We start from the raw sequence: 115,343 nt of genomic DNA on the forward strand, positions 1-115,343 counted from the left end.
CGGCGCCTCCGTCCGCTTCGCCCCCACCGACTAACAGTGGCTCACCGGGGTTACTCACAACCTGATCAAAAGTGTCTTCCAGGTTGGCATCTTCTTCACTTCCCAGTGCTTTGCACATGGTGCCTATCCGGTCGTGAATGTCTCCGGGGCCAACCAGGAGATTCCGGGAACTCGCCGGGGCTGTCGGGTGGAAGCGACGCCAGACGAGCAGCCCTGGAATGTCTGCAGTGTGGTCTGGGTGCACATGAGTTAGTAACAAATCACAAGCTGCAGGATCAGAGATCTTCTGCAATTCGGCGAGGACACCGGGACCCAAATCAATGACAAAGGTTCGACCGTTATCCAGCTCAATGAGGTAGCCAGATGCTGGCGCCGATGGGCCACCCATGCTGCCTGTACATCCCAGAACCTTCAATCGCATACTTCAAGCTTGCCATGTAATTGATCAAAAACGAGCAAAAAACCAATGGAGTGTCTGGATTTAATAAGAAAGGTCACATTTGGGAATGCATAGTGACCTGGCTAATACCCGGCCCAAGGAAGCGCTTTGCCAGGGATGCAAAAACTTGCGGATCTCCAGTGGATTCGAATGTGCGCACAGGGTTCGGATTACTCTCCGGGTCAGCGAGCATGTCGGTCTTTGTGAGGATGCGCAGAACATCCTTCGACGTCTCCTCCGCCGACGACACTAGGGCGACGTCCTCCCCCATAGCCAGCTGAATCACACCAGACAGCAGCGGATAATGGGTGCAGCCCAGAACGAGGGTGTCTACACCATCGGCCTGCAATGGCGCGAGGTAGCCCTCCGCAAGTCCCAGAATCTGGCGACCAGAGGTGATTCCTCGCTCGACAAAGTCCACGAATCGCGGGCAGTCGACCGCAGAGACATCCACGCCAGGCACTGCATCAAAGAGATCTTGGTAGGCACGAGAGCGAATTGTGGCGGCGGTACCGATTACGCCGACTTTTCCATTCCTGGTGGTCGAGACCGCACGGCGCACAGCGGGCAGAATGACCTCGACTACTGGGACTGGGTAGCGCTCGCGGGCATCACGCAAAAATGCGGCCGAAGCCGTGTTGCAGGCAATGACAATCATCTTGCAGCCGCGTGCAACCAGTTCATCGGCAATCGCTTCCGCGTGCTGACGAACCTCGGCGATGCGCAACGGGCCGTAAGGGCCGTTGGCAGTATCGCCGATGTACATAATCGACTCGTGCGGAAGCTGATCCATGATGGCACGCGCCACTGTCAGCCCACCGACGCCGGAGTCGAAGATGCCAATCGGCGCTGTTCGGTCGGGGAAGCCGCTATCCTGCGCTGTCAGCTGATTGACTACCTGAGTTTCTGCTCCTGCTCCCACCGCTATCTGGACTCCTCATATCGTTGGTCAAACACCGAAGCTCCTATTCTAGGCCGATTCCGCCAGGAGCTGATGCCACGTACCTCGGGCTCTTAACCACGTGCACTCTTAGCCACGCGCACGACCACGCTTAAACATCACCGCAGCCCAGATGCCCGCAAGCCCGCCGAAGAGGTGCATCTGCCAACTAACAGCCATCTGTGTTGGCAGCACTCCCCAGATAAGACCCGAATACATCGATGCCAGAATTACGCCCAAAATAATCTGCATCATCCGACGATTCACGAAACCGCGTACCACCAAAAACGCCAGCCATCCGTAAATCAGACCGGACGCACCGATGTGGACGGTATTTACACCGCCGACCAGCCATGTCAGACCGCCACCAACGACCGTAATCAAGAGTGTGACCTGCCAAAATAGCCGCTTCGACGACATTGCAATCAAACCGGCGAACAACGCCCCGGGCAGAGAGTTCGCCACAATGTGCCCGTAATCTGCGTGCAGCAGCGGTGCGGTCAAAATTCCCCACAGCGTCGAGGTTTCGCGTGGGCGCACACCGAAGTTGTTCAGCGCCCCACCAAAGATGAATTCGTTGACAAGAAAGACCGTCCAGATAAGTGCCAGGTACCCAATAGCCGTACTGATGGCCGCCCCGAGCCCGCCGTCGCGATCCTGTGGAACAATCTGATTATTCCGCCGCGTCTGCACGGGACCGCCCATCGGGTACTGCGCATAGTTCTGGTAATTCTGCTGTTGTCCCGAGCTCCATTGCGGATTCATTGGCGAACTTCCTTCACTACTTGTCCAGCATCTCTGACAGCGCGGCTACTCCCGCGCGTCCCGTTGCACTCATCACGGCATCGACAATAGCCATCTGCACCGCATCGGCTGCCATCGCAGCCAACAGGGCCACCACATCCGAGCCCACAGGTTCAGCGTTTCCGCTATCCGCCGCCTCGGCCGAGCTGAGGGCAAACAGCGTGTCACCGTCCATCGGCGCATGAGCCGGCCGAATCGCTCGCGCCAACCCGTCATGACCGCACATCGCCAACCGCTTCAACTGCGCAGTTGTCACCGGCGCATTGGTTATCAACGTGCCAATCGTTGTGTTTCGCGTGCTTGCCGACGATTCCCCGTCGCCAGCCGCATCGGCGAGAATCTTGGTCCTGCCGACGAAAACCTGGTCCAGCTGGGCCAATGCCTCCTTGCTGGCACCGGCAGCCGCGGGCATTCCGTAAAGGTGTCCCTCCGGGTCAATGACCGCACCAAAGGAGTTGACCACCATTGCGGCAGCCACAAAGTACTTACCATCGGCGGAGGTCACACGCGCTTGTCCAAAACCACCCTTGATTGCCCCGGCCATAGCGCCAACACCGGCACCTATTGTGCCGGAGGGAGTGCCCTCCGGGACGTCGTCAAGCGCGTGCGACAACGCCTCGCGCCCGAGTGCAGCGGTGGGCAGCGTCGGCTCCCCCAACAACAAGTCGAAGATGACAGCACCGGGAACGATGGGCACGAGGATATCCGGACGAGTTGGGGTGACCTCAAAGCCAATGCCGCGGTCGCGCAGTTCGCGCATAGCTCCGTCGGCAGCTGCGAGGCCGTACGCGGAGCCGCCAGCCAAAACGACAGCGTGGGCGCGTTCGACGGTATTCTCCGGTGCGAGCAGGTCGGTCTCGCGGGTGCCCGGACCGCCGCCGCGGACATCGACAGCGCCGATCGCACCGCCTGGAGCGGCGATGACGGTGACTCCGGTATCCCCCTCAGCAGCATGGCCGATGGAGATGCCGTCGATGGAGTCGAGACAGCCTGCGCCGATGTCGATGCTCGTGCCCAGCGCAGCACTGCTGGCTTGGTGTCGAATGTCGGTGGGGCTGATTGCGAAGATCTCAGAATTCATTGTCGACCACGGCACCTTTCACCACAGTTCATGGCAGCTAGCCTCAGTTGATTACTGCATCTTTCGGGGTTTTGCTCGGATTCGTTACTCACCCATGAGCTGGTCCAACAGTGACTCTTGGTTGTAGGACAGCCACTGGTACATCGCGTCGGTCTGCTCAATCTGTTCGATGGAGCCATTGAGGTTCTCCATGGAAACATGCAGGTAAATACGTAGGTCATTGATACCCGCCACCCAGGCATGGGCATCACTTTCCGAAATGGATACCTGCCCCGACTCGGCGGGCTCCAGGGCGTCGATAATCGCACGCAGGGAATGGAGCTTGCTCTCTACAATCTCCGATTCATGCAGCTGGCGCATGAGGGCGTTTTCCCCCTCCACGCTCTCCTCACCCGGCTTGGTGAAGTCCGGCAACAGTCGCGCAAGCTTCGGATCGGATGGGGCCTCGGAGTGTCCGACAGGCATTCCCGTCATTTCCGCGAGCTCATCCTTCGGCGCCGACCGGGCTCGCTCCATCAGCGAGTCCGCCACAGTAGCAGCCAGATTCAGCAGCAAATCCCGCTCCGTGCCTTCAAAAGCCGTGACGTACTTGACGCCACCGCCGAGAAGGGATCGCTTGCGCTTCCAAGGACGCATGTAAATTCTCTCCCGCTGTCGAATATCGGCTTAGTCAGCCTGCTCCATTGTCGCCCACAAGCCTGCCTTGTGGAGCTTCTTCACATCGGCCTCCACCTTGTCACGTTCACCGGAAGACACGATTGCCTTGCCCTCCGTGTGAACCGTCATCATCAGCGCGTGCGCCTTCTTTCGGTCCATGCCGAAGAGCATCTGAAACACGTAGGTGACATAACTCATCGAATTAACCTGGTCATCCCACACAATGCACTGCCAGGGTCGGTTCGATTCCGTCACGACATCGGCATCCATAGTGGGCATCGGTGTTGCTGCTGGCATGCTCATAGGCACCAGGATAGTACGGAGTGGCGCGCGCTCGCCGGAACCGACTGCCCCGGCCCGCTTCAGCCGACTAGACTATTGACCGTGATTGATAAGCATTCCTCCACCGCCCTTCTCACCGATAAGTACGAGCTGACGATGCTGCAGGCATCGCTTGCCGACGGATCCGGCGAGCGCCAGGTCGCCTTCGAGGTGTTTGGCCGTCGCCTGCCGAATGAGCGCCGCTATGGCGTTGTCGCTGGTACAGCGCGTGTGTTGGATGCTATCCGCAACTTCCGCTTCACCGAGGAACAGCTGGCTTCGCTGGACTTCCTCGATGACAGGACGCTGGATTACCTGCGTAACTATTCCTTCAGTGGCCAAGTCGACGGCTACCGCGAGGGAGAGCTCTACTTCCCCGCCTCGCCCATTTTGACGGTGCGAGGCACTTTCGCCGAGTGCGTCATCTTGGAGACTGTTATTCTCTCCATTCTCAATGCGGACTCCGCCATCGCCTCGGCAGCAACCCGAATGGTCACGGCTGCCGGTGGGCGCCCGATTATTGAAATGGGTTCGCGTCGCACTCATGAAGAAGCAGCTGTGACTGCTGCCCGCGCCGCCTACCTGGCAGGTTTTAGCGCCACCTCCAACTTGGAGGCAGCGGCACGGTACAACATCCCAGCCTCCGGTACCGCTGCGCACGCGTGGACTCTGTTGCACACCAACCCAGATGGCACGACGAACGAGGCTGCGGCCTTCAAGGCTCAGATTGACACACTGGGAACCGACACCACTTTGTTGGTGGATACCTACGACATCACCGAGGGCGTCAATACGGCTATTGAGGTTGCGGGTCCGGAACTCGGCGGTGTACGTATTGACTCCGGCGACCTCGGAGTTCTCGCTCGCCAGGTGCGTCAGCAGCTGGACTCGCTGGGTGCACACAACACCAACATCGTAGTGTCCTCTGACCTCGACGAGTTCGCCATTGCGGCGCTGAGGGCAGAGCCGGTCGATGTCTACGGCGTGGGCACCTCTGTAGTCACTGGCTCCGGCGCACCGACTGCGGGCCTGGTCTACAAGATGGTCGAAGTTGATGGGGTGCCCGTCGCCAAGCGTTCTCTGGATAAGCGGAGCCATGGTGGCGTGAAGGCGGCGATTCGTACCTGTCGCCGTTCCGGTACCGCCGTGGAGGAAATCGCTTTCCCGCTCGGCTCGGAAATCCCGGATGTGGGCAACCTGCACTACCGCGATCTGACCATTCCGATGATGCGCGATGGCGAGGTCGTCGATGGTCTACCGACCTTGGAGGAGTCCCGCGACCACTTGGTTAAAGCGCTGGTCAGCCTCCCGTGGGAGGGGCTCGCACTTTCCCGTGACGAGCCGGTACTGTCCGTCCGTTTTCACGGCGTTTAGGCGGCGGGGGAACTGTGTCGGACACTCCCGAGCACGCAGATTTTGCTGAGCTATCGGACGGCTTTGAGGACTTTGACGATGTTGACGATGTTGACGAGCTAGCTTCACCGAGAGCCAGCGTCCATAACGCGGATAGCATCGAAGCTCTTCTCGATGCGGCAGTGAAGGGACTCGGCGGAACGACTCGACCGAATCAGGTCAAAATGTCCCGGTCGGTGGCCTCCGCCTTTGCGCGCGAGCGGCACCTAGCGGTACAGGCAGGTACCGGTACGGGTAAGTCGCTGGCCTACCTGGTGCCTGCCATTGTGCAAGCAATGGAGTCCGACGAGTCAGTAATCGTTTCCACGGCGACCATTGCGCTGCAACGCCAGCTGGTCGAACGCGACTTGCCGCGGCTAGTCAGTTCGCTGGAGCCACACTTGTCCCGCACGCCGACCTTCGCAATCCTCAAAGGCCGCTCGAACTACCTGTGCAAGTCCAAGGTCGGAAATGTCATCAAAGATCCTGTCATGGACGGTGATGAATCCGAGCCGACAGCTATGGGCGGCCCAACTGCTCTACTCAGCGAAGCGCAGCTCAGCCGAACCGCTGCCGAGGTCATGCGGCTACGCGAGTGGGCCAATGACACCGACACCGGCGACCGCGACAGCCTGGACAAGGGCGTTTCCAACGAAGCCTGGCGGCAGGTCTCCGTCACGGCTCGCGAATGCGTCGGTGCCATTTCCTGCCCTTTCGGCGAGGAGTGTTTCGCCGAACAAGCCCGCCGCGAGGCCTCCAACGTCGACATCGTTGTCACCAATCACGCACTGTTGGCCATCGATGCGCTCTCCGACGCCATGATTTTGCCGCAGCACGACTGCGTTGTCATTGACGAGGCTCACGAGCTCGACGGTCGAATCACCTCTGTTGCCACCGACGAGCTCTCCCCTGCCGGTATCACCATGATGGCCCGGCGCGCCCGCAAATTCGGCGCCGCAGAGCAGGTGGATGATGTCACCGATGCCACGGATCTACTCGGCGAGACCGTCGCATTGCTTGCCGACGCCTACAGCGGCGCACTCGAAGAAATTCCCGGTGAGCTTGGAGCAGCGCTAGCTTCGCTCCGCGATAGCCTGTGGCAACTACAGACCACGCTAGGCACCTCTAGTTCAGGCAGCTCTGGCGGGTCGGGCTCCGGTGGTTCGGGTTCTGACTCTGACAACACCGAGCGTCAGACCGTCCGCGCTGCCGTGGAGAATATGCACGACACAGTCGTGCGAATTCTAGAGTTCAGCAGCGACGATGTCGTATGGCTTGGCGAGAACAAGACAGTTTATGTCGCTCCCCTGTCCATCGCAGCACTGCTTCGCGAACGCCTCTTCGGCGAATCCACCGTCGTTTTGACCTCAGCAACACTTGCTCTTGGCGGCAAGTTCGATGCCATGGCCGCCGCTTGGGGGCTTCCCTCCGGTGGGTGGGATGGCTTGGACGTCGGCACGCCCTTTGACCCGCAGAAATCTGGCATCCTCTACGTCGCACGCGACCTGCCACGACCTGGACGCGACGGCGCCACACCGGAGCAGTTCGCGATCATGGAGCGCCTCATCCGCGCCGCTGGTGGGCGAACGCTCGGGCTGTTTTCTTCTCGCCGAGGCGCCGAGGCAGCGGCGGAGGAAATGCGCAAGCGCCTGCCTTACGACGTGCTGTGCCAAGGCGATGACTCTATCGGTGCTCTGGTTGATCGCTTCGCAGCTAATCCGCAGACATGCTTGTTTGGCACGCTGACGCTGTGGCAAGGCGTCGATGTTCCTGGCCCATCGCTATCGTGTGTCATCATCGATCGCATCCCGTTCCCCTGCCCCGACGACCCGCTTTTGTCCGCGCGCTCCGATGCGGCTAATGCCGCTGGCCGAAACGGTTTTATGGAGGTCTCAGCGACACATGCAGCGCTGCTGATGGCGCAGGGTTCTGGTCGTCTGCTACGCCAAGTCGATGACCGCGGGGTTGTTGCGGTACTGGATTCACGGTTGGCTACAGCACGCTATGGTTCCTGGATTGCCGCGTCGATGCCTGACTTCTGGCGGACGACCAACCTGGATATTGCGGCTGGAGCGTTGCAGCGGCTGACCCAAAGCTGATTCAGAGGGGGCTGTCTGGGCTCACGAGGTGACGCTGGATTAGGCATAGTTTCTGGAAAAAATCCCACGCTTTTCTATCCAATACATTATTGTGATGTGAAACACAGCACTGCTACAGTGCCCGAGCTAATGAAGCAGGACACTTGGCAGCCGTGCACGAGATTAGAAAGGCGATTTCCTGCATGCCCCTTTCCAGCAACCTCCCCGACATCGACATCCCGGAGACCTCACTCTTTGAGTTCCTCTTCGGAGAAATTGAGCCACGTCACCAGGACAAGCTTGCAATCGTTGACTCAGGCTCCGAGGTCACCTTCGGTGATCTGAAGGCCAGCATTGAGAAGTTTGCGGGTGCGCTGGCAGCACGTGGGATTAAGAAGGGCGACGTTGTGGCTCTCCACTGCCCCAACTCGACAACCTTCGCGGTCGCTCTTCACGGTGTCCTACGCGCGGGGGCTGTCTGCACGACGGTCGCATCGCTGGCAACTGCGGAGGACATTGAAAACCAACTCCGGATGTCTGACGCGAAGATGATGCTAACGACCTCCTCAATCGGTTGGGCTGGCGCCCACGGCGCTGAGGCTGCTGGTCTGCCGGAAGAGATGATTATCGGCCTGACGGGTCTCCACGGCATGGGCGAGCTGCTTGCCGAGGGGCACGCAGCCCCGGACGTCGACGTATCACCCGATGACGTTGCCGTGATTCCGTTTTCCTCGGGAACCACCGGTGTACCGAAGGGCGTCCAGCTCACTCACCGCAACTTGGTGGCCAACGTCGCTCAGGCGGGTGGAGCTACAGTCAACGCGCTGACCGAGGACACCCCGGCTGTCACTATCCTGCCGTTTTTCCACATCTACGGCCTGACTGCGCTGCTGAATCTGTGCCTGTGGCGCCGCACGACGCAGTACACCATGGGCAAGTTCGACCTCGTCGATTTCCTGTCCATCATCGCCGAGCACAAGGTGAAGTTCGCGTTCATCGCACCACCTGTAGCTGTGGGCCTGGCCAAGCACCCAGCTGTCGATTCCTTTGACCTGTCCAGCCTGGAGACAATCTTCTCGGGTGCCGCTTCTCTCCAACTTGACCTCGCGGAACAGGTGGAAAAGCGCCTTGACTGCGTGGTCGCACAGGGCTTCGGCATGACCGAGTCCTCGCCAGCAGCCCACATCCGCATCGGCCACGATAGTCCGCTGGACTCGATCGGTCGCGCAGTCCCCAACACTCAGTACAAGATTGTCAACCTTGACTCCGACAGCTTTGAGGAAATCCCGGTTCCCGCCGAGGGGCGCTCGGAGGCAGGTGAGCTATGGATTCATGGTCCACAGGTGATGAAGGGCTACCTCAACAACCCGAAGGCGACGGCAGAGACGCTTGTCGACGGTTGGCTGCGTACCGGCGACGTTGCGGAACTCGACGAACACGGGAATGTGTACATCGTCGACCGCTTCAAGGAACTGATTAAGTACAAGGGCTACCAGGTTCCGCCGGCCGAGCTCGAGTCCGTGCTGCTCAGCCACCCGGATATTGCCGATGCCGCCTGCAGTGGTGTCGTTCGCTCCGACGGCGAGGAGATTCCTAAGGCTTACGTCGTCCTCAAGGCGGGCGAGCAGGTGACTGAAGACGAGATTATGGACTACGTCGCCGACCGCGTCGCACCGTACAAGAAGGTGCGAGCAGTCGAGTTCATGGATGAAATCCCGAAGTCGGCGACGGGCAAGATTCTGCGCAAGGATCTCAAGGCCATGGAGGCAGCACGCGCCAAGCTTTAAGTTTGCGCCCCAGGAGTCACAGCGACAGTCACTGAGCCGGGAGCAATCTCGGTAAACCCGGCATCCTGAACCTCAACCGCGCGGAGCTCTGGCGCTGGCCACTGCTCCCGCGGTACTTCTTTCACATCCAGCGCGTAGCCACTTTGCGCCCACGCCCAGGCATCCTCAACCGACAGGGTGGCCGCATAGAGCATTGAGCCGTGTCCAACTTGCGCGGCCACCTTTCCTACGGACATATTCAGGTTCTTGTCCACCCAAATCACTGGCGGAGCAAAGGTGTCAGCGCTCTCATGGTCGCCCGGGGCACCGGGAGATGTGTTCTCCGGGTCGTCGTAAGGCAAATCGGTGCCGGAAATTTGTAGTTTGGCAATCTCCGGGTAGGTTTCGTCGACAGGTGTTGGCACTAGTGCGCGAGCTTGCGCGCCGTTGACGTCCACGGTGACGCCCGGTGCAAGCTGAGCGCGTTGCCAGCCGATATTGCGAGCGCGACGCGTGAGCTTGCGGATGCGCGCACCGTACCAAGACGCCAGACCTTGTTGATAGGCAGAAGTGTCATCGCCTGCGCGTTCGTCCAGGCAACAAGCAACAACAGCCATCGCGGCGGCGCGGAGCAGCGCAGTGCGCGAGGGGCGTTCCTTCTTCGGAACCTCAAGCACAATAGCCATTGCCCACGGCACATCCTCGCCGTGGTCTTCCCTATCGGGTTGCGGCAGGAGGTTATGGGCGATACGGAACCACTCCGGTACCGATGATGCGTCCGTGACAGCTGGTTCCTTGTGATCCTCGCGTTGCACTACGGCTCCAACGGCACGCGGCGGAAGGTGCCATCTTCGCGGTCGGCATCGTCGATTTCATCGCGGGAAATGCCCAGCATGAACAGAATCGAGTCCATGAATGGAACGTTGACGGACGTGTCAGCGATTTCCTTCAGCGCCGGCTTGGCATTGAAAGCAATACCAAGGCCTGCGACCGACAACATATCGATGTCATTGGCCCCATCGCCGACCGCAACGGTCTGATGCATCTGAAGCCCCGACTCTGCGGCGAACGTCTTGAGGCTGCGGGCCTTCTCCTGCCTATCGACGACATCGCCGACCACGCGTCCAGTCAGCTTTCCGTCCTCGACCTCGAGGGTATTCGCCTTGTAAAAGTCCAGACCGAGATCCTTTGCCAGCGGCTCCAAGATCTGGATAAAGCCACCGGAGACAGCACCACACTTGTAACCGAGGCGCTTCAGCGTGCGGATCGTGGTGCGGGCGCCTGGAGTCAGCTCGATGGAGTTAGTGACTTCCTCTAGGACACTGACCGGCAGGCCAGCCAGAGCCTTAACTCGCTCATGCAGTGACTCAGCGAAGTCCAGCTCACCGCGCATAGCGCGCTCTGTAACCGCTGCAACCTCCGCCTCGCGACCAGCATGGGCGGCCAGCATCTCAATGACCTCACCGGTAATCAAGGTCGAGTCCACATCGAAACAAATCAAGCGCTTGGAGCGGCGCTGCAAACCAGCGCGTTCAATTGCGATGTCAATGTCCTGGTCCTGTGCAAGCTCGGCCAGTGCCTTACGCAGCGGAATGCCCGCACCCGGCTTCGGGTCCGGAATAGAGACCAGCAATTCCAGGCCAGTGACTGGGTAGTCAGCAATACCGCGAATGGAATCGATGTTTGCACCGTAATCAGCAAGAGTGCGGCCGATACGGGAGATATCCTCAGCGTTGACCGGATTGCCCAACACGACAAGTGCGTGGGTGGAGCCATCGCTGCGCTCAATCGGGGCATCCAGCTGGAAACTGACAGTCATGCCGTGAGGCTTCAGTGTTTCAATAAGTCCCTCACGGAGAACACCGACCTTTTCTTCTGTGACACCAACAAGCGCACCGAGGCTCAGATTAGAGCGGAACACCGACTGTTCCACATCCAAAATTTGAACTCCGTGGGCCGCGAGCACGCGGAAGAAAGCTGCGGAGACACCCGGACGGTCTCGGCCAACAGCGGTAATAAGCACCGGAGCTAGTCCCGGTGCCAACGAAACCGATAGAGCATCGGTATCTACAGACTGACTGGGAGAGGTAATTACCTGTTCATTCACCAATCCAGTATCGCATGAAGCCCCGGCAGAGTGCTCATCGCATAGTGGGATTCCGCACTTCAGTGGGTGGCCAGTGACAGGCGCTAGCCATCGCCCTGCTCTCTTGCCCTTCTGGCGCTCCCTGCGCCCCTTGCTCTCCCTGCGCTCTCTTACTGCCTCTTCCCTAGGAAAGACTCTCAAAGACAAGACTAAGGCCCCATCACGGAGAACCGTGATGGGGCCTTAGCTTCGCGTAGTTATTAACTCAGAGTTGCATCAGCCATGTAGCCACTAGCTCTTAGAGCTGACGACCAACGTGGGCCTCTGCGCGCTGACGCTCAACCATGTGCGGGTAGTGCAGCTCGAACGCCGGGCGCTCCGAGCGGATGCGCGGCATCGAGGTGAAGTTGTGGCGCGGCGGCGGGCAAGAAGTAGCCCACTCGAGAGAGTTACCGTAACCCCACGGGTCATCAACAGTGACGACCTCGCCGTAGCGCCAGGACTTGAAGACGTTCCAGACAAACGGGATAACAGACAGACCCAGGATGAACGCACCAACGGTGGAGATCATGTTCAGGGTGGTGAAACCGTCAGTCTCGAGGTAGTCGGCGTAACGACGCGGCATACCCTCGTTACCCAGCCAGTGCTGGACCAGGAAGGTCAGGTTGAAGCCGATGAAGGTCAGCCAGAAGTGAACCTTTGCCAGCTTCTCGTCGAGCATACGACCAGTCATCTTCGGGAACCAGAAGTAAACGCCCGAGTAGGAAGCGAAGACCAGGGTACCGAACAGGGTGTAGTGGAAGTGCGCCACGACGAAGTAAGTATCAGAGACGTGGAAGTCCAGCGGTGGGGAAGCCAGCATAATACCGGTCAAACCACCGAACAGGAAGGTCACGATGAAGCCGAGAGCGAAAGTCATCGGAGCCTCGAAGGTCATGTGGCCACGCCACATGGTGCCCATCCAGTTGATGAACTTAACACCGGTCGGGACCGAAATCAGGAAGGTCATGAACGAGAAGAACGGAAGCAGAACGCCACCGGTCACGAACATGTGGTGTGCCCACACAGCCATGGACAGACCTGCAATAGACAGGGTTGCGAAGACCATACCTGCGTAGCCGAACAGCGGCTTACGGGAAAAGACCGGAACGACCTCGGTGATGATGCCCACGAACGGCAACAGCAGGACGTAGACCTCTGGGTGACCGAAGAACCAGAACAGGTGCTGCCACAGCATTGCGCCACCGTTTGCCGGGTCGTAAATGTGACCGCCCAGCTTACGGTCGTACAAAACACCAAGAGCAGCTGCAGTCAGAATCGGGAAGATCAGCAGAGCCAGGATCGAGGTAACCAGGATGTTCCAGGTGAAGATTGGCATACGGAACATGGTCATGCCTGGTGCACGGAGGCACAGGACAGTGGTGGTCATGTTAATGGCGGAAGCGATGGTACCGACACCACCAACACCGACACCGACAATCCACAGGTCAGAACCGACACCCGGAGAGTGAATCGGGTCAGACAGCGGGGAGTACATGGTCCAACCGAAGTCAGCAGCACCACCCGGGGTCAGGAAGCCCGACAGCATCAGAATGCCACCAATGGTGGTCAGCCAGAAGCCGAAAGCGTTCAGACGCGGGAAAGCCACGTCCGGAGCACCAATCTGAAGTGGCAGAATGTAGTTAGCAAAACCCCAAACAATCGGGGTACCGAACAGAAGCAGCATCACCGTGCCGTGCATGGTGAACATCTGGTTGAACTGCTCGTTAGAAAGGAACTGAAGTCCTGGGGCGAAGAGCTCAGCACGGATAAGCAGAGCCATCAGACCGCCGACAAAGAAGAACGAGAAGGACATAATGATGTACATGATGCCCAGCTTCTTGTGGTCGGTCGTGGTCAGCATTTCCCACGCCCAGCTGCCCTTACGCTCATGTCCGAACGGCTGCGGCCGTTCCGGCGCTACAACGCCATGATCTGGACGAGGCGCTACTGCAGTCATTCTTCCTCCTTACTACGCGAAGATTTCCTGTAACTCACTACAGGGATTTTAAGTTTTGTCCTTGTGAGAATAGTGCAGGCGAGTACGCGACGGCGAACCCACCTACCGCTATGTGCCAGATTCTAGTCTGAACCTTGGAAAAAGTTAAGGCTAAGGGATTTTCCGGCTCACTTCCCCACTCAGCTAAGCACACTATTAGTTTCCTGAGAATTGTCTTAACCTGGGCTAACGCCTATTTAGCAGGAACCGTCGAGGCTAGGACTACTACCCCCGTGTGTGTGCTGTCACCAGAGTGAGGCTCGATGCGGAATGTTCCCTACACCTGTGCTTTTAGAAGTCCCAGTCCTCATCCTCGGTTACTTCAGCCTTACCCATGACGTAGGAAGAGCCGGAACCCGAGAAGAAGTCGTGGTTTTCGTCAGCATTCGGCGACAGGGCCGACAGGATCGACGGCGAAACGCGAGTCTCGTCGGCCGGGAACATACCCTCATAGCCCAAGTTGTTCAGAGCCTTGTTGCCGTTGTAACGCAAGAAACGCTTGACATCCTCGGTCCAACCGAGTTCGTCGTACATCTCTTCGGTGTACTGAATCTCGTTGTCGTAGAGATCAAACATGAGGTCGAAGGTGTAATCCTTCAGCTCGTCACGTTCGGCCTGGGTCAGACGCTCCAGGTTGCGCTGGTACTTGTAACCGATGTAGTAACCGTGAACTGCCTCATCACGAATGATTAGGCGAATAATGTCCGCGGTGTTGGTCAGCTTGGCGTGGCTGGACCAGTACATCGGCAGGTAGAAGCCCGAGTAGAACAGGAAGGACTCCAGCAAAGTGGAAGCGACCTTCTTCTTCTGCGGATTATCGCCCTCGTAGTAGTCGAGGATGATCTTGGCCTTCTTCTGCAGGTACTCGTTCTCCTCGCCCCAACGGAACGCATCCTGAATCTCAGGAGTCGACGCCAGCGTCTGGAAAATCGACGAGTAGCTCTTTGCGTGCACCGATTCCATGAAGGCGATATTGGTGTACACAGCTTCCTCGTGCGGAGTCAGCGCATCCGGGATGAGCGATACTGCACCAACCGTGCCCTGGATGGTGTCCAGCATGGTCAGACCAGTGAACACGCGCATCGTGGTGCGCTGCTCCAGTGCGTTGAGCGTATTCCAGCTCTTGATGTCATTCGACAGCGGCACCTTTTCCGGCAACCAAAAGTTACCGGTCAGACGATCCCAAACCTCGAGATCCTTGTCATCAGGAATCGTGTTCCAGTCAATAGCCGCAACTGGGCATGCACGCGACTCTGGATTCTTCTCACGGTGGGCCGGAGTCGAGGGTGGGCAATCATCGAAACTCACGTGGAAACCTCTCCCTTTTTCATTGATATTGCCGTTTTTCGAACACACCTTATATATAAGGAACGTCCTTCACTCTTTACGAGTTCAAACAGCGACTGCAGCGGTGGCTATTCCAGCCTTGTCCCACTACAAAACGTCAGGCTCCCGATGAAAGGAGCCACTACCCTTAGCAGCTTACCCACACCCGCATTATTAAGCACGCGGCCTAGAAGAAATCGCCCCACTTGCCGAGTCTTGTTCCCGGTGCCCCTCCCCTAACCCCACGTCACACAAAGAACAAGGTGCTTGACGACGCAATGTCCGTCGTCAAGCACCAAGCGCAAGATGTTGCGCGAACCTAGGCGTGAACCTTCTCTCGGTTTTCCGCCGTGTCGTTGATGATGCGGTCGGAGATGACGTACACCAGCAAACCTACGACAGCCATGAGCGCGAGCAACCAAGCGATGGTAGCGGAGACCCCTTCTGCTTCAGACTGCGCGATGGAGAGGGTGCTGAAGAAGGCCGGTCGAGAATCAACAAGCATGGCCGTTAACGCGATGCCAACCGGTACGGCAATGTTGATCGTCAGATTGTAGAAACCGATTGCAACACCGGACTTGGCGGCAGGAATGTTCTGCAGTGCGGTCGCGACCAACGGCGCATACATGAGCGCGAACCCTGATGGGAACAGAATCATGGAGACGATAACCGTGGCAACACCGGCCCCCGGCAGCACTGCGGGGATGAGCAACGCCACGATGATGATGCTGATAGCCGCGACAATGGCCTGCTTCGAGGGCAGGAACTTGGCAACCTTGCCAGACATTACACCGACGATGACAGCGCAGAGGTAGCCCGGCGCGAGGATATAGGCAGCACCGTCGAGGTTGATGCCATAGAGCTCGTCGACCATATACGGCAACAGAATGGCCGAATACCCCAACTGGACCATGTAAACCACGAGCACAACAATCAGCGCGCAAACGTAGCGAACATTGGTAAAGAACGACGGGCTGACCACGGCGTTGTCATGTGTCCGGATGTGCCAGACAAAGAGCGCGACGCCCAGCGCAGCGGCAACCAGCCACCACCATTGGAACTGCTGCATGAACAGCATCACCGCAGTGGCGATGACCGCGATGAGGAACAGGCCAAAGATATCCAGGTGACTCTTCTGCTGCTGCTCCTCCGGAACTGTCTTGATCAGGAACGGAATGGCAACTATCAGAATGAGCGAAATCAGGAACATAGCCGGCCAGGAAATGTAGGTAGCCACGATTCCCGAGGTCAACGTTCCAATCAGCAGCGCGGCTTGGAAGGCCGCGGTGGAAAAGCCGAGGTAGGTTTTCTGATCTTCTGGGCTTAGGTACTTGGTGACATAGATGACGTAGAGTGTCTCAGCCGCCGCCAGGCCGGCAGTTTGAATAATGCGGGCAGTAAGCACGATTGGCCATACTCCCTGGAAGAAATAACCCAGTAGAGAGCCCACGGCGACGAAGCCGATACCGACAATCATCAATTTGCGGATACTGATGCTGTCCGCCAATGCGGCGTACACCACCGCTCCAATGCCAATCAAGATACCGGCGAGTGTCGCCTGCAGACTGGCCGTGGAGACACTGAGGTCCAGAGATTCCGCAATCGGCTTGGTCATGAACTTAAAGCCATTGTCCAAGACCAAACAGAATACAAAGGAAAACAGCAAGACCGGGACTGCGGCCTTAGGGTTTGGCGCGGCAGCCTTGGATGCTGCGCTTTCACGGGTATTCAGGTTCAAGCTGGTATTGCTGGCGGGATTGCTCATCGCACTGTACCTATTTCACACTTCAAGCCAATTGATTGCGGACCAGGACATTAGAGTCGAGCCAGCGGCAATGCCAGCTCCATCATCGTCGTGAAGGCCTTCTCACGCTCTTCCGGAGTGGTCTTTCCACCGGTGACGATGTTGTCCGACACAGTGAAGATTCCCATGGCCTCCACACCGGCCTCGGCGGCAGTGGCATAAAGGCCAGCTGATTCCATCTCCACCGCCAGCACACCCATGCGTGCCCAACGGTCGTTCACATCATCCTGGAAGTTGTAGAAAATATCGCTGGACAAGATGTTGCCGACGTGCGTAGTGATGCCCTGCTCACGGGCGCGATCGCGAACATCTTCGATCAGACGGAAAGATGCGGACGGGGCGAATGTCCCCGGCAAGTTGTACTGCGATAGAAAATTGGAGTCCGTCGACGCCGTCTGGCCGATAACCACGTCATACAGGTCCAGCTCCGGCTGCAACGCGCCGCAGGAACCGACGCGAATCAGCTTCTTGCAGCCGAAAACATGGATAAGTTCCCAGGAGTACAGCGAGATAGACGGAATGCCCATACCGGATCCCATGACGGAAACTTCCTGCCCCTGGTAGGTGCCGGTAAAGCCCAACATGTTGCGAACTTCGTTGAACTGAACGACATCATCCAAATAGGTCTCCGCAATGAACTTGGCACGCAGCGGGTCACCGGGCAACAAAATGGTTTCTGCAATCGGCGCACCCTTTGGGTTGATGTGTGGAGTGCTCTTACCAGTGGTATCGGACATGGCTTCCAGCCCCTTCCCCCACTAGCCGTGGGTGAAAATTATGCGAACATTGGTGTACCACTGCCCAGGTTAATTACCTGCATTACAACCGTCAATAGTGATATTTACATTTGTTCCCAATTGGGTGGAGCGACGAAAAAGGCGCGAGAATCTCCCGGCAAAACTCGGGGAAATTCTCGCGCCTTCAATGCGCTACAACTGAAGCACTAGATGCCTAGCCCTCAAGCACGCTTGCTTAAAGCATGCAGGATACGCAACCCTCGACCTCAGTACCCTCCAGCGCAACCTGACGCAGGCGGATGTAGTACAGAGTCTTAATACCCTTGCGCCATGCGTAAATCTGCGCACGGTTGAGGTCACGAGTGCTCACCGTGTCCTTGAAGAACAAGGTCAGTGACAGTCCCTGGTCAACATACTTGGTAGCGACCGCGTAAGTGTCAATGATCTTCTCGTAGCCGATTTCGTAGGCGTCCTGGAAGTACTCACGGTTGTCATTGTCCAAGTGCGGAGCCGGGTAGTATACGCGACCGATCTTGCCCTCCTTGCGGATCTCAATCTGAGATGCAATCGGGTGAATCGACGAGGTCGAGTTGTTGATGTAGGAAATCGAACCGGTCGGCGGCACTGCCTGCAGGTTGCGGTTGAACAGGCCGTACTCCATGACGTCGGCCTTCAGTTGCGCCCAGTCCTCAGCGTCCGGAATGTGCGCGGTGGAGTTCTCGAAGATCTCCTTGACGTGCTGAGTCTTCGGCTGGAACTCTGCCGGATCGAAGTTATCGAAGTACTTGCCGCTGGCGTAGTCGGAGTTCTCAAAGTTGACGAACTTCTGACCGCGCTCGCGAGCAATCTTGTTGGATGCGCGCAGGACTGCGTAGAGCACTGCTGCAAAGTAGGCGTTGGTGAAGTCCAGCCCCTCTTCCGAGCCGTACATAATCTTCTCGCGGCCAAGGTAGCCGTGCAGGTTCATCTGCCCCAGGCCGATCGCATGGGATCCGTCGTTACCCTTGCGAATCGATGGCACCGAGTCAATAGAAGTCTGCTCACTGACCGCAGTCAGGCCACGGATGGCAGTCTCGACAGTGCGACCAAAGTCCGGCGAGTCCATGGTCATCGCAATATTCAGCGAACCGAGGTTACAGGAAATGTCCTCACCCACGTGCTCGTAGGACAGGTCCGCATTGTAGGTCGACGGGGTGTTGACCTGCAGAATCTCCGAGCAGAGGTTCGACATGTTAATGCGGCCCTCAATCGGGTTCGCGCGGTTAACCGTGTCCTCGAACATGATGTACGGGTAGCCGGACTCAAACTGAATCTCAGCGATGGTCTGGAAGAACTGACGCGCGTTGATCTTCTGCTTACGAATACGCGGGTCCTCGACCATATCCGCGTAATTCTCGGTGATGCTAATGTCCGCGAACGGCTTACCGTAGACACGCTCGACATCGTACGGGCTGAAGAGGTACATGTCGTCGTTACGCTTGGCCAGCTCGAACGTGATGTCCGGAATGACAACGCCGAGCGACAGCGACTTGATGCGAATCTTCTCGTCCGCGTTCTCACGCTTGGTATCCAGGAAGCGCATGATGTCCGGGTGGTGCGCGTGCAGGTAGACAGCGCCTGCTCCCTGGCGAGCACCCAGCTGGTTAGCGTAGGAGAAGGAGTCCTCCAGCAGCTTCATAACCGGGATGACACCGGAAGACTGATTCTCGATGTGCTTAATCGGAGCGCCCTGTTCACGCAGGTTGCTCAGCAGCAGCGCCACACCACCGCCGCGCTTGGACAGCTGCAGCGAGGAGTTGATGGCGCGGCCAATGGACTCCATGTTGTCCTCGATACGCAGCAGGAAGCAGCTCACCGGCTCGCCGCGCTGGGCCTTACCGGAGTTGAGGAATGTAGGAGTAGCAGGCTGGAAGCGTCCGGCGATGATCTCATCAACCAGGTGCTGCGCGAGCCCCAAGTCGCCGTCGGCAAGCGTAAGAGCAACCATGCACACACGGTCTTCGTAGCGCTCCAAGTAACGCTTGCCGTCGAAAGTCTTCAGCGTGTACGAGGTGTAGTACTTGTAAGCACCCAGGAAAGTCTGAAAACGGAACTTGTGGGCGTAGGCCTGCTTGAACAGCGCCTTGACGTCCTCAAATTCGTACTTCTCCAGAACCTCAGCCTCGTAGTAATGGTTCTCTACCAGGTAATCGAGCTTCTCCCGCAAGTTATGGAAGAACACAGTGTTCTGATTGACATGCTGCAAGAAGAACTGTCGCGCAGCCATGCGGTCCTTATCGAACTGAATCTTGCCGTCTTCACCGTACAGATTCAGCAGCGCATTGAGCGCGTGGTAATCCAGCTTGTCCTCGCCCACCGGCTCCGCGACCTGCTTGCCCATTTCCGACACGTTGACTCCTTTAATATTCATTTGCCTGCGCAGGGTCTGTTCAATCACTGCCCAGAGCAATCCAATCTAGCTATTTTCCTCGCGCACCGCTTTACGACGGCTTCCGCGAGCGCACCCATTCGGTTGTCTCAGTGCCCCTTCCCTCGACACTGAGGCTAGCCAACTTAAGCGCTGGCTCTACCGTGGAAGAACTCCTCTAGCCCTTCTCTGACTCGCTGCACATCATGGTCGGTTCCCATCAGCTCGAAGCGATATAAATATGGAACCTTGCACTTGTAGGAGATGACATCCCCTGCTTTACAGAAGTCCTCACCGAAGTTGAGATTGCCGGCAGCAATCACACCTCGGATGAAAGAGCGGTTGTGCTCATTATTAAGAAATTTGATGACCTGCGGAGGAACTGGCCTTGAGTTACCGCCGCTGATGGAAGCGCCGCCACCATAAGTCGGGCAAATGAGGACGTAGGGCTCATCGACGATAAGCTCCGGCTCATTACGACGGATGGGAATGCGGGCATTTTTGATATCTAGCTTTTCAACAAACTTGTGTGTATTCCCCGTCGCCGAGGAGAAATACACCACCAGCATGAGAGCTTCACCCTTTACATCGCAAAACCCCCGCAATCTTCGTTTCCCGGGTGGTCAACGAAATCTGCGGGGAGGTGTGTGATTCTTAAGCTGCCTGGAGAGCCTTGATGCGGTCCGGGCGGAAACCCGACCAGGTCTCAGTGCCAGTGTCAACGACCGGCGCCTGGAGATGACCGAGAGCCATGACGTAATCCCGAGCCTCATCATCCATGGTGATGTCGACGATATCGTAGGCAATTCCAGCCTTATCGAGGGCGCGAGTGGTAGCGCGGCACTGGACACATGCAGGCTTGCTGTAAACGGTAACCATGACTCTCACAAACTTTCTGGCTTTGAGTAAGACCAATGAATCGGATCGACTTCGTACAAACAACGGAAGCGGCCGAGGAATCAGCGGATTGATTGAATGACTGAAAGCTCCCGGAGGTCCATGAGAAACCGAGTACGGGTGGCCGACAGATCCTTTTAGCTATCCTTGGCTCGACATCGAAAACACTACACTTGGTGCCTAGAAAACTCTAGTCATACTAGATGTAGTACTCACAACCATGGTATTCCCTGTTCGGAGATCTCTGGCGCACAAGATGTTGTACACAGACGCACCACAACCTTGTAATTTCACGCTAAAAATTCTAGAAAATCGCAGAAAAACAACTATCGGCGCATTTTGGTTAAACCAATTACTGCAAGACGGCTCGAGGCCAATCACACCAATACCAGGCGCCGCACCGCCCCTCCCCTTCCCTGTCCCTCCCCTGCCCAACTTCGGACTCAGCAGCGATCTCAAAAAATCACGGGCTGCACATGTGAACACGGGCTGCACATGTGAAACTGTGTAAGTTTATGACACTTTCAAGCCATTTTTCGAGCCATTTCTGTCATAAACGTAGTCAGTAACTTCCATCGCCCCACCGCCGCCAGCCATAAACGCAGTAACCGCCTGAACCTCCCCTCCCTAAAAACCAAAAACCGCAACCTTTAGCCACAGTAAAACTGCGACTTCAGATTGCGGTTTTGGCAATAAATGAGGAAGCTATTTGCTTCGCGCTAGCCTAAATAAGGCTTAGCCCTGGCGGGCCTTGAAGCGCGGCTCCTTCTTGTTGATCACGTAGACCTTGCCACGACGGCGCACGACCTGAGCGCCCGGCTTGTTCTTCAGCGACCGAAGGGACTTGCGGACCTTCATTCGGGCGCTCCTTTCTACTCGGCTCCGAAACGGGAATGTGCACACTGCACTCTCCCCGGACAATCACCCCAGTGACTGCCTGGCAACGCACCCTTCCTGATAATCCGAAGAAATATCAAAGAGTATGCGTTACGACACGAGTTGCCATACTACCTAATAAGCGGAATAACTCCAAAAATCCGGGGGAAACATGTCCTTTGACGGTCAACCCCAAGATTGCAACTCCCCACGTTGCAACTGCCTCCGCTTCTCTATTTGGCAGCGGCAATCATGTACTCGCGGACCTCGGCAAGTGTCTTGCCAGAAGTCTCCGGCACCGCCTTGATGGTGAATACCAGCGCAATCGCACCCGTGATGGCAAAGAAGAAGAATGACCACGCACCACCGACAGCATCCACCATCGGGAGAAATGCCTGCGCCACAAACCAGTTCGCAACCCAGAGCGCGAGCCCTGCCAGCCCCATACCCAGGCCACGGGCTTCTGTCGGGACAATCTCGGAAATCAGGAGCCAGGTCGCCACCGACACAGCCGCCTGCTGAAATACGATAAATACAGTCATCAGCAGAAGCGACATCATGGCACCCGTCGAAGAGTTACTCGACAGGCCATAGACGGGCGCCAGCACGAGCAGCGAGCTTGCACAGCCCACCAAACCGATAATCAGCATTCGCCGGCGACCAACGCGGTCAATAATGCTCATACCGATTGCACACGAGATCACCGAGGCGATACCGATGATGATGGAGGTGTAGACAGAGCTTTCCGTCGACAAGCCAACCTTGTTCATCATCGTCGGCGCGAAATACATAATCGCGTTCGCACCCGTGACCTGCTGCGTTACGCCAATCAGCATCGCAATGATGACGGTGCGTCGCACCCACGGGGTTTTCACAGCCAGACGCTCTGCTGCACGCTGATCGGCGCTTGACGACGCCTCACCAACGGCAACCTCAGCCAAGGTCGCCTCATCTCCCTGCATCTGACGCAGCACGGCCAGCGCCTTGCCCTCCTGTCCTCGACGGACGAGGTAGGCCGGTGTGTCCGGCAGAACCAGCATGCCGATGAGCAGCACGATGCCGGGGACAGCGCCGAATCCAAGCATGAGTCGCCAGTTACCGGAGGAGGCTAGGGCGGAGTTGGTGAGGAACGCCACCAGCTGACCAATCACGATCATCAGCGAGTTCAGGCTGACCAGGCGTCCACGCACATGCGGTGGTGCCATTTCGGAGATGTACATCGGTACGACGATGGAAACACCACCGATACAGACGCCGAGCAAAGTACGCGCAGCACCCAGCGAAAACGCACTAGCAGCGAAAGCGCACCAGATACTGCCGATGATGAAGCCGACCGCTCCGAGCAGGATGGTGCCACGGCGCCCCAGGGAGTCCGCTACGCGACCGCCCAGGAACGCACCGATAGCCGCACCGACCAAGAGCATGGCGGTGACAGTGGACTCCTGTCCTGGAGTCAGCTCAAAAGAGCGCTGGATATACAGCAGCGCGCCCGAGATGACACCGGTGTCGTAACCAAAGAGGAGGCCGCCCAGAGCGGCGATGATAGCCACGGCTATCGACCGAGATGTGGTGGTTTCCCGGTTCGGTCCAGTCTTATTCTGTTCGGTTGTACTCACGCTGGAAATCTTGCCACCGTCCAGGCAAAGACCCCCTATCCGAACAGCACTTACTCGATAAAGATGAGAGTTTTGGCACTCTTCTGGCAGGAAAATCATCCCTTTTCCCGTCCGGAACTAGCGGTAGAGTGAGGCTCATGACCCCAGTAGGCACACAGGATTTCCCGCATCCCCTCCAGTCGGAGATTATTAACGACCTCCACGTCCAGCCCACCATCAATGCCGCCGAGGAAATCAGCCGCCGAGTCGATTTTCTCTGCGATTATTTCCGCACCGCGCACGCCAAGGGATTCGTGCTCGGAATTTCTGGCGGCCAAGACTCCACGCTGGCCGGGCGTCTAGCGCAGTTGGCCGTCGAAAAGCTTCGCGACGGCGGTGAGGATGCCACTTTCATTGCCATTCGCCTCCCCCACGGCGTCCAGGCCGATGAGGACGACGCACAGGTGGCACTGCAATTCATTCAGCCTGACCAAAGGCTAACTATCGATATCGCACCGGCCACCGCCGCGATAACCACCCAGGTCACCGATGCCCTGGCCGGCAGCGCTATCAGCGACTTCAACAAGGGAAATATTAAGGCCCGCATGCGAATGATTGCCCAGTACGCAGTGGCGGGTGTTGACGGCGCTTTGGTCATCGGCACAGATCACGCCGCGGAGGCGGTCACCGGCTTCTACACCAAGCACGGCGACGGCGCCTGCGACCTCGTCCCGCTGCAGGGGCTGAGCAAGCGCCAGGGCGCGGCCTTACTCCGTCACCTCGGCGCACCAGCCAGTACGTGGGAGAAGGTGCCGACGGCCGACCTGGAAGAAGACCGCCCTGCGCTTCCCGACGAAGTTGCGCTCGGGGTGACCTATACCGCCATCGACGACTACCTCGAAGGCAAGACCGTCTCAGATGAGGATGCCGCGCGAATCGAGCACCTCTACTCCATTTCCCGGCACAAGCGAGCCGTCCCTCCCGGACCGGCCGATTCTTGGTGGCGCTAGGCTACTACCCCGGGCCACCGATCCAGCGTCCCGGACAGAGCAGCAACCCCCTTAAGAGAAACCTCTTAAGATCAAACCCTTAAGAGAAGGCCTCCGCGCCGGCGCCCCAAATAGCCCCAACTGCGGCCAAGCTGTCTGCCGCACCGGCTTCGGCGCTGGGTTCCAGCGCAGGTGAACCATCCTGGACGAGCTCGGCGGTCACCAAACCGTGGGCGAACGCCCACATGGCCAATCCCTTAGGCTCATCGCCGGCAACCTTAATGAATGCATCGCGAATCCAGGCATCCAACGACGAAGGCGAGACGACATTCACGAAATTAGTGCGACTCATCAGCCGGTAACCATGCGGATCGTCGAGAACTGCCTGGCGGTACGCCTGCAGCAGAGACGCCGAAGTGCATTCCTCATCAATGGCAGCATGAATACGCTTGCCCAGATTCTCGAGGCTCTCGGTCAGCAGCAGCTGAAGGAGCTCTTCTTTGCCGCTGATGTGCTTGTACAGCGATGGCGCCTTCACGTCGAGCCGCGCCGCTAGGCGGCGCATGCTGATAGCACTCCAGCCCGATTCGCGCAGCATCGCGCGCGCTTCATCTACGATCTTCTGCATACGTGGGGACTGCCTGCGCGCATCGGGCTGCGCTGGCACCCCATCGGTCGATTCTATGGTGCACGTCACATTTTCGACTGTAACGCGTTGAATCTCACTTAGGGCGCTTTTGGGTAATTTAACCCAACAATTTTTAAAAAAACAGCTAACGGCGGTGCTCAGTAACTAAAAGCTGCCTTTGCACGCTGCTATCTTTGCTTCACGACGGAGCCCCCACCGTCGTCAAGCAAAAGCGCCATATGCCGCCGCTACACTTCGTAGCGATTCGGCTCCTCCCCGAGGTGGAAATGGCGACCCGAAACATCGTTCGGGGTAATGCGCACGTAGTTGTACTTCAACGTCGGCAGCCAGGGCTTCAGCGGCAGCTCATCTGCAGCGTTAATATCCGCGCGGGAGGTGAGAACCTCTGCGTCCCCCTTAACGATGACCGACCAGGCCTTCTGAGCATCCTTGTCAACAAAGTCGGCCTCAAAAAGAACATCGCGGTTCAGAGAAACAGTAAAGAGCTTCGACCCCTCGGCAGTGCGGAAGTAAATGCTCCCCTCATGAACGACGTAGTTCAGCGGGAAAAGGTCCATATCGTCTTTACGACGAACAACCAGTCGCCCAAAAGTCTGCGTAGCCAGCAGCTCAAGGGATTCTTCGGTGGACAGTTTCTGAATAACGGAGTCGTTGTGTGCCATACCCCCAGTATTCCACCGTTCAGACAAAGTTGCTACAGCCATACGGATTACCAATCATTGAGGTAAACGGCGAGCACACTACCCCAGGGCAGATACAAGAAAACCCCCGGTCATTTCGACCGAGGGATTTCATACTGGTGGAGCTAACGGGACTCGAACCCGTGACCCCCACACTGCCAGTGTGGTGCGCTACCAGCTGCGCCATAGCCCCAGAATCAACATCGAAGTGGCTTTCACCCTCCGCTGTGGACTCCTCAAAGGCTACATGGCACTGTCATGTATCACCAAATCCGCATGTAGAACACTCTTTTACGTATTCGCCGAGTGCCCCAGAGCGGATCTGCCGAACATGGACTGAAGATGAATCGTGTGAGCGTGCACGGATCCTAGCGCAGGGCTACCTTGACCCACTGCCCCAGTCCGCCATCACCGGAAATGTTCTCCAGAATATCCTTGCCATCGACAAAGACGTGCGGTGAGGAAACCTTGCCCAAGCGCTTCTCAAGGTCATCGAAGTTGGCATTTGCGCTTGCCTTAGCCTCGGTGGTGTCGATGCCGGAACGGACTTCGCTGACAATTTCGTCAGCAACACCGAGCTGCTCCAGACGGTCAGCCAACTCATCATCGCTCCACGTGACAGAGTTCTGCTGGTCAGCCATCATCATTGTGCGGAAGTTCCAATATGCGCGAGCATCACCGGTCTCAGCAATCTTGCGGGCAACCGCGAAGACGCGAGTGGAGTGACCGTCACGCTGCTCCTTCTCCTGGCCATCCAGGAAGTTCAGCGTGCGGTATTCAGCGACAAGCTTGCCGTCGTTTAGCGCCTTGAGCTCATCATCGTGGCCCTCTTCGCTCATCTGAGCACAGTAGTGGCACGAGAAGTCCTCAAAAATCGTGGCTGTTTTAGCCCCTTCGGCGCCGTCCTTGCTCAGTCGGATGACATCGCCGTCGAGTGCGACGGAGAAGTCGACGTCCTCATCTGGCAGTCCCTCAATCGGCTGCGACCGGCCGATGTAGATAACGCCACCAATAACAACTGCAACGACAGCAAGAAGAGCAATCAGGCCGACGACGAAGCCACTGCCCTTTTCATTTGGATTCTTAATCTTCTGACTCACACCGCTTACGATAGCGGTGTTTTCTTGCCAATGACACAATTGCGCCTGAGAAAACGGAAATGGTTGTTAGGCCGCATCGCTAGGCCCCATCACCTTGCCCCATTCCCCTGGCCTATCCCCTAGGCTTCCCCTCTAGCCAGCGGACTAGGCGTAAATGGCAAACTTCTTCCACGGCCACACGTACACAAATACAGCCAAGGCCAGAAAACCGATGTCTCGGGCGATTGACTTTAGATATGAAACCGCGTCAGCGTTCTCGTCGTAGCCACCGCCACCAAAGCAACCGCAGTCAATCTGCAGGCCGCGCGCCCACGCCGAGATAATGCCGCCGATAAACACCAGCAAGAGCGCGCCAGACAGCACTGCTACCGGACGCAGGAAAAGCCCCAATACCAGTAAGAGTCCGAGGATGACTTCGAAGGCGGGCAGCGCAACCGCTACCATCGGCACCAAATCGCTCGGCAGCAGCTCATAAGCTTGCACTGCCTGACGCGATTCCAGCGGGTTCAGCAGTTTGATAAAACCCGAGTACAACCAAACTGCAGCCAGGCCGAATCGTGCCACCACGCCTACGAAATTCTTCATGCATAGAAATATTAGTACAGGCTAACTGTTTACAGCTAGCCCAACGGATACCGTTTACCCGTTCAGAACTGCCGAGACCACGTCCTGCGCCTCAGCCTGAACCTGTGCCAGGTGATCCGCGCCCTTGAAAGACTCCGCGTAGATCTTGTACTTATCCTCAGTGCCCGACGGACGCGCTGCGAACCATGCGTTTTCCGTAACCACCTTGAGGCCACCAATCGCAGCGCCGTTACCCGGCGCTTCGGTCAGTTTGGCTGTGATGGTCTCCCCTGCCAGGGTGTCGGCCTTGACCTGCTCCGGCGAGAGCTTCTTCAGGATTGCCTTTTGCTCACGGGTTGCGTCGGCATCGGTGCGGGCGTAAGCCGGGGCACCGTACTTATCGGCGAGCTCTGCGTAGAGCTGCGAAGGAGTCTTCTCTGTCACGGCCTTGATCTCGCTGGCCAGGAGGTCCAGGATGATGCCGTCCTTGTCGGTAGACCACACAGTGCCGTCGTGACGCAGGAACGATGCACCAGCGGATTCTTCACCACCGAAACCGATGGTGCCGCCGAGCAGACCCGGGACGAACCACTTGAAGCCGACTGGAACTTCCACGAGCTTGCGGCCCAAATTGGCAACGACGCGGTCAATCATCGACGAAGACACCAGCGTCTTACCGACCGCGGTCTCCTGCGACCAGCCCGGACGGTGTGCGAAGAGGTAGTCAATGGCAACGGCCAGGTAGTGGTTCGGGTTCATCAGACCCGCGTCCGGTGTCACAATTCCGTGGCGGTCCGAGTCCGCGTCATTGCCGGTGGAGATGTCGAACTTATCGCGGTTACCAATCAGGGACGCCATCGCACTCGGCGAGGAGCAGTCCATACGAATCTTGCCGTCTGTATCCAGTGTCATAAAACGCCAGGTCGCATCAACCAGTGGATTGACCACAGTCAGGTTTAGGTTATGCGCATCGCCAATTGCGCCCCAGTAATCCACCGACGCACCACCCATTGGGTCGGCGCCGATACGCACGCCAGCATCACGGATGGCGTCGAGGTTGACAACATTCGGCAGGTCCGACACGTACGCATTGAGGTAGTCGTGCTTTACGACGAGGTCTCCTGCCTTATCCACCAGCTGGCGCTTAACCCCATCCAGGCCCTTAGCCAGGTATTCATTGGCACGAGCTGCAATCCAGTCCGTCGCATCTGCATCCGCCGGACCACCGGTCGGCGGGTTGTACTTAAAACCACCATCCCGTGGCGGATTGTGGGAAGGGGTAATCACGATGCCGTCGGCACGCGCGGAGCTATTACCCGTCGGACCGCCCTCCACGTCGCGGTTGTACGTCAGAATCGCGTGGCTAACAGCCGGGGTCGGCGTGTAGCGATCCTGAGCGTCAACCATCACGGTAATGCCGTTGGCCGTGAGCACCTCGAGAGCGGAAATCATTGCCGGCTCGGACAGGCCGTGGGTATCGCGGCCAACGTACAGTGGGCCTTCAATGCCCTGGCCCTTGCGGTAATCCACGATGGCCTGAGTAGTGGCGTGAATGTGGTCTTCGTTGAAAGCGCCGTCGAGGGAGGAACCGCGGTGACCGGAAGTACCGAAGACGACCTTCTGGTCGGGGTTAGTTGGGTCCGGGTGCTTCGTGTAGTAGGCAGTGACCAGTTCCGCGACATCGATAAGGTCGGATGGCTGGGCCAATTGCCCGGCGCGCTCATGAGCCATTGTGGGTATCCTCCTGCTGAATCGGCGAACTGCGCAACCACCGATTTCACCGCCGACCAGCCGGCCGGAATTGGGAAACCGAACTTAGATGCGCTTCCTCCTCTCCAGTGTCCCCGTTTTAGGGACAGCGCGCATGGCAAGAACCACTCGGTAAGGCAAACTCGCCCCTGCAATAGGGTGCAGTAGGTAGATTGTTGCGCGCCGGCGGGAACGCCTTTTCGTGAAAGATTCCGAATTGTCGGCGCCTACCTCCCCTTTTAACCACTGTGCTAGCATTTTCACCGTGAATGAGGAATCTGTCGCTGCGAAACTGCCATCAGCAGGACGAGCGCAGGTTCTCATGGCTCTGGCCGTGGCCGGCGGTGCCGCTGTTGGCGCAGTATGTCGCTTTCTGCTCGGAGCGGCGATCGATGCAATCGTTGGCTCGGGAATTAGCGCAATCTCGACGACTGTCATCAACTTACTGGGCTGCCTTCTCTTCGGTCTGGTCAGCAGTATCGCGTTTGATAATCCCCGGCTCGCCGCTTTCTGCGGTACTGGCTTTTGTGGCGGCTTCACCACTTTCTCCGCCTTTGTCATTCTCCTATTGGCACAGGCGGACACGTCAGTCGTGCTGATTGTGAGCGTTGGGCTTATTCACCTACTGTGCTGTCCCCTCGCCTACTGGCTGGGGACCAAGTGCGCACGGGAGGTCGCGGAATGACCGGCGATCTCCTCAGTTCTTTTTCCTCCGAGCTCTCTGCCATCCTCGCTATCGCAGTTGGCGCGGCAGTAGGTGGTGCGCTGCGCTATGCGCTGGCCGAGCTTGCGGTGAAGTGGGCTGATTCCAAACTGCCCGGAACGTGGACCGCGAATATGATTGCCTGCTTCGTCGCCGGTGTCGCTGCTGTGGTGTGGTCGCGGGGAACGTCGATAAGCAATGGCATGACACCTGCCCTGGCCTATGCGACGGTAATGATTGGCTTCGCCGGCGGCCTGTCGACGTGGTCCACACTCGCCGGAGAGATCACACGCCTTAAAAACCAACACTTTTGGAGGGCATGTGGGTACGTTGCTCTCACACTGATTGGCGGAATGATTTTTGCTTTCGCCGGAATACGTTTACCCCCACTTGTGGCGAATTAGTAGCACAATAATCATTTTCTGAGAATCTAATAATCGGGTTTAGGCTTTCTACCAGTAAAGTTCCACAGCATGGAAAGCTTCAGCGATTTTGCCTCAGCGGCGGATAGTTTTATTTGGAGTCCATACCTCCTCATCCCCGCGCTGATCGGCACCGGAATCATCTTGACCATTCGCCTGGGTGCAATTCACCTGGTCAAACTCGGCCCGGCACTGCGCCTCGGACTCATCGACCGTAACGACGAAGACGCCGAGGGAGATATCACCAACTACCAGGCGCTTGCGACGGCTCTCGCGGCAACAGTCGGTGTCGGCAACATTGTCGGTGTCGCTACCGCGATCGGCCTGGGTGGACCCGGTGCGCTGTTCTGGATGTGGGTGACCGGCCTGCTTGGTATGGCATCGAAGTACTCCGAGGCATTCCTGGGTGTGAAGTACCGTCAGGTCGATGCAGCTGGCGAACAGTCCGGTGGCCCGCAGTACTACCTGCGCAAGGCCATCCCGAATGGTTTTGGTAAGACGCTCGGTATTCTCTTCGCCGTCTTTGCTGCGCTGGCAGCGTTTGGTATCGGCAACCTGACCCAGGGCAATGCCGTGGCCTCGAACCTGGAAAACAGCTTCGACATCGATCCGACGCTCTCCGGCATGATCATGTTCATCCTGGTAGGTGCGGCGCTGATGGGTGGCATTAAGTCGATTGGCCGCATCACCGCCGGCTTTGTGCCGATGATGATTGTGCTCTACATCGGTGCGGCCGTGTGGGTGCTCGTCGCCAATGTCTCGGCGCTGCCCGAGACCTTCAAGCTCATCTTCACCGATGCTTTCACCGGCACCGCGGCCGTTGGTGGGTTCGCAGGCTCCACGCTCATTCTCGCCCTGCAGATGGGTGTTGCCCGCGGCCTGTTCTCCAACGAGTCGGGCCTGGGTTCCGGTGCTATCGCCGCTGCCGCCGCATCGACCACTCACCCGGTTCGTCAGGGTCTGGTCTCCATGACTCAGACCTTCATTGACACCATCATCGTCGTGTCCTTCACCGGCCTGGTTATCATCAGCACCGGTGTTTGGCAGGATGGCAACGTCGACACTGGCGCTCTGACTGCTGAGGCATTCTCCCGCGGTCTACCTGGCCACTGGGGTGGCACAATCGTCACGCTGTCGGTTGTCTTCTTCGCATTCTCCACCATGCTGGGCTGGTCCTACTACGGTGAGCGCGCATTCGAGTCCCTGGTCGGTCGCCGCGGCACCGGTCTCTACCGTGCGGTCTTCACCTGCGTAGTCTTCGTCGGCGCTGTTACTCATCTGGAAACCGTCTGGTCCGTCGCCTCGGCTCTCAACGGCCTGATGGCGCTACCGAACCTCATCGGTCTGATTGTCCTGTCCGGGCTCATTGCGCGCGAGACAAAGGCCTACCTCAAATTTGACCCGCAGTTGCGCGCAACGGCGGCAGAGATTGATAAATGGCAGTCTCAGCAAAACTTCGAGGCCTTCAGCAAGAACTAGCTGAAACTAGCAGCTGCTCGTAGGGACTACGACAAAAACTACGAGCAGGTCTGCGCGGTCTCCGGCTTTTCGATTGCCGCAAGCGCGTCGTCAAGCACAGAGACCTTTACCAACTTCATATCGCCTCGGTCGGCAGTCACAGCCTCTGCGCAATTGCCTTCCGGCACGAAGAACATCTCGGCGCCCTCATCTCGGGCGGCCGAGATTTTGTGTGTAATGCCACCGATTTCGCCCACGTTGCCGGCAGCGTCAATAGTGCCGGTGCCAGCGAGGTGCTGCCCCTCGGTCAAATCGCCTGGACTCAGCTTGTCAATCACTCCGAGCGTCATCATGAGACCCGCAGACGGACCTCCAATGCCGCTGAGCTGGTACTCAACCTTGGTGTCGTCCGCGGATTGCGCCCCCATCCCAACGCCGAGCAGCGCGGCATTCTTCTGATGCGGGTTTTCCGCCAGTGTCACAGAAATATCGACGGCTTTCTCGGGGTCAGAGTCCTCGCCCTTAGCAGTCTTCTGCTTGTCGACGGTCGCAGACTTGACCCTCAACGTGACAGTATCGCCCGGGTTGCGTCCGGCAATAATCGCCTTGACTTGCTCAGGCTTGCTTACGGCCACCCCATCCACGGCGAGAATCACATCGTCTTCATGCAGTCGCCCATCGACGGGACTATCCGGCACTGTGTAGGCGACGGTGACTTCCATCGGCAACCCGAGATGTGCCAGCGCAGCGGAGGTGGCATTGGCCTCCGACTCGGTGAATGCAGCCTTGTTCTCCTCTTCCACCTCGTCTTGACTCTGGCCCGGAGGGAAGACCGCCTCAATGGGGACGATATCGTTGTCACGATCGAACCACAGGCCAATGACCTGCGGCAATGTCAGGTTATGTCTGACTGCGACGGTTGTCATATCCAGCGTGCCCTTAGAGCGTTCGGAGTCCGCAGCACTGCCACTGACCGAGATAATGCTCTTGCCCTCGACATCGCTGAGGACATCGAAGACCGGGCCAGGCCCCTGCGCGGCATAGGGCACTGTCAGCGTTGGCAGCGAGAGCACAGTTGCCAACGCGGCGATGGGCACAGCGCCCGCAACAAGAGTTTGGGTACGACGATTCACAAATAACACCCTACATTCTCGCTATCTGCCTACTGGACACCTGATGAATCTTGTCCGTGTCTGTTCGCTGGGCGCGAAGTTGCCAATAAAGTGGTGCTTTTAAGTACTCACGCGGGTCATTGCCCGGTACGGTGGGAGCATGAGTTCTAACGGATTTGGCTTTGGTCCGAACGACAATGATGACGATCGCGACGACGCTGGCAACAATGACTCCGGTCAGGGCGGTCAGGGCGGCCAGGGCGGTCCTTTCGGTTTCTTCGGGTTTCCCTTCGGTGGCATGGGCGGCGCCGGTGGCTTCGGTTTCGGCGGCCCCGGGCAGCCCGGCAGCGGCGCCTCCGGCAAGGGGGACCAGCCGAACTTGGGCGATATTCTCAACCAGTTCGGCGAGATGTTCTCCGGCATGGGGCAGCGATTCCAGGAGTCTAACTCTGGCCCTGTCAACTACGACGCGGCCGAGCGCGTTGCGCGGACCCGTCTTGGTAACCCGGCTCCGGTGAAGGACTCGGCCCGCGAGGCGCTGACTGATTCCTTGCGCCTGGCAGAACTGTGGCTAGATGATGTCACCTCCCTGCCGGCTGGTGTCAACCGCGTAGAAGCGTGGAATAGCCTGCAGTGGTTGGAGAACACCAAGTCGACATGGACTCGCCTTGTCGATCCCGTCGCCAGCCGCATGAGTGATGCCTCCCTCGAGGGCGTTCCAGAGGAAGCTCGCGAGATGATGGGGCCGATGCTGGGCATCATGCGCCAGATGAACTCGATGAGTTTCGGTACTCAGCTAGGAAATGCGCTGGCTGAATTGGCACAGACGAGCCTGACTGGTTCTGACCTCGGACTGCCACTACACACCACTGGTGCGGCGGTACTGCTGCCAACGCATCTCGTCGCTCTCGCGGAGGAACTCGAGGTTCCAGCGCGCGATCTGTTTATCTACGCCACTGCCCGCGAAGCTGCCCACCAACGTCTCTTCGACCGCGTGCCATGGCTGGCTGAACGCATGATTTCCTCTGTCGAGGAGTACGCTGCCGGCATCGTCATCGACTACTCCGCGATTGAAGAGGCCGCCCGCGGTCTGGATATTGAGAACATGCAGGATCCGCAGCGTATGCAGGAAGCTATGAGCGAGCTGCAGAATATGGATCTGAGCCCGAAGATTCGTTCACGTAACGAGAATGCTCGTACTCGTTTCCAGACGCTGCTAGCACTGGTCGAAGGGTGGGTGGACATGGTTGTCACCGATGCCCTCGGTGAGCGTCTACCGGGTGCCGCACAACTGGATGAAGCCTGGCGTCGTCGCCGCGCCACCGAAGGTGCTGAACAGGCACTGGAGAAGGCCACCGGCATTGACCTCGGATCCCCCAAGGTGCGTGAGGCAACCAACTTGTGGCACCGTCTGACCACCGCTGTGGGCATCGAGCGACGCGACAAGGTCTGGGATCACCCGGACTTCCTGCCCGTGGCAGAGGATTTGGATGAACCCGCGGCCTTTATTGATTCGGTTCTTGGCGGCTCGGAAAACGATGACTTCGACCCGATCGCAGAGCTTGAAGAGCAGCTGCGCAAAGAAGCCGAAAAGCGCGCGGCTGACGGCAACGACAGTGACGCCGACGAGGACAATTCTGGCGACGCCGACGACGATAAGTAGCGAGTTAGCTCTGGGTTCCCCAGCGCTGATACGCCTCTAAATAGCCCCGTGCCCGTTCGTGGTACGGGGCTTTTGCCGCCCAATACCAAAACTCTTCGGTATGACCACCGTCGACGAAAGTGTGCACCAGTTCGTGCACAATGACGTCGTCGAGGACGTACCCCGGGACGTCGGCAAGCCTGTGCGAAATGCGAATGCGCCCAGGACTATCGACACCGCCGGTGACGGATGCCCACCTGCGCGACATGTTCTTGACCCATTTGATTGACTCGAACCGCGGGCGATCTTCCAGCACCGTACGAGAGAGCAGCCGTGCGCGGCGCTCCAGCTCGGAATTATCCAGGTTGCTGCCAACTTTCTTCCGCACTCGCGCAACAATTTCATTGACCTGCTGTTTTTCCGCAGCGGCGCTGAGATCGTCCGGAACCATGACAATGATCCGGTTTCCCTCCGCGCGGGCGGACACAGTACGGCGGCGGCGCTTCGAGCGCCGAACCTCAACATCCGGGCCGTACTCAGGTCGCTTGGTGCTCATGCTTTTTAAGCGTATATGCTCTGCGCTGCGATTGCGTAAAAGCTGGCCCCGGGGTAAAAGATATTTTTATGGGGGAATACAGGGATACGTCTCGGGGGCGGGATGGTACGGCTGGCGTAATAGGTTCGGACGCACCCGCGGCACAAACACTTGCCGCGCCTGCCACGGACTACGCGCTGCGGCCGGAGGTACCGATTGTCATGCGCCCAGGCGCGCGGATTCAGTTCGGCGTGGAACCGGAGCGCAGCATGATTCTGCCGCTTTCCGACGGCACCCCGCCGGGGCCTGTCTTCTCGGCGCTTCTTGCAGCTCATAGAGGTAGCACCTTAAGCGAGGCCTTTACTGACAGTCACGACAAACTGTCACCGCAGTTCATTACCGCACTTATCTCCGACCTTCACCGAGCCGCACTGGTCCAAAAACCACCGACACGGCGGAGGATTACGCTGATTGGTCGGGACAGCTTGCGCACCGGACTTTTAAAGGAGCTTCGTCGCACGGGTTGTGGTAGTTGGACGACGGCAATGTCGCCCACCCGCAATGCGACGCTGAAAATATCTCAATCCACACCGGAAGAGATCGGGCTCGCGGTGGTCACGGGCATGGAAGTACCGAGCATGCCCTTGGTTCGCGCTCTGTTTCATCGTGGAATTGAGCATCTGCACACGCATTTCCGCGATGGGGCACTGATTCTTGGGCCACTTGTTCAACCAGGTCAAGGACCCTGCTCGATGTGTTTCGAAGCTTATCGACGAGACCGCGACCCCGTCCGGGCACTGATTGCGCTACAGCTTCGCACTTTTACGCCCGTGGCCGCACCGGAATGGCTGAACACAGCGGTGCCACTGTTGGTTGGGCAGCTGCGGCGGCCGGATCTCTCAGATCTATGTGCAACGGAGGTGCGCATAGATCTGGAAAGCCTCGATATCACTCGCACTACTGTTGCTCCCCACCCGCAGTGCCCAGTGTGTGGTCATGGAAACTCGCAGATGCAGTTCATGTAATTCGAAGTGCCTTGAGCAGAATCTGACTAGGAATTCACGAAAGAATTGACGATTCCCAAGATGCCTTCGCCGAAATGATTGAGCTTCGCTTCTCCAATTCCGGGAATCTGCAGAAGTTCCTCCGGCGTAGTCGGCTGCTGCTCACCGATGGCCAGAAGGGTCGCATCGGAGAAGATTACGAATGCGGGGACCGTCATTTCCCTCGACATTTCCAAGCGCCATGCACGCAATGCTTCCAGTAGTGCAGGATCCGCACTGACTGGGCACTCTTCACAACGCCCTGAAATCCGCTCGGCATCGGTGTGCAATGGCTTAGTACAGCCCTTGCACTGTTTGGACTGCTGACGCTTACTGCGGGAACTAGAGCTCCTTGAGCTTCGCTGTGCCTCAGCCGAGTAGTCAGAGACATCAATGTCGAGTTCATCGAGGAATCGTGTGCGGCGACGTGACCTGCGGCCGCCTTCTGTCCGCGACAATGACCAAGATAGCTCCAGATGTTCGCGGGCTCGAGTAATGCCGACATAGAACAGACGGCGCTCTTCTTCGATGGCTTCCGCCCCCTGCGCAGGAGAACGGTCGAATTTATTCAGCGCATGTTGGATAGGCAGCGAACCGTCGGTAAGCCCAACGAGGAACACCGCATCCCACTCCAGCCCCTTGGCTGCATGCAGGCTAGCCAGCGTCACGCCATCCAGCGTCGGTGGATGTTTGGCCTGCTGCCGGGTGTGCAATTGGCCGAGGAGCGCCTGGATATTGACCTCGGTGTTGGCATGAACGATGTCTTTACACAGGTCAAATAGGGCGCGTAGTGACTGCCAACGTTCCCTGGCACCAGCGCCTTCCGGCTCTTGGTCAGTCATGCCAAGACCCGCGAAAACCTGCTTGACCAAATCCAACAGATTCGTGCCCTGCAATGTCGGAACAGTCCGTGAGGAACGGGAAACTCGCACAAGTGCAGCGATGGCATCGCGGATCTCGGGACGCTGGTAGAAACCGTCCCCGCCACGAACCTGGTAGGCGACTCCTACCTCGGACAAAGCCTGCTCAAAAACTGCGGACTGTGCGTTGATGCGGTACAAAACGGCAATCTCCGATGCCGGCGTTCCTGCGTCGATAAGCCGCTTGATGCTGCGCGCGGTCGCGCGAGCTTCCATCGGCTCATCGTCGTACTGGTTAAAAGTCGGCTCCGGGCCGTCTTCACGCTGCCCAATCAGCTTCAGCCGCGAGCCGGCGATACGCCCCTGCGCACGGCCGATGACATTGTTGGCCAGCTCGACGACCTGTGGGGTCGATCGGTAGTCCCGCTGCAGGCGGACAACTGTGGCTTCCGGGTAGTCCCGAGAGAAGTTCATTAGGTACTGCGGAGTCGCCCCTGTGAAGGAGTAGATCGTCTGGTTGGCGTCCCCGACAACTGTGAGGTTGTCACGGTCTCCCAGCCAGGCGTTGAGAACTCGCTGCTGTAACGGGGTGACATCCTGGTACTCATCGACGACGAAGCACCGATACTGGTTGCGGAATTCCTCCGCCACTGCACGGGAATTCTCCATCGCACCGGCGGTGTGGATGAGCAGGTCGTCGAAGTCAAGCAATAGCCCGTCAGGAGTGGTTTTTATGTCCTCGTAAGCGTGATAGCAATCGACAATTTTTTCCGCAGACAGAGGTGCCGTGCGCCCATGCTCCCGCAGCGCGGCCTGGTACTGATCCGCACCGGCCAGAGTGGCCTTCGCCCACTCAATCTCGCCCATGACATCGCGGATCGTTTCCTTGGAGGTGTCCAGGCCCACCCGGCGTACTGCTTGGGCGACGACACGGAATTTCTTGTCATCCAACAGCTGCCAGGGCATATCACCGGCGACTTGGGGCCAGAAGTAGCGCAGCTGGCGAAGAGCTGCCGAGTGGAAAGTACGCGCCTGGACTCCAGGCGTTCCCATCTTTGCCAGGCGGTCGCGCATCTCCCCTGCTGCACGCGAGGTAAATGTCACCGCTAATACCTTCTGCGGCTGCACAAACCCCTGGTCAATGAGGTACTTGATGCGATGAGTAATTGTTCGGGTCTTACCTGTACCGGCTCCAGCAAGAATGCACACCGGCCCCATCGGAGCCGTTGCTGCCTCGCGCTGGTCTGGATCCAGCCCAGCTAGATAATCCGGCTTGTTCACATCCGCCTCTGAGTAAGTCAAAAGTTGTTAGACCCCATTTTTAAACTGGTCGAGTGCTATTCGTCATTGCTGTAGACACGGCGGACGTACAGCAGCCGGTCGCCTGGCTCCACCGACTCACACTCCGGTGAATCAATTCGGTACAGCTCACCCGAGCGCACCACGCCGAGTGCAATATCCGCGAGGTGCCGTGGGCTGGCACCGATTTCCTCTTCGGTGACCAGCCTCTCTGCAACAGAGAATCCTTCATCCGGGCTCAGGAGGTCTTCCATCATCTCAACCACCGAAGGAGTCACCGTGGCCAGCCCCAGCATTCGGCCGGCGGTTTCAGAAGAAATAACCACTTGGTCTGCACCTGACTGCGTCAACAAGTGGCGGTTTTCTGATTCACGCACCGAGGCCACAATTGAGGCACCCGGCGCCAACTCACGGACCGACAACGTGACCAGCACCGCTGTGTCATCTTTGTTCGGTGCAACGACTATAGAGCGGGCACGCTGAATACCAGCTAACTTCAGCACATCGGATTTAGTAGCCGACCCATGCACCGTCGCCAAGCCTTGATTCGAAGCGTGGTCGAGTGCTTCCTTGTCCGTATCAATAACAACGATTTCTGCCGGATCTACGCCGTCCGCGAGAAGAGCTGCAATGGCAGAACGACCCTTGGTGCCGTATCCGATAACGACGGTGTGGTTGCGCAACTGTCTCCTCCAGCGCTGAATTTGCAGGGTTTTCCGAGATTCTTGGGTCAAAACGGTCAGAGTAGTACCGACCAAGAGAGCAAGGAAGGCCACACGCAGTGGCGTAATGATCAAAATATTGAGTAATCGAGCCCTCTGTGTCACCGGCGTGATGTCACCGTAGCCCGTCGTCGACAGGCTGACAGCCGAGTAATACACCGCATCGATGAAGGTGAGAGGCTCTGTGTATCCGTTGCGGTCGTAGTAAACCACGACGGATGCAATCAGCAGCAAAAATACGGCGTAGTTCAAACGACGTATGATTAGCCGCCAAGGATTCTTCGGCGCGGACTCAGGCAGGCCAATGACTCCCAGCAGTGCATGCCCGGGAAGATCATTGAGCCCGGTTTCGTATCCCGAAGATTTCCGAATTGGATTACGCAACCGCTCCTCGCCTGCCTTTCATGAAAACTCCTCCCGGTGAAAAATAGCGCATACAAACTGCTGCTTTCACCTGGATAACTGGCCACGGCCACGCGGCAGTTACATACGTAGATGATTATCCAATCAGCTCGCGCATTTTCCTGTCTAACTCTATCCTGCTTGGCAGTAGCGCTTCATCTGGTATTAGCGTCCGTCCTGCCGAAACGTAGAAAAACCCGGCTTCAATGTCTTCGGGGGCAGTTTCCATTCCCATCTCGCGCAGCCTATCCGACCACGCCAGGCGGTAAATCGCCAGCTGTAGCGCCGCTACTTCCCTTTCCTTTCCGCGCGGCATCTGGCCTGTCTTCCAGTCAATGACGCTCCACTTCCCGTTGTCGTTAAACACCGCGTCGATTCGGCCGACGACCCGCCTCTGCCCGATGGCAATTTCAAACGGCACCTCTACATGCGTTGGCGTGCGGTCAGCCCACTCAGATGCCTCGAAGTTCGCCTTCAATTTCTCCAGTTCGCGTTCGGACGCGACTTGTTCTGTGCCGAGGAAGTCATCCAGTTGATCCCCGAAGAGATCCTCATCGTCCAGCAGACTGTGTGCACCGAAGCGATTCTCCAACCAAGCGTGGAATGCCGTACCTCGGCGCGCGAATCGGTTTGGCTTAAACGGCACCGGGCGTGCTTTCCGACGAGCAAACGCGACCGGATCCGCAATCATGGCTTGGTATTCGCTAGTGGACATGCTTGTCGGCATTGGTAGATGAATCTCCGCGGCCTTAGCTCGAAGGATTTCATCCACGAGAATGGTCGTTTCCGTTTCCCATACCTCAGACAGGTCACCTGCAATGGGGCGCTCATCCTGGTCTTCGCCCATGTAGCGCATGACGCTTTCGGCTGCTCGCTGCACACTATCTCGGCGGTTGCCCAGGGTATCGACGGGCCAGACCACCCCATCAACCGCAGTGTCGCAGTCCAAATCGACTTCAGTGTCCTCTACCTCAGGGTCCTCCCCATCTGTCCACGACACCACATAGTCACTGAATTGCGTGGCGATGGCTGCGAAGTCTGCCGACACGTCAGTGGGATTCTTCAAGCTCGGATTAGGCCGCCTGCTTGCAGTAACAATGAGCTTTTTTGCAGAGCGAGTCATGGCAACGTAGAAAAGGCGCTGCTTCTCTTCCCTTTCCACTTCTCGAAGCTCTTCCTTGTAGGCTTTGATCACCTTGTTGAGGTCGGTCTGGTTATCGGCGCCTGATATATCCAGTTCAGGGGCGTTGCTATCGACAGAATCAGCGACAGGAGCCCAATCGCCTGCTGCAAGCTGTGTTGCATCCTCTGTTGTTTCTGCACTAGCCGTTAGCGGATCCACTTGGGTAATTGCACCAGGAGGAAGTTGAACTGAATTGGTGAGCCACGATGACAAATCAACTTTGTCGAACTTGCTGGTGGTGATGCCCGGAACAGCAACCGTTTCCCACTCCAAGCCCTTTGACTTGTGCATAGTCATGATTTGGACACAGTTTTCCGGCATGTTCATAGGTGCCCGTTCCAAACCATCATCGTGTTCGACAGCGAATTCCAGATAGTTCAAAAACCCTGTCACATCGTCCGAGATATTTTGAGAATACGTCGCAGCGATATCGACAAACCTATCCAGATGTGCGGTCGTCGGCCTGGTTATCGCGGTAGCGGAACCGTACTGTCCAGCCGCTGCTTCTACGCGAATTCCAAACTCAGTAGCGATGTCCTCGACCAGTTCCGGCAGAGGCTTATTCAGCGAGAACCGACGTAGTTTTCGTAGGCTTGCACCCAACTGTGCGATGCGCACCATTGCTTCATCTGTGTAGTTCAGTGACTCGCTGCAGACCAACCGCCCATTTTTTTCCACACTGCCGCGCGCCAGCGGGGTGCCGTCGTAAAAACGAATATCTGGGTCGGCGATGGCGTGCCCCAGCCCCACCGCGGACGATGCTGCTTCGGCATCTTCCACGAGCTTGTCATACTGGCGAGCGAGCTGCGAAAGCGGTGAGGAGTCTGAAGTCTCTTCGACGTTGCCCTTCTTCCGGGCCAACTCGTCCTTTCCTGCCATTGCCAGCTGATCTACACGAGTGCGAAGTGCCTCCACGTCTGCGGCACCCAAATTGAACTGTGGGCTGAGCAGCAGACGCAGAGCATCCTGGTCTGAACTGGGCTCGACCAATATCTTCATCACCGAGGTGATATCCATGACCTCGGGCAAGTGCAGCAATCCAGCGAGTCCCACAATGATTGCAGGCACACCCCGCTCAGACAGTGCATCTAAATAGACAGCCGATTCAGCATTTGTCCGAACCAGGATGGCGGCATCGAGCTTGTTGCCAGCTGCTTCACATTCGCGTAATTGCGCCTCCATGCAATCTGCGATGTATGCAACTTCTTCCTCACCGGTTGCAGTGAAAGCAAGCTGCACCTCGCCCTGGCCTGCTTTTGGCCCCGCATCCAGTGCCTCTACCGTACGAGCCTGCCCCGCAAAAGCACGGTCGGAGACTGCGTTAGCAAGCTGCAGCACTGACTGCGGGTTTCGCCAAGAAATGGTCAGTTGCTTTTTCTCCGCTGGCTGCCCATCCGACCGCGGAAAATCATTGACAAACTGCACAAGGTTTTCGGCCGTTGCTCCTCGCCAGCCATAAATTGCCTGCATCGGATCGCCGACAGCGGTGACACAACCACCGGAGAACAGCGCACGCAGGAACAGCCGCTGTGTGTGCGACGTGTCCTGGTACTCGTCGAGCATGATGATCTTAAAGCGACGCCGCTCCTCCTCCCCGACTTCCGCGAAGTCGGTGGCTAGCCGGGCCGCACGAGCCATCTGCATACCAAAGGTGGCGACATTTTCTTCATTGCACCGAGCTCGAACCTGCTCTACCAGCGGCAAAATCTCTAATCTCTCCCGCTGCTTATCGACGATGCCCTGTAGATCGCCAATTAGCCCCTCGCGTTTACCCTTCTGCGGGGTCTGCTCAATATTGCTGATGAACGCTTCGGTTTCCTCGCGAATCGCCTGCGGGGTAGACAAGTTTGAGTCGATGTTCGACCCCAGCTCAATAATGCGACTGGCCAGCGTTGATGGCGCAATATCGACATCAATTTCGGTCACATTGCGAGCTGTTTCCCAGGCCAACTGCCACTGCGTCGCGCCATCCATAATGGTGACCCCCGGCTCCGTCGGCAGCAAAAGACCATAATTGCTCACGACTTCAGAGGCATAGGCATCGTAAGTAAGCGTGGTTGGGGCAATGACCTCGAGGCTTGCTAGCACCTCTGGTGAAGCTTGTGCACGAAATGCAGCGGAAGAAGCAAGCGCATTCAGCTGTTGGCGGATACGGACGCCGAGCTCGCGCGCTGCCTTCCTGGTGAAGGTCAAACCTAGAACTTCTTCTGGGCGGATAAAGCCGTTGGCGACCAACCACACAACACGGGCAGCCATTGTCGCTGTTTTACCAGCACCGGCACCGGCGACAACAAGCATTGGTTCCATCGGTGCACCGATTACCGCCGCTTGTTGCGGGGTGGGCGGAAAGTCCTGCCCCATCATCTCCGACAGGGTGACGGGATCAATGATGGTTCGTTCCTCCGACATGACTACCGATTCCCTTCTGCTGCCGGGCACGCCTTCGAAAGCGTGCAGAACTTGCAATGATCACCAGCGAGCGCCAAGGCACGCGGGCCAGACGTCGCACGTGCTACCTGCTCTACGCGACGCTCCCAGTCAGCCAACTTGTCTTCCGTGAGCTTTGACTGTTCGCGGCTAGTGATAATGGTCTTATTGTGTGACTTTCGCGGAAATACCAGGTATGCCCCAGATTGTTCAATGCCTTCGCCGTTGTCCACAGCGAGCCCATCTCCGCTTTCAACGAGCTTCCCCTTCGACAGCGCCAGTTGATATGTAGCTAGCTGTGCGTGTCCTTCTACTTCTTTACCGGAGGGCGCTGTCTTACCGGTTTTAATATCGACGATTTGAACTGCACCATCAGCGTCTTCAATCAACCGGTCGATTCGTCCGACAATCACGATGTCATCGTTGATGTTGACATTTACTGGGACCTCGGTTCCGATATCTTTCTTAGTCTCAATCCACCGCTGCCAATCCTCCAGCCCGGTCAACCAGGTCTCTTCCTCAGTACGCTTACGCCACTCCGGATCATCGGACAGGTCCCCAAAAACACGCCGGATCTCAGACTGAGCCTCAGGCACAGTCACTCCCTTGGCGACTGCTTCTACCGCCTGATGCAGTAGAGAGCCCAGATACATGGCCGATGTCGGTGCTGATTTATCCAACATGGCCTTCAACGGACAACTCAGGGTTGCTTCCACCTTGGAGGGATTGATCCTCATCGGCTTCTTGTCATTTACCGGCTTCGAAGTCGACGGTGCACGGAGCCCCCACCAGGTGTCTGGATGTGCGCCAGCAACCTCAACCTGCGCCAATCGCGCGAGTTGACGTGCAGCTTGTCGACGCCGCGTCTCAGTCTCCGCATCGTCCACAACGGCTGCACGCAGTTCTGCCAGCAGTGACTCCACAGAGAGCACCCGTGGCAGGCCTTCACCGGCCCATGCGACATCTTCTGCCTCTGCAACATCCGGATTGCCGGCGTTTGCTTCATTAGCCGTAGCCCCGACTCCGTTCGCAGACGACGATGCTTCCGACTGTTTCACCAGCTCCGTCACCGAATTACCGAGCTTTTCAACGAGCTCGATAATAAACGGACTGGGAACTCCAACATCGTCAGGAGAATCGACTGCGGTCAGCAGTACCCTGTCGCTCGCCCGTGATACCGCGACGTGCAGCAAACGACGTTCCTCCGCCAGCGCATCCGCCATGGAATTGATGTACTCCCGCGGCTCAATTCCGTGATCAACGAGACCGATGAACTCGTTCTGCTTCATCACCGAGCCAGTCACACCGAGGCTGGGCCACTGGCCTTCCTGGACTCCGACAACTGCTACTGCTTTCCACTGCCTGCCCAGAGCCGCATGGGCTGAGAGAATGCGCACGGCATCGCGCTCTACCCCGCTACGGTCACGTGCGCCGATGGGCAGCTCCTGCTCTTCCACAGAAGCGATAAAACCGTCAACCGTCAGTTTTGGATTCAGCTCCACACGGTCACCAGCAAAGTCGAACAGTGCCATCACAGCATCCAAATCGCGGTCAGCCGATGCGCCAGCTGTACCGCCGCGCAACGATGCCGCCACCAGATGGTCTGCCAAACCAGTGGACTGCCAAATTGCCCACAAAGTTGCTTCCACACCATCGCGCAACGCTTCACGAGCTGCGCTCAACAGATCCAGCGGCACCTGCAGCGCCTGACGTTCACGCTGCGACAGAGACTCAATAAGCTCCAGCTGTTCAGCTGTGAGTCCCTCTGCCTTCAAGATTCCGATGAGCTGAGTCATCGCGGCCCCGCCGAACAGGTCGGCCTTTCGGATTCCGCGCAGCAGACGCTCTTTGACAATCGGATCCATGTTGACCAATGGGCCGGAGAGGAACTCGTCCCACTCCACGTCATCGAGCTGGTTCATAGTTGCCCGCAACGCCACCATCAGCGCTCGCACCAATCGCTGATGACTTAGCACGATGTCCGTTGGGTCAATCTGCACAGGCACACCCGCACGCGACAACGCACGGAACAGAGAGGACTCCCCTGCACCGGACCGGACGATGACCGCCATATCCTTCCATGCCACTCCCTCGTCAATATGAAGGCGCCGGAAGTAGTCCGCGACTGTGGCTCGCTGTGCACGTTCAGAAGGATGAATAGCTATTTTTACTGCACTTTTAGCTGCGTACGAGTTTTCCGCTGCGACGGTATCGCTGTTGTTTCCAACTTCGGATTCACTAGCTTCTTGTGGCCCAGCTGAACCGACAATGCCACGGTATGCAGGAGTCTTAGGCAAGCGCTGAGAAACTGCGTTGACTAAATCCGCGATATCAGCGTTACAGCGGTAAGACTGCTGCAAGTGTATTGCCTTGCACTCGGCCTCACCAGTCCCCCGAAGATAGTCATTATTAGCACCGCGGAAGTGGAATACCGATTGATCTTCATCACCAGTAATGACGGCTACCGCCGCCTGCGACACAAACCGATCCACAAGACGCGCAGCTTCCGGGGATAAGTGTTCAGCATCATCGACCAGCACCACCGACTTTCCCCACCGAGCCAGTGCTTGCGCGTCTGCATCCAGCTCCATCAATGCCGCAGAGACAATCTCTGCAGCGTTCAGGCTGGGCTCCCACGCCAACCGCATAGTCTGCTGATACTCCGCCATAAACTTGCCAGCCGCACACCACGACTCAATGCCATAGTCCACGCCGAGCTGCTGAAGCCTCGGGGCATCAATCCCCCGCTCAGCTGCACGCAGCAGAAAGTCACGAACTGCACGGGAAAAACCGACTAATGGGAGAGCCGGGCGCAACCGCTCTGGCCAATACGCACCACCATCTTCCGCATGTCCGGCCAAAAGTTGCCGCACGACAGCATCTTGGCGTGCACCAGTGGTCAACGATGGTTCAGGCTCTCCCCGACTGACGGCGGCATCACGTACTACTGCATAGGCAAGTGAATGCACGGCACGCACCATGCCACCTTGGCCTGCCCCGACCGAACCGCCTTCCCCCAGTTCAGAGGCAAAACGCCTGTCAATATCCCGCCTCAATTCCGCAGCGGCCTCTTTTGACTGTGACACCACCAAAATGCTGTCCGCCGGAATGCCCGCCTGCATGTAGTCCACCGCGAGATCTGCCAGCAGCGAACTCTTACCAGTCCCCGGGCCGCCTAAAACGCGCACAACAGGCTGGTTTACAAGCTTGTTCTCTACCACGAGCGCCTGATTATGGGAAGGGAAAAGCGCCTCTACCGCAGTACCCAACCACTGCCGACGACGAGGAGGTTCCTCCTGGACGAACCGAACCTTCGGCATTCCATCTACGTTCATGTGCACCATTGTGGCACAACCTCCGGACCGATACTCGAACACCCATTCGAAATAAGGAGAAAAATACCCCCGCCCCAAAAACTCCCGTAAATACTGCCCGGCGTTACTTAGACACAAACGCGCGAACTAGCGAAGCCGCGCGGAACAGACCGCGATACGCACCCGGCTGCGATTCTGGACTAACAGCGTGGACAAAAAGTCGATAACACATCGCACGAACGAGCAACTGACCGAAATCCGGCAGGTGATCGAAGCGCCGCAGTAGCTCCTCATCAGCCCCCATCATGGACAGACAATCCACTGCCGCCAAGGCAGCTGTCCAACCACGGACATGCCACGCTGGCACGATATCGGTGAGAACCGGGGCGGCCGTGCCGTCGTAAAGCAGCGTGCCGACGAGGTCTGCGTGACAGACCTGCAGAAGCTCCGTTGGCACAACCATCTCTGCCCGCAGCTGGAGAAGATCACCGGAGATCGTGAGAGCCTCGGCACAATCGGCGCGGGGGACGCTATCCGCGTCGAGAAGCTGCTCGAGGATGCCGATTGGGTCAGAGTCCCAAGCTGCGCGATTACACATGACGAAGTAATCGGGCTCCTTATCAAGGAGGAACTGTGGCCGTTCAATAGTGGCAAGCGACTCTTCCACGCGACCAGCGGCCACAATGGTTTCATCGGCACGTGGCGCGAATCCCCCCGGGATGAAATGACGAGCCTGCCACCCAGCAATAACCAAGCGGCCGTCACTGGTACGCACAGATTTCGCCACTCGGACGCCATCGACATCTAGCGCACTGCGAACCTTTGCAGACCACAGCGCCTGCGCCGAATTATGTACCGGCGAAAGGACAATGGAATCGTCGTAGACCCAGCCATTGTCCCAAGCTCGCCCGGCACGATGCGGCTCGCCCTCGGCACCAAAGGCCTCTAAAACACGGTCGGGAGGAGTGGCGATCATAATCTGCTACTACCTTGCTTTCTGAGTCGGTGCGGCCGTATCGTCGTCCGCCCCAAATGGGTACGGCCAGCCGTTGACAGAACACGTCTTACCATCGACCTGATAGACCTCGCTGCTGTCGATTTTGTGCAGTTCATCGTTCGACACGCTCAGGGTCTGCTGCATCATGATTGGCGCGATACCGCCGTCCCTCGGACAGGGCTCGTGAACCGCGTACCCAAGTCCGTGACCAACCTCGTGATTAATAAGGTATTGGCGATACAATCCCAGGTCCCCCTCAAAAGGCAGGGCACCTCGAACCCACCGGGCGATACTGACGACCACGCGCCCAGGCTCACCTTCCCGCTGCCCAGACAGGTAACAGGAGGTCTCCATTCCCAAGGTGTTGCCGCACAGCTGATGTGCGGTTCCAGTCGCGGAAAGCTGCACGACAATCGTCGGATCCTGGTCGCGAGGCACTGCCTCGAAAGAAAAATCTGGATTAGCTGTCCAGCCACGTGGATCGGCCAGAATCGAGTTCACCGTCTCTGCAAAGGCGCGCTCGCCACCAATCGAAGGAACATCAATGTTGTCTTCAATTTCCACGGAATACCTGACCGCATTGTCGCGCCCCTCCCCGACACGGGGATGCGCCACAGTGACATCTTTAAAATTTCCCGAGGGTTCCGTGGCAAAGGCCGGACCGGGTGGCAACTGCCCTCCCTCGTAACCATCACCGTATCCCTCACCAGGCACCGGACCAGGGCGACCATTGCCACTCTGCGAGGCGACAGTGCCAGTGCCGGAACCTGAAGAATCATCTTCAGCAGTGAAGATGTCGAAGAGAATGATGACTGTGAGCACCACAAGTACGGGGATGGCATAGGCTCGCCATCCCCAGCTCCTTGCAATGCGTACGAGAAAGGGTTCTTGCGTCATTAGGCGAAGAAGCCAACCTTACGGTCTGCGTTGTTACCGGTACGGACGTAGGCGACTTTGTCAGCATTAATCAGGTACTCCTGACCAGCGCCGTCGCTGAGCTCAATCACACCTTCGCCAGCAGCCAGCTTCTGGGAGATCGCAGCCTTGACCTCCTCGCCACCAGCGACGTTTTCAATGTTCAGCTCACGCGTATTGTCTGCAAATCCAATAGTGATGTCCATAGGTGACATCATAACCATTCCCAAAGCGGCTAGGATTAGAGAGACCGATTAAGCCGTCGTGTCACGTGAGGTTACAAACAGCAAAGGAGTCGCCGTGGCAGAGTCCCAGTCCCCGACATTCGTCGAATTGGGGGTCGCCGCGGAAATCTGCGACGCACTCGCCGACGAAGGAATCACCCGCACATTTGCCATCCAGGAACTGACGCTGCCCTTGGCGCTCGACGGCACGGACATCATCGGCCAAGCCCGTACTGGAATGGGAAAAACTCTTGGTTTTGGTGTCCCCCTTATTGACCGCGTCTTTGATGACGCCCGCATTCCAGAACCGGATGGCACTGCCCGCGCAATCATCATCGTCCCCACCCGTGAGCTATGTGTGCAGGTCGGCGAGGATTTGGCCCGCGCTGCACACTCAACCAATCTGCGTGTGTGCACTATTTACGGTGGCCGCCCCTATGAGGAACAGATTGAACAGCTAGACCGCGGCGTGGACATCATCGTCGGTACTCCCGGCCGTCTCATCGATCTTTACCAGCGCAATAATCTAGAGCTGTCAGGCGTAAAGATTTTGGTTCTCGACGAGGCCGACGAGATGCTCGACTTGGGCTTCCTGCCGGACATCGAGAAGATTCTGGCTGCGGTGCCAGATGAACGTCAGACCATGCTCTTCTCGGCAACAATGCCGGGCCCAATTCTGACTCTCGCACGTACCTTTATGAATCGCCCGGTGCACATCCGCGCCGAATCAGGCGAGGAAGAGGCCACAGTCCACGAGACCACTAAACAGATCGTTTTCCAATCGCACCAGATGGATAAGGTCTCGGTCATTGCCCGCATCCTGCAAGCCAACGGTCGTGGTCGCACCATCATTTTTGCTCGCACGAAGCGCGGCGCCGCCTCGGTTGCTGAGCAGCTCGGCGAGCGCGGCTTCCTGGTCACCGCCGTCCACGGCGATATGGGCCAGCCTGCACGTGAGCGCTCGCTGACGGCGTTCCGCAATGGCGACGTCGACGTCCTGGTCGCAACCGATGTCGCGGCTCGCGGTATCGATATCGACGATGTCACCCACGTCATCAACCACCAGGTGCCCGATGACGAAATGACCTATGTCCACCGCATCGGCCGCACCGGCCGCGCGGGACACAGCGGTGTCGCCGTTACGCTCGTCGGCTGGGATGAAACCACAAAGTGGAAGGCTATTTCAGATGCTCTCGACCTGGACATGGCCGAGATTCCGACGTGGTTTTCCACCTCCCCCGAGCTCGCTGAAGCTCTAGACATCCCCGAGGGGATCGATGAGAAGGTCGGGCCAGCCCGCCCGGTGTTGGGTTCCAGACCACCTCGCGGGCGCGGCGGAAGAGGCCCCCGCAACAACCGCTCACAGGCTCATCATCGCAATCGCGGCCAAGGACGAAGCTCAAAGCGGGCCGGCCACTCCAATTCTCATCGTCGCAGCTAGGCCGCTGCGCGTGCCAACTCCCCGCCTCACCTCTCGCCACGACCACTCGTCGACAGGACATTCCAACCGTGCTGCAGTCACCACAAGCCAACGCTGAGCCCACCACTGCAGAGACCCGACTGCGCCGCAATCGAATCGCATCAGTAGTTCTCATCATCGCCGTAGTGCTAGTCGTCGGTTGGATATGGGTCGCTTCTCCGGCTCGTAAGGTCGATCGCACTGAATCCACGGCACCGACGAGCAGCACAGCGCAAGCCCCGGCCGCGAACGATCCGGAGGCAATGCCACATACTCTCCGGCCGGTGTGGTCCACTGAATCGTCGGCAAGCACAAGCACGCACACCATCTCCCCGGCGCCACTGGTGATGGACAACTCCCTCATCGTTGCTGAGAACAAGGGCGTGCGTGCTATCTCGCTTAACGACGGCACGGAGCGCTGGCACTATCGACGAGATATTCCGCTTTGTGCGCTCTCGGGCAGTGATGGCCAAGTTTTCGCGACTTTTCGTGGGGCAGCTGGCTGCGGTGAGACCGTTGCACTCAAGCCCGACTCGGGGCAGTATGTCGCGACCCGTAAATCGATTGCGGCTGACAGCCCTGCCGCCGTGCGCTCGAACTCATACGCGGGTGTCTACGACTCTGGATTCCTGGAGCTGTGGCGCTCTGACCTGGTCCGAGTAGTCGAGTACGGCAAGATTCCAGCGTCTCCGGAACCGAAGATGCAGCCGCATCCGGAGTGTTCGATTATCAGTGCGCTCACGCGCGTGGAGCTGCTGGCCGTCGTAAACAACTGCGATGGTCACGGGCGCCTGGTCATGCAGGCGGCAAATCCGGAGGAGTCTCGGAAACCGGAGGTCAAGAGCGATATTGACCTTGGTCCGGTAACTGCAGATATGTCACTGGTATCGATTGGCCAGGACACGGCGGCGGTACTGTCAGACAATCGCATCCGAGTTTTTCGTATGGACGGCACGATGCTGACTGAATTGGCGCTGGATGAGACTACCCTGCGCCCAGCACCGGCGGAAGCTAACTCCAACGGCGATGCCCCGCGTGCGCCTTTTACAACGGATCTTCCCCATCACATGACGTGGTGGTCGCCGCGTGGTTTACTGGGCTTCCGCCCGAGCACCCTGGCGCCGGATTTCGAGTTTCCTGAGGCCACAGGAACCCCAGCTCCATGGGGTGAGCATGTTTTCATGCCAGTCGCTGACGGAGTCGCGGTATTGAATGCCAAGACTCTCGAGATTATCGGCACACTCCCGTTGCCTGCAGCTGCGAAGTCCACTCATGCAAATAATGCGGACAAGCCGGAAGTGCCCGTGCGCCTTGCGGTTGTCGGTGACACGCTACTAGTTCAGCGCGGTGAGTCAGTCGACGCGTTCGCCATCGAAGCTTAGAAAGAGCGGGCAGCCCAATCAATCGCCTTCGGACTAAACATACAGGCCAGCGCAGCAATTGAAGCTGCCGCCGTCGGTAGAGCAAGCAGAAAAGCGCTCGAGCGGAACATGTAATAGGCCACGCCCAGCAAGCAGAGGTTGAGCATAATAATCGGCCCGCGCCCCCATCGGGCGCCACGCAGCAACATAATCGCACCAGCGAGAACAGCGCCGAAAATGAGAAGGAACCACAGCGCGGTACCCCAACCGGAAATGACCGCGGCCTCGTCGCGGTACCCCATCAAATCACGAATGAGAAGGAAGATCCCGTAGCCCAGACCGAGGGCACATTCGGCGACACCAATCCACGCACCGACCATAACAACCTGAGGTGCGGCGATCGGCCCGTCGGCTGCCGCAAGCTGGTCGGTAGTACGCGATTTGGGCGCATTGCTGCTGTTTTTCTGGTTACTCACGCCCTACATGTTAGCCCGGTGCGAACCGATGAATACACCCTGGAGGCATACCGGCTAATGCGCCCATCACAAGTCTGCTCATGCACTATTCTTGGTGCCTGTGCGTGCGTTGCTAATCTCCAATCCGAATTCGACCAGTAACACTGCTCGACGTATGCCCGGCGTTGTGCGGGCGCTTCGCTCGGTCGAGGGGATTCGCTTGACATCCATGTTTACCGCCTACCCTGGCCATGCTGCGGAAATGGTGGCGGGTAAAACGGTTCGCGATTACGACGTCATTATTTCTCTCGGCGGCGACGGAACCATTAACGAGATTGTCAATGGGCTCATGAACTCCAACCCATTCTCCGCACTGTCTGCCACTGACCTGCCTGCCATCGCGACAATTCCCACCGGCAGCGCCAACGTTTTGGCAGGTGCGTTGGGTATTCCCCGCGACCCCGTAGATGCCGCGTGGTACATCGCAAGTCTGCTGCGCTCCCGAACCCGCAGCACTATCAGCGTTGGACATGCAGCGGAGCGATGCTTCGTGGTCAATGCCGGTATCGGCATCGATGCGGAAGTCATTTCCACCATGGAACAGCTCCGACAAAACGGTACCCGCGCCAAAGCCGTGCGCTATTTGCCGGCAATTTTCACCGCATGGAATCAGTTGCGCAAAAGCCCGCCACAAATCACCGCAACTATCGACGGCACGGAGTTTGGCCGTGATCTCGCAATGGCCGTGGTGTCCAACTCCAATCCCTGGACATTCCTCGGCGACCTCCCCATCGTCACCAACCCCACTGTGTCCCTACGCAGAGGCCTGGGCTTTTATGGCTTCACTTCCCTGAGGGGAGTGACGGGACTTGTCGCCGCAGCCAATTTGGCCGGTTTCTTCACCCGACTGCGTTCCCCCTTCCACGTCGAAGCCCGCGAACGACGCGTCGACAACGCCCAGCACATCGAGCTCACCGCTACTGCCCCACTTCGTCTCCAGTTGGACGGCGAGTACATCAATCAGTGTGAGTCCCTCAACATCCGTGTTAAGCAAGGCGCTATCAATTTTGTGGCGCGTGCCGACGATTACACCGAGGACCAGTTCACCAAGAAAGTCGCTACCCGCCCCGTGGACGAGCGCTTGCTCGTTGTGGTGACCAAAAAGGTCATGGATCGCACACGCCGACTGTTCAGTACTAGCCAAAAGACCGAGGCAAACCCGGCTTAAACTGCAACTGTTTACTGACAAGCCAACAAAAATGCGCCATACACCCTCACTACTGCAATTACCAAAACTAATTTTACCCCCACAAAGGGCTAGTTTTGACCTGGCGTTTTAACCAAAACTTCACTTTTCTGTGAGGTTTGGCACTTTTATTCATTTTGCTCTTTACGAACCGTCCCAGTCGTGAAAACATGTAAATCGTCAGCGAGACAGGCACGCAGTTCACTGGTTGTGTAACCATGCAAGTCTCGCCTTTTTAGGCGCAAACTCTTTGGTGAGTCCCCACTACCTTTCACGCCGTATAGGCGATGGAACAGGTGGCCCCTCCCAAGATGCCTAATACCCCTGGGCAACCGGGAATGAACCCCAACCTTCGTTGAGATACGGCGATTTGTCGTGTCTGACGAAATCCATTTCCGGAGCTGCCTTCCCGCAAGGAAATTTAACCCTGCCCTCACCCGGGCTCGTAATGTTTTAGGAGTTTGTCATGGATTGGCGTCACAAGGCCGTTTGTCGTGAAGAGGATCCGGAGCTGTTCTTCCCGGTCGGTAACTCCGGCCCGGCTCTCGCCCAGATTGCTAAGGCCAAGGTCGTTTGCAACCGTTGCCCCGTTACTGCTCAGTGCCTGGCCTGGGCACTTGAGACCGGCCAGGATGCAGGTGTCTGGGGCGGCATGAGCGAGGATGAGCGTCGCGCACTGAAGCGCCGTCGCAACCGCGGCCGCACCCGTCGCACTCGCACCAGCACCACGGTCTAATTAAAGGACTTACCCTCGTACCGTGTAATCTATACCGGTTGATACCTGTTTAACCCGATAGAAAGAGAGCCCAGCTATGAGCAAGCGTGGCCGTAAGCGCAAGGACCGCCGTAAGAACAAGGCTAACCACGGCAAGCGTCCGAACAGCTAAGTTGCCCTTAGTTGCAGCAGTCTTAGCCATCACCGGCTAAGACATCTCACTCCACTCCAGCACAACTCGGTATTGCACCGAGGGACGGGGTGGAGTTTTTTATGCCTCCAGCGGATACCTCAACGGGTAGCAGGTCTGAAAGTGACTAGGTTTATGACACATGAATTGAATTCACCCGCGATTTTTTGTCATAAACCTAGTCACTTTCAACACCTTTTCGATGCCTCGTCGATACCGCATCCTCGCTTTCCGGATTAACCATCCGCCAGAACCTTACCAGCGAGTTTGGAGCCCAAACCCCACCGGAGTAACGTCTGAAAACAGAGCTTTTACAGCAGCTCCAGCTAGGTTGCTCGAAAGCAATGGGGCTATAGCTCAGTTGGTAGAGCGTCGCGTTCGCAATGCGAAGGTCAGGGGTTCGATTCCCCTTAGCTCCACAAATAGCTCCACAAAAATATCCCAGGCCACATCACCGTGACCTGGGATTTTCCCATTACGCATTACCGCATTACCGTATTACGCAACATCGCATTAAGCATCAAAGGAATACGCGCCAAAAGATGACGCACCAAAACCTAGCCGCCAGCAGCTACCTGCGGTACTCCACCCGCGTATAGGACACGCGAATCCGAGTGGTAATGCGCTGACGGAGGTCCTCAGGGGCAGGTTGCTGGCAGCACCGGCGTAGCAGCCGTCGTATAGCTTGCTCGGAACCGAACTCTTCCAAGCACTGAGGGCATTTGTGAATGTGTTCCTCGAGAAAGCGGCGTTCCTCCGAATCACACTCTCCATCCAAAAATGCGTGTAGGCGCGAGTGGACATCCTGACAGAAAGCATCTTCACAGGCGTGCCCGCGCTCTGGCGTCTGCTCCATATCTTGGCTCGACTCTCGGCTCATCGCGGAGAATCTCCCTTCTCTTCTTTCAAGAATCCACGTTCCACGGCTACGTTGTGCAACGCGTCTCGGAGCTGTTTTCTTCCACGGTGGAGCCGACTCATCACAGTTCCGATGGGCGTGCCCATGATTTCGGCGATTTCCTTGTAGGGCAATCCCTCGACATCGGCGTAGTAGACCACCATCCGGTAGTCCTCTTTGAGGCTCATCAAAGCGTCACGAATTTCCTCGTCAGGAAGCTTTTCCAGCGCTTCAACCTCAGCAGAGCGCAGCCCTATCGAAGTGTGCGACGCGGTTTCCGCGATCTGTGAATCCGTGATGTCATCGGTGGCGTACTCGGCAGGACGTCGCTGCGCCTTGCGGTAGTTGTTGATGTACGCATTCGTCAGAATGCGGTAGAGCCACGCTTTCAGGTTCGTGCCCGGCTTGTAGGAGCGGAAGCCCTGAAAGGCCTTGATATAGGTCTCCTGCACCAGGTCTTCGGCATCGGCGGGGTTGCGTGTCATCCGCAGCGCCGCTCCATAGAGCTGATCCAAAAGCGGCATGGCATCACGCTCAAAGCGCTGCGCAAGCTCCTCATCCGACTCATCAGTCCGGATGGCCGATGTTCCTGTCTGATCACCTGACATGCTACCTATCCTAAAACATCCGCACCCACGAGTCGGCCAGACCCCCGTCACCAGGCATTTCGTCGCGTAGCTGCACTGGTGTGCAACGATGGGAAATTATGTCGAAGAAGTCCGCCAAGAAATCCGCTGCCGCCACCCCGGCAATCGCCGTCTGTCAGAACGCCGGAATCGACTTCCACGTTCACCAATTCCCCCACGGCAGCGACAACTTCGGCGAAGAGGCCGCCTCTTGGCTACTAGAGCATCTCGGAGTCGAGCCCGAACGCATCTTCAAAACTCTCATTATCGAGCTATCCGGCAAACGCACTGGGCTGGCCATCGCCGTCGTCCCCGCCACCGGAATGCTCAACCTCAAGGCCGCCGCCGCGGCTGTCGGGGCTTCCAAGGCCATGATGGCCGACCCCCATGACGCGTCACTTGCCACCGGCTACGTTCCCGGCGGCATCTCCCCGCTTGGCGGTCGCCGCAAGCTCCCGACTGTCATTGATGAGACAGCTACTCTCGCCGACACGGTGTTCGTCTCCGGTGGTCGCCGCGGGTGGGACATCGAACTGTCACCCGCTGATCTGGTTTCGCTTTGCGATGCCACGGTCGCCGACATCGCCCGCTAATCCGGCGGCTACTCCTGCAACCTCCCCGCTGATACGGCCTTAAAACAGCTCCTCGTTGTGGCCGGGTACCGCGCCATCGGGCTCATCCAACAGGTGCGACCCTTCATTCGCAACATTACCGACGACGCGGTTGACCGGTCGGATGGTCAGCTTGTCCACCACCTCGGCGCTGGTCACGCCAACATCTCCGTTTGCTGCCCAGGCCGAGAGATCCAGCCAATCGCTGACTTCATCGTCGGCAAGCACGCGCGGCATACGATGATGCAGATCCACGAGATGTCCCACGGCGTCGGTGGTGAGAATTGTGGCGGAGACTATATCTCCCCAGCGTGCCCACAGACCCGCGACGGTGAAAAGCGGTGCGCCATCACCGAAGCTGACGAAGTAGGGCTGGCGACTTTTCCATTCATACCAACCGTTCATGGGGATTGCGCAGGGAAGGCCGTCCCGGAAAGTCGGTTTGGACTGCCAGGTTTCCGCACGGGCGTTGAAGAAAGGTGTCGTTGGCACTTCGCGGGCCCACTGCGGAATTAAACCCCAGCGCACGGTGGCTGCAATGGTTCCTGTGCGGCCGGGATGCTCGCGGGCAAGAGCAACTATTGGCATGGTCGGGCCGATGTTGTAGCGGGAGGTGGGCAACGGGCCGTCGGCACGCACGGGCGCCAAACCGGGAATTTCAGCCGTGGTGCTGAGCAGCTTTTCGGCGACTGTGAAATTGACGAAACGACCACACATACCAACTGATTGTGCCGATGTCTCCCCCTCTAGTCGAGGTATGGAGTGAAAGTGTTCCATAATTGGTTGTGTGTGTTCCCAAAATCAGAATTGGTCCGCCCCTACTGTAAGTGTCGACGGTGCCGAATCCGGTCGACAGCCTTTTAGCGCCACGGTGCAGATTGCCGGCTCGAAGTCGATTACGAACCGTGCTCTTGTCATCGCGGCGCTATCTTCGACCCCATCGGTTATCCATGGTGCTCTGCGCTCTCGCGATACCGATCTTATGATTCGCGCACTGCAGGCCCTGGGAACTGACATCAGTGCCGACTCGACATATTCGGGTTCCCCGAACCACACGCTCCGTGTCACTCCACGCATGCTCCGCGGTGGTGTCGTGGAATGTGGCCTTGCAGGTACGGTTATGCGCTTCGTGCCGCCTATCGCAGCTCTGGCACAGGGGTCGGTGTTCTTCGAAGGCGACGTAGAGGCCAAGGCTCGCCCGATGTCAGCCGTGCTGGATGCCCTGCGCAGCCTCGGTGTGAACATCGCTGGAAATGGGCTTCCTTTCACGGTCAATCCACAGGGTCCGAACCAGGGCAACCGCCTCGGTGACTCGGTCCAAGAGCAAGATCTGCCGGACATCGGCGGCGAAGTGGAAATTGACGCTTCGGCCTCAAGCCAGTTCGTCTCCGGCCTGTTGCTGTCAGCGCCGCGCTATGGCCGTGGCCTCGTACTTCGCCCGACCGGAGAGATTCCATCCCGCCCGCACATTGACATGACCCTGGACATGCTCCGTGAGGCCGGTGTGCAGGTCGACGAGACCACGGCCGACGCACCTGAGGGATCACGCACAACGTTCACCATTCACCCCACCGAAATGATGGGTCGTACTTGGCAGATCGAGCCCGACCTGTCCAACGCTGCCGCCTTCCTGGCCGCTGCAGCTGTCACTGGTGGCAGCGTCACCGTGCCCGACTGGTCAGAGCACACCACGCAGCCGGGCGACCGCATCCGCGAGATCCTCACCGCAATGGGCGCTACCGTGACGTTCAACCGTCACGAGGGTGGCCGCACCAGCCTCACCGTCGTGGGCCCAAAGCCGTCAGAGCTGCGCGGAATCACGATGGACATGTCCGAGATTGGCGAGCTGACCCCAACGGTCGCTGCCATCGCCGCCCTGGCCACCACCCGCACCGAGCTGACGGGTATTGCACACTTGCGCGGTCACGAAACCAACCGTCTTGCCGCGCTCACCACGGAAATCAACCGCCTCGGTGGTCGCGCTACGGAGCTTGACGACGGCATTGCGATTGACCCCGTTCCGCTCCACGGTGGCCTCTGGCACAGCTACGCCGACCATCGAATGGCCACCGCTGGTGCCATTGTTGGCCTGCGCACGGAGGGCGTGGAAGTCGAAAACATCGGTACCACCGCTAAGACCATGCCTGGATTCGACCTGCGCTGGCTGGAGATGCTCGGACTGGCCTCCCCCAGCCCTAGTTCGTTGGAAAAGTCAGTCGAAGCTCGACTTGATGGCATGGAGGACGGAACCGAGGCAGGGAAATAACAGTGGCGGCACGCAGGCGTGGACGGCAATGGGACGAGTCCGATGTACGCATCCGCCCCGGTAAAGGGTCGCGGCCACGGACGAAGGATCGCCCCCGCCACGCAGATGCCCACTGGGGCATGGTGGTGACCAAGGATCGTGGTCGTTGGGGTGTAGTCCTCGATAACAACCCTGATGTTGCAGTGACATGCATGCGTGCCCGCGAGCTCGGCCGCACCAATATCGTTGTCGGTGACCGTGTCGGTGTCGTCGGCGATGTCAGCGGCCGTGAGGGCACACTGGCCCGCATCGTCAAGCTGGCAGAGCGCAGCACGGTTTTGCGTCGCACCGCCGATGACAATGACCCGTATGAGCGCATCGTCGTGGCCAATGCCAGCCTGCTGCTCATTGTGTGCGCAGTCGCCGATCCTGAACCTCGCACCGGTTTTGTCGAACGCGCGCTGGTCGCGGCCTACGCCGGCGGTGTCCGCCCCGTGCTCTGTCTGACTAAATCCGATCTGGCCGACCCAGAGGAATTTGCCGGGGAGTTCTCGGCACTCGGAGTGGATGTCGTTGTCTGCGGTATCAACGATGACTTGGCTCCCTTGTCAGAGCTCATCGATGTCCCCGGACGAGTGACAGCTTTGGTTGGGCATTCCGGTGTGGGGAAATCGACCCTTGTCAACCGGATTGTTCCTGAAGCCAACCGTGAGACCGGCGAAGTTAGTGGTGTGGGTAAGGGCCGCCATACCTCCACGCAGTCGGTGGCGCTGATGCTGCCGTCGGAAAGCGAAGACAGCGCGACGTCGTGGATTATTGATACCCCGGGCATTCGTTCCTTTGGTCTGGCTCATGTGACACCGGAGACGCTGCTGGCGGCGTTTCCAGATATCCAGGCAGCGACAGATGAATGCCCACGTGGTTGCACCCATTTGGGGCCGCCCGCGGATCCAGAGTGCGCCCTCGACAAGCTGGAGGGAGTTCAGCACCGTCGAGCGATGGCCGTGCGTCGCCTGTTGAGCGCCATCAGCGACAACGAGGATTGGGAGCTGGACATTGAAAGAGACTAGCCACACCGATTCTGTGGAGACGCCCGCTGAAGCCTCGGCTGGAGCTGAGGCGGACAACGCGGGCTCCGGTCTCTACCCCGCTCCCGGCAGTTGGATTCGGCTGTGTATCTACACGCTTATCGTGGGTCTTGCGACAGGACTCGGCGCAGCCGGCCTCGCACTAATAATGCACGGCATCGAGTACGCGGTCTACGGGCAGCACGAGGGTGACGTAGCGGTCGTAACCGATGGCACCACTGGTTTACAGCGCTTTGTCGGAATTGTGTTGGCGGGGCTGATTGCAGGACCAATCTGGGCAGCTCTTCGCACAAAGGCGAAGCCTGTTGAAAGCGTTGAAGCGGGCATGCACGGCCGCCCCATGCCTGTGTGGTCAACTCTTGTCAATGTGTTTTTGCAGATGGCGACCGTCGCTGCAGGTGCATCCATGGGACGCGAGAATGCCCCGCGTGAGCTCGGTGCAATGGTGGCCTCGCAGATGTCGCATCGACTGCGCATCGATCCACTACACCGCCGTATTTTGGTCGCAGCAGCGGCCGGTGCCGGCCTGGGGGCGATTTATCACATCCCGTTGGCTGGAGCGGTTTTCTCGTTGGAGATTCTGCTGGGCTCGCTGAGTATTACCGCGGTGATGGTGGTGCTGGCGTGTTCAGCCATTGCCACGGTGACGTCGGGCATCGTGGTCGGCAGTAGCCCGCTCTACAGCCCAATTAATCTCTCGGACGGCTGGGGCAACCTCGGGGCAGCACTGCTCATCGGTGTTATCTGCGGTGCCATTGGCTACGCATTTCGCATTCTCAGCTCGCGGATGTCGGACAAAGCACCGACTGGCTGGCATTCTGCCTGGGCCATCCCCCTCGCATTCACACTGGTTGGTGTGATTTCACTGTGGGTTCCAGAAGTGTTGGGCAATGGCCGTATCGCTGCGACCACAGTTCTCATGGACCGCCCGCTGCTGGGTTTTGCAGTCATCCTGCTGATTGCGAAAGCTTTCGCGGTTCTCGTTACTTTCCGTTCTGGTGCCGTCGGTGGTCTCTTGACTCCCGGCTTTGCCCTTGGCGCGCTCAGCGGTTTCATCGTCGGCTGCTTCGTACAGCCATTGATGCCCTCAGTTCCGCTGAGCGACTTTGCGATTCTCGGCGCGGCGGCCTTCCTGTCGGCGTCCATGGCAGCCCCACTTTTCGCACTGATCGTGACCGTGGAGTTCACCGGCCAGAATTCCTCGGCTTACTTAGCACTCTTCCTCGCTGGTGCAACTGCGACGCTGACCGTGACCATGATTCGCGCCTGGCTACGGCTCCCCCACAAGCAATCAATGCCATGGAACCGCGAACCAGCAGTCGCGGCTGCGGTTCGCAAGCGGGCCGAGGGCTAACCGCGCGCAGCAGTGTGCGTCGAGCGACCGGTGTAGGCCCGGACAATTTCCCGGACACCTGGGCGAAGACGGCGGAGCATTCGCAGGCCCGTCGCTAAGCCCTTGCGTTGCGGGGAACTGGACTGGAGCTCCGCTTCAACCTGCGGATACTTCTTGAACGCCGCCTCCGAACGTACCTCTGGGGCGTTGTCCGGGTCAGCGACTAAGAAACGATCCGGCAGCGACAACTTCAGCAGCGTGCGCTGGACCTGGAAGAACTGCTTCGGGAACGACCCCGTGTTGTATGGCAGGTCGTATTCCCGGCAGATCTGCTGAACCTGCTTCGAAATCTGCGCGAGCCTGTTGGACGGCATGTCCGGGAACAGGTGGTGCTCAATCTGGTAATTCAGATTTCCTGAGAGCACCGACAGCGCCAGCCCACCGTGGAAGTTCGCCGAGCCCAGCATTTGGCGCAAATACCACTCACTCTTGTCCTCGGTGTTGTACTGCTCCTTGGTGAAAGTCTCGGCATCATCCGGAAAGTGTCCGCAGAAGATGACCGCGTAGGCCCAAAGATTACGGGCGAGGTTGGCCATCATGTTCGCAAAGGCCACCTCACGGTAACGCGGACCCGCCATCGCCGGGAAGAGAACGTAGTCCTTGAGCACCTGGCGCCCCGACTTGTTGAGCACCTCCATGAGCTGCGGTCGGGCCTCATCCCAGGATTTCTTGCCGGCGAACACGCGCCCGAGCTCGACGTCATAGAAGGCCACTGCCCATTGGAAAAGGCTGGCCAACACCACGTTTGTCACCGGCTGCAGCAGCGTCGATGGCTTCCAACGGCGGTCACGAGTCACCCGGAGAATGCCATATCCCACATCGTTGTCCATACCGAGCACGTTGGTGTACTTGTGGTGGACAAAGTTGTGGGAGTGCTTCCACCCGCTGGATGGGCAGGAATTGTCCCACTCCCAGGTGGCCGAGTGAATCTCGGGGTCATTCATCCAGTCCCACTGACCGTGCATGGTGTTGTGTCCGATTTCGAGGTTTTCCAAAATCTTTGCCAACCCCAGCGCTGAGACGCCCGCCCATTTGAAACCCCAGTGCGCGGTGTTCTTCCACGACTTCGGCAGCATCCCCAATTTGTTCAGGGCCATGCCGGCGGTCGGCACCATCAGCAGGCCTCGACCAGTCACCTCAAGGGTGCGCTGAATGCGGATGAGCGTGCGGATGTAGCGAGCATCCTTCTGTCCCAGCGAATCGCGGTGTTGCTTTTCGATTTCCGCAAACCGACGCCCAATCTCTGCGACGTCTTCTTCGCTCAAGTGCGCATACGATGCGATATCGGAAATTGCCATGGGAAGGGTCCCAACTCCTTTAGGTAGTTTCTCCTGGTTAATGCAGGTTGAGATAGATGTGGGGCGAACTTACAGTTCGATACGCGCGTGCCCCGCCGGCGCACAGACGCACGTTCGGACCCGCTCGCCCGCCACAAACGTCGCCCCGGTGCGGATGTCCCGCGCTGCGCCGTCGGAGAGTTGCTGCACGCACGTCGCACAAATTCCCATCCGACAGCCGTACGGCAGGTCAACCCCGACGCTCTCGGCCGCCTCCAGGATGGTCGTTGCACCGTCTACGTCGATATCGCCTCGGCTGCCGAAACTCACCGTGCCGCCGACCTCCCCCGCCGCCGAGCGGTCAACGGTGAAACGTTCCGTCCGCAGCCCGGGAAACTCCGGCTCAAGGTTTTTCAGCAGTTCAACCGGACCACAGGCATAGGCGCTTGCCGACGATGCCAGCGCTCCAAAGTCAGCAATGATGTCGGTAACCGCCGCAGCGTCAATCCGCGGCTGCGTCTCGGTATTCCGGGCATGCAGGCGATACTTCAACGCGCTAGTGGCGCTGTGCTGTTCCAGCTCGCGAAGTTCGGTGACAAACACAGCTTCTGTCTCGCCGCGGTAGGAGTGAATGTGCTCGACTTCCACCGAGGCATTGCGAGCTGAAAGATCACGCAGCATCGAAATCACCGGAGTGACGCCGGAGCCTGCGGTAACAAACGCAATGCGGGCTGGGAGCGGCTCCGGAAGATGGAAATCCCCAGCCGGGGCAGCCAGGCGGACGACAGTACCCGGCTTGACATTGGCGACGAGGTGTTGGGACACGTAGCCGTCGTTGAGCGCACGGATGTTGATAGTCAGCAGCCCGTCATGAGGCCGCGGCGCATTTGTCAGCGAGTAGGAACGCCACAGGTATTTCCCCTTGACCTCTACGCCAAGTCCGATGAACTGGCCTGGCTTGAAGTCTGTTGGCATCCCCCAACCCGGACGGATTATCAACTCTGCTGAAGTAGGAGATGTGGGATTGATGGCCTCAATCTGACCGCGCAGCTCGCGACTTGACCACAGCGGATTTAGCAAATGCGTGTAGTCATCGGGCAAAAGTGGCGTGGATAAATGCTTGAATACCCGGGAAACTTTGGTCTTAAGCCCCATTTTTGGCCCTCCTGACTGTCACGGACGAACACGCAATAACGCTGTTCATCAGCAGGCATGCCCCACCCGATTCATCATTACGTGTCCGTAGGTTACTTAGACGTAGACTACGGAGCGGTAAGTTATTGGTCAAGAGAAACAAATGATTTTGACACAAATAGCGAAATTGTCATTACCCCCACCCTCGTGCGAAACACCCCCTTTGACATGGAGCTTATCCACACAAAACAATCCCGCCTTTTATACCCCCGCTGAAAACACTTGTGCCATACAAAAAAAGGGGCTGGGTTCCTAAACCCAGTCCCCTTCTTTAACGCCAAGCACGCGCTACTACAGGAAGTCGACCACCATGCCGAGCTCAGCTACGTCATACCACGCCAGCGGGATCTCCAGCGCATCGCCGACAGTGAGCTCCGCATCCTCGTCACCGAGATCTGCCTTATCGACGGCATCAATCGCAGCCTCAACCTTGCTTTCCGCCTCTTCCACATCAATGTGGAGCGCTGCAACGTCGGCAAGCGAAATTGGGCCGCCGACCTTAACCACGGCATCTCCCATATCCGACTGCGGCTCCGCCTCCACATCAACGGAAATGACCACTCGACGGTGCGGGAACTTCTCTTCTGCGGCATCGAGCAGACGGAGCGACGCACGCGCAGCCTCATCAAAGGCTACGTCTGCCAGTTCCTCATCATCGCCCTCAGTAAAGAAATCGCGCAGCGCTTCAGTGACAGCAAAGCCCCAACCACCGCGGGCGTGGAAGAGCTCATCCTCCTTAAGCGCCTCAAGCATGGAGAAAGTCGCTGGGATATAGACACGCATTAGAACTCGCCCTCGAGACCCAGTAGACCGGCAATCTCGACCACTGCGCGGTCGAACTGCTGATAGAAGACTCCCACCATGCCGTTAGAGACGGCCGCATGGATGTTCTCAATCGAATCATCTACCAACACGCAGTCCCGTGCCGGCAGTTCAATAGCCGCAGCGGCTGCATTAAAAGCCTCTGCCGAAGGCTTCTCATGGCCAATTTCACCAGAGAGCACAACTGCGTCTACCAGGCCCTCATCTTCGAGCTTGCGAATCGGATCCGCCGATGGGCCACCTGGGTCATTCGACAGGACTGCCAGGCCAACACCATTTGCACGCGCCTCTACCAGCAAATTACGCCAACGTGCCTGGTCTTCATCCGTGCCGTCAAGGACACCACAGTAATCGATAATCATTCCGCGCATGGCCTGTAGTTTATCGCATGACCTGCACGTTTGCCTTTTTTCCAGTTCAGCGTGTTAATTGGCTGTTCGTTACGCCCATTTGTAGACGACCAGAACGGCCTTGACGGAAACCGATAGGACCATTAACAGCGAAACACTCAGCCCATTTCGCGACTGCGCCTTCTCCACAATCCCCCCACGCCGGCCGTGAATTCCCCTTCACAAGCTGCACACTTAAAGCACTTGTAGGACAATGGTCTTCAGCAAGGGGGAACTTGCCAATGGAGAGTTTTTAGGGGGATTAATCCATGGCACCAACGTCTCACGTACCAAAATCTCAGACACCGATGCCTTACGCGCTGTCGCACGCCGCTGAGTACCGCTCCAGTGGCAGGGAATCCATTGAACCGGCAACGGGCTTTTCGCTTCTCCACACAATTCAACTCGGCCAGTCAGCTAATGCCGCCGCCTCTCAAACCGCAAAAGTGGCACCGACCTATAGCGGATGCTCCGCTGCCACCGGGACCGCTGTCATGACGGCATTACCGCCCGCCGTGGCCACTCCTGCTGCGAAAAAGACGCCGCAAACACCGCACGTCGTCCAGCACTGTGAGCAGAATCTGAGACAGGAGCTTAGCACGATTACTCGCCGCGTCTTCGACATCATCGCGGGTCGCAGGCGAGTCAACGATTTGCGTCGCATCAATATCGACCCAATTATTCACGCTGCGATACTCACGCTGTCGAAGAACACCAGCCTCAAGGGTGTCGCGTTGCAATCCTTCCACGCCAGCGCTTCCGCGGACGGCAAGAAGGTCGAGTTCCTGGGTAGTTGCCGTGTCGGTCCGCGCGTTCGCGCGTTCACGGGCACTTTCCGCCGCGGAACAGCAAAAACGCGGCCATGGACCATGACCGCGTTTCGTGTGCTTTAGTGCTTAGCGACGGCGCTTGCGAGCCGCCTTCCGACGCTGCGCTCGGTTGCCCTCAGACTCTTGATCCACGCGCTGCTGCTCTGCACTGCCGTCCTCGCTGGGGCCGGAGTAAGTCATCTGCTGATTTTGCTCAGCAGCTTCCGTTGGCAGAGCTGGAGCCTGGTTCTCCTGCCCCTCGGCGTTTTCCACTGCAGGCATAACCTGCTTACGGATCAGGAACAACTGACGAACCGATTCTTCCTTGATGCCGTCCATCATCGCGGTGAACATGTCGTAGCCCTCACGCTGGTACTCCACCAGCGGGTCAGCCTGGGCCATGGCGCGCAAGCCAATGCCCTCCTTGAGGTAGTCCATCTCGTAGAGGTGCTCGCGCCACTTCTGGTCCATGACGTTCAGGATGGTGAAGCGCTCGATGTTGCGCATCTGGTCGTCGCCGCCAATTGCGGAGACCGCATCCTCAAGCTGGTCGTAGCTGGCCGAGATGTCCGTGTGCAGAGCCTTGGACAGCTCATCGGCCGAGAGGTCACCCGGGGTACCGAAGTCAGAGCCATCAATAAGCTCTTGCGCCGTAAACGTCGGGCTGTAGAGCTGCTCTAGGGCATTCCACAGCTCGTCGAGGTCCCAATCCTCCACGTAACCGTCAGCGGTGGCACCGTTGACATACGCATCGACGACGTCGTCCTGCATGTCACGGACCTGAGTCTTCAAATCCTCACCTTCGAGGATGCGACGGCGCTCAGCGTAGATGACCTTACGCTGCTGGTTCATAACCTCGTCATACTTCAGAACATTCTTACGGATTTCGAAGTTCTGGCTTTCCACCTGAGCCTGAACGCTCTTAATGGAGTTGGAGACAACCTTGGAGTCAATAGGAACGTCATCCGGGACATTCAGAGTGTTCATCAGCGCTTCCATGCGCTGACCGTTGAAGCGAACCATGAGATCATCGCGCATGGACAGGTAAAAGCGGGTAACGCCCGGGTCACCCTGACGACCGGTACGACCACGCAACTGATTATCAATACGGCGCGACTCATGGCGCTCAGTGCCCAGGACGTAGAGGCCACCGGCCTCACGTACCTTGTCAGCTTCTTCCTTCGACTGCTGACGAACACGCTCAATCTCAGCGTCCCACGCCTCTTCGTATTCTTCCGGAGTTTCCACCGGGTCCAGACCACGAGAGCGCAGATTCAGGTCAGCGATGATGTCCGGGTTACCGCCCAGCACGATGTCAGTACCACGACCGGCCATGTTAGTTGCCACGGTAACGCCTCCGAGCCGACCCGCCACTGCGACAATCTCAGCTTCCTTCTCGTGGTGCTTAGCGTTCAGCACAGAGTGAGGAATACCTTCGCGCTGCAGGAGCTTGGAAAGGTACTCGGATTTCTCGACTGACGTCGTGCCAACGAGAACTGGCTGGCCCTTTTCATGGCATTCGCGGATGTCCTCGACAACAGCGGCGAACTTTGCCTCCTGCGTCTTGTAAATCAGGTCGGGCAGATCCTCACGCTGCTTCGGGCGATTCGGCGGGATCGCCATGACGTTCAGCTTGTAAATCTGGTGCAGCTCAGCCGCTTCGGTCTCAGCCGTACCGGTCATACCGGACAGCTTGTCGTAGAGGCGGAAGTAGTTCTGGAGCGTGACGGTTGCCAGCGTCTGGTTCTCGTTTTTAATCTCCACCCCTTCCTTGGCCTCAATTGCCTGGTGCATGCCCTCGTTATAGCGACGGCCTGCCAGCACACGACCGGTGAACTCATCGACAATGAGGATCTCACCATTACGAATAATGTAATCCTTGTCGCGGGTGAACAGTTCCTTGGCCTTCAGGGCATTGTTCAGGTAACTGACCAGCGAAGAGTTTTCCGGAGCATACAGGTTGGCAATGCCCAGCTGATCCTCAACGAATTCAACACCCTCTTCACGAATACCGATGGTGCGCTTACGCTCATCGACTTCGTAGTGAATATCGCGCTTCATACGCGGCACGATCTTGGAGAACGCCAGGTACCAGTGCGGATCGCCATCTGCCGGACCGGAAATAATTAATGGGGTACGGGCCTCGTCAATCAGAATCGAGTCAACCTCATCGACGATGGCGAAGTGGTGCCCACGCTGCACCAAATCGTCGAGCGAATGCGCCATGTTATCGCGCAGGTAGTCAAAGCCGAACTCGTTGTTCGTGCCGTAGGTGATGTCGGCAGCATAGGCCTTGCGACGCTGGTCCGGACTGAGCTCAGAGAGAATCACGGAAGTCTCAAGCCCCAGGAAGCGGTGGACTCGACCCATCCACTCCGCGTCACGCTTAGCCAGGTAGTCATTAACCGTAACGACATGAACACCCTTGCCTGCCAACGCATTGAGGTATGCGGGCAGCACACAGGTCAGGGTCTTACCTTCACCAGTCCCCATCTCGGCAACGTTGCCGAAGTGCAGTGCCGCACCGCCCATAACCTGGACGCGGTAGTGCTTCTGCCCCAGCACGCGCCAGGATGCCTCGCGCGCCGTGGCGAAAGCATCCAGCAGCAAATCGTCTACATCGGCACCGTCAGCCAGCTGCTTCTTAAACTCCTCGGTCTTGGCACGGAGTTCATCGTCTGAAAGAGCTGCGTACTCGTCTTCCTTGGCGATGACCTGATCTGCAATATTGCCAAGCCTCTTGACAGCGCGGCCTTCACCAATGCGGAGCAACTTGCTGAGCGAAAACACTAAATTGGGACCTTTCCGGCCGATTCACGTCGAACTTTAATGTGCAACGGTTGATTATACGACGAACCCGCCTTCCCTTCTAAGAGAAGACGGGCTCATGTGAGCAATTACTTACCAATACACAGCTCTGCGCGGTATTGCGTGCTCTTTTTGGTGAAGACTTACTTCTCGTCTTCGTCTGCCAGCTCAATCAGACCGTAGTCGTATGCGTGACGACGGTAGACCACGGACGGACGAGAGGTTGCCTCGTTAACGAAGAGGTAGAAGTCGTGACCGACGAGCTCCATCTCAGACAGAGCATCTTCCACCGTCATCGGAGTTGCGGAGTGCTGCTTGGTACGCACAACCTGGCCCGGGGTCACGTCCTCAACCAGATCCTCGTACGGATCAGCCTTTTCCGGAGCCGCTGCCTCAGCCTCTGCAACCAGCGAAGCAGTTGCCTCGCCGACGGACATCGGTGCACGGTGGCCAGAACGGCTAATCTTGCGGCGAGCCTTCACCTTACGCAGGGAGCGCTCCATCTTGCCCAGAGCAGACTCCAGTGCAGCGTAGAAGCTATCTTCCTTCGCTTCCGCACGAGCCAGGTGTCCCTTGCCAGTAGCGGTGATCTGAATACGGTCAGAGCGGTCTGCACGGCGCGGATTCGGCTCGTGCTGGAGCTCCACGTGGAAGAAGGTCAAAGTCGGGTCGAGGCGCTCAATCTTCGCCAGCTTCGCCTTAACACGATCTGCGAAGTGCTCTGGAACCTCAACATTGCGCCCGGTGATGGTCACCTGAGCGTTCGGGCTGAGTACCTCGTTGTTGTCAGCAGGTGTGGACACTTGCTACCTACCTCCCGGTATGGCCACCGCCCTTCCGTGAGCGGGATTACTCACGGCGTCTACGGTGACGAGTCTTTCTGCACCCCCAGGATACAGTTCCGGGGGTAACCAATGCCACGTTCCCCTCGTTTATTTTTCGCTTGCCGACGACACCCCCTGCGTCTACGCCCGGGCGAGCACCAACACCATGTCGATGCGAATCCCCAATGACGCTGCCACCAACTCGGTTTCCGCTGCAGTGGCACCAGTGGTGGCCACATCATCAACCAGAATTACTGTCGCCTTCGCACAGCGTTGTCGCAGCTTGTCGCTAATTCCGCGCTTGAATTGCGTCAGCGGCACAATGTGGCCAGAAAGATTTCGTCTGCGTTGAGAAGCCCCCAGCTCCGCGGAATCCCGCGTGCGCCCGCCAATGCGCACCAGGGGCAATACCGAACTGGAGGGGAGCTGACTGCAAGCAAAGTCGCAGGCAATTGTTACCGGGTCCCCACCCCGTTGTCGACGGGATGACGATCTTGTCGGCGCGGGAATCAAAATGACGGGGGTAATTTCCGGGGGCATTATATGGCCATCAGAGGCCAGCCTTCGTACCGCAGCGGCGAACACGGCCCCCATGATTCGTCTAGCTTCACCACTGCCCCGTTCTTTGGCCGACAAAATGAGATGTCTCCTCGCACCCGAGTACGGACCGCAGGTCCACGCTGCTGCGCGTAACGAAGCCCGCGGTGAAAACCGCACTGGAGGTTGCTGAAGATCGTCCTTGCAATCGCGACACAGCGCCCCGGAGCAGCCGCACACCGGACAGGTTTCCGGTATCACGAGGCCGATTGCATCGCGGGTAACGTCGTAAAGCACGCGCAGAAATTCCTGCGATGACCTCCCCTGCGCCATTAATCCCCTCCCCGATTTGCGCTTATTCCACAGACACCGGAGCCATTCGACCGCGCGCACCCGGAACCTGGCGCCAGAACTGCTGCTGCCCCTCGCTGGAGATCAGCTCCATGACACCGGTGGCATCCAATGCGTAACGCTTCGACGAGGTCGCGGTAACTACAGGAATTGGCGGTGTCAGGTTGAGCTTCGGCAGAACGGAGCTAGTCGCACCGTCCGGGAAGGCACTCCACATCGGAGTGTCTCCGCTGTAACCACCCACCGTGACCGTTTGATTCGGCGACCACGTCAGCGACACCGGGGAGACGTTTTCAGGTAGCGGCAGAGCGCGCGGATGCGTCAACTTCCACGGTTTATCGTCATGCCTTTCGATGGTGGCGATATAGACTTCACCAGCGATAATCATCGCTACCTGCGTGCCTGAAGAATCGACGCGGAATTCAGAAATACCGGCGCTCGGGCGCCCCGTGCCTTCGCCGCCGTCAAGAAGGTGATTGAGCTCAGAGGTATCAACCTCCTCCTGCTGAATCCGAGATGACGTCGACTGCCGAACCAGGCGTACGACGGTTGTACCGTCCTTCACTGTCCAGACCGCCTCGGCGTCTGGAGACCATGTCGGACGGGTGAGACTCTCGCCAGTCAGCACAGGAACCGGCTGATCTTGAATTCCGCCGAGCATCAATGTGGACTCACCGAGGTCATACGAACCGGCACGACCATCCACGGCCGAGCGGAACACAGCGGCAATAAGCTCGCTGCCATTGGGGTTGACGCCCACTGCCGCGGAAAACACCGCAGTGCTGCCGCTGGCGGTCCAGCCGCGCCCCACAGGTGTAGCGTGGCCGTCAGCAATCTCGTAGATACCGCTGCGGTCGACCGTCCGCAACGGTGCGTTATCAGCCGGTAGATGATTCGGGTCGTAGAGCTGGATTGCGTCAGTGTCCTTCGTCCACGGCTCGTCGTGGCTGGCAACCAGTGGTTCGCCGTCGGCCATGAGAATCCACGGACCACGGAAATCTGCCGAATCGAGAGTCCAGATAATCTGCGCCGCGAGCATGACACGCAGTTCCTCGGAAACATCACCCAACCCGGTGATTTCGACCCTGCGACCGTCCGCGTTGGACACAGGTCCTGCTTCTACCGCAATCGAGGCATTGGGCTTGAGCACGGTAGTGACGCCCGGTCGCAGCGGTGCTGATGGTCCGTTCTTCAGCTTTGTCAACAGATTGGTCGCGCCATCGGTGACGCCACGATAGAGCCAACGACGATCTGTGACCAAATGATTACCCGCCGGGTCGAGGAAATAGACATTGCGAGGCACATTGTTTTCCAGGAATACCTGACGCTCCATGACAACACCGTCGGGCAGCGAGGAAATGCGCCACTGTCCATCCGAACCGAGCTTCATCTCCACGGTTTCCTCATAGTCACCGGACTGGGGCTCATAAGCACCATCAGTACCAAATTGACCAACGCTGCGACCTCGGGCAACGAAGGACTGTCGCGATCCTCCATCTTCCCGCTGAGCGATGAGGTTGACACCGTCGAGAATGCGGGCACTATCTTGCGGTTTCCAACTGGCCGCAAGTTCCGGGGTCATGAAGGCACGCATAGCTTGAAAATCATCAACCGGATGCGCGGCCGCGGCGAAAAAGTCGCGCAGGACAATGTCTGCATTGACATTCGGACGTGGCTGCGGAACTTCAATACGAACCTGGGGCGGCTCAAACGGACGCAGCACCTGGGGGCTGGTGTTCCGCGGAATGGTGGTACATCCTGCGGCCGTGCCCAAAATGATCACCGAGCTAAGCGCCACTGTCTTACGCAGGACGCGACGAGCCTTTGACTGTTGCTGCGCCGTCATTTAACTATCCTCCTCTCGTGCCTGTTGGGATTCGCTATCGCTAGCCCTCTGCCCCTTACCCTGATCCTGGCTCTTGGCTTGCGGTGCATTCGATTCCGATTCCAACTCCCGTGCACCAATTTCCCGCTGGTGCGGAATCTGATCGGGCAGCGGGGGAACTTCCAGTCCGAGCGGATGCTCGCCGAAGCTCGCATCGGGCTCCAGCGGCACAGTCAGACGGAAACAGCTACCGACCGTCGGCACGCCAAATGCCTCTAGTTCCCCACCGTGCAATTGTGCGTCCTCGCGTGCGATCGCCAAGCCAAGTCCCGTACCGCCGGTGCGTCGGACACGCGAGGGGTCAGCACGCCAGAAACGGTTAAACACCAGTTCCTGCTGCTCCGGCTTTAGCCCCACACCGTGGTCAACGACCGTAAACGAAACCGCGGAATCGCTCGCCCGCACGGTGACATCCACCGGATTGCCCTCACTGTGGTCAACAGCGTTGGCCATAAGATTGCGTAGCACGCGCTCGATACGACGCGAGTCGACTGTCGCCATTACCGGTTCATCGGGCAGATGGAAGCGGATGGGCGTACCGGTCTCCTTAGCCACGACCGTTACCTGCTGATAGGCAGCATCCACGCAGCGACGAACATCGACCTTTTCTGCGGATAGGTCTGCAACGCCGGCATCGTGGCGTGAGATCTCAAGCAGGTCATTGAGAAGCATCTCAAAACGCTCAAGCTCCTCATTCATCAGCTCAGCTGCGCGGCGAGTCGCCGGATCGAGGTCCTCAGCGCCGTCCGCAATAAGATCAGCGGCCATACGCACCGTGGTCAGAGGTGTCCTCAACTCATGCGAAACATCGGAGGTGAACTGTCGCTGCAGACTGCCGTATTCCTCCAGCTGTCTAATCTGCGTCGACAGCGATTCGGCCATCTTGTTAAAACTCATGGCCAGTCGCGCCATGTCATCTTCACCCTGCACGACCATGCGTTCGCGCAAGTGACCGTCGGCAAAGCGCTGGGCAATCTGGGCGGCGGAACGCACTGGTGTCGTCACCTGATTGGAGAAGAACCAAGTAATACCGCCGAGAAGCGCCATGATGATTACTGTCGCACCTGCGAGCAGACCACGAACCAACTTAATAGTCGATTCCTCTGCAGCCATAGAGGTGACCAGATAGAGCTCGAGCCCATCAACCGAAGTAGAAGTGGGACTACCGATAATTAACGCCGAGTATGTGTCGCCGCGGTTATCAGTGACTTGGCGTACCTGATACGCAATTTGCCCTTGTCGGACTACTTCATGCAATCGCTCTGGAACATCGGCCTTAATCGGCGATGAAGCCAACACCGTGCCTCGCGGCACCGGCGCCACGAGCAGTGGTTCATAACTTGTCAGTGGTGCAGCACCGGAACCGGCTGCACGGTTCACAAGAGCATCGCGTCCCACGTTGAGCAGAGCTTGCAGCTCGTTGGACGAAGAGTTCTCAATCGCCCGCTCCACCACTGCGCGAGCACGGTCAATTTCCTCGTCGGCAGCGGTAACCTTTGCGTCGATAAGCCGCTGGGTAACAATAGTCGCCAACGCGAAACCGAGTACCGCAATCACCATCGCGCTCAGTACCACCACGGAGGTCAGAATGCGCGCTTGGATAGACGTGCGCCAGAGCGTAACCGCCCAGGTCACTCCCCTATTGGTGAAGTCTCGAAGCTTCGTTATTAATCGACGCAAGAATCGGCTCCCACTAAAGCTGACTGGCCTTGTTTAGTCACCCGTCTTGTACCCGACACCGCGGACGGTCAGCACAATCTGCGGGTTTTCCGGATCCAGTTCGATCTTCGAGCGCAGACGCTGAACGTGAACGTTGACGAGTCGAGTATCCGAGGTGTGCTGATATCCCCAGACCTTTTCCAACAACTCATCACGGGAAAAGACCTGCTTCGGACGGGATGCAAGAGTGTGCAATAGGTCAAACTCCAACGGGGTCAGAGAAATCTCCTTGCCATCACGGAACACGGCGTGACCGGGCACGTCGATGGTCAAGTCGCCGACCTCGAGGGTCTCGCTCGGGCTGTCCTCTTGACGACGCAGCCGAGCGCGCACGCGCGCCACGAGCTCCTTCGGCTTAAAGGGCTTCGTGACATAGTCATCCGCACCGGATTCCAGGCCGAGGACCACATCGACTGTGTCGGTCTTCGCAGTCAACATGATGATCGGCACCGCCGATGTCTCTCGCACAGTGCGACAGACATCGACACCACTCATGCCCGGCAACATGAGATCCAGCAGAATCAAATCTGGATTCTCCCGCTCTGCTGCCTTGACAGCTTCGAGGCCATCGTCGACTACTACTGTGTCGAAGCCCTCGCGCTCCATCACCATCGTGAGCATTTCGGCGATGGCCGGATCATCATCAACAACCAGGATTTTTGAGCTCATGCGTCATATTCTAAACGTAAAGCTATCTAGTTCTGTAGTTTCCCGTTGAGGTGGCTAGCGCAGGCGTGCACTGATCCATTCCACAAGGCGGTCCGCCCCATCGTCCCCCGTAAGCATCAGCCATGGTGACTGCCACGAGCCCTCCGCGAACTTTTGGTACGCCGCTAGTGTGCGCTCCTGCAAACCCGAGTCCTTTTCGTAGGCATCCCTAGTTCGCTGCACATCAGAGGCTTCCCGCTTGCGTGCGCGGTCGGCTGCCACTCCCACCGACGTGGCCAGACAGACCTGAACGTCGGGAAGCGGAAGCTGGAAATCCTCGAATTCGGTCTTCTCAATCCACTCGACGATCGCCGGATTCTGTGTGCGAGCCAGGGAGTAGGCCGCGTTGGACGCGACGTAGCGGTCGATAATCAGAACATCGTTCTCGTGCGCTGCATCAACAATCGCTTGACGACGTTCTTTGCGGTCCAGAGCGAACAGGAGTGCCATTGCCCAAGCGGAGTCCGCGGTGTCGCCGAGCTGACCGTGCAAGGCTTGATCGGCGAAATCAGCGAAGATTGTCTGCCGGTACGCCGGAAAGGTCATCGAAGAAACGGAGTGTCCTTGACTTCGGAGTTGATTGGTAACAGCTGTGACAAGCGTGTTCTTGCCAGCACCGTCGATTCCTTCGACTGCGATAATCAAATTCTTCTCCTCGCACACATGGCTGCGGCCTAGCCTTGGCTAGAACTAGTAGCGGTAGTGCTCTGGCTTATACGGGCCCTCGACGTCAACGCCGATGTATTCGGCCTGTTCCTTGGACAGTCGGGTGAGCTCACCGCCGAGTGCCTCGACGTGAATGCGAGCGACCTTCTCATCCAGAATCTTCGGCAGACGGTGGACAGTGTTGTCGTACTTATCACCGTTGCAGTAGAGCTCAATCTGCGCGATTGTCTGGTCGGCGAAGGAGGTCGACATTACGAAGGACGGGTGTCCGGTGGCATTACCCAGGTTGAGCAGGCGCCCCTCGGAAAGCACAATCAGAGAGCGTTCCTCGCCGTCAGCATGCGGGAAGATGTACTCGGTGACCTGCGGCTTGATCTCCACACGACGGACATCATCGCGGTGGTGCAGGCTATGCATGTCGATCTCGTTGTCGAAGTGGCCGATGTTGCCCAGCAGCGCGTGGTTCTTCATCTGCTGCATGTGCTCGAAAGTGATGACGTCCTTGTTGCCTGTGGCGGTGATGACAATGTCGACATCTGCGATGACGCTCTCAGTAGCGACGACGTCGAAACCGTCCATCAATGCCTGCAATGCGTTAATCGGGTCGGCCTCGGTGACCTGAACGCGAGCGCCCTGACCCGCCAGCGCCTCCGCGCAGCCCTTTCCCACATCGCCGTAACCGCAAACCAGCACATTCTTGCCGCCAACCAGCATGTCGGTACCGCGGTTGATGCCGTCCAGAAGGCTGTGGCGGGTGCCGTACTTGTTATCGAACTTGGACTTGGTGACCGCATCGTTGACGTTCATGGCCGGGAATGGCAGCACGCCCTGCTCTGCGAAGTGGTAGAGGCGGTGGACACCAGTGGTGGTCTCCTCTGTGACACCCTTGACCGACTTTGCAATTCGGTGCCAACGGCCGGCATCCTTCTCCAGGCTGGCGCGAAGCATGTCCTTGAAGGCAATAAACTCGTCCGAATCCGACTCTTCTGCTGGCGGCACCAGGCCAGCATCCTCGAATTCCATGCCCTTAATAACAGCCATGGTGGCGTCGCCGCCGTCGTCCAGAATCATGTTGGCATCTTCATCGCCCCAGTCGAAGATGCGGTCGAGGCACCACCAGTACTCCTCCAGCGTCTCGCCCTTCCAAGCGAAAACCGGAACACCCTGCGGGTCCTCCGGAGTGCCGTCTCGCCCAACGACGACAGCCGCAGCGGCCTCATCCTGGGTGGAGAAGATGTTGCAGGAAGCCCAGCGAACCTCTGCGCCCAGCGCCGTCAAGGTCTCGATGAGCACCGCGGTTTGAACCGTCATGTGAATGGAGCCGGAAATACGGGCACCGGCCAGTGGCTGCTGCTCTGCATACTCTTCGCGCAGGGCCATCAGGCCTGGCATCTCGTGCTCGGCCAGACGAATCTGGTGACGACCGGCCTCAGCCAGGGAGAGGTCTGCAACCTTGAAATCAATGTTCTTCGAGGACATGTAACGCTTTCTCTAGATTCTTTGACGTGAGATTCTTCTTAAAGAATCACTACTGGGGACGCGAGAATTACTCTACCGCTTCGACACAGTTTTCCAGCGCCGCCTGGTCAGACTCACTGAGTTCCCCCAGAAGACTATCGAACACCTCGGAGGCGATAGCCAACGCATCCTCCTCGCTGCCGTGTGCCTCCGAGATTCCCTCCCGGATGAAGCTGTAGTCCTCCACAATGTCACCGCCGCTAAATGGCGCACCATTCCAAATTGCAATAATCACAGCCGCCGCGAGTGCGCAGGCCTTCTCATCGCTACTTTCGGAATCCACCCCAATGCGGCCAGCATCAATCAATGCACCAACGCGATCCTGTGAGTCGAGATCCTGAACCTCATCGAAGAGTTCAATGACCGAATCGCTTCCAAAAACCTCAGTCTCCCAGATGGACATGATAGGTGGCCACGCTCCTTTCGCGCTTCGAACCAATTGCCAGTTTTCGTCTTCGACGAGCGCTTTCCGAAGAGCGCTTTTCGACGAGCCCACGGTAATCTGGCCGCCGACCTAATAGCTGTCGTCTGCACGCGCCGCTAGCCGGAAAACCGCATGTGGCCTTACCGAAGTTCTACCCGACTTTTCGCCACTTTTACAGTGCGAGAGACTTATTTAATCCCCTCAACACAATTTTCACCCTAGAGAGAAGATAACGGGCATGTTAAGTTAGTTCCCAGACCTCGTAATGTAACTGTTATCTTTTTCGTTACAGGGCGACCTCACGCATGACACGAAAGGAGTACCTACCATGGTGAAGAAGGCTTTTGGAGCTCTTCTGCTCGCAGCCCTTCCCCTGAGCGTTTCGCTCGTTGGCTGCTCCGATAGCAATGCTGCCGAGGGGGCGAACCCGGAAAACGCCGGCTCTCAGTCGAAAATGGAGACCTCTGCTCCGCTGCCTCCAGTTCCTAGTGATGCCGAGCTGCAGCAGAGCACTGAATCGAATTCGGATTCCTCGCTGACTGAGACGACTGGCAGTCTGGTACCTCGTCCGACCACGCCATCGAGCAGCGAGATTGTAGAGGATCCGTACCTGCCACCGCAGGCGTATATCCCGCCGACTTCCACAAGCTCTAGTACGACAACTCCGACGTCGACCACATCAACACCTCCGACGACCACGGAGACCACAGAGCCCACGTCTGACGACGTTTCTTCGCCGACGCCCAGCAAGCCGGTGCCACTGCTACCGGAAGATAACTCGGAAAAGCCGAACGACAGTCTTCCGGAAGGCGACGGTGACGCAGCAGCTGAGCCGAAGCCGCCTTCATCGCAGGCGGAGTCCCAGTCGGGTACGCAAACCACAACTCCGTCCGAGACTCCTCAGAAAACTCCTTCGAACGAGCCGACGTCCCCGAAGGTGCCGACACCGCCGAACAACCAGGCCCCTTCGAAGGAGAAGGACACCACTGGCGGCAATGGGGCTATCAATAGCAAGATTTCCCCAATCCCGGAAAAGCCGAAGGACTCCGGATTCCTGGGAAATCTCTTCGATAACGACTAGGACTAACCCACCCGCGGGACGGTCGCGACAAAGACGGTTGCCCCGCCTTGGCGCGCAGTCAACTCAATATCGACTGCGTCAACAGCCGGAACCCAGGCCGCATGGCCACTGGGAACCTCAACCACGGAGTCGTCGTGACGCAACGCCACCGTGCCCGCGGTAGACAACACAACCGTGGCGGATTTTTCGTCGAGCAGAACATGTTCGCCCGGCTCCAGGTCCCGCGAACGAAGGCGGAACTCGCGCACCGGCGCGTCATAGTCATTCCAGCCATCATCGGTCAGCCGCGACTGCAGCACCGGATCTGGCAGCGGGCGGAAAGAGAGCACGCGTAGTAGCTCCACGACATCGACATGCTTAGAGGTCAGGCCTCCGCGCAACACGTTGTCGGAGTTGGCCATGATTTCCACGCCCATGCCATTGAGGTAAGCGTGCAACTGTCCCGCACCAAGGTAGATGGCTTCGCCCGGCTGTAAGCGAAGGCGATTAAGCAGCATCGACCCCAGAACTCCCGGGTCCCCCGGATACTTTCGAGCCAGTTCGCAGGTAGTCTCGGCTACTCGCGAGAACTCCTCGTCCTCGCCACTGTAATCCGCGCACTTAGCAGCCACGGCTTCGACCAGCTCATCGAGGACATCCTGGGGCAACGTCAACCACGTTGTAAACAATGCCCGCAGAGCGCTCTCGTCATCGGCGGCATCGAGCAGTCCCATGTAGTGGTCGAGCTCCGGTACCGCCAGCGCTGCGAGCAGCTCCTTCGTGCGCTCCACCGGGCGGAATCCGGCCAACGCGTCGAAGGTAGTCAGGGCGACAATGAGTTCTGGCTTGTGGTTATTGTCCCGGTAATTGCGGAAATGTGCAGTGGCCGGAATGCCCTCCGCATTTTCGCGTGCAAATCCCTCCTGAGCTTCTGCCAAGGTGGGGTGTGCCTGCAGCGACAGCGGCTCATCGGCTGCGAGCAGTTTCAACAGGAACGGCAGCCTGCCGTTGTCGGTGTCAATTGCGCATCCGAGCGCAGCCGCCGGATCCTGCGCAATGAGCTCATCCAACGGCGTGCCGGCCACTGTGGCCGATGCCAGTGCATGCGCACCAAACCACAGTTCCGCCCAGGGCTTCGATGTGGGAGCGTCCGCACCGGTGATTCTCGCCAAATGTGTACGAGACCCCCAGGGGTACGACTGCAGCACGGGGTCCAACAGCTCCATGCCCGTATCACTCCTCTAATAGTCACTACTGGCGCAAGCACGCCAATCTCACCGAAGCCCCAAAAGCCTTCGGTGACACCCGGCGATTACGCAGAAAACGCCGCAATCGCACCAACTCTGGCTGCAGTAACACATACTTCAACCAGTGGATGATGAGTCTCCGCATCAAGCGCAGGGCACTCCACACGAGCCCATCCAGCCTCGCCGTAGTGGTCCCGGTAGTGGCCCACATTGTTCGGCGCAGCTAAAACAATCGCCCCCAACGGTAGCACTGTCGCCCCTTCATCCCCACCATCTATGAACGGGTCATAGAAAATATCTCGGCTTTCCTGGGGTTCTGCAGCGAGCAATGCGCCCACGCTAAGAGACAATTCGCTTATCGACGACGCTGCCGAGACCACGCCTGCCTCGAGCATCTGTAACGATGCCAGCTCCGCTACCGGCGCCAGCGCCGAGGTCGTCGACACTGCAAGCATTCTGCGGCCTGCCAACCACTGCGCTACCTGCCGCGCGGGGTTAACTGTTTCATCTCGCTGCGGAGCACAAGCCGCAATATCGGCGTCCACCACATCGGCGACTTCCTCGACTACCCCGGCCGGAGCCAGAGCGGTGGCACCACATTCGGTGAGCACGCTGGCGATGACACCGACATAGGCGGTAAAGGACGCGGACTCCGCCATCGCCGGGCGCGGAACCACAACCGTATCGGGACTACCGGCGGCACGCAATGGCCCTTCACCGGGATCCACCACGATTGTGGCTGCTCCTCGCCTATCAGCTTCAGCCAGAGCTGCACCCAGTGGGCTGCCGGGGTTGTCATCACAGACGATGACCAAGTCGAGGGCGCCGACATAACTGGGCAACTGATGCGCAATTACGACCGGGCAGCGGATGTCGTCGGCAAGCGCGCGCACGGATTCGGCGGCGAGCTGCGCCCGACGATTTCCCACGAGGATGACCGCGCTGCGCGGCAGTGGAAGTTGAGCAAACGCTCCCCCGCGAGTCGCGGAGGCAGCAGCTCTGAGACCTGCGCCGGCAGTGGCCATACGGTAGAACAGGGCCTCTTGGCGCGGGTTATGGGAGGAGTCGAATGACGAGGTCATACTCCCAAGCATGCCTGAAAACGGGCGTGTGGGGTTGATTAACCGCGGATGATGCCGAGAACTTCGTCGACAAGAGCATCGACCTCAGCACGCGTCGGCGCCTCGACGTTCAGACGCAGCAGCGGCTCCGTATTGGAGGCCCGGACGTTGAACCACGCCTTGGAATCCGCCAGCTCAATGGTCAGGCCATCCATCCAGTCCGAGGACTCGGTGCGATCGGCAAAGGCAGTCTCGATTTCCTTCTGCTTTGCCTGCTGCTCCTCTGCGCTGCCCAGGCGGGAATTAATCTCGCCGGAGGCCTCGTAGCGGTTGTACTCGGCCATGAATTCGCTCAGTGGCTTGTCCTGCTCTGCCAGTGCAGCCAGGACGTGCATGGCGGCGAGCATGCCGGAGTCAGCGTTGAAGAATTCCTTGAAGTAGTAGTGTGCCGAATGCTCGCCACCAAAAACAGCACTGTGCTCGGCCATTTGCGCCTTAATAAAGGAGTGCCCAACACGGGTACGAACCGGGGTTCCGCCGTTTTCCACAATCATCTCCGGCACGACGTGTGAGGTGATCAGGTTATGGATGATAGCCGCGCCCGGGTTCTGCTCCAGGTAGCGGGTGGCCACCAACGCACAGATGGCCGATGGGCTGACCGGGTTACCCTTCTCATCGACGACGAAGCAGCGGTCAGCGTCGCCATCGAAGGCAATACCGATGTCTGCGCCCTGCTCCACCGTGAACTTCTGCAGGTCAACGAGGTTGGCGGGCTCCAATGGGTTGGCCTCATGATTCGGGAAGTTGCCGTCGAGCTCAAAGTAGAGGTCAGCAACATCCATGTCTTCCCCGAGCACTGCCGGGACTGTCAGTCCTCCCATACCGTTACCGGCATCGACTGCGATCTTCAGGCGACGGCCAGAGCGGATGTCGACCAGCCCATGGAGGAACGCCGCGTAATCCTGCAGAACATCCTCGTGATCAATTTCGCCCGGAGTGCCGGTGTACTCCGGGATTCCGTCGACAAGCAGATCCTTAATCTGAGCAAGCCCTGTCTCCTGCCCGATCGGGCGGGCGAGCGAACGGCACATCTTGATGCCGTTGTATTCAGCTGGGTTGTGGCTGGCAGTGAACATCGCGCCCGGGCATTCCTTTACTCCGGAGGCGAAATACAGCTCGTCCGTAGAGGTCAGGCCGAGCAGGGTGACGTTGAGCCCCTGTGCAGCCGCGCCGTCGGCGAAACTAGCCGCCAACTCCGGTGAGGACTCACGCATATCGTGGCCAACTACGGCACGTGTTGCGCCCTCTGAACGCATGATGTGTCCGAAGGCGGCGCCGATGGCTCCGACAAGGTCCGCGTCGATGCCCTCACCGACAACACCGCGCACGTCATAGGCCTTGATGACAGCATCCAAATCGGAACGATTGTAAGTGCCCACGAAAAACCTCTCTGGGTAAGTATCAGTTTTGTGAAAAATGATACTAGCCACAGAGAGGCTCTCACAAAGAAATGCCGCGGAAAGATGGCATGAGCTGGGGCACGGCGCCCGGCCCGTTAGTCGTCCGAATCCTCCGGATCGCGAACTACATGCAGGTGACCGCGCACGGATTTCCGCGTCGACGGGTGACGACTGGAATCAATCTTGTAGGTCTGCGGACGGTTGTCGACCTCATCCCGCAGCACCAGGCCAGTCGCGTTGCGGCCAGCTTCACGGACGGCTTCGGCCAGTGCGGTCAAATCATCATCGTCCTGGGCGGGCGTCGGCACGTCGTAACGCACGAGCTCCCAACCCAGCGGTGCGGTGATGGAACGCGCGTGCTTCTCACAGAGATCCCAGCTATGCGGTTCGGACGCGGCGGCGAGCGGACCCACCACAGCCGTCGACTCCGCGTAGGCATACGTCAACGTAGCTACGGCAGGTTTGCCACAGCCGGGCCGGCAACAACGTCTAAAAACACTCACGGCATCAAAGTCTAGACCCTAACTTTAAGTTTCGATAGTTTTTCTCCCACTCGGGCGTTTTTCGCTTTCCGACGCTCCCCCGGGGCACCCCAGCCTTACCCAGTAAACCTGCGACATGGCCGGAAGCTGGCCTCACCCACGTTGACGATCCGACCGATTAAGCTCAACAAATATGAATTCATCGGCTTATACTCCGCGCTCTTTGCGACGCTCACTGCGACGCGGTCGCGGACCTCGGGGACCTCTGTTGCCACCAGAGGTACCCCGCTGGAAGAGCCGTTCGGAAGCTTTTGACCAGGCGGTTATTGACGCCTACGCCCCATTGGATCAGCGCTGGTCCCGACAACTGTCACACCTGGACATCGCCATCGATACGATTCCTCGCATGCAGTTACGCCCGGACATGTACTTCCCGGAAGAGATTGTCGCTGACGGACCTGTACCGCTGGGACGGCTTATCCCCGCTGGCATTGACCGCGTAGGCAACCCCACCCGCCCCTGCGTAGTAGTGTTCCGCCGCCCCATTGAGCGCCGTGTCTCGGGCCGAGTGGAACTCGACCAGATGCTGCAATATGTACTGACCCGCCTGGTGGCGGTATATCTGGGCATTGATCCGGTTGAGGTGGACCCTAGTTTCGACGAGAACTTCCTGTAGAAAGCTTTCTTCTAAGGAGCTCCCTAGAGACCGGGTTAATAGACAAACAGTGTGTGATTCTCAAGATAGTAACTGGTCAGGCCCCATAAATTACCGGCTGCACGCGTGAATACGGGCTGCAAATGTGAAACTGTGTGAGTTTATGACACTTTCAGGCCATTTTTTTGGGTCATTTTTGTCATAAACGCAGTCAGTAACTCGGATTGAGGGCTAAGCGGTAAAAGGGTCCACCCGGCGACATGCTGAGCGGACATACTTTTGTCTATTAGCCCTAGAGGGCGGAGAAAAACTCGTTCAACGAAAAATCCCCCAGGGTATTACCCAAGGGGAAACTGCGAGGTCGAGCGAAGGATAAAATACAGACCCGGCTGCCCTAGCCAATCTGCCGCTTCAAACGGCGGCGCTCACGCTCAGAGAGGCCACCCCAAATGCCGAAGCGCTCATCATGCTCGAGAGCAAACTCCAGGCATTCATCTCGCACACCACAAGCACGACAAATACGCTTTGCTTCGCGAGTGGATCCACCCTTCTCAGGGAAGAAAGCTTCTGGATCGGTCTGGGCACACAGAGCTTGCTCCTGCCAGTCCTGATCGACGGCTTCAAACAACCCCGAAAGGTCATCTGCCCACTCTGTCAACGGCCGAGGCTGGTTTTCAGAGGAGCTATCATTCACAGCGATGTCACCCGCATTCGTCTCACTATCCACAGCAGAGCCGCCATCAAACATGCTGGACTTTTCCATGCCGAGGGCCTCCTGATGGTTGTTGCTGCGGGTCTTTAAATTGGGCTTAGTGTGCGAAACACACATTTGTGATTACACACGTGTAACCCACCATCGGTCAAGCCGAATAGAGAATTTGCCCCAATACTTTTCATTGCCCCTGAAGCCCCTCCCCCCGCGTTGGGGATTAAGTTCAGGTTGAAGGATGGCGCCCGAACCCTAAACCTGCCACCTGAACTCAATCACATTCGCCACATGCCTCTCACCAGCAACTTTGACGACACTTCGGCAACTCTAATCAGATATTGCCGACAAAAGTCTGACACGCCGAAGGCTGCAGACTAGACATCCGTCGAAAAACGTACTCCGTGATCGGGGATCTGGACGCCCGGCCACACGCGGATACCGTTAATCAATTCACAGCGCGCACCAACGACGGCACCCTCGCCGATAATGGCATCACTGATGACCGTTCGCGGGCCGATATCGGCGCCATCGGCAATCACAGAGCGCTCGATCACAGCACCGGCACCGATGCGTGCGCCGTCGAAGATCACCGATTGATCAATCCGAGCTCCCGCACCAATCTCCGCCCCACGGCCGACAACAGAGCCACCGTAGAGAAGAGCACCGCCACCGACCGACGCAGATTCGTCGACAAGCGCTTCGCCGTGCTTACCCTCTAGGAGTGGTGACGGCGCGATACCGCGGACCAAATCGGAGGAGCCGCGGACGAAGTCACCCGGAGTCCCCATGTCACGCCAGTAGGCGTAATCAACGTGACCGTAGACGTTCATACCGCGGTCAAGCAGCGCTGGGAAGATTTCACGTTCAACGCTGATGGGGCGACCAGCCGGAATCGACTCGATAATCTCGCGGCGGAACACGTAGATACCGGCATTAATCTGATCGGTCGGCGGATCCTGGGTCTTCTCCAGGAACTCCAGGACGCGCCCATCCTCATCGGTCGGAACACAGCCGAACGCGCGTGGATCCGGCACACGGACGAGGTGCATCGTAACGTCCGCATCCTTCTCCGCGTGGGTGCCCAACACCGCGCGCAAGTCGGTACCGCCGAGGACATCGCCATTGAAAATCATTGCGGTGTCATAGCGCAGCTTGTCTAGGACGTTTCGGATACCGCCACCGGTTCCCAACGGCTCAGCCTCAAAGACGTATTCAATTTCGAGACCCAAATCCGAACCGTCGCCGAAGTGTTCTTCAAATACTTCAGCTCGGTAGGAGGTGCCCAATACCACGTGCTTCATACCTGCTGCACGAATGCGGCCAAGCAGATGCTCCAGGAATGGATGCCCTGCCGTGGGCAGCATCGGCTTCGGCGTATTCACGGTAAGGGGACGCAAACGCGTACCTTGCCCGCCGACCAGAATGACAGCGTCAGTCTGTTCAGCCAACGTGGCTCCCGCCTGCTGTGCAGCATCCGCTCCCGGCTGGAAGGCGGAGCCATGCCCAGCACTCGGACGAACTTCGGTAGTCATGAAATCGGTAACTTTCTTCGATGGATCATTCCAACAGTTAATTAATTCCTACGCTTTTTGACCGCGATTATGACTTTGCCACGCAGGAACAGCCCCAAACGCAATGCCAGTCGCACAGGTGCCAGCGCCGGCCCCGGCAGGCGATCTGACATAAAACGGTATGCCGACTCGTGATGGGCCTTTACGGTAATTTCCGGGTGCTTACTGGCAGAATGTCCCTGCGCGTGACGTATCTCTGCACGGGGACAGAAAACATTGCTCCAACCGGCCTTGCCCAGTCGGTCACCCAAATCCACGTCCTCCATGTACATGAAGTAGCGGGTATCAAAGCCATCAATCTGGTCGAACGCATCCCACCGCAGCAGCAGGCATGCGCCCGACAACCATCCCGCCGATCGCTCACGATCCATATCCGTGTCATCCCGGTAGTGACGTGAGAAAGGGTTAGTAGGCCAGATATCGGCAAGCAGCGCGTGTCCGATACCGCTGACAAGTTTAGGAACCGCGCGTGCCGACGGGTACACGCTGCCATCCGCCTCGCGAATCAGCGGACCAATCGCTCCAGCTTTGGGGTTGCGCTGCGCGCATTCCAACAGAACATCGATTGCGCCAGGGGCAAACACCACGTCAGGGTTGACCAGCATGACGTAATCAGGATTGATTTCACCAGCACGGCGAGCCCGCCCCAGCTCCGCAATGCCACGGTTGGCGGCCGCGCCATAGCCAATGTTGCCGCCGGTACGCAGAAGCTGAACATCCGCTCCGGTCTCCTTGGCCCGAGCTTCTTCCTTCTCCACGGAACCATCCGTCGAGCCGTTGTCGGCCATAATCAGACGCGTGGAGGCACTGGCGGCGGGGCCCAGCGAATCCACCAGCTTGCTCAGGTGCTCACCGGGCGAAAAGGTCACGGTGACCACACCGAGCGGAAGCTGCGAGGGTTGCGGGGAATTCGAGGTTGCATTCACAAACCTAGACCCTAGGTCAGGACAGCACGCAAAGTGTCCTGCCACTCCGGAAGCGCATGTAGACCTACCTCACTCCATGCCGAACCATCCAACACGGACCAGGCCGGCCGCGGGGCCGGACGTGGGAACTCACTGCTGGTACAAGCCGCCACACGCTGCGGATCGTGACCGGTGAGCCGAAACACTTCGCGAGCCACTTCGAACCATGTCGCCTCACCGCTGCCCGTGACATGGAAGGTGCCGGTCGGTGCGCTGCTCGGTTCGGACAACACACGTTCGGACAACTCCCAGACAGCTCCGGCGAGATCACCGACAAATGTGGGGTTTCCGTGCTGATCGTCAACGACCTTAATAATTGCCGGATTGCCTTTGTCGTCAGTCGCCGTCTCTGCCAGACGCATCATCGTGGAAACGAAGTCCTTGGCCTCCGGCTGTGTGGGCCCCGACCAGACCCACGCCGTGCGCAAAATAGCGAAACGCGCACCCGAATCACGCACATTATTCTCCCCCACTAACTTGGTACGTCCATACATAGTCCGAGGCGCGGTGAAATCATCAACTCGCAGCGCTCGGCGCTGCCCCGTCATCTCATCGACTGCTACATCACCGAAGACATAGTCGGTGGAGATGTGAATGAGATACGCGCCTTCTTTTTTCGCCCGAGCCGCCAAGTACTTCGGTCCAAGTGCATTGATAAGGTGCGCCGAACCGGGATCGGATTCTGCGCCATCGACATCGGTCGCCGCTGCCGCGTTAATGATGATGTCGACGTCGTCAAGCAGAGGCGTTGCCTCCACAGCAGCCGAATCAGTGATATCCAACTGTGCCCGCGTAAGAGCGAGCACCTCAACATCGGCGGCGAAAGAATCACACTGAAGCGCAGTACCCAGCTGTCCCGCCGCGCCAGTTATGGCGACAATGGGACGCCGCGAGTTGCTGTGGGTTGGTCCAGGAGTGGCGAAATGCGAGACTGAAATTTCAGACATATTCTTCTTTATCACTATCGTAGATACGATTGACACTGTGTTGAGGTGTAACCGCACACGGTTGGACGGTTAAGGTTTATGTAGTTTCCGCAGCTGCTTACTGCGCTCCACGATGTGTGGAATGCCCACGCAGACATGCAGCACAAATTATATTTTCGAAAAACGGTTTAAGAGGAGCCCCGGTTTGAGCAGCCACACGCCACGCGCGCGTCACGCACGCGATATTCAAGCGCCACCGTCCTCTGCAGAGAGTACAGCCCAAGCTTGGCCGCCGATGCTACGCAATGCGCTTGTGCTGCTCTCAGCCATTATCCTGGTTATTTCCGCAGTTGGCTGGTGGACACTTGGTAGAACCACCGACAACTTGGGTTCGGGTGGCGACTTCGGTCTGGGCAGTGAGAAGGACGGTGCAACCGATATTCTGCTCGTCGGCTCCGACTCTCGCACCGATGCCCAGGGCAACCCCCTGACTCCGGAAGAAGTTGAGCTTCTGCGTGCCGGCGACGAAGAAGCCACGAATACAGACACGATTATTGTGATTCGTGTTCCTGCCGATGGTTCTTCAGCGACGGCAATTTCCATTCCGCGCGATACCTATGTCCACACCAATCGCCTAGGCAACACAAAGATTAATGGTGTCTACGGCAACACAAAGCAGATGGTCGAAGAGGAACTCGCAGGAAGCGGCGCCTCGCCGGAAGACATTGAGCGTCGCTCGACCGAGGCCGGACGTAGAGCTCTAATTGAAACCATTAGCGATCTCAGCGGTATCACTGTTGACCACTACGCAGAAGTTGGCCTGCTCGGCTTCGTCCTGCTCACCGATGCCATTGGTGGTGTCGATGTATGTCTGAATGAGGCTGTCTACGACGAGTTCTCGGGTGCAGATTTCCCAGCGGGCTCACAGACATTGAAGGGCGCCGACGCGCTCTCATTCGTCCGCCAGCGCCATGGTCTGCCCCGCGGTGACCTCGACCGAATTACTCGCCAGCAGGTCTTCATGGCCTCGTTCACCAATAAGCTGCTCGGCGCTGGCACGCTGTCTAATCCCGCGAAGCTGTCTGAACTGGGCAACGCCGTCCAGCGTTCGGTGGTGCTCGACGACAACTGGGATGTCACCGGATTTGCCACCCAGATGCAGGGCCTCAGTGGTGGCAACGTGAAGTTTGAAACTATCCCGGTGACCTCGATTGACGGTGTCGGTGACTATGGCGAGTCGGTGGTCACAATCGATAAGGGCCAGGTTCACAAGTACTTCGAGACCCTGCTGGGCACCAAGGAAGAAAAAGCTCCGGCGAAGGAAGAAGACGAAAAGAAGGCTGACCCCAACGCGGCTGAAACTACGGTCAGCGTTTACAACGCCACAGGCATTGAAGGTTTGGCCAGCGGCGTCTCAGGTTTCTTAACGGAAAAGGGCTACACCCAGGGCGAGGTCGGCAACGCTGAGTTCGCCGGCGTTGCCTCCAGCCAGATCAATGCGGCTGACCCAGAGGATCCGGCAGCGCAGGCCATCTCTGAGGCACTCGGTGGCGTACCGATTGTCCACGATCCATACCTCGATCCGCACCACATCTCAGTGACAATTGCCGGTGACTACGAAGGCCCGGGATTGACATCAGAGGGAATGGCCGCTGATTCGGGCGACGGTGCCGAACCCGCGCCTGAAGTCGAAGATGGTTCCAATGGCGATGTCATCGGCCAGGAAGGCGGGGCAATTCCGCAGGAAGATCGCCCCGCTATCGACGCCGCCGGCGTGACCTGCGTGAACTAGGCCCGTCCCTTCGGGGAGACCTCAGCGACATGTTCGATGAGGTTATATTCCTCAATTGCGGCCAAGGACTCCTTGGCCTCCTGTTCGTCCAGCACGTTCATGATGAACCCGTTCTGGACGAACACCCAATCACCTGCCACCAGCTCAGGCACGTACATTGCCGAGCATTGCCGCTTCTGCCCCGCCATATCCACCGTCGCCATCGGCAATGGACCATCGGCGATTGCCAAAACCCGGGCAGGAATTCCAAGACACATCGTGTTACTTCGTCCTCTCCACTACAGTCGGGGCGTCCGCCGAACCAGGGCTATCCGTTGTTATATTGTCCGCAGGTGCACCGGCATGTTCCTGCATCGTGAATGTCATCACTCCCGCAGGTGCCGAACTACACGGTAGGCACGGATCAGCGGCCCAGATGGACTTCTCGACCCCCGCAGTCTCCCCGCCACCGCACAGCTGCTCGGTAAGCATACGCGTCAGCCAGGGTTCATTCTGCGCAGTCGGTGTCATAATCTGACAATCCGTAATGATGCCGTCAGCTCCTGCCGTATAACGATGCACTAACAGCCCACGTGGCCCGTCAATCATCCCGACACCGCTGCGAGGTTCTTCAAAGTCAGCATTCTCAATCGCCGTCGCAGCATTCGGATTGCACACATGGTCGCCGAGCAGCTCCCCGTCGGCAAGCACCCGCTTCGCCCAGGCCACGGTGTCGGCGAGAAGCTGGCGTTGGGCGTCGCGTGGGCTGATTCCACGCTTATCGACGACAACCTGCCTGGAGACCGGCCCCACCCGGTAGAAATCTGCCCGCTGACCTTCACAGCCATCCTTGCCCAGCTCCTTCGAGGCATCAAACACCGGTCTGGGAGCGGCATCGCCCGGACGGGATTCCCAAACACGTGTAGGCCAATCAGCAGCCGGGAAAATCTGCGCTGCGGTATCGGTGTCGTGCCGCGCGACTGCCAGGTAATTTCCCAGCGGAGCAAGTTCACCGTCAGCGTCGACGACTGCGACGTCGAGACCGTCAAAAGTATCCGTCCAAGCATCAGAAGCATCGGGGGCGGCAAGAAGCTCCACTTCCTTGATTACCGCCGTCTCAGCCAGCGCCTCCAGAGCACTTTCGGCCTCAGAAACAAGCGTCTTATCCACTGCCGCGCGCACACCGCCGGGGACGGCGACATCTGGGAAATGCGACGGTGCCCCCGCTGCACGCATCAGAGCTTTTCCGGCACGCTTCATTGTCCGCGCCCCCTCGCGGTCGACGGCCACAAACTTGGTCGCTAGATTATCCAAGGTCGACCCGGCCGCCAGCAGCTCTCGAATCAACTGTGCGGTTCGGGGAATGTCGGAAATCCTGTAGAGGTCCTCCACCGCCCGTACACCTGCAAGATGATGCACAACCGGGCACAGGCCACACAGCCGCTTGGTGATATCTGGCACATCTAATGCCTGCTTGCCCACGAGCATCCCGTCGATACGCGGCAGCCCTGAAAGGTCGAAGGACACCTGTGTGATGGCGCCGTTGTCATCGCGATAGACATCCAGTCGTGCCTCGAATGGGTCAACAAGCTCATCGAGCTGGATGTGCTGGGTAACCGGAACGGATTTGGATGACATGGTCCGCCTGCGCCTCCTTCGCGCTGAGTGCTTCGCCATAATGGTATCTGTGCATGAGCTTGGATTGTTGACCAGCGTGGTGGAAAAGATCGCCGAGGTCTGCCCGGGACGCACCGTGACAAAGGTGTCAATGCGTGTCGGCGACCGCTCCGGGGTCGTCTACGATTCCCTCATCGCCGCATGGCCTGTGGCCAGTGCCGCGACGCAGTGTGAGGGCGCCGAGTTAGATGCCGAGCTCATTGTCTCGACGGTCTACTGCCCCACCTGCGAGGCCGAGCATGAAATTGATGAATTCTATGCTCTAACCTGCCCTGTCTGTGGCACACCTACTGCGGATTTACGGCACGGCCGCGAGTTTGAAATCTCCAGTATTGAGGTCAACGCTGAGGGCGAGGGTTAGACGTCACTGTCGCGCTCGTCGGCAAGCCAGCTGTCGATGAGCTCACGCGCAACCTCAGTCGCCTCCTCAATGCCGCCAAGTGCCGTGTTGCTGAGCCCCACCACCATGTCGGCAGACTCGTAGACCACTCCCACCACACCGACGCGCTCAGGCTCCTGCCCCAGCAGTCGCGCCGCGGTGAGCAAATCCAGCAAGCCGACCTGATGCGCGGACAGCTTTGCCGCCAATAGTCGCGGGATCTGGTCACCGACGAGCTTGACGACGGTACCGGGATCCCCCGGACCAGCGAGAGCGTCGAGTAACAATAGGTTCTTGGCCTCCTGCACGATGGGCAGCAACTCCATACCGCAGGTGCCACCATCGATGTAGGCAACCGCACCCGTCCATTCGTCCCCTCGCCCGGCGAGGTTCGCAGGATCATCGAGGTTGGAGGGCGACCAGACCAGATGCGCAGAATCCCCAGCCTGCGTTGTCTGCCCCATGCCTGCAGATTCCAGTTCTGGGGCAAGACGCCTCAGCAGCTCGAGACCAATGCCGTCGTCGCCCATGACGGGGTTGCCGATGCCAAGAACCGTCACCAACGGAGTGCCAGCATCAGCACCGGTGACTGCGTCGGACACCTTATCGTTACCCAATGATCTCCTATCCAATGCGTGGAGAGTCAACCGGTTGCGTGCCGCGCGGTAGCCAGACAGAGCCACCAATCATCGAGGACAGACCACCGTGGTTGTGCACCGCATCGGAGCGGATGACCAAGTAGACGTGAATGATGGCGAAGAGCCAAATCAGGTACATGATGATTGTGTGAATCAGGCGGAAGTAGCCGATGCCAATCCAGTGCGTCGGCATAGCCAGCAGCTGGAAGAACCAGTTGGACTGATCCATCATCGCGTATAGCGACAAACCTGTGAGCATCTGAATGAAACACATCGCATAAATGCCGGTGTACGCCAGCTGCTGCAGCGGATTGTGTGCGAAGTAGAACGGCCCTTCCTTGCGCAGGAAGAGGTAGTACTGCATCGTGTGCCAGAGGTCTTTAACATCCTGCTTGTTATAAATCGGCCATAGCGCACGCCATCGTGTTTGTCGGTCGTGGGTAACAAACAGCAGAATGACACGCCACAGCCCCACCGCGATCCATAGGAATCCGGCTAAGAAGTGCGCGAAACGGACATATCCCATCGCGAAGCCCGCGGCCGAGCCGTCATAGGTGCGCTCGGTCAAATAGGGCTGCATGATGTACCAGCCGGTAAAGGTCATCACCAACATCAGCGCCAGGTTCAACCAATGCTGAACGCGCAGCGCCCATCCCCACAGGTGAACCTCGACCCACGAACCGGAACCCTTTTTGTTTTCCGCAATGGCCTCGTCGAGTTTCCGCAGCCCCATTGCCACGAATCCTTCGAAGATGAACTCTCCGATGAAATTTCCGTCTTTGTCAATGGGCGCAAGCGCGACGCCCATACTGCGGTGCCCGCGACCATGGTGCATGTTCGCGTTACGACGAAGTAGAACGCCTTCCTCACGGGACATCGTGGATGCCTCAACGACCGCATTCAATTCACCGCGCATGATGGCGACATCGACCGTTTGATCCGCAATGTTGAGGCCGTGCACCTTGGCGATGGAGTAACGGCGGTCAGGTGTTGCCGGGTCGTAGGAATCCGGGGTCAGTTTCATCAGTGGCGTGCCGTCGAGATGGAAAAGATCGTCACGACGACGACGCAAACTGACCTTCAGCGCAAGGTCGACAGGATCGCGGGAGTCGTCCGGGACAATTGCTGCGGCCTGAATGACCTCGGATGGCGACAACCAGTGGCTGGTGTGTGCGTCAATAACCGCAATAACCAGGGGGTTGCCCTTGGAATCTTTTAGTCGCAGTTCCGGATTTTCACTCACTGGGGGTGTCATGCCGTCGTCACCTTAAACATTTCCTGACCAGCCGGATCCAAAATGTGGACTGCGCAGGCCATACATGGATCGAAGGAATGAATCGTGCGAAGTGGTTCAAGCGGCTGCTCGGGATCAACCAGCGGATGTGTGCCATCGCCAGCCAGCGCGTGCTCGTATGGGCCAAGCTGCCCCTTCGGGTCACGGCCACCGGCCAGCCACGTGGTGGGAACCACGGCTTGGTAGTTGGTCACCTTGCCATTTTCAATTTTGACCCAGTGGCTGAGCATGCCACGAGCGACCTCGAGGAAGCCCACGCCCTGGCACTTTTCCGGCCACGTGGTCGGCTCCCAACGGCTGTTGTCGAAGACATCGATGTCGCCGTTCTTCAGGGCCTCAACGAACTCCGGGAAAATGTGATCTGCCAAGTAATTGGCGGTGGTCACAGACTCCACAGCACGTGCGTAGGTGCGTCCCGCAGTGGAGTTCATCTGTTCAATGCGCAGGTCGAGCTTATCCATGACCTCGTCGACCAGGCGCATTGTCTCCGGCTCCTTCTGCAGGTATGCCAACAGCACACGAGCAACCGGGCCAACTTGAACAGCGCGACCGTCGTAACGCGGCGCCTTCGACCAGGTGTACTTTTCATTGTCCGACAACCACTCGTACGGCGGCTTCGGGCCGGTGTAGTTCACAGTTGTTTCGCCGTCGTACGGCTTGAGGCCGACATCATCGCCGGCTTCCTGCGTATACCAGGCGGAGTTGATGAATTCCTCGATCTTTTCCGGCTGGAATGGGTGGAGCTTGGTGTAGTCACCGTCGAGAATGACACCGGGCTTGATGTTTGGATGCACGGTCTGGACACGGGACTTAGCCGGGTCGCCGGAGTAAGTGGCGCCGGCCATGCCTACCGCCAGGAAGCTGTCGGAGGAGCGACCGATGTCGAAGTAGTCCTTGTAAACGCTCATGATGGCGACTGCATCTGGGTAGAAGCAGTCATTGACGAACTCCACGATCTCGTCGATCCAGGACTTGATCTGATCAATGCCGACTTGGTTGACCGTCTCAGAGCGTTCCGGGTCGATGGAGCACGCCATGCCTCCGACCAGGAAGTTCGGGTGTGGGTTCTTACCGCCGAAGACGGTGTTAATGCGGATGATAGAGCGCTGGAAAGCCAAGGCGTCGAGGTAGTGCGACACTGCCATCAGGTTGGCCTCGGGCGGCAAGCGGTAGTCCTCATGTCCCCAGTAGCCGCCGGTGAAGATGGACAGCTGGCCGGAGTCCACAATGCCCTGCACGGTCTCCTTGACCCGGGCGAAGGTTTCTTCGTTATTGCCCTTCCACGTCGAACCGATCGACTGCGCGAACTCAACGGTCTTCTTCGGATCGGCCTCGAGAGCCTTCGTGACATCAATCCAGTCCAGACCGTGAAGATGGTAGAAGTGCACGACGTGGTCGTGAATCTCCTGCGAGCCAATCACCAGGTCGCGAATACGACGTGCCTGCGGGGGCGGTGTCGAGCCAATGGCATCTTCGACAGCGGCAATGGACGCCACCGAGTGAGTACCCGTGCACACACCACAGATACGACCAACGAATGCCCAGACATCGCGAGGATCGCGGTTTTTCACAATGGTTTCGATACCGCGGAACTGAGTAGTCTCACTCCACGCGGTTTTGATCTGGTCTCCCTCGCGTTCCAGCTCAATGCGAAGGTGTCCCTCGATTCGGGTAATCGGGTCGATTACAACTTTTTCCGTAGCCATGTCCTATGCCCCCTTAGTTGTCCTTCGAATCGGATGCTGTCTCGCTCTGCGTGCCTGGTGAGTTTGAAGGAAGGTCGACCATCGGTGGCTTCCGGCCTTCCACACCACCAAACGCAGCCAACACCTTTTCTTCGCCGTTGGAGCGCCTTATCTTCAGTTCCTTCACCAGTGTGAGTCCGCCATGGACCGCGGCACCCGCGGCAGTGGCAGCCAGCAGTCCAACGCCGACCGTGTTCACGCTGGACTCCACTCCAATACCCGGGATTCCCGGCAGCTTGTCGTAGAACGGAGTGAACTGGTCGAAGAAGTCCTTCTCAGTACAGCCAATACATGGGTGACCAGCACCAATTGGCCAACCGGACTTAAGGTTCCACTGCACGATTGGGCATGGGCTAAACGTGGATGGCCCCTTACAGCCGACCTCGTAAAGGCACCAGCCGTTTCGTGCGCCCTCGTCGTCGAAGGTTTTCACGAACTGACCGGCATCGTAATGCGCGCGACGCGGACAGGAGTCGTGAATACGCTGGTCGTAGGCAAACTTTGGCCGCCCCTCAGCGTCGACCTCCGGTGTCTTGCCATAAGTGAGTACGTACGTCAGGGTGGCCGTAATCACCTCACCAATCGGCGGACAACCAGAGACGTTAATCACCGGCTTGTCCTTGATAATCTCATCGACACCCTTGGCACCGGTCGGATTCGGCTTAGCAGCCTGGACAGAACCCCAGACTGCGCAGGCACCAACGGCCAGGATTGCCGTGGCCTTCTCAGCAGCCTCGAGCAGCACCTGTTCTGCCGACTTACCGCCAATGGTGCAGTACGCACCGTTCTCGCCGGTCGGAATCGAGCCATTGACCACCAGAATGTGATCCTCGGCATTCATGTCGTCCAAAGCCTTTTCAGCCGCATGCCCGGACGGTGCCATGAGCAGCTCGTTGTAGTCCATCGAAACCAGGTTCAGCACCACATCTTCAGCAGTGGTGCCTCCTGAACGCAATACGGATTCCATACATCCGGTACATTCCTGCAACTGCAGCCAAGCCACCTTCGGCTTCTTTACAGCCGAGAGCTTATCTGCGATTTCCTCCGCCGAGGGAGTCAGTGACTGCGCCGCAGCCTCACCGACATTCGGAGTTCCGGCGGCAAAAATTGCCGCCATAGTGCCACAAAACTTCATGAAACTGCGCCGTGAGACACCAGCTCTAGCGAGGTTTTCGCCGAGGGTCCCTTCCTGCCAATTCGCGCCACTAATCATTTTTGTCGCTGCGCCTTCTGCTTAGTTATTAGGAATATTGGTTTCGAGGTTTTACAACTACCAAGGCCCATTGCCTATACATGGCCAAGTATAGCGACCTAAGAACAACCTGAATAATGGTGCTGCGCTGCGGTTATAACAAAATAATATGCAAGATAAATGTTGCGTAAATATAGCTCCAGGTACAGGTAATGAACGTGAAAAACCGCCGCAGATTACAGCGGGATATCACCTATCCCCCACTAAGGTGGAGCGAAGCGAGGGGGTAGCGGGGCCGTCGTCAAGCATGCCGTGACGCCCCCATTGCTTCACGACGGCCCCCGGCGCGCGCTTAATCAACCAGCGCAGGGTTGACCCAACGGAGCCATTCGTCGATGCCCTCCCCGGTCTTAGCGGAGACCTCAATCACCTTCACGCCTGGATTGACCTTTTCCAGGTTGGCGCGGAAGAGCTCCATGTCGAAGTCAAGGTACGGGGCAAGGTCCATCTTGTTGATAACCACTACCTGCACAGAGCGGAACATCACCGGGTACTTGACCGGCTTATCCTCCCCCTCGGTGATGGAGTAGACCATTGCCTTGCGAGTCTCGCCGACCTCAAACTCAGCCGGACAGACAAGGTTTCCCACATTTTCAATCATGACCAGGTCAAGCGTGGCCAAATCCAGCCCCCCGAGCGCGCGGGAGACCATCGGGGCGTCCAAGTGGCATTCACCACCGAATCCGTTGCCCGTGTTCAGCAGCGAAATCTGTGCCCCGTAACCCTCCAGGCGGTCGGCATCGAGAGCCGTCTCAATATCACCCTCGATAATGCCGACGCGCAGCTTTCCCTGCGCAGCCGCCAGTGTCTTCTCCAACAGCGCAGTCTTGCCTGAGCCCGGGGAGCTCATCAGGTTGATGGCTTCCACGCCATGTTCAGCAAGCAGCTCGCGATTATGCTCCGCGCGATGGTCGTTTTCGCTGAAGATGTCCTCGAGGATGGTCACGCGTTCCACGCCGGTTTCATAACCCGAATGGTCGCCGTGGCTAGTGTCATCGGGATCGGCGAGATGAACGTGGTCATGGCCGTGATGGTGGTCATGGTCGTGGTCATGATGATGGTGGTGATGGTGGTGTGCGTCATCGCCGTCATGCCGGTGGAAACGTCCCATGATAAAACCGTCTTTCCTACTTGTGCGTGTCGACGTCGATGTCGACGATTGTGAACTCTTCCCCCGAGATTACGCGTCCTGGCTTTCCGCACGTGGGGCACAGCAGGCCATCGAGTGGCCCCACCTGTTCGCGATGCCCGTGCGCGCATTCGACAACCGCAGGTACCCAGTCAATATCCAATTTCGCGTCCCCCAAACCGGTATCGTGACTGACGAAATCCCACGCGTATGAAAGGGTTTCTGGCACAACCTGCCGTAGAGCGCCTATCCGCAGGTGCACAGTGCGTACAGTTCGACCTTCGGCTGCTCTCGTGACAACCTTCGCTAACTGCATGCTCAACGCTACTTCGTGCACAATCTCCAAACTAGCAGTGCGAACGGACCCGAGCCGCTTACGTAAAGTTGAATGCATGGAAAAGGCAGGCGCGACCGGAGCGGGGATGGGTACGAGCATTCAACGCATTCGCTGGCGTATCGAAGGTATCGTCCAGGGGGTCGGATTCCGCCCTTTTGTCGCCACCATCGCCCGGCGCGCGGGTCTCGTCGGCTTCTGTGGCAACGATGAGCAGGGCGTATTCATCGAGGTAGAAGGCCCACCGGACGCCCTCGCTGCCTTCCGCAGCCAGCTTTTCACCGAACTGCCCGCGCTTGCCCACATCATCAATCACTCCGCCGAGCACATCGCGACACTGGGCCATGAGCGCGAGTTCACCATCGTGCCCTCTCGCCACAGCTACTCCGGCCGCGCACTGCTTCCGCCCGACACTGCACTGTGCCCGGACTGCCGCCGTGAGTTTTTCGACCCTACCAACCCGCGCTACCTCTACCCTTTCATCTCCTGCACCAACTGCGGACCGCGCCTGTCCATCATCACTGAACTGCCCTACGACCGCCCGCGCACCACTATGGCGGCCTTTCCGATGTGCACCCCGTGCGAGCGCGAGTACACCGACCCCACCGACCGCCGCTATCACGCCCAGCCAATCAGCTGCTTCGACTGCGGCCCGCGTCTGAGCTGGCACGATGCAGGCGGCACCACCACCGCCACCTCCCGCGAGGAGGTTCTCGCGCTCTTTCGTCGCGCACACGCACTGCTTGACGACGGCGCCCTGCTCGCCGTCAAAGGTATTGGTGGTTTTCACCTGGTCTGCGATGCCACCAATGACGCTGCCTGCGAGAAACTGCGGATGCGCAAGCGTCGACCCGACAAACCGTTGGCGGTAATGGCTCCCACTGTTGACACCGCTGCCCAACTGGTTGAGTTAACTGAGCAGGAGAAGCGTTTTCTCGACTCCCCTGAGGCACCGATTGTGATTGCACCGAAGCAGCGGTCGGGGCCGCTTTCCAATCTCATCGCACCGGGTCTCGACAGCTTCGGGATTATGCTTCCGTACTCAGGCATTCACCTGTTGCTTTGCGATCGCCCACTCGTTGTCACTAGCGGCAACCTCAGTGGCGAGCCCGTGTGTACCGACAATGCCGACGTGCTGAAGAAGCTCGGTCACATCGCCGACGCTTTCATCCTCCACGACCGCGAAATCCACGTACCCGTTGAAGATTCGGTTTTCATCAGCACCGCCCCATCGCGCCGGTCCCGCGGCTTCGCTCCCGTCCCCGTTTCAATCACGCCCACCGATTCTCGTAGCCACACTGGCCCTGCCCCTGGCACTGGCCCTGGCCCTGGCCCTGGCCCTGGCACCAGCGTCCGGAGCACGTCCCAACCCACCATTTTCGCGACCGGCGGAGAGCTGAAGAACACTTTCGCTATCGCGCATGGGGACCTCGCTCACGTCTCCGCGCACATTGGCGACATGGGTTCGTGGGCCAGCCAGAAGGCCTACCAGAGAGCAGTTGACCAGCTCCTTTCCATGCGCGATGCGACCCCGGACCTTGTCGTCTGCGATCTTCATCCGGGCTACGCCACGACCGCCTTCGCCGAACGCTTCGCCGCCGAGCACGACATCGAACTCCTCGCAGTTCAGCACCACTTCGCACACGCGCTCTCCCTACTCGCGGAGCACCGTCTCCTCTCCCCCAATGCGGGTCATGCAGTTGTCGCCACTCTCGACGGGACCGGCTATGGCACCGATGGCACCATCTGGGGCGGCGAGATCCTCACGCTCAGTCGCAGTTCCACAACCTGGGAACGCACCTGGCACTGCCCCACTTTCCCGTTGGTCGGAGGCGATCGCGCCGTCACGCACCCGTGGCGGCTCGCCCTCGGTCTCGCGCACGAGTGGGAGCTTGACGACGACCACCTCCTGCGCAACCTCTCAAACGAGCGCGAAGTAACCCTGGTTGAAAGCCAGTTGGCGACGGGAGTTGGCACAGTGCAAACTTCATCTCTCGGCCGCATATTCGATGCCGCCGCAGCTCTGCTGCTTCCTCGCTGGCGCGGTGGCGGGGCCATCAGCTACGAGGCGCAAGCGGCCATGGAGTTGGAGGCAGCGGCGACTCGCTACGTGAGGTCACATGCGGAAGCGCTTGAAGCGGTCAGTTCAGAGACCAGACCAGTGCCCCTCCAGGAGGTTATCCGGGAGGCGGTAGCATCGCCCGACGCTGAGCAGGCCGCATTTGTGTTTCACTGTGGGGTCGCGGGTGTCGTCGGCAAGCGATTGGTGCAGGCTGCGGAGGAAGCCGGCACCGATGTTGTCGGCGTCAGCGGGGGTTGCGCGAATAATGCGCTGTTGATGGAGCTGCTGCGGCGCGAAGTTGCAGCTGAGGGCTTTACTCTGTTGCAGCATCAAATTGTGCCACCGGGCGATGGCGGCTTGAGTCTTGGCCAGGCGATGGCCGGTCGCCTGCTGGCGGCAACCGGCATGGATGTCTAGCAGATGCGCGGCAGCGGATCGCCGACCAACATGTCCACCATGCGGGTGCCGCCGAATCCGGTGACCAGTACCACGGAAGCGGCGGGCTCGTCCTCGATGGAGCCGATATCACAAGCCTCGGAAGCCCCGGCTGCGTGGAGTGCACTGAGCGCTGCCTCGGATTGCTCGGCGGGGACAACGGCGACGAAGGTGCCTTCATTGGCGACGTAGAGCGGATCGATGCCGAGCATGTCACAGGCGCCACGGGTCATTTCACGGACTGCAATGGATTCGTCGTCAAGCACGACACCAAGACCGGTGCCACGGGCGAGCTCGTTGGCGACCGTGCCGAGGCCGCCGCGGGTGGCATCGCGCATCCAGCGAGTGCCGGGTGCAGCTTCAAGTAGCGCTTCGACCAGACCGTTGACAGCGCGGGTATCGGACTCAATAGGCGCGGCCAGAGCCAAGTCGCCGCGGGCGAGCATGACGGCCATGCCGTGATCGGCGATTGGACCGGAGACGAGGATGCGGTCTCCAGCCTCGATGTTTGCGTAGACAGATCCTTTCGTAGCGGCACCGGCGTAGTCGCCGCGGACCACGCCCACCCCGGCCGTGGTGATGTAGACCTGGTCACCTGCGGCCTTCGGCACAACCTTGGTGTCGCCGGCGACGATGCTCACCCCTGCGGCATCGGCAGCGGTGCGCATACTCGCCACAATGCGGCGCAGAGTCGCGATCTCCAGCCCCTCTTCCAGAATGAACGATGCGGTCAGCGCCAGGGGCCTGGCTCCGGCTACCGCCAGATCGTTGATCGTGCCGTTGACGGCCAAATCGCCGATGTTGCCGCCCGGGAACTCGATGGGATTGACCACATAGGAGTCGGTGGACATTGCCAGCCGCGCCCCGCCATGTGCAGAAGCTGCCGCAGCTTCGACGACGGCATCGGCAGCGAAGAGCCCGGAGTCGCCACCCTGCCCTAGAATTTCATTGCCATAGGCGTCGAAAAAGACCTGTTCAACCAGAGCTGCGGATGCCTTTCCACCGGAGCCGTGTTGCAAGGTGACGTAGTCGTCGAGAAGCCTGAACGGACGTGCCCGAACGCGACCAATATTGGTGTTTACCTTGGCTTCGTTGGTGTTCAGACGATTCTTCGGCTGCATGCTCACTATCCCTAACTTCACAGCTGGTGGCGGACAAAACTGCTTGCGTCACTCGTCCTTCGAAAACGAGGCTCGCTGCCTCTGATGGTAGTCTCGATAAGTATTGCAAACGAGGAGAAGCGTATGTGTCTTGGTGTCCCTGCTGTCATCACAGAAGTCCACGATGCTGCCCGTGCAACAGTGGAGATTGGTGGCGTCGCACGCATGATTTCCACCGATTTACTTGTTGACGAGAACCTCACCGCCGGTGACTGGGTTCTCGTACATGTCGGTTTCGCCATGAGCAAGATCGACGAGGAAGAGGCCAGACTCTCGCTCCAGCAAATCAAACAGCTAGGCGGCGACACTTACGAGGATGAGCTGGAATCCTTCTCATCGTCACAGATCAACTGAGGGGCTGGACGGCACCATGAAATACGTTGACGAATTCCGCGATCCCGCCGCTGCGAAGAAGCTGCTCGCACGCATTGAACGCGAGGCCACCAAGCTGGAAAAGCCCATCGCACTGATGGAAGTCTGTGGCGGGCACACGCACACCATTTACCGCTACGGCTTGGAAAACCTCCTACCCGAAAACATCGAGCTGATCCACGGACCCGGCTGCCCCGTCTGCGTCATCCCCATGGGTCGCGTCGACGATGCCATTTGGCTGGCACAGCAGGAAGACGTCATTTTCACGACCTTCGGCGACATGATGCGCGTGCCGGGGTCCGAAACGTCGCTGATGCAGGCACGTGCGCGCGGCGCCGATGTGCGCTTTGTCTACTCGCCTCTCGACGCGCTGAAGATCGCCACCGATAACCCCGATAAGCAGGTCGTTTTCTTCGCCGTTGGGTTTGAGACAACTGCCCCGTCGACTGCCGTGACCATTGAGGCCGCGCGCCGGCAGGGAGTGGAAAACTTCTCCGTATTTTCCAACCACGTACTCATCGAGCCGCCACTGCGCGCCATCGTCAACGGCGGCGAAACCAAGGTCGATGGTTTCATCGGCCCAGGTCACGTGGCTACAACCACCGGCACGGACGCCTTTGAGTTCCTGCCGCGCGAGTTTAATCTGCCAGTGGCGGTCACCGGTTTTGAGCCATTGGATGTGCTCCAGGCCGTCGTCATGCTGCTGGATCAATTCGTCAGCGGCGACGTTGCTGCCGGTAAGTCGCGGGTGGACAACCAGTACGCGCGCGTCGTTCGCTCCTCCGGCAACACCACCGCGCAGAAACTTATGGACCGCGTCTTTTCCCTCCGCGACACCTTCGAGTGGCGTGGCCTCGGCTGGATTGAAAACTCCGGCCTCGGCATCTCTGAGGAATACGCGGCATTCGACGCCGAGCGCCGTTTCCAGGTGCCGGGGCGCCGTATCCCAGATCCCGTGACCTGCGAATGCGGCTCTGTGCTCACCGGCCACATCAAGCCCTGGCAGTGCGCGGTCTTCGGCACCGCCTGCACCCCGGCGACCCCCATCGGCACCTGCATGGTCTCCCCCGAAGGCGCTTGTGCGGCGTACTACAACTTCGGCCGCATCGATCGGAAGGTCACCGAGAACCTGGCGAAATCCCGCCGCTAGTTACTCCGTAATTCCCGCACGCGCGAGCGCTGCCACCGCCTGCTTTACGACGGGCGCGTCAATCATCTCGCCATCGAGCTGAAAGGCGCCAGTGTGCGTACCTGCGTGATCGACAATCTTCCGGGCGCGGGCGAGCGTTGCTTCCGACGGCTTATATGCCTTGCGCACCGGCGGCACCATCGCCGGGTGGATGCAGGCCGTAGCCAGGAAACCACAGCCCACGGCATCGAGAGCCTCTAGGTACTGGCCGCGCTCATCGCGAAAGTCAGTATGAACGGCATCAATGGCGGCAATACCCGCCGCAGCTGCATGCACCTGAACGAGTGCACGAGCCAATCGCTGCGGATCGCGGTAGTGGCGACGAGGGTTTTCATCCACACTCTGGCGCGAGGACACGCCACCGAGTTCGGCGGTCAGGTCTTCGGCGCCCCAGAACAGACCCACAACGTCCGGGTGCATGGCAATCTGCTGGATATTAATCATGGCCTGCGGGGTTTCAATCATCGCGATGATCTTCAACCCTTCGAGCTCTGCGGGGATGGAGTCTCGAATCTTGGGCACCATGACGATGTCGTAGTCACATGTACGGGCAAAGGCGACATCCTCCGCGAAGGTCGGAGTCCCGGGACCGGTGATCCGAAGAATAGTCGTCTCCGGGTCGAGCGGATTGTTGATGATGTTCGCACGTGCCTGCTCGTGATTGTCAACGGCAGCGCCGTCTTCCAGGTCAATGATGACCATGTCCGATCGTTCAGCAGCTTTCTGGAAACGTTCCGGACGGTCAGCCGGGGCGAAGAGTAGCGCCGGGCCAGAGGGAAGCCAAGGGAAGGTCTGTTCACCATCGAGGGAGCTAAAGCCTGTCATAGCTCCTAACCTAATTGAAAACTCGAATCACCTTCGCGCAGGGGCTCCCCCAGGAGACAACAAAACCCGCGTTGTGGCATCCATAGAGGGGAAACCACAACGCGGGCTTGCTGAGTTTTCAGCCTTTGGCGATTAGTCGCGGTACAGCAGCAGCGCATCGCCCTGACCGCCGCCACCGCACAGGGACACACCAGCGCGACCCGAACCGCGACGGTTCAGCTCCATCGCAGCGGTCAGAGTCAGGCGGGCACCAGAGCAGCCAATCGGATGGCCGAGGGCAATCGCGCCACCGTGGATGTTGGTCTTCTCCAGCGGGTAGTCCAGCTCACGCAGGGACTTGACGGCCACCGCACCAAATGCCTCGTTGATCTCGATGAAGTCGAGCTCCTGCGCGTCCCACTCAGCGCGACGCAGGGCCTCCTTCAAAGAGTCCGCAGGCTGAGCGTGCAGGGAGTTATCCGGACCTGCGGTCTGGCCAGCCTTGCCCACAACTGCGAGGTAGTCCAGGCCGTGCTTTTCTGCGTAAGCACGCGATGCCAGCACAACTGCTGCGGCACCGTCGGAAATCGGCGAGGAGTTACCGGCAGTGATGGTGCCGTTTTCCTTCAGGAAGACCGGACGCAGCTTAGCCAGGGTCTCCACCGTGGCCTCTGGGCGAATGCCCTGGTCGGTGTCGACAACTACCGGGTCACCCTTGCGCTGCGGAATCTCGATTGGAGCGATTTCCTGCGCGAAAATACCGTCTTCCTGCGCCTTAGCCGCACGCTGGTGAGAAGCGGCCGCAACCTCGTCCTGCTGCTCGCGGCTAATGCCGAGGTCGCTGTTCGGACCGTCGGTAAGCGTACCCATGGACACACCATCGAAGGAGTCGACCAGACCGTCGCGCTCCAAGGTGTCCTCCAGCTTCAGCGCACCGAAGGACTTGCCCTGACGAACACCGCGTGCAACGTGCGGAGCGTGCGTCATGGACTCCTGACCACCTGCAACAACGACGTCTGCATCACCGAGACGAATCAAGCGAGCGGCGTGAATGACAGCGTTTAGGCCCGAGAGGCAGACCTTGTTAACGATCTCAGCAGTCGTATTCCATGGCAGACCTGCCTTAATGGCGACCTGTCGAGCCGGGTTCTGGCCAGCACCTGCGAGAATCACCTGGCCCAGAACGACGTGCTGAACCTCTTCCGGGGCAACGCCGGAACGCTGGACAGCGTGCTTGACAGCATGAGCGCCAAGTTCGACGGAAGTAAGCGGTGCCAGCTGACCGAGCAGCTTGCCCTGCGGGGTGCGGGCACCAGCGAGGATAACGACATCATTCGGGCTGGGAGCTGGAAGGTTACTCATGGATGGATTCTCCTAAGTCAAAACTGATGAGTGTGGACTGACCATGATTGCTGCGTATTTAATTCTCGAGGTCAACCACGTATGCGGCTTCGGTGTTGGCCTCGATATCTGCCAGCGTCACCCCAGGTGCCAGCCTGCGTAGCACCAGGTGATCATCAGCGACATCGAAGCTTCCCAGGTTGCTAATAATCCTTTTCACTACTTTTGCACCTGTGAGGGGCAGTTCGCAGGCTTTTACCAATTTTGGTTTGCCATCTTTGGAAACATGATCGGTCAAAACCACCACTCGAGGGGTACCGGCGACCAAGTCCATCGCACCGCCCATGCCCTTGACCATCTTTCCCGGAATCATCCAATTGGCCAGGTCACCGCACTGGCTCACCTCCATCGCACCCAACACGGCCATTTTCACGGCACCGCCGCGAATCATGCCGAAACTGGTGGCGGAGTCGAAGATTGCCGCGCCCGGCACCAATGTCACGGTCTGCTTCCCCGCATTGATGAGGTCAGCATCCTCTTCGCCTTCATATGGGAAGGCACCCATTCCCAGAATTCCGTTTTCACTCTGCAGCAGAACGCGCACGCCTTCGGGAATATGGTTTGCCACCAGTGTCGGAATGCCGATACCCAGATTCACATAGTCGCCATCGCGCAGCTCTTCAGCGGCTTGCTGTGCCATCTCGTCACGGCTCCAGCCCTTGTCCATAATTGTCTTCGCAGGTGCCATTTAAATCTCCTCCCCTGCTGCCGCGTCACCGGCATCGTGGCTGGAATCGGTATTGCGTGGCCGAGTTGTGCGCTTTTCAATGAGCTTCTCGCGTCCGTCACCGCGAACGATGTGCTGGATATACACACCCGGAGTCATCACCAGATCCGGGTCGATCTCGCCGCGGCCAAGCAAGTACTCCACCTCTGCAACGGTCACCTTGCCGGATGCTGCGCACAGCGGGTTGAAGTTCTGCGCGGTCCGGCGATAGACAAGGTTGCCGTCAATATCGCCGTGGTAGGCGTGCACCAGGCCGATGTCGGCAACGATGCCACGCTCCTGCACGTAGGTCTGTCCGTCGAAGTCGGCGTGGGGCTTGCCCTCTGCAACGAGCGTACCGACGCCGGTTGCGGTGTAGAATGCGGGAATACCTGCGCCACCTGCGCGAAGACGCTCTGCCAGAGTGCCCTGAGGGGTGAACTCCACCTCGATTTCTCCTTCGAGGTACTGGCGAGCAAACTCCTTGTTCTCGCCGACGTAGGAGGCCACTACCTTTGCCACCTGCTTGTTCTCCAGCAGAATGCCGAGCCCAGTACCGTCAATGCCCATGTTGTTGGACACGATGGTGAGGTCTTTTGCCCCGGAGTCGCGCACGCCCTCGATGAGGGTATATGGCACACCACACAGGCCAAAGCCGCCAACTGCCAGGGTCATTCCATCAGTGACGAGGCCTGCGACAAGCTCGCGACCGGTCTGATCAGTTGTTTTTGACATTGTTCTACACCCAGCCCAGGATTCGCGGAGCCATCTCACGCATCTCAACCTTGCGAACCTTGCCCGACGCGGTCATCGGGAACTCCTCGACGACGTGAACGTAGCGCGGAATCTTGTGACGCGACAGCTTGCCGTGGGCAAACGCCGCCACATCCTCGGCGGTGAGGTCTTCCACATCGTCGTGCAGAATTACCCATGCCATGATTTCTTCGCCATACTTGTCATCCGGCACGCCGATGACCTGTGCATCGACAACAGCCGGGTGGGTGAACAGGAACTCTTCAATCTCACGCGGGTAGATGTTCTCACCACCGCGGATGAGCATGTCCTTGATACGTCCGGTGATGGACAGGTAGCCCTCGTCGTCAAGCACGCCCAGGTCGCCGGTGTGCATCCAGCCGTCGGCATCGATGGCCTCGGCGGTCTTTTCCGGGTGCTCCCAGTACTCCTTCATAACGGAGTATCCACGGACGACAACCTCGCCCTGTTCGCCTCGTGGTAGGGTCTCGCCGGTTTCTTCACAGATGATGCGGGCTTCCAGGTGCGGCATGATCTGCCCGACGGTGTTGACGCGCTTTTCCAGCGGGGAATCCGCGCGGGTCTGGAAGGACACCGGCGAAGTCTCGGTCATGCCGTAACAGATGGCAATCTCACGCATATTGAGCTTGTCCATCACATCACGCATGGTCTTCGACGGGCACGAGGTACCTGCCATCACACCTGTGCGCAGCAGCGACAGGTCGTAAGGGGAGCCGTATTCCTCCTGGTCGTGGGCTTCTTCAAGCTCATTGATGAACATCGTCGGCACGCCGTAGAGGCTGGTGGCCTTAGCCGAGTGCACAGCCTTGAGCGTTTCACGCGCCTTAAACGACGGAGCCGGAATGACAATAGCGGCACCGTGGGTGAAGGCGGCGAAGGTGCCAATCACCATGCCGAAGGTGTGGAAGAACGGCACCGGCACACAGATGCGGTCGGCCTCGGTGTAGCCCAACAGCTCACCGATGAAGTAACCATTGTTCAGCAGGTTGCGGTGCGTCAGGGTAGCGCCCTTGGGAAAGCCTGTCGTGCCCGACGTGAACTGGATGTTGATCGGATCATCCGGCTTCAGCTGGGAGGTGTACTCGCTCAGGTCATCGATTTCGCTGTGCATGTGCTCGTACCACTCGGAGGAGCCAAAGTAGATGACCTTATCGAGGCGCACACCGCGCTGCTTGGAGGCCTCGATCAGCATGGTTCGGTAATCGGAGTCCTTGTAGCGGCGGGCGGCAAACACCATACGCACACCTGCCTTTTCCAACACGTAGTTCAGCTCGTGCTGGCGGTAAGCCGGGTTGATGTTAACCAGCACCAGGCCGATGTGGTGGCACGCGTACTGCACCACGGTCCACTCCCAGCGGTTGGTGGACCAAATGCCGATACGATCTCCTGGACGGTAGCCCTCACGGATGAAAGCGCTGGCCAGACGCAGAACTCGGTTGTAGAAACGCTCAAAGGTAAAGGAGACATCCGCGTAGACGTCAACGACGGCGTCGCGGGACGGGAATTTCTCCACAATCGCACGCAGGTTCTCACCGAGAGTCTCATCGCGAAGTGGAGCGGCACCTTGCTCGACACCGGCGCCGAACACGTGGCTCATCTTGTTGCCATCGGCATCGACAACATCCTTGCCGTATGGTGCCGGCACAGTGGTGAAGCCCTCCGGCAGCTTCGAAGGATCAGCAGTGCGCTGTTCTGCGTGGTTCTTCAATGTCGCGGTCATGGGGAGATCTCCTTGGTTTAAGTGACTCCGCATAGTGCGGAGTGTGTGAGGGGAAATGTGTTCTTTAGGGGGGGATAAATCAGTGGTAGTTACCGGCCGTGGGACTAACCGGTTACAGCGGCTCGCCGAGCAATGGCTTCTGCTTGACGGAAGAGCGGCGCATCCACCATCTGGCCGTCAAAACTGAAGGCACCGGTGTTCTTTTCCGCTTCCGCCAAGAGCCGACGCGCCCAGTCAATCTCCTCGTCGCTGGGGCGATAAGCCTGGCGGATTGTCGGGACCTGACCTGGGTGGATACAGACGGTGGCAGCGAATCCCAACGCAGCGGCATCGGCTGCCTCCGCAGCTAGCCCATCCGCGTCGGAGATATTGACGTAGATGGAATCCAGACTGGCCTTACCGTGCGCCGCTGCCGCCAGGTGAACGTGGCTGCGGGTATGTGCCGCCACACTGCGGTAGCTGCCCGCATGGATACGGCCCGGCGCGAGTGCAGCCTCTGCTTCGCTAAAGCGTGATGACGTTCCCGCCAAGCCCGCCACCAGGTCCTCTGCGCCCCAGAACAGCGCAACGACGCCATCGGCCTGCGCCAGCTCTTCGGCGCGCATGACCCCAAGCGGAGTTTCGATGAGGGCAATGATCTGGGTCTTCTCCCCCAGTGCCGCTACCAACTCATCCACTTGCTGCGCCGAGGAGGCCTTGGGCAGCATCACCTGGCGGAAAGCGGTGCCACGCAGCATGTCAATATCCGCTGCGTAGTCCTCAACCTCCGGTGGATTGACACGCACAATGGTGCGGGCCGGATCGAGGTCACAGGAGACGATAGCCTCGCGGGCAGCCTCACGGTTTTCAGCGCGACAGCCGTCCTCCAGGTCCAGGATCACCATGTCGGCACGGTCAGCAGCTTTAGCGAACCGTTCCGGCCGGTCGGCTGGCGCAAACAGAATTGCAGGGCCCAGCGGCTGCCAGGAGTTATGCGTAGACATGGGTCACTCACTTCCCCGCTGAAGCTGCGTTCTCGGAGCCGTCGTCAAGCGAAATCGGTGCGCATTGGACGAGCGTGGAACGGACTGCGCGGCAGACGACGGTGCCGTCCTGGTTGCGTCCGATGTGCTCGAGCTCGACAATGCCCTGGTTGGGGCGGGACTTGGACAGGCGTTTGTTACGGCAGACGGTCTCTGCGTACAGGGTGTCGCCGTGGAACATCGGTGCGGGAAACGCCACTTCGGTAAAGCCGAGGTTGGCGACGATGGTGCCGAGCGTGAGCTGCCCGACAGACAGCCCGACAACCGTCGACAGCGTCCACATCGAATTGACCAGGCGCTCGCCTCCGAATCCCGGCTGCTGGCTCGACCAGTGCGCATCCAGATGCAATGGCTGGGTGTTCATGGTCAGCGTCGTGAAGAGGACGTCATCGGTTTCAGTGACGGTTCGCCCCGGACGGTGCAGGTAACGCGCGCCAACCTCGTACTCTTCGAACCACAGTCCGCGCTGCACGACGTCGCGGGTGACGTCGGTTGCGTTGTTGTCAGCCATTTTTACAGCCCCAATCCACGCGCGATCAGCATGAGCTGCACTTCTGTGGTGCCCTCGCCGATCTCCAGGATCTTGGAGTCGCGGTAGTGGCGTGCCACGCGGTACTCGTTCATGAATCCGTAGCCGCCGAAAATCTGCGTCGCGTCGCGCGCGTTGTCCATCGCAGCCTCGGAGGCAATCATCTTGGCGATGTACGCTTCACGACGGAACTCTGCGCCCGCGGCCATCTTTGCGGCTGCGTCGTACCACGCCATCCGTGCGGCATGCGCACGCGCTTCCATTCGTGCGATCTTGAAGGAAACGGCCTGGTACTCACCAATCGCACGGCCCATGGAGTGGCGCTCCTTGGCGTAGCGAACCGACTCATCAACACAACCCTGCGCAGCACCGGTGGCAAGCGCTGCGATTGCGACACGCCCCTCGGCCAAGATGGACAGGAAGTTAGCGAAGCCGCGACCACGGGTGCCCAGCAGGTTCTCCTGCGGGACGCGAACATCGGTGAAGGTCAGTGGGTGGGTGTCGGAGGCATTCCAACCGACCTTGTCGTAAGCCGGTTCCGCGACAAAGCCCTCCGTGCCACTCGGCACGATGATGGTAGAAATCTCCTTCTTGCCATCTTCCTTCTGGCCGGTGACTGCGGTGACAGTAACCAGCGAAGTAATATCCGTGCCGGAGTTGGTGATGAACTGCTTGGCGCCGTTGATGACGAAATCATCGCCGTCTTCACGGGCTGTGGTGCGGGTGGCGCCGGCGTCGGAACCTGCATCCGGCTCGGTGAGACCAAAGCCAGCGAGCTTCTTACCAGCAGTCAGCTCGGGCAGGTAGGTCTCCTTCTGCCTGTCATTGCCGAAGTGGAAGATTGGCATGGCGCCCAAACCAACGCCGGCTTCCAGGGTGATAGCGACCGACTGATCGACTTTAGCCAGCTCCTCCAGGGCGATACCGAAGGACAGGTAGTCACCGCCCATGCCACCGACTTCCTCGGGGAATGGCAGACCGAACAGGCCCATTTCGCCCATCTGCGAGACAACCTCGTACGGGAAAGTGTGGTTGCGGTCGTGCTCGGCGGAAACCGGGTCGACAACTTCGTTGGCAAATTCGCGAACTACTTTCTGCAGTTCCACGTATTCGTCGTCGAGGATGGCGGTTGCAATCTTGGTGCTTTCGGACATGATGAGTGCTCCTTAAAAGATTTTGTAGGTGTGGGACTTGATTGGCGTTAGACCTGGTTGGTGCGTTTCGTGTGGGTTTTTATTCCTCGGCTTCGGCCACAGTGATGACCGCCAGTTGCTGGTCACCGGTGACCTGATCGCCCGGCGCGACGGTGAAGCTGACCTCACCCGCAATTTCAGCGGTGAGAGTGTGCTCCATCTTCATGGCCTCCATGACCAACAGAGCATCACCAACTTCGACGCGGGTTCCCTCCTCCACCGCCAACGCGATAATCGCGCCGGGCATCGGAGCTTGGATGACTCCCGAGCCTCCGGCATCGGCTTCGGCTCCGGTGGTGACTACCTCGGTGCGAGGCAGCACCCACGTGCCGTGAGCGCCGGCGACGACGTATTCTTCATGGTTCGCAGCCCCCGCATTGTCGATGGTCTCGACCAGGAAGTGCTGTGCGACACCGTCGCGGACGATGCGCAGATGTTCCCCATCCCGATAGACCGAAACCTTGTAGTTTCGCGGTTCTGGAACGTCGATCTCTTCGTTCTCCGCCTCGGCGGACAGGCCCGCGACCACATCACCGACGATGACGTCGGCGCTCGACGGCGTGCCCACAATCGAGATCAGACGCGAGTCCTCCCCCGTTCCGAAGCGGATGCGCTGCGCGGCAGGGGTACTGGCGCGCCAGCCGTCCGGGGTCAGCCACGGCGAGTCGGTGGCCTCTTCAAAGCGAGAAGTCAGCCAGTCCATCGCAGCGGCGAGGTAGACATCGTCCGGTGTTTCGGAGGTGGCGAAGCCTTCCGCCACACGGTCGAGCAGACCGGTATCAAGATCGCCGACGCGAACCTCGGGGACGTTCAGCAGGTAGCGACAAAAGTCGATATTGACACCGACACCTGCGACAACGGTGTCTCCGAGCGCCCGGTCCAGCCGCTCGCGCGCCTGCTCACGGTTTTCCCCATGGGAGATGATCTTCATCAACATCGGGTCATAGAGGGATGAGACCTCGGAACCGTCGACAATGCCGGAATCCACCCGGATTCCCGCCCCACTCGGCTCGACGACACGTGTGACCGTGCCACCGGTGGGCAAGAATCCCGCCGCTGGGTCTTCGGCATACACGCGAGCTTCAATCGAGTGACCGGTGAGAGTTACATCTTCCTGAGCAACCGGCAGTGGTCGTCCCGAGGCAATGTCAACCTGCAGTGCCACCAGATCCAGGCCGGTGACCTGCTCAGTTACTGGATGCTCGACCTGGAGGCGCGTGTTCATCTCCATGAAGAAGAACGACGACGGGTCCTTCGCCGGCACAATAAACTCCACCGTGCCCGCGCCGACATAGCCGACCGAGCGGGCCGCGTCGCAGGCCGCTTCACCGATTGCGCTGCGCGTTTCCTCATCCAGCAGGGGGCTCGGCGCTTCCTCGATGACCTTCTGATGGCGTCGTTGCAGCGAGCACTCACGCTCGCCCAGGTGGATCACATTGCCGTGTTTGTCTGCGAGGATCTGTACCTCGATATGCCGCGGGGTGTCGACGAAGTGCTCGATGAACAGGGAGTCATCGCCGAAGGCACCCGCCGCTTCACGACGAGCCGTTGCGAGCGCTGCCGGCAGGTCAGCAGCGTTTTCCACGCGGTGCATACCCTTACCGCCACCGCCTGCCGATGGCTTAATCAGAACTGGGAAGCCAATCGATGGGGCTGCCTCAATGAGGTCCTCGTCGCTAAGCCCTGGGCGAGACAGACCCGGCACGGTGGGAACATCGCGGGCTTCGACGGCAGCGCGGGCGGAGATTTTGTCACCCATGGTGTTGATGGCGCTGGCCGGTGGGCCGATGAATTCAATACCTGCTTCCTCACAGGCGGTCGCGAAGTCAGCGTTTTCAGAGAGAAAGCCGTAACCGGGGTGGATTCCGTCCGCGTCGCAGCGGCGAGCGGCATCGATAATCTTGTCGATGACCAGGTAGGACTCGCGTGCCGGAGATGGGCCAATGTGGATGGCCATATCCGCCATGCGTACGTGAGGGGCGTCGGCATCGGCATCCGAGTAGACCGCGACGGAGCGAATTCCGTTGTCACGAAGGGTTCGGATAATGCGGCAGGCAATCTCCCCACGGTTTGCGACCAATACGGTACTCAGGCTGCCGCCAGCTGCGTGGGGCTGCGTGTTGTGCGCTGTCATGTGCCCTGTGTTTCCTTTCAGAAAATGCGGTGTCGAGAGTTTTTAGCTGGTTACTACATGCGGAAGACGCCGAAGCCCCGTTCATCCAGGGGTGCACCACTTGCCACGTCGAGGGCCATGCCAAGAATTCGGCGGGTATCTGCGGGGTCGATGACACCGTCATCCCACAGGCGAGCCGATGAGTAATAGCAGTGCGACTGACGCTCAAACTGCTCGCGAATCGGAGTTTCAAACTCCTCCTGCTCTTCCTGCGACCAGCTCTCACCTGAGCGTTCAATCTGGTTGCGACGAACCGTCGAAAGCGTCATCGCCGCCTGTGGACCGCCCATGACGGAAATGCGAGCATTCGGCCACATCCAAAGGAAGCGCGGCGAATATGCGCGACCGCACATGGAGTAGTTGCCGGCGCCGAAGGCGCCACCGATGACTACAGTGAACTTGGGCACGCGGGTGGTAGCCACGGCGTTGACCATCTTGGCGCCGTGCTTTGCAATACCGCCGGCCTCGTATTCGCGACCAACCATGAAGCCCGTGGTGTTCTGCAGGAATACCAGTGGGATGCCGCGCTGATCACACAGCTCGATGAAGTGCGCGCCCTTCTGTGCAGATTCCGCGAAGAGAATGCCGTTGTTGGCGATAATGCCGACGCGGTGCCCGTGAATGCGGGCAAAAGTAGTGACCAGGGTCGTACCAAATTCGGCCTTGAACTCCTGGTATTGGCCTCCATCCACAATAATTTCAATGACCTCGTGAACGTCGTAAGGCACTTTGGCATCGACGGGGACGACATCGTAAAGATCGGTCTGGTTGCGAGTCGGCGCGACGGTGGGCTCTGTGTCCCACGGAACTTCCGGGTCCTTGGGGAGCGTTGCGACGATATCGCGGACACGACGCAGTGCGTCGGCATCGTTAACTGCGAGATGGTCAGTAACGCCGGAGGTCTTGGAGTGCAGTTCGCCGCCACCGAGTTCCTCTGGTGTGACATCTTCACCAGTTGCAGCCTTAACCAGTGGTGGGCCTGCCAGGAAGATGGTGCCCTGGTTTTTCACAATGACCGCTTCATCGCTCATCGCCGGCACGTATGCGCCCCCGGCGGTACAGGATCCCATCACGGCGGCAATCTGCGGAATCCCGCGAGCGGAGAGGTTGGCCTGGTTGTAGAAAATGCGACCGAAATGATCGCGATCAGGGAAAACTTCATCCTGGTTGAGAAGCATGGCCCCGCCGGAGTCGACCAGGTAAATGCACGGCAAGTGGTTAAGGCTGGCAATCTCCTGTGCGCGCAGGTGCTTCTTGACAGTCAACGGGTAGTACGTTCCGCCGGAAACGGTTGCGTCATTGGCTACAACCAGGCAGCGACGACCTTCGATGATGCCAATGCCGGCGATGACGCCAGCAGCCGGAACCTTGCCGCCATACATTTCGTGGGCCGCTAGAGGTGCGACCTCAAGGAAAGGGCTGCCGGGGTCAAGCAGTTGGTTGATGCGCTGACGTGGCAGCAGCTTACCGCGGGAAATATGGCGAGCACGGGCACGTTCGGAACCACCGCGTGCTGTCGTGCTGAGCAACTCTTTGAGCTCTGCGACGAGCTCTTCGTGGCGCTGTCGGTTGGTCAATGCTGGGGCGTGAGTCATGGGCGAAATACTTTCCGTTAATGACTATTAACTTTCTTGACGGAAAGGTTAATGTGACCACAGTCACTTCACAACAAGTTTTGTTTCCTAGGTCATACTTTTACCCCCGGATGCCTTTCAGACAGCTTGAAGTACACACCCCTCCCTGAGGTCACAACATGTTTCCAATAGAGATTTAAGTTTGTCCTAGAAATCTGTTTCGGGGGTAAATTCACTTGGATAAGACCGACCGCTCCACACAATAAAACCGCCTGACCTCACACTGCTGAGCACAGTGAGGCCAGACGGCACAAGAATAAATACGGATTATTGGTTGTTAATGCCCAGCGCAGCAAGGGCCATCTCAAAGGCATTATCCCTTGTCGCCTCGGGACCCGCCCATTTGAGCACATGTCTGGAAGAGTTAATCAACCCAGCGGTGAGCTGGACTTTAAGCTGCGCCTCGTCGGAGGTGAGTTCGGGCTGTAGTTCACGCAGAGCGTCCACCCATAAGACCATGTAAAGACGCTGCAAGGAACGCACTTTTGCGCTCTGCTCTGGCGCTAGATTTCCCCCTTCGCGCTCTTGGACGCGAATACGATCGGGCTCCGTGACGGCAAAATGCACGTGATGCGAAAGGAGTCCCCGAAGCGTCTCCTCTGGACCCCAATCATTGCTCTTTGCTCGATCGAGAACTGCTCGCGCACCATCGACAAGCCGGATAGAAATATCGATGAGGATCTGCGCCAACAACTCTTCCTTGCCGCTGAAGTAGCGGTAAAGAGCTGGGCCAGAAATGCCGACAGCGGAGCCAACATCCTCCAACCGAGTCTGATGAAACCCCCGGTCGGCCAGGATCGCAGCAGCAGCGGAGAGAATCTCTGCTTCTCGACGCCGTCGCGCTTCGGTTCTACGTGACATAAGCCCTTATGTTAAACGCATTGAAGCCATTTCGTCTGCATAATTCTCACCAGCGCCAGCCCTCAGCGAGTGTTCACATAGACCACGGCTCGACAACAGACACGCATCCTCGGCTCCATCTCCGCTCACTTCCGATTAGAGAAAAACCGCCGAGGTGACAGTTAGCACCTCGGCGGTTAGCCCTTAACCCAATAAGGAATTAGTGGAAGAAGTGGCGAGTACCAGTCATGTACATGGTGACGCCAGCTTCCTTGGCAGCAGCGATGACCTCTTCATCACGGATGGAGCCACCTGGCTGGACAACTGCCTTCACACCGGCATCAATCAGGACCTGCAGGCCGTCAGCGAACGGGAAGAAGGCATCGGACGCAGCGTAGGCCCCCTGGGTACGGTTTTCTCCGTCGGCAAGCGTATTTGCGCGCTCAACGGCGAGCTTTGCGGAGTCCACACGGTTGACCTGGCCCATGCCGACGCCGACGGTGGCGTTGTTCTTGGACAGCAG

103 protein-coding genes and 2 tRNA genes (2 of these 105 only partly in view) are annotated in these 115,343 nt (G+C 58.5%); 27 read left to right on the forward strand and 78 right to left on the reverse strand.

The window, feature by feature from the left end; all coding sequences use genetic code 11:
• The 6 genes from HMPREF2820_RS06335 to clpS form a co-directional block, all read right to left on the reverse strand.
• Positions 1-421, reverse strand: partial view of an MBL fold metallo-hydrolase gene (locus HMPREF2820_RS06335; RefSeq protein WP_048733014.1) — the 5' portion only. The gene continues 362 nt to the left of window position 1, outside the view; only the first 421 of its 783 coding nucleotides appear in the window; its start codon is at positions 419-421; its stop codon lies beyond the left edge, outside the window.
• Positions 422-494: 73 nt separating this feature from the next.
• Positions 495-1,361 carry a glutamate racemase gene (gene murI / locus HMPREF2820_RS06340; RefSeq protein WP_370551064.1) on the reverse strand — a complete coding sequence of 289 codons (867 nt, stop codon included), beginning with the start codon at positions 1,359-1,361 and terminating at the stop codon, positions 495-497.
• A gap of 108 nt (positions 1,362-1,469) precedes the next feature.
• Positions 1,470-2,144, reverse strand: coding sequence for a rhomboid family intramembrane serine protease (locus tag HMPREF2820_RS06345; protein WP_048733012.1), 675 nt, complete (start codon positions 2,142-2,144; stop codon positions 1,470-1,472).
• Positions 2,145-2,160: 16 nt separating this feature from the next.
• Positions 2,161-3,264 carry a P1 family peptidase gene (locus HMPREF2820_RS06350; protein ID WP_070603402.1) on the reverse strand — a complete coding sequence of 368 codons (1,104 nt, stop codon included), beginning with the start codon at positions 3,262-3,264 and terminating at the stop codon, positions 2,161-2,163.
• Positions 3,265-3,348: 84 nt separating this feature from the next.
• Positions 3,349-3,900: a DUF2017 domain-containing protein gene (locus HMPREF2820_RS06355; protein ID WP_005511188.1), complete on the reverse strand. Its 552-nt coding sequence runs from the start codon at positions 3,898-3,900 to the stop codon at positions 3,349-3,351.
• A gap of 30 nt (positions 3,901-3,930) precedes the next feature.
• Entirely contained in the window at positions 3,931-4,224 is a 294-nt protein-coding gene (gene clpS, locus HMPREF2820_RS06360) for an ATP-dependent Clp protease adapter ClpS (RefSeq protein WP_005511165.1), read from the reverse strand.
• Positions 4,225-4,305: 81 nt separating this feature from the next.
• Between clpS and HMPREF2820_RS06365 the strand changes: the two genes are divergently transcribed.
• The 3 genes from HMPREF2820_RS06365 to HMPREF2820_RS06375 all read left to right on the forward strand — a co-directional run bounded on the left by HMPREF2820_RS06365 (position 4,306) and on the right by HMPREF2820_RS06375 (position 9,499).
• A complete protein-coding gene (locus HMPREF2820_RS06365) occupies positions 4,306-5,616 on the forward strand; it encodes a nicotinate phosphoribosyltransferase (protein WP_016422259.1) in 1,311 nt (436 codons plus the stop codon).
• 137 nt (positions 5,617-5,753) lie between these two features.
• A complete protein-coding gene (locus HMPREF2820_RS06370; RefSeq protein WP_210398715.1) occupies positions 5,754-7,733 on the forward strand; it encodes an ATP-dependent DNA helicase in 1,980 nt (659 codons plus the stop codon).
• 182 nt (positions 7,734-7,915) lie between these two features.
• A complete protein-coding gene (locus tag HMPREF2820_RS06375) occupies positions 7,916-9,499 on the forward strand; it encodes an AMP-binding protein (protein WP_070603405.1) in 1,584 nt (527 codons plus the stop codon).
• Here HMPREF2820_RS06375 and HMPREF2820_RS06380 read toward each other — a convergent pair.
• From HMPREF2820_RS06380 to HMPREF2820_RS06430, 11 genes are all read right to left on the reverse strand, one after another.
• Positions 9,496-10,293, reverse strand: coding sequence for an aminoacyl-tRNA hydrolase (locus HMPREF2820_RS06380; protein ID WP_070603406.1), 798 nt, complete (start codon positions 10,291-10,293; stop codon positions 9,496-9,498). The two genes, HMPREF2820_RS06375 and HMPREF2820_RS06380, sit on opposite strands and share 4 nt — an antisense overlap.
• Positions 10,293-11,585, reverse strand: a complete 1,293-nt coding sequence (gene serB / locus HMPREF2820_RS06385; protein ID WP_070603408.1) for a phosphoserine phosphatase SerB — start codon at positions 11,583-11,585, stop codon at positions 10,293-10,295. Before serB ends, HMPREF2820_RS06380 begins: the two co-directional genes overlap by 1 nt.
• 277 nt (positions 11,586-11,862) lie before the next feature.
• Positions 11,863-13,563 carry an aa3-type cytochrome oxidase subunit I gene (gene ctaD, locus HMPREF2820_RS06390; RefSeq protein ID WP_005511131.1) on the reverse strand — a complete coding sequence of 567 codons (1,701 nt, stop codon included), beginning with the start codon at positions 13,561-13,563 and terminating at the stop codon, positions 11,863-11,865.
• Between the two features lie 330 nt (positions 13,564-13,893).
• Complete coding sequence (nrdF, locus tag HMPREF2820_RS06395; protein ID WP_016422253.1) at positions 13,894-14,910, reverse strand: class 1b ribonucleoside-diphosphate reductase subunit beta; 1,017 nt, start codon at positions 14,908-14,910, stop codon at positions 13,894-13,896.
• 337 nt (positions 14,911-15,247) lie between these two features.
• Positions 15,248-16,693, reverse strand: a complete 1,446-nt coding sequence (locus HMPREF2820_RS06400; RefSeq protein WP_083308445.1) for an MFS transporter — start codon at positions 16,691-16,693, stop codon at positions 15,248-15,250.
• 50 nt (positions 16,694-16,743) lie between these two features.
• Positions 16,744-17,469 (reverse strand): purine-nucleoside phosphorylase, encoded by a 726-nt coding sequence (gene deoD / locus HMPREF2820_RS06405; RefSeq protein WP_038627983.1) that lies wholly within the window; start codon positions 17,467-17,469, stop codon positions 16,744-16,746.
• Between the two features lie 235 nt (positions 17,470-17,704).
• The gene (gene nrdE, locus HMPREF2820_RS06410) at positions 17,705-19,849 is read right to left on the reverse strand and encodes a class 1b ribonucleoside-diphosphate reductase subunit alpha (protein ID WP_172620253.1); all 2,145 of its coding nucleotides are present in this window, start codon (positions 19,847-19,849) and stop codon (positions 17,705-17,707) included.
• 173 nt (positions 19,850-20,022) lie between these two features.
• On the reverse strand, positions 20,023-20,445 hold the full coding sequence (gene nrdI, locus HMPREF2820_RS06415) for a class Ib ribonucleoside-diphosphate reductase assembly flavoprotein NrdI (protein ID WP_016422249.1): 423 nt from the start codon (positions 20,443-20,445) through the stop codon (positions 20,023-20,025).
• 85 nt (positions 20,446-20,530) lie between these two features.
• On the reverse strand, positions 20,531-20,755 hold the full coding sequence (gene nrdH / locus HMPREF2820_RS06420) for a glutaredoxin-like protein NrdH (protein WP_005511161.1): 225 nt from the start codon (positions 20,753-20,755) through the stop codon (positions 20,531-20,533).
• Positions 20,756-21,508: 753 nt separating this feature from the next.
• Positions 21,509-21,631 (reverse strand): type B 50S ribosomal protein L36, encoded by a 123-nt coding sequence (gene ykgO / locus HMPREF2820_RS06425; RefSeq protein ID WP_005511141.1) that lies wholly within the window; start codon positions 21,629-21,631, stop codon positions 21,509-21,511.
• Between the two features lie 251 nt (positions 21,632-21,882).
• Complete coding sequence (locus tag HMPREF2820_RS06430) at positions 21,883-23,364, reverse strand: sugar porter family MFS transporter (protein WP_016422248.1); 1,482 nt, start codon at positions 23,362-23,364, stop codon at positions 21,883-21,885.
• Positions 23,365-23,402: 38 nt separating this feature from the next.
• Here HMPREF2820_RS06430 and nadE point away from each other — a divergent pair, with 38 nt between their 5' ends.
• A complete protein-coding gene (gene nadE / locus HMPREF2820_RS06435; protein ID WP_070603409.1) occupies positions 23,403-24,254 on the forward strand; it encodes an ammonia-dependent NAD(+) synthetase in 852 nt (283 codons plus the stop codon).
• Positions 24,255-24,333: 79 nt separating this feature from the next.
• On the opposite strand, the gene HMPREF2820_RS06440 is transcribed toward nadE, so the two are convergent.
• The 6 genes from HMPREF2820_RS06440 to pgm all read right to left on the reverse strand — a co-directional run bounded on the left by HMPREF2820_RS06440 (position 24,334) and on the right by pgm (position 28,957).
• Positions 24,334-24,930: a TetR/AcrR family transcriptional regulator gene (locus HMPREF2820_RS06440; protein ID WP_246822234.1), complete on the reverse strand. Its 597-nt coding sequence runs from the start codon at positions 24,928-24,930 to the stop codon at positions 24,334-24,336.
• Positions 24,931-25,109: 179 nt separating this feature from the next.
• On the reverse strand, positions 25,110-25,544 hold the full coding sequence (locus HMPREF2820_RS06445; RefSeq protein ID WP_070601164.1) for a pyridoxamine 5'-phosphate oxidase family protein: 435 nt from the start codon (positions 25,542-25,544) through the stop codon (positions 25,110-25,112).
• A 135-nt stretch (positions 25,545-25,679) separates the two neighbouring features.
• Positions 25,680-25,755, reverse strand: a tRNA-Ala gene (locus HMPREF2820_RS06450).
• A gap of 175 nt (positions 25,756-25,930) precedes the next feature.
• A complete protein-coding gene (locus HMPREF2820_RS06455) occupies positions 25,931-26,662 on the reverse strand; it encodes a DsbA family protein (RefSeq protein ID WP_016422244.1) in 732 nt (243 codons plus the stop codon).
• 144 nt (positions 26,663-26,806) lie between these two features.
• Positions 26,807-27,247 carry a MauE/DoxX family redox-associated membrane protein gene (locus tag HMPREF2820_RS06460; RefSeq protein WP_070603412.1) on the reverse strand — a complete coding sequence of 147 codons (441 nt, stop codon included), beginning with the start codon at positions 27,245-27,247 and terminating at the stop codon, positions 26,807-26,809.
• A 54-nt stretch (positions 27,248-27,301) separates the two neighbouring features.
• Positions 27,302-28,957, reverse strand: coding sequence for a phosphoglucomutase (alpha-D-glucose-1,6-bisphosphate-dependent) (pgm, locus tag HMPREF2820_RS06465; RefSeq protein ID WP_070603416.1), 1,656 nt, complete (start codon positions 28,955-28,957; stop codon positions 27,302-27,304).
• A gap of 283 nt (positions 28,958-29,240) precedes the next feature.
• Here pgm and HMPREF2820_RS06470 point away from each other — a divergent pair, with 283 nt between their 5' ends.
• The 3 genes from HMPREF2820_RS06470 (at position 29,241) to HMPREF2820_RS06480 (ending at position 31,579) form a co-directional block, all read left to right on the forward strand.
• Positions 29,241-29,660, forward strand: a complete 420-nt coding sequence (locus tag HMPREF2820_RS06470) for a fluoride efflux transporter FluC (protein ID WP_232250855.1) — start codon at positions 29,241-29,243, stop codon at positions 29,658-29,660.
• Positions 29,657-30,082, forward strand: a complete 426-nt coding sequence (locus tag HMPREF2820_RS06475; RefSeq protein WP_070603421.1) for a fluoride efflux transporter FluC — start codon at positions 29,657-29,659, stop codon at positions 30,080-30,082. The genes HMPREF2820_RS06470 and HMPREF2820_RS06475 overlap by 4 nt, the downstream gene beginning before the upstream one ends.
• A gap of 69 nt (positions 30,083-30,151) precedes the next feature.
• On the forward strand, positions 30,152-31,579 hold the full coding sequence (locus tag HMPREF2820_RS06480) for an alanine/glycine:cation symporter family protein (protein WP_048733326.1): 1,428 nt from the start codon (positions 30,152-30,154) through the stop codon (positions 31,577-31,579).
• A 38-nt stretch (positions 31,580-31,617) separates the two neighbouring features.
• Here the strand turns inward: HMPREF2820_RS06480 and HMPREF2820_RS06485 are convergent, their stop codons facing one another.
• Positions 31,618-32,691, reverse strand: a complete 1,074-nt coding sequence (locus tag HMPREF2820_RS06485) for a YlbL family protein (RefSeq protein ID WP_049193355.1) — start codon at positions 32,689-32,691, stop codon at positions 31,618-31,620.
• 139 nt (positions 32,692-32,830) lie between these two features.
• Here HMPREF2820_RS06485 and HMPREF2820_RS06490 point away from each other — a divergent pair, with 139 nt between their 5' ends.
• Entirely contained in the window at positions 32,831-34,333 is a 1,503-nt protein-coding gene (locus HMPREF2820_RS06490; RefSeq protein WP_070603424.1) for a zinc-dependent metalloprotease, read from the forward strand.
• 4 nt (positions 34,334-34,337) lie between these two features.
• Here HMPREF2820_RS06490 and HMPREF2820_RS06495 read toward each other — a convergent pair whose 3' ends face one another.
• A complete protein-coding gene (locus HMPREF2820_RS06495; protein WP_016422236.1) occupies positions 34,338-34,868 on the reverse strand; it encodes a YgjP-like metallopeptidase domain-containing protein in 531 nt (176 codons plus the stop codon).
• Positions 34,869-34,936: 68 nt separating this feature from the next.
• Here HMPREF2820_RS06495 and HMPREF2820_RS06500 point away from each other — a divergent pair, with 68 nt between their 5' ends.
• Positions 34,937-35,872, forward strand: a complete 936-nt coding sequence (locus HMPREF2820_RS06500; protein ID WP_049191098.1) for a TOMM precursor leader peptide-binding protein — start codon at positions 34,937-34,939, stop codon at positions 35,870-35,872.
• 26 nt (positions 35,873-35,898) lie between these two features.
• Here HMPREF2820_RS06500 and HMPREF2820_RS06505 read toward each other — a convergent pair whose 3' ends face one another.
• The 7 genes from HMPREF2820_RS06505 to HMPREF2820_RS06535 form a co-directional block, all read right to left on the reverse strand.
• Positions 35,899-37,968 carry an ATP-dependent DNA helicase UvrD2 gene (locus tag HMPREF2820_RS06505; protein ID WP_049191161.1) on the reverse strand — a complete coding sequence of 690 codons (2,070 nt, stop codon included), beginning with the start codon at positions 37,966-37,968 and terminating at the stop codon, positions 35,899-35,901.
• A 119-nt stretch (positions 37,969-38,087) separates the two neighbouring features.
• Positions 38,088-39,155: a potassium channel family protein gene (locus tag HMPREF2820_RS06510; RefSeq protein ID WP_016422233.1), complete on the reverse strand. Its 1,068-nt coding sequence runs from the start codon at positions 39,153-39,155 to the stop codon at positions 38,088-38,090.
• 115 nt (positions 39,156-39,270) lie between these two features.
• Positions 39,271-42,765: an ATP-dependent helicase gene (locus HMPREF2820_RS06515; RefSeq protein WP_070603425.1), complete on the reverse strand. Its 3,495-nt coding sequence runs from the start codon at positions 42,763-42,765 to the stop codon at positions 39,271-39,273.
• A 2-nt stretch (positions 42,766-42,767) separates the two neighbouring features.
• Positions 42,768-46,118: an ATP-dependent helicase gene (locus HMPREF2820_RS06520; RefSeq protein WP_246822235.1), complete on the reverse strand. Its 3,351-nt coding sequence runs from the start codon at positions 46,116-46,118 to the stop codon at positions 42,768-42,770.
• A 103-nt stretch (positions 46,119-46,221) separates the two neighbouring features.
• Positions 46,222-47,073 (reverse strand): TIGR02569 family protein, encoded by an 852-nt coding sequence (locus HMPREF2820_RS06525; RefSeq protein WP_070603431.1) that lies wholly within the window; start codon positions 47,071-47,073, stop codon positions 46,222-46,224.
• Positions 47,074-47,082: 9 nt separating this feature from the next.
• Positions 47,083-47,991, reverse strand: a complete 909-nt coding sequence (locus HMPREF2820_RS06530) for a DUF3152 domain-containing protein (RefSeq protein WP_049172838.1) — start codon at positions 47,989-47,991, stop codon at positions 47,083-47,085.
• Positions 47,991-48,215, reverse strand: coding sequence for a DUF3107 domain-containing protein (locus tag HMPREF2820_RS06535; protein WP_042388469.1), 225 nt, complete (start codon positions 48,213-48,215; stop codon positions 47,991-47,993). The genes HMPREF2820_RS06530 and HMPREF2820_RS06535 overlap by 1 nt, the downstream gene beginning before the upstream one ends.
• Positions 48,216-48,309: 94 nt before the next feature.
• On the opposite strand from HMPREF2820_RS06535, the gene HMPREF2820_RS06540 reads away from it, so the two are divergent.
• Both HMPREF2820_RS06540 and HMPREF2820_RS06545 read left to right on the forward strand, forming a co-directional pair.
• A complete protein-coding gene (locus tag HMPREF2820_RS06540; protein WP_049191109.1) occupies positions 48,310-49,674 on the forward strand; it encodes a DEAD/DEAH box helicase in 1,365 nt (454 codons plus the stop codon).
• Positions 49,675-49,742: 68 nt separating this feature from the next.
• A complete protein-coding gene (locus tag HMPREF2820_RS06545) occupies positions 49,743-51,074 on the forward strand; it encodes an Rv3212 family protein (RefSeq protein ID WP_070603433.1) in 1,332 nt (443 codons plus the stop codon).
• Here the strand turns inward: HMPREF2820_RS06545 and HMPREF2820_RS06550 are convergent.
• Positions 51,071-51,529, reverse strand: coding sequence for a hypothetical protein (locus HMPREF2820_RS06550; protein ID WP_224783785.1), 459 nt, complete (start codon positions 51,527-51,529; stop codon positions 51,071-51,073). The two genes, HMPREF2820_RS06545 and HMPREF2820_RS06550, sit on opposite strands and share 4 nt — an antisense overlap.
• Before the next feature lie 100 nt (positions 51,530-51,629).
• Here HMPREF2820_RS06550 and HMPREF2820_RS06555 point away from each other — a divergent pair, with 100 nt between their 5' ends.
• The 4 genes from HMPREF2820_RS06555 to HMPREF2820_RS06565 all read left to right on the forward strand — a co-directional run bounded on the left by HMPREF2820_RS06555 (position 51,630) and on the right by HMPREF2820_RS06565 (position 54,078).
• A complete protein-coding gene (locus HMPREF2820_RS06555) occupies positions 51,630-52,736 on the forward strand; it encodes a diacylglycerol/lipid kinase family protein (RefSeq protein ID WP_224783784.1) in 1,107 nt (368 codons plus the stop codon).
• 484 nt (positions 52,737-53,220) lie between these two features.
• Positions 53,221-53,490 carry a WhiB family transcriptional regulator gene (locus HMPREF2820_RS06560; protein ID WP_016422223.1) on the forward strand — a complete coding sequence of 90 codons (270 nt, stop codon included), beginning with the start codon at positions 53,221-53,223 and terminating at the stop codon, positions 53,488-53,490.
• A 76-nt stretch (positions 53,491-53,566) separates the two neighbouring features.
• Complete coding sequence (locus HMPREF2820_RS11125) at positions 53,567-53,641, forward strand: 50S ribosomal protein bL37 (protein WP_014300525.1); 75 nt, start codon at positions 53,567-53,569, stop codon at positions 53,639-53,641.
• 364 nt (positions 53,642-54,005) lie between these two features.
• Positions 54,006-54,078, forward strand: a tRNA-Ala gene (locus HMPREF2820_RS06565).
• A 152-nt stretch (positions 54,079-54,230) separates the two neighbouring features.
• Here the strand turns inward: HMPREF2820_RS06565 and rsrA are convergent.
• Positions 54,231-54,539: a mycothiol system anti-sigma-R factor gene (gene rsrA / locus HMPREF2820_RS11130; protein WP_016422222.1), complete on the reverse strand. Its 309-nt coding sequence runs from the start codon at positions 54,537-54,539 to the stop codon at positions 54,231-54,233.
• Entirely contained in the window at positions 54,536-55,165 is a 630-nt protein-coding gene (locus HMPREF2820_RS06575; protein ID WP_016422221.1) for a sigma-70 family RNA polymerase sigma factor, read from the reverse strand. Before HMPREF2820_RS06575 ends, rsrA begins: the two co-directional genes overlap by 4 nt.
• A 98-nt stretch (positions 55,166-55,263) precedes the next feature.
• Here HMPREF2820_RS06575 and ybaK point away from each other — a divergent pair, with 98 nt between their 5' ends.
• Positions 55,264-55,776 (forward strand): Cys-tRNA(Pro) deacylase, encoded by a 513-nt coding sequence (ybaK, locus tag HMPREF2820_RS06580; protein WP_070439541.1) that lies wholly within the window; start codon positions 55,264-55,266, stop codon positions 55,774-55,776.
• A gap of 39 nt (positions 55,777-55,815) precedes the next feature.
• Here ybaK and HMPREF2820_RS06585 read toward each other — a convergent pair whose 3' ends face one another.
• A complete protein-coding gene (locus tag HMPREF2820_RS06585) occupies positions 55,816-56,511 on the reverse strand; it encodes an SOS response-associated peptidase (protein ID WP_070603435.1) in 696 nt (231 codons plus the stop codon).
• A 70-nt stretch (positions 56,512-56,581) separates the two neighbouring features.
• Between HMPREF2820_RS06585 and aroA the strand changes: the two genes are divergently transcribed.
• The 3 genes from aroA to HMPREF2820_RS06600 are packed head-to-tail and all read left to right on the forward strand — an operon-like array spanning position 56,582 to position 60,481.
• Positions 56,582-58,060, forward strand: coding sequence for a 3-phosphoshikimate 1-carboxyvinyltransferase (gene aroA, locus HMPREF2820_RS06590; RefSeq protein ID WP_083308446.1), 1,479 nt, complete (start codon positions 56,582-56,584; stop codon positions 58,058-58,060).
• 2 nt (positions 58,061-58,062) lie between these two features.
• A complete protein-coding gene (gene rsgA / locus HMPREF2820_RS06595) occupies positions 58,063-59,109 on the forward strand; it encodes a ribosome small subunit-dependent GTPase A (protein WP_070603439.1) in 1,047 nt (348 codons plus the stop codon).
• Positions 59,096-60,481, forward strand: coding sequence for a chloride channel protein (locus HMPREF2820_RS06600; protein WP_070603441.1), 1,386 nt, complete (start codon positions 59,096-59,098; stop codon positions 60,479-60,481). The genes rsgA and HMPREF2820_RS06600 overlap by 14 nt, the downstream gene beginning before the upstream one ends.
• On the opposite strand, the gene HMPREF2820_RS06605 is transcribed toward HMPREF2820_RS06600, so the two are convergent.
• The 4 genes from HMPREF2820_RS06605 to HMPREF2820_RS06620 all read right to left on the reverse strand — a co-directional run bounded on the left by HMPREF2820_RS06605 (position 60,478) and on the right by HMPREF2820_RS06620 (position 64,184).
• Entirely contained in the window at positions 60,478-61,818 is a 1,341-nt protein-coding gene (locus tag HMPREF2820_RS06605) for a fatty acid desaturase family protein (RefSeq protein WP_070429791.1), read from the reverse strand. The genes HMPREF2820_RS06600 and HMPREF2820_RS06605 overlap by 4 nt on opposite strands.
• 69 nt (positions 61,819-61,887) lie before the next feature.
• A complete protein-coding gene (locus HMPREF2820_RS06610) occupies positions 61,888-62,952 on the reverse strand; it encodes a flavin reductase family protein (RefSeq protein WP_070603443.1) in 1,065 nt (354 codons plus the stop codon).
• Between the two features lie 330 nt (positions 62,953-63,282).
• Positions 63,283-63,774, reverse strand: a complete 492-nt coding sequence (locus HMPREF2820_RS06615; RefSeq protein ID WP_049172814.1) for a DUF6912 family protein — start codon at positions 63,772-63,774, stop codon at positions 63,283-63,285.
• Complete coding sequence (locus tag HMPREF2820_RS06620) at positions 63,774-64,184, reverse strand: HAD-IA family hydrolase (protein ID WP_038627918.1); 411 nt, start codon at positions 64,182-64,184, stop codon at positions 63,774-63,776. The genes HMPREF2820_RS06615 and HMPREF2820_RS06620 overlap by 1 nt, the downstream gene beginning before the upstream one ends.
• Positions 64,185-64,471: 287 nt before the next feature.
• Here HMPREF2820_RS06620 and HMPREF2820_RS06625 point away from each other — a divergent pair, with 287 nt between their 5' ends.
• On the forward strand, positions 64,472-65,095 hold the full coding sequence (locus HMPREF2820_RS06625; RefSeq protein WP_070603445.1) for a hypothetical protein: 624 nt from the start codon (positions 64,472-64,474) through the stop codon (positions 65,093-65,095).
• A gap of 3 nt (positions 65,096-65,098) precedes the next feature.
• On the opposite strand, the gene secA is transcribed toward HMPREF2820_RS06625, so the two are convergent.
• The 9 genes from secA to HMPREF2820_RS06670 form a co-directional block, all read right to left on the reverse strand.
• On the reverse strand, positions 65,099-67,801 hold the full coding sequence (secA, locus tag HMPREF2820_RS06630) for a preprotein translocase subunit SecA (RefSeq protein ID WP_049193304.1): 2,703 nt from the start codon (positions 67,799-67,801) through the stop codon (positions 65,099-65,101).
• A gap of 161 nt (positions 67,802-67,962) precedes the next feature.
• Positions 67,963-68,622, reverse strand: coding sequence for a ribosome hibernation-promoting factor, HPF/YfiA family (hpf, locus tag HMPREF2820_RS06635; protein ID WP_016422210.1), 660 nt, complete (start codon positions 68,620-68,622; stop codon positions 67,963-67,965).
• 162 nt (positions 68,623-68,784) lie between these two features.
• Positions 68,785-69,042 (reverse strand): hypothetical protein, encoded by a 258-nt coding sequence (locus tag HMPREF2820_RS10695; protein ID WP_141751986.1) that lies wholly within the window; start codon positions 69,040-69,042, stop codon positions 68,785-68,787.
• Between the two features lie 493 nt (positions 69,043-69,535).
• A complete protein-coding gene (locus HMPREF2820_RS06645) occupies positions 69,536-71,377 on the reverse strand; it encodes an LpqB family beta-propeller domain-containing protein (protein WP_070603447.1) in 1,842 nt (613 codons plus the stop codon).
• Entirely contained in the window at positions 71,378-73,051 is a 1,674-nt protein-coding gene (mtrB, locus tag HMPREF2820_RS06650; protein WP_210387011.1) for an MtrAB system histidine kinase MtrB, read from the reverse strand.
• A gap of 78 nt (positions 73,052-73,129) precedes the next feature.
• A complete protein-coding gene (gene mtrA, locus HMPREF2820_RS06655) occupies positions 73,130-73,804 on the reverse strand; it encodes an MtrAB system response regulator MtrA (RefSeq protein ID WP_016422206.1) in 675 nt (224 codons plus the stop codon).
• A 54-nt stretch (positions 73,805-73,858) separates the two neighbouring features.
• Positions 73,859-74,488: a dTMP kinase gene (locus tag HMPREF2820_RS06660; protein WP_042389188.1), complete on the reverse strand. Its 630-nt coding sequence runs from the start codon at positions 74,486-74,488 to the stop codon at positions 73,859-73,861.
• A 45-nt stretch (positions 74,489-74,533) separates the two neighbouring features.
• Positions 74,534-75,988: an adenosylhomocysteinase gene (gene ahcY / locus HMPREF2820_RS06665; protein ID WP_016422204.1), complete on the reverse strand. Its 1,455-nt coding sequence runs from the start codon at positions 75,986-75,988 to the stop codon at positions 74,534-74,536.
• Positions 75,989-76,055: 67 nt separating this feature from the next.
• The gene (locus HMPREF2820_RS06670; protein ID WP_049191146.1) at positions 76,056-76,430 is read right to left on the reverse strand and encodes a DUF4259 domain-containing protein; all 375 of its coding nucleotides are present in this window, start codon (positions 76,428-76,430) and stop codon (positions 76,056-76,058) included.
• 349 nt (positions 76,431-76,779) lie between these two features.
• On the opposite strand from HMPREF2820_RS06670, the gene HMPREF2820_RS06675 reads away from it, so the two are divergent.
• Entirely contained in the window at positions 76,780-77,532 is a 753-nt protein-coding gene (locus tag HMPREF2820_RS06675) for a hypothetical protein (RefSeq protein ID WP_016422202.1), read from the forward strand.
• A 2-nt stretch (positions 77,533-77,534) separates the two neighbouring features.
• Here the strand turns inward: HMPREF2820_RS06675 and manA are convergent, their stop codons facing one another.
• The 4 genes from manA to HMPREF2820_RS06695 form a co-directional block, all read right to left on the reverse strand.
• Positions 77,535-78,737: a mannose-6-phosphate isomerase, class I gene (gene manA, locus HMPREF2820_RS06680; protein ID WP_070603450.1), complete on the reverse strand. Its 1,203-nt coding sequence runs from the start codon at positions 78,735-78,737 to the stop codon at positions 77,535-77,537.
• An 86-nt stretch (positions 78,738-78,823) separates the two neighbouring features.
• Positions 78,824-79,840 (reverse strand): hypothetical protein, encoded by a 1,017-nt coding sequence (locus HMPREF2820_RS06685; RefSeq protein ID WP_070603451.1) that lies wholly within the window; start codon positions 79,838-79,840, stop codon positions 78,824-78,826.
• A gap of 38 nt (positions 79,841-79,878) precedes the next feature.
• A complete protein-coding gene (locus tag HMPREF2820_RS06690) occupies positions 79,879-81,258 on the reverse strand; it encodes a phosphomannomutase/phosphoglucomutase (protein WP_080985611.1) in 1,380 nt (459 codons plus the stop codon).
• Positions 81,259-81,374: 116 nt separating this feature from the next.
• The gene (locus tag HMPREF2820_RS06695; RefSeq protein WP_070603454.1) at positions 81,375-81,782 is read right to left on the reverse strand and encodes a DUF3499 domain-containing protein; all 408 of its coding nucleotides are present in this window, start codon (positions 81,780-81,782) and stop codon (positions 81,375-81,377) included.
• A gap of 172 nt (positions 81,783-81,954) precedes the next feature.
• On the opposite strand from HMPREF2820_RS06695, the gene HMPREF2820_RS06700 reads away from it, so the two are divergent.
• A complete protein-coding gene (locus tag HMPREF2820_RS06700) occupies positions 81,955-82,437 on the forward strand; it encodes a metallopeptidase family protein (RefSeq protein WP_070549737.1) in 483 nt (160 codons plus the stop codon).
• A gap of 373 nt (positions 82,438-82,810) precedes the next feature.
• Here the strand turns inward: HMPREF2820_RS06700 and HMPREF2820_RS06705 are convergent, their stop codons facing one another.
• From HMPREF2820_RS06705 to rfbD, 4 genes are all read right to left on the reverse strand, one after another.
• Positions 82,811-83,179 carry a WhiB family transcriptional regulator gene (locus HMPREF2820_RS06705; protein ID WP_005510060.1) on the reverse strand — a complete coding sequence of 123 codons (369 nt, stop codon included), beginning with the start codon at positions 83,177-83,179 and terminating at the stop codon, positions 82,811-82,813.
• Between the two features lie 320 nt (positions 83,180-83,499).
• Complete coding sequence (locus HMPREF2820_RS06710) at positions 83,500-84,657, reverse strand: mannose-1-phosphate guanylyltransferase (protein WP_048731655.1); 1,158 nt, start codon at positions 84,655-84,657, stop codon at positions 83,500-83,502.
• A 41-nt stretch (positions 84,658-84,698) separates the two neighbouring features.
• The gene (locus HMPREF2820_RS06715; RefSeq protein ID WP_070438459.1) at positions 84,699-85,622 is read right to left on the reverse strand and encodes a glycosyltransferase family 2 protein; all 924 of its coding nucleotides are present in this window, start codon (positions 85,620-85,622) and stop codon (positions 84,699-84,701) included.
• An 11-nt stretch (positions 85,623-85,633) separates the two neighbouring features.
• Entirely contained in the window at positions 85,634-86,608 is a 975-nt protein-coding gene (rfbD, locus tag HMPREF2820_RS06720) for a dTDP-4-dehydrorhamnose reductase (RefSeq protein ID WP_070603456.1), read from the reverse strand.
• A 184-nt stretch (positions 86,609-86,792) separates the two neighbouring features.
• Between rfbD and HMPREF2820_RS06725 the strand changes: the two genes are divergently transcribed.
• Positions 86,793-88,379 (forward strand): LCP family protein, encoded by a 1,587-nt coding sequence (locus HMPREF2820_RS06725; protein ID WP_048731647.1) that lies wholly within the window; start codon positions 86,793-86,795, stop codon positions 88,377-88,379.
• Here the strand turns inward: HMPREF2820_RS06725 and HMPREF2820_RS06730 are convergent.
• Together HMPREF2820_RS06730 and HMPREF2820_RS06735 are read right to left on the reverse strand one after the other, a co-directional pair.
• The gene (locus HMPREF2820_RS06730; protein WP_070603458.1) at positions 88,376-88,636 is read right to left on the reverse strand and encodes a HypC/HybG/HupF family hydrogenase formation chaperone; all 261 of its coding nucleotides are present in this window, start codon (positions 88,634-88,636) and stop codon (positions 88,376-88,378) included. The genes HMPREF2820_RS06725 and HMPREF2820_RS06730 overlap by 4 nt on opposite strands.
• Positions 88,637-88,640: 4 nt before the next feature.
• Entirely contained in the window at positions 88,641-89,996 is a 1,356-nt protein-coding gene (locus HMPREF2820_RS06735) for a nickel-dependent hydrogenase large subunit (RefSeq protein WP_070603460.1), read from the reverse strand.
• 40 nt (positions 89,997-90,036) lie between these two features.
• Here HMPREF2820_RS06735 and HMPREF2820_RS06740 point away from each other — a divergent pair, with 40 nt between their 5' ends.
• Positions 90,037-90,396, forward strand: a complete 360-nt coding sequence (locus tag HMPREF2820_RS06740; RefSeq protein WP_016422189.1) for a hydrogenase maturation nickel metallochaperone HypA/HybF — start codon at positions 90,037-90,039, stop codon at positions 90,394-90,396.
• Here the strand turns inward: HMPREF2820_RS06740 and HMPREF2820_RS06745 are convergent.
• The 6 genes from HMPREF2820_RS06745 to HMPREF2820_RS10700 all read right to left on the reverse strand — a co-directional run bounded on the left by HMPREF2820_RS06745 (position 90,393) and on the right by HMPREF2820_RS10700 (position 96,908).
• Positions 90,393-90,977 carry a hydrogenase maturation protease gene (locus HMPREF2820_RS06745; protein WP_049191165.1) on the reverse strand — a complete coding sequence of 195 codons (585 nt, stop codon included), beginning with the start codon at positions 90,975-90,977 and terminating at the stop codon, positions 90,393-90,395. The two genes, HMPREF2820_RS06740 and HMPREF2820_RS06745, sit on opposite strands and share 4 nt — an antisense overlap.
• A gap of 61 nt (positions 90,978-91,038) precedes the next feature.
• Positions 91,039-92,307, reverse strand: a complete 1,269-nt coding sequence (gene cybH, locus HMPREF2820_RS06750; protein ID WP_083308447.1) for a Ni/Fe-hydrogenase, b-type cytochrome subunit — start codon at positions 92,305-92,307, stop codon at positions 91,039-91,041.
• Positions 92,304-94,052 (reverse strand): nickel-dependent hydrogenase large subunit, encoded by a 1,749-nt coding sequence (locus HMPREF2820_RS06755; protein ID WP_070438472.1) that lies wholly within the window; start codon positions 94,050-94,052, stop codon positions 92,304-92,306. Before HMPREF2820_RS06755 ends, cybH begins: the two co-directional genes overlap by 4 nt.
• A 13-nt stretch (positions 94,053-94,065) precedes the next feature.
• A complete protein-coding gene (locus tag HMPREF2820_RS06760; protein ID WP_070603462.1) occupies positions 94,066-95,304 on the reverse strand; it encodes a hydrogenase small subunit in 1,239 nt (412 codons plus the stop codon).
• A gap of 331 nt (positions 95,305-95,635) precedes the next feature.
• On the reverse strand, positions 95,636-96,454 hold the full coding sequence (hypB, locus tag HMPREF2820_RS06765; protein ID WP_070603464.1) for a hydrogenase nickel incorporation protein HypB: 819 nt from the start codon (positions 96,452-96,454) through the stop codon (positions 95,636-95,638).
• A 16-nt stretch (positions 96,455-96,470) separates the two neighbouring features.
• Positions 96,471-96,908 (reverse strand): hydrogenase maturation nickel metallochaperone HypA, encoded by a 438-nt coding sequence (locus HMPREF2820_RS10700; protein WP_306297366.1) that lies wholly within the window; start codon positions 96,906-96,908, stop codon positions 96,471-96,473.
• On the opposite strand from HMPREF2820_RS10700, the gene HMPREF2820_RS06775 reads away from it, so the two are divergent.
• Positions 96,865-99,285 carry a carbamoyltransferase HypF gene (locus HMPREF2820_RS06775; protein ID WP_083308448.1) on the forward strand — a complete coding sequence of 807 codons (2,421 nt, stop codon included), beginning with the start codon at positions 96,865-96,867 and terminating at the stop codon, positions 99,283-99,285. The genes HMPREF2820_RS10700 and HMPREF2820_RS06775 overlap by 44 nt on opposite strands.
• Here the strand turns inward: HMPREF2820_RS06775 and hypE are convergent.
• A complete protein-coding gene (gene hypE / locus HMPREF2820_RS06780; protein WP_070603471.1) occupies positions 99,282-100,424 on the reverse strand; it encodes a hydrogenase expression/formation protein HypE in 1,143 nt (380 codons plus the stop codon). The genes HMPREF2820_RS06775 and hypE overlap by 4 nt on opposite strands.
• 123 nt (positions 100,425-100,547) lie before the next feature.
• Between hypE and HMPREF2820_RS06785 the strand changes: the two genes are divergently transcribed.
• Positions 100,548-100,817 carry a HypC/HybG/HupF family hydrogenase formation chaperone gene (locus HMPREF2820_RS06785; RefSeq protein WP_049172773.1) on the forward strand — a complete coding sequence of 90 codons (270 nt, stop codon included), beginning with the start codon at positions 100,548-100,550 and terminating at the stop codon, positions 100,815-100,817.
• 16 nt (positions 100,818-100,833) lie between these two features.
• Entirely contained in the window at positions 100,834-101,985 is a 1,152-nt protein-coding gene (hypD, locus tag HMPREF2820_RS06790; RefSeq protein WP_049193290.1) for a hydrogenase formation protein HypD, read from the forward strand.
• On the opposite strand, the gene HMPREF2820_RS06795 is transcribed toward hypD, so the two are convergent.
• The 12 genes from HMPREF2820_RS06795 to purH all read right to left on the reverse strand — a co-directional run.
• Positions 101,986-102,849, reverse strand: a complete 864-nt coding sequence (locus HMPREF2820_RS06795; RefSeq protein ID WP_070603473.1) for an HpcH/HpaI aldolase/citrate lyase family protein — start codon at positions 102,847-102,849, stop codon at positions 101,986-101,988. It lies immediately after the preceding gene.
• A gap of 132 nt (positions 102,850-102,981) precedes the next feature.
• Entirely contained in the window at positions 102,982-104,190 is a 1,209-nt protein-coding gene (locus HMPREF2820_RS06800; protein ID WP_049190271.1) for an acetyl-CoA C-acetyltransferase, read from the reverse strand.
• A 58-nt stretch (positions 104,191-104,248) separates the two neighbouring features.
• Positions 104,249-104,917, reverse strand: a complete 669-nt coding sequence (locus HMPREF2820_RS11045; RefSeq protein ID WP_005509864.1) for a CoA transferase subunit B — start codon at positions 104,915-104,917, stop codon at positions 104,249-104,251.
• Positions 104,918-105,670 carry a CoA transferase subunit A gene (locus tag HMPREF2820_RS11050; protein ID WP_016422175.1) on the reverse strand — a complete coding sequence of 251 codons (753 nt, stop codon included), beginning with the start codon at positions 105,668-105,670 and terminating at the stop codon, positions 104,918-104,920.
• A 4-nt stretch (positions 105,671-105,674) separates the two neighbouring features.
• Positions 105,675-107,429 carry an AMP-binding protein gene (locus HMPREF2820_RS06815; RefSeq protein ID WP_016422174.1) on the reverse strand — a complete coding sequence of 585 codons (1,755 nt, stop codon included), beginning with the start codon at positions 107,427-107,429 and terminating at the stop codon, positions 105,675-105,677.
• Positions 107,430-107,533: 104 nt separating this feature from the next.
• Entirely contained in the window at positions 107,534-108,412 is an 879-nt protein-coding gene (locus HMPREF2820_RS06820) for an HpcH/HpaI aldolase/citrate lyase family protein (protein ID WP_070603476.1), read from the reverse strand.
• 7 nt (positions 108,413-108,419) lie between these two features.
• Positions 108,420-108,962, reverse strand: coding sequence for a MaoC family dehydratase (locus HMPREF2820_RS06825; RefSeq protein WP_070603479.1), 543 nt, complete (start codon positions 108,960-108,962; stop codon positions 108,420-108,422).
• A gap of 2 nt (positions 108,963-108,964) precedes the next feature.
• Positions 108,965-110,134 (reverse strand): acyl-CoA dehydrogenase family protein, encoded by a 1,170-nt coding sequence (locus tag HMPREF2820_RS06830; protein ID WP_070603481.1) that lies wholly within the window; start codon positions 110,132-110,134, stop codon positions 108,965-108,967.
• Between the two features lie 79 nt (positions 110,135-110,213).
• A complete protein-coding gene (locus HMPREF2820_RS06835; RefSeq protein ID WP_070438505.1) occupies positions 110,214-112,307 on the reverse strand; it encodes an acetyl-CoA carboxylase biotin carboxylase subunit in 2,094 nt (697 codons plus the stop codon).
• A gap of 53 nt (positions 112,308-112,360) precedes the next feature.
• Complete coding sequence (locus HMPREF2820_RS06840) at positions 112,361-113,941, reverse strand: carboxyl transferase domain-containing protein (protein ID WP_070603483.1); 1,581 nt, start codon at positions 113,939-113,941, stop codon at positions 112,361-112,363.
• A gap of 306 nt (positions 113,942-114,247) precedes the next feature.
• Positions 114,248-114,841 (reverse strand): TetR/AcrR family transcriptional regulator, encoded by a 594-nt coding sequence (locus HMPREF2820_RS06845; protein WP_070603485.1) that lies wholly within the window; start codon positions 114,839-114,841, stop codon positions 114,248-114,250.
• Between the two features lie 199 nt (positions 114,842-115,040).
• Positions 115,041-115,343: the 3' portion of a bifunctional phosphoribosylaminoimidazolecarboxamide formyltransferase/IMP cyclohydrolase gene (purH, locus tag HMPREF2820_RS06850; RefSeq protein WP_016422167.1), read on the reverse strand. Its footprint extends 1,245 nt past the window's final position; only the last 303 of its 1,548 coding nucleotides appear in the window; its start codon lies off the right edge, out of view; it ends in the stop codon at positions 115,041-115,043.

Source organism: Corynebacterium sp. HMSC064E08 (assembly GCF_001811805.1).
Taxonomy (GTDB): Bacteria; Actinomycetota; Actinomycetes; order Mycobacteriales; family Mycobacteriaceae; genus Corynebacterium; species Corynebacterium jeikeium_D.

What these genes read in the sequence shown, in the direction of transcription:
- HMPREF2820_RS06345 (WP_048733012.1), bottom strand. Translation starts at nt 2,144, where the DNA reads ATGAATCCGCAATGGAGCTCGGGACAACAGCAGAATTACCAGAACTAT.
- HMPREF2820_RS06350 (WP_070603402.1), bottom strand. Translation starts at nt 3,264, where the DNA reads ATGAATTCTGAGATCTTCGCAATCAGCCCCACCGACATTCGACACCAA.
- HMPREF2820_RS06355 (WP_005511188.1), bottom strand. Translation starts at nt 3,900, where the DNA reads ATGCGTCCTTGGAAGCGCAAGCGATCCCTTCTCGGCGGTGGCGTCAAG.
- clpS (WP_005511165.1), bottom strand. Translation starts at nt 4,224, where the DNA reads ATGAGCATGCCAGCAGCAACACCGATGCCCACTATGGATGCCGATGTC.
- HMPREF2820_RS06375 (WP_070603405.1), top strand. Translation starts at nt 7,916, where the DNA reads ATGCCCCTTTCCAGCAACCTCCCCGACATCGACATCCCGGAGACCTCA.
- ctaD (WP_005511131.1), bottom strand. Translation starts at nt 13,563, where the DNA reads ATGACTGCAGTAGCGCCTCGTCCAGATCATGGCGTTGTAGCGCCGGAA.
- HMPREF2820_RS06400 (WP_083308445.1), bottom strand. Translation starts at nt 16,693, where the DNA reads ATGAGCAATCCCGCCAGCAATACCAGCTTGAACCTGAATACCCGTGAA.
- deoD (WP_038627983.1), bottom strand. Translation starts at nt 17,469, where the DNA reads ATGTCCGATACCACTGGTAAGAGCACTCCACACATCAACCCAAAGGGT.
- nrdE (WP_172620253.1), bottom strand. Translation starts at nt 19,849, where the DNA reads ATGGGCAAGCAGGTCGCGGAGCCGGTGGGCGAGGACAAGCTGGATTAC.
- nrdI (WP_016422249.1), bottom strand. Translation starts at nt 20,445, where the DNA reads ATGCTGGTGGTGTATTTCTCCTCGGCGACGGGGAATACACACAAGTTT.
- nrdH (WP_005511161.1), bottom strand. Translation starts at nt 20,755, where the DNA reads ATGGTTACCGTTTACAGCAAGCCTGCATGTGTCCAGTGCCGCGCTACC.
- ykgO (WP_005511141.1), bottom strand. Translation starts at nt 21,631, where the DNA reads ATGAAGGTCCGCAAGTCCCTTCGGTCGCTGAAGAACAAGCCGGGCGCT.
- HMPREF2820_RS06430 (WP_016422248.1), bottom strand. Translation starts at nt 23,364, where the DNA reads ATGATTTTCCTGCCAGAAGAGTGCCAAAACTCTCATCTTTATCGAGTA.
- nadE (WP_070603409.1), top strand. Translation starts at nt 23,403, where the DNA reads ATGACCCCAGTAGGCACACAGGATTTCCCGCATCCCCTCCAGTCGGAG.
- HMPREF2820_RS06445 (WP_070601164.1), bottom strand. Translation starts at nt 25,544, where the DNA reads ATGGCACACAACGACTCCGTTATTCAGAAACTGTCCACCGAAGAATCC.
- HMPREF2820_RS06460 (WP_070603412.1), bottom strand. Translation starts at nt 27,247, where the DNA reads ATGAAGAATTTCGTAGGCGTGGTGGCACGATTCGGCCTGGCTGCAGTT.
- pgm (WP_070603416.1), bottom strand. Translation starts at nt 28,957, where the DNA reads ATGGCTCATGAGCGCGCCGGGCAATTGGCCCAGCCATCCGACCTTATC.
- HMPREF2820_RS06475 (WP_070603421.1), top strand. Translation starts at nt 29,657, where the DNA reads ATGACCGGCGATCTCCTCAGTTCTTTTTCCTCCGAGCTCTCTGCCATC.
- HMPREF2820_RS06480 (WP_048733326.1), top strand. Translation starts at nt 30,152, where the DNA reads ATGGAAAGCTTCAGCGATTTTGCCTCAGCGGCGGATAGTTTTATTTGG.
- HMPREF2820_RS06490 (WP_070603424.1), top strand. Translation starts at nt 32,831, where the DNA reads ATGAGTTCTAACGGATTTGGCTTTGGTCCGAACGACAATGATGACGAT.
- HMPREF2820_RS06495 (WP_016422236.1), bottom strand. Translation starts at nt 34,868, where the DNA reads ATGAGCACCAAGCGACCTGAGTACGGCCCGGATGTTGAGGTTCGGCGC.
- HMPREF2820_RS06500 (WP_049191098.1), top strand. Translation starts at nt 34,937, where the DNA reads ATGGGGGAATACAGGGATACGTCTCGGGGGCGGGATGGTACGGCTGGC.
- HMPREF2820_RS06505 (WP_049191161.1), bottom strand. Translation starts at nt 37,968, where the DNA reads ATGGGGCCGGTGTGCATTCTTGCTGGAGCCGGTACAGGTAAGACCCGA.
- HMPREF2820_RS06515 (WP_070603425.1), bottom strand. Translation starts at nt 42,765, where the DNA reads ATGTCGGAGGAACGAACCATCATTGATCCCGTCACCCTGTCGGAGATG.
- HMPREF2820_RS06520 (WP_246822235.1), bottom strand. Translation starts at nt 46,118, where the DNA reads ATGAACGTAGATGGAATGCCGAAGGTTCGGTTCGTCCAGGAGGAACCT.
- HMPREF2820_RS06525 (WP_070603431.1), bottom strand. Translation starts at nt 47,073, where the DNA reads ATGATCGCCACTCCTCCCGACCGTGTTTTAGAGGCCTTTGGTGCCGAG.
- HMPREF2820_RS06530 (WP_049172838.1), bottom strand. Translation starts at nt 47,991, where the DNA reads ATGACGCAAGAACCCTTTCTCGTACGCATTGCAAGGAGCTGGGGATGG.
- HMPREF2820_RS06535 (WP_042388469.1), bottom strand. Translation starts at nt 48,215, where the DNA reads ATGGACATCACTATTGGATTTGCAGACAATACGCGTGAGCTGAACATT.
- HMPREF2820_RS06560 (WP_016422223.1), top strand. Translation starts at nt 53,221, where the DNA reads ATGGATTGGCGTCACAAGGCCGTTTGTCGTGAAGAGGATCCGGAGCTG.
- rsrA (WP_016422222.1), bottom strand. Translation starts at nt 54,539, where the DNA reads ATGAGCCGAGAGTCGAGCCAAGATATGGAGCAGACGCCAGAGCGCGGG.
- HMPREF2820_RS06575 (WP_016422221.1), bottom strand. Translation starts at nt 55,165, where the DNA reads ATGTCAGGTGATCAGACAGGAACATCGGCCATCCGGACTGATGAGTCG.
- ybaK (WP_070439541.1), top strand. Translation starts at nt 55,264, where the DNA reads ATGTCGAAGAAGTCCGCCAAGAAATCCGCTGCCGCCACCCCGGCAATC.
- HMPREF2820_RS06585 (WP_070603435.1), bottom strand. Translation starts at nt 56,511, where the DNA reads ATGTGTGGTCGTTTCGTCAATTTCACAGTCGCCGAAAAGCTGCTCAGC.
- HMPREF2820_RS06605 (WP_070429791.1), bottom strand. Translation starts at nt 61,818, where the DNA reads ATGGCAATTTCCGATATCGCATCGTATGCGCACTTGAGCGAAGAAGAC.
- HMPREF2820_RS06610 (WP_070603443.1), bottom strand. Translation starts at nt 62,952, where the DNA reads ATGGGGCTTAAGACCAAAGTTTCCCGGGTATTCAAGCATTTATCCACG.
- HMPREF2820_RS06615 (WP_049172814.1), bottom strand. Translation starts at nt 63,774, where the DNA reads ATGCGTGTCTATATCCCAGCGACTTTCTCCATGCTTGAGGCGCTTAAG.
- HMPREF2820_RS06620 (WP_038627918.1), bottom strand. Translation starts at nt 64,184, where the DNA reads ATGCGCGGAATGATTATCGATTACTGTGGTGTCCTTGACGGCACGGAT.
- HMPREF2820_RS06625 (WP_070603445.1), top strand. Translation starts at nt 64,472, where the DNA reads ATGGCACCAACGTCTCACGTACCAAAATCTCAGACACCGATGCCTTAC.
- HMPREF2820_RS06645 (WP_070603447.1), bottom strand. Translation starts at nt 71,377, where the DNA reads ATGACGGCGCAGCAACAGTCAAAGGCTCGTCGCGTCCTGCGTAAGACA.
- mtrA (WP_016422206.1), bottom strand. Translation starts at nt 73,804, where the DNA reads ATGAGCTCAAAAATCCTGGTTGTTGATGATGATCCGGCCATCGCCGAA.
- ahcY (WP_016422204.1), bottom strand. Translation starts at nt 75,988, where the DNA reads ATGTCCTCGAAGAACATTGATTTCAAGGTTGCAGACCTCTCCCTGGCT.
- HMPREF2820_RS06670 (WP_049191146.1), bottom strand. Translation starts at nt 76,430, where the DNA reads ATGTCCATCTGGGAGACTGAGGTTTTTGGAAGCGATTCGGTCATTGAA.
- HMPREF2820_RS06675 (WP_016422202.1), top strand. Translation starts at nt 76,780, where the DNA reads ATGGTGAAGAAGGCTTTTGGAGCTCTTCTGCTCGCAGCCCTTCCCCTG.
- manA (WP_070603450.1), bottom strand. Translation starts at nt 78,737, where the DNA reads ATGGAGCTGTTGGACCCCGTGCTGCAGTCGTACCCCTGGGGGTCTCGT.
- HMPREF2820_RS06685 (WP_070603451.1), bottom strand. Translation starts at nt 79,840, where the DNA reads ATGACCTCGTCATTCGACTCCTCCCATAACCCGCGCCAAGAGGCCCTG.
- HMPREF2820_RS06700 (WP_070549737.1), top strand. Translation starts at nt 81,955, where the DNA reads ATGAATTCATCGGCTTATACTCCGCGCTCTTTGCGACGCTCACTGCGA.
- HMPREF2820_RS06705 (WP_005510060.1), bottom strand. Translation starts at nt 83,179, where the DNA reads ATGGAAAAGTCCAGCATGTTTGATGGCGGCTCTGCTGTGGATAGTGAG.
- HMPREF2820_RS06710 (WP_048731655.1), bottom strand. Translation starts at nt 84,657, where the DNA reads ATGACTACCGAAGTTCGTCCGAGTGCTGGGCATGGCTCCGCCTTCCAG.
- rfbD (WP_070603456.1), bottom strand. Translation starts at nt 86,608, where the DNA reads ATGTCTGAAATTTCAGTCTCGCATTTCGCCACTCCTGGACCAACCCAC.
- HMPREF2820_RS06730 (WP_070603458.1), bottom strand. Translation starts at nt 88,636, where the DNA reads ATGTGTCTTGGAATTCCTGCCCGGGTTTTGGCAATCGCCGATGGTCCA.
- HMPREF2820_RS06735 (WP_070603460.1), bottom strand. Translation starts at nt 89,996, where the DNA reads ATGTCATCCAAATCCGTTCCGGTTACCCAGCACATCCAGCTCGATGAG.
- HMPREF2820_RS06740 (WP_016422189.1), top strand. Translation starts at nt 90,037, where the DNA reads ATGGTATCTGTGCATGAGCTTGGATTGTTGACCAGCGTGGTGGAAAAG.
- cybH (WP_083308447.1), bottom strand. Translation starts at nt 92,307, where the DNA reads ATGACACCCCCAGTGAGTGAAAATCCGGAACTGCGACTAAAAGATTCC.
- HMPREF2820_RS06755 (WP_070438472.1), bottom strand. Translation starts at nt 94,052, where the DNA reads ATGGCTACGGAAAAAGTTGTAATCGACCCGATTACCCGAATCGAGGGA.
- HMPREF2820_RS06760 (WP_070603462.1), bottom strand. Translation starts at nt 95,304, where the DNA reads ATGATTAGTGGCGCGAATTGGCAGGAAGGGACCCTCGGCGAAAACCTC.
- hypB (WP_070603464.1), bottom strand. Translation starts at nt 96,454, where the DNA reads ATGGGACGTTTCCACCGGCATGACGGCGATGACGCACACCACCATCAC.
- HMPREF2820_RS06775 (WP_083308448.1), top strand. Translation starts at nt 96,865, where the DNA reads ATGGAAAAGGCAGGCGCGACCGGAGCGGGGATGGGTACGAGCATTCAA.
- HMPREF2820_RS10700 (WP_306297366.1), bottom strand. Translation starts at nt 96,908, where the DNA reads ATGCTCGTACCCATCCCCGCTCCGGTCGCGCCTGCCTTTTCCATGCAT.
- hypE (WP_070603471.1), bottom strand. Translation starts at nt 100,424, where the DNA reads ATGCAGCCGAAGAATCGTCTGAACACCAACGAAGCCAAGGTAAACACC.
- HMPREF2820_RS06785 (WP_049172773.1), top strand. Translation starts at nt 100,548, where the DNA reads ATGTGTCTTGGTGTCCCTGCTGTCATCACAGAAGTCCACGATGCTGCC.
- hypD (WP_049193290.1), top strand. Translation starts at nt 100,834, where the DNA reads ATGAAATACGTTGACGAATTCCGCGATCCCGCCGCTGCGAAGAAGCTG.
- HMPREF2820_RS06795 (WP_070603473.1), bottom strand. Translation starts at nt 102,849, where the DNA reads ATGACAGGCTTTAGCTCCCTCGATGGTGAACAGACCTTCCCTTGGCTT.
- HMPREF2820_RS06800 (WP_049190271.1), bottom strand. Translation starts at nt 104,190, where the DNA reads ATGAGTAACCTTCCAGCTCCCAGCCCGAATGATGTCGTTATCCTCGCT.
- HMPREF2820_RS11045 (WP_005509864.1), bottom strand. Translation starts at nt 104,917, where the DNA reads ATGGCACCTGCGAAGACAATTATGGACAAGGGCTGGAGCCGTGACGAG.
- HMPREF2820_RS11050 (WP_016422175.1), bottom strand. Translation starts at nt 105,670, where the DNA reads ATGTCAAAAACAACTGATCAGACCGGTCGCGAGCTTGTCGCAGGCCTC.
- HMPREF2820_RS06815 (WP_016422174.1), bottom strand. Translation starts at nt 107,429, where the DNA reads ATGACCGCGACATTGAAGAACCACGCAGAACAGCGCACTGCTGATCCT.
- HMPREF2820_RS06820 (WP_070603476.1), bottom strand. Translation starts at nt 108,412, where the DNA reads ATGTCTACGCATAACTCCTGGCAGCCGCTGGGCCCTGCAATTCTGTTT.
- HMPREF2820_RS06825 (WP_070603479.1), bottom strand. Translation starts at nt 108,962, where the DNA reads ATGGCTGACAACAACGCAACCGACGTCACCCGCGACGTCGTGCAGCGC.
- HMPREF2820_RS06830 (WP_070603481.1), bottom strand. Translation starts at nt 110,134, where the DNA reads ATGTCCGAAAGCACCAAGATTGCAACCGCCATCCTCGACGACGAATAC.
- HMPREF2820_RS06835 (WP_070438505.1), bottom strand. Translation starts at nt 112,307, where the DNA reads ATGACAGCGCACAACACGCAGCCCCACGCAGCTGGCGGCAGCCTGAGT.
- HMPREF2820_RS06840 (WP_070603483.1), bottom strand. Translation starts at nt 113,941, where the DNA reads ATGACTCACGCCCCAGCATTGACCAACCGACAGCGCCACGAAGAGCTC.
- HMPREF2820_RS06845 (WP_070603485.1), bottom strand. Translation starts at nt 114,841, where the DNA reads ATGTCACGTAGAACCGAAGCGCGACGGCGTCGAGAAGCAGAGATTCTC.